Origin of the sequence: Pseudomonas sp. YQ_6 (assembly GCF_043103245.1) — a bacterium.
Lineage (GTDB): Bacteria > Pseudomonadota > Gammaproteobacteria > Pseudomonadales > Pseudomonadaceae > Aquipseudomonas > Aquipseudomonas alloputida.
On record NZ_JBICJR010000052.1, the window covers coordinates 55,649 to 151,356 of the forward strand.

The following is a 95,708-nucleotide window of genomic DNA, read 5'->3' on the forward strand; positions in this document are numbered from 1 at the left end:
CGTTGGCGCGCCTTGGGCCTACGCCCATTCATCGGCGCTCCTTCGCCCCGGTGCGGGCGGCCTGGGAAGCGCGCGAAGGCGTCACCGATTCCCTGATCTGACCTATTGGGGCCGCTTTGCGGCCCTTCACGGGCACGCCCGCTCACACAGGATTCATCGGTCTGAGCAGCGGGGCCGTACCTGTGGGAGCGGGCGTGCCCGCGAAGGGCTGCAAAGCAGCCCCAAAAAAAGCCCCTAGTTAGGCTACAATCCCGCCCTTGTCGTTAAGCTCTGCTACAGGATCTTCCATGTCGGTTCCCTTCGTTCACCTGCGCGTCCACTCCGAATTCTCGCTGGTCGACGGCCTGGTGCGGATCAAACCGCTGGCCAAGGCGCTGACCGGGATGAACATGCCGGCGGTCGCGATCACCGATCAGAGCAACATGTGCTCGCTGGTGAAGTTCTACAAGACTGCCATGGGCGCCGGCATCAAACCGATCTGCGGTGCCGACCTGTGGCTGGCCGGTGCCGACCCGGATGCCCCGCTGTCGCGCATCTGCTTCCTGGCCATGGACCCCAAGGGCTATCGCAACCTCACCGAACTGATCTCGCGCGGCTGGACCGATGGCCAGCGCAATGGCCTGGTCATCCTCCAGCGTGAATGGATCGCCCCTGCCAGCGAGGGCCTGATTGCCCTGTCCGCGGGTAAGGAGGGCGACATTGGCATGGCGCTGCTGGCGGGTCGGCAAGACGAAGCCGAAGCGCTTCTTCAGGACTGGATGGGCATGTTCCCCGAGCGCTTCTACGTTGAAGTGCAGCGCACCAATCGCGCACGCGACGAAGAATACGTGCACGCGGCGGTGGCATTGGCCGACAAGCTTGGCGCCCCGCTGGTGGCTACCAACGACGTACGTTTCATCAAGCAGGCGGACTTTGACGCCCACGAAACCCGCGTCTGTATCGGCGAGGGCTGGACCCTCGATGACCCGCGCCGTCCGCGTTGCTACAGCGACCAACAGTACCTGAAGTCGGCCGAGGAAATGGCCGAGCTCTTCAGTGACCTGCCCGACGCCATTGCCAACACCGTCGAAATTGCCAAGCGCTGCAACATCCAGGTGCAGCTGGGCAAGTACTTCCTGCCTGACTTCCCCACGCCCAACGGCATGGGCATCGACGACTACCTGAGGCATGTGGCCCACGAAGGCCTGGAAGAGCGCCTGGCCGTACTGTGGCCGAAAGAGACCACGCCCAATTACGAAGAAAAGCGTCAGGTTTACCTGGACCGCCTGAAGTTCGAGCTGGACATCATCATCCAGATGGGCTTCCCCGGTTACTTCCTGATTGTTATGGACTTCATCAAGTGGGCCAAGAACAACGATGTACCGGTTGGCCCGGGCCGCGGTTCGGGTGCTGGTTCGCTGGTGGCCTATGTACTGAAGATCACCGATCTCGACCCGCTGGCCTACGACCTGCTGTTCGAGCGCTTCCTCAACCCTGAACGTGTTTCCATGCCCGACTTCGACGTCGACTTCTGCATGGACGGCCGTGACCGGGTGATCGACTACGTGGCCGAGGCCTACGGCCGTAATGCGGTGAGCCAGATCATCACCTTCGGTACCATGGCCGCCAAGGCGGTGGTGCGTGACGTGGCGCGGGTGCAAGGCAAATCCTATGGCTTGGCCGACCGCCTGTCGAAGATGATCCCCTTCGAAGTGGGCATGACCCTGGAGAAGGCCTACGAGCAGGAAGAAATCCTGCGTGACTTCCTCAAGGGCGATGAAGACGCCCGTGAAATCTGGGACATGGCCCTGAAGCTGGAGGGTGTGACCCGGGGTACCGGCAAGCACGCCGGTGGTGTGGTTATCGCACCGACCAAACTCACCGACTTTTCGCCGATCGCCTGTGATGAAGAGGGCGGTGGCCTGGTAACCCAGTTCGACAAGGATGACGTCGAGGCCGCCGGCCTGGTGAAGTTCGACTTCCTCGGCCTGCGTACCTTGACCATCATCAAGTGGGCGATGGAGATCATCAATCGCGAGCAGGCCAAGAAGAACCTGCCCGACCTCAACATCGACTTCATCCCGCTGGACGACCGCAAGACTTACGAGCTGCTGCAGAAGGCCGAAACCACGGCGGTGTTCCAGCTTGAATCGCGTGGCATGAAGGAGCTGATCAAGAAGCTCAAACCCGACTGCCTGGAAGACCTGATCGCACTGGTTGCGCTGTTCCGCCCGGGCCCGCTGCAATCGGGCATGGTGGACGACTTCATCAACCGCAAGCACGGCCGCGCCGAGCTGGCCTACCCGCACTCCGACTACCAGTACGAAGGCCTCAAGCCGGTGCTGGCGCCGACCTACGGCATCATCCTGTACCAGGAACAGGTGATGCAGATCGCCCAGGTGATGGCGGGTTACACCCTGGGTGGCGCCGACATGCTGCGCCGGGCCATGGGTAAGAAAAAGCCCGAGGAAATGGCCAAGCAGCGCGGTGGTTTCATCGAAGGTTGCGTAGCCAACAATATCGATGCGGACCTCGCCGGTAACATCTTCGACCTGGTAGAGAAGTTCGCGGGCTACGGCTTCAACAAATCCCACTCCGCCGCCTATGGCCTGGTGTCGTACCAGACCGCCTGGCTGAAAACCCACTACCCGGCGCCGTTCATGGCCGCGGTCCTGTCGGCGGATATGCACAACACCGACAAGGTGGTGGTGCTGGTGGAGGAGGTGCGCAGCATGAAGCTGCGCCTCGACGCGCCGGACGTGAACTTCTCGGACTTCAAGTTCACCGTCAACAACGACGGCCGTATCGTCTACGGCCTTGGCGCCATCAAGGGTGTCGGCGAAGGCCCGGTGGAGGCGATTGTCGAGGCGCGTGCCCAAGGCGGTCCGTTCAAGGACCTGTTCGATTTCTGTGAACGCATCGACCTCAAGCGGGTCAACAAGCGTACCCTTGATGCGCTGGTGCGCAGTGGCGCGCTGGACCGCCTTGGCCCGCACTTCCATGACGAGATCAAGGCCTACCACGCCAACATCGACATCAACCGGGCAACCTTGCTGTCGGCGCTGGGCGAGGCCATCAAGGCCGCCGAGCAGGCTGCGCACACCGCTGACAGTGGTCATGTCGACCTGTTCGGCAGCATGTTCGACGCGGCAGATATCGACGTCTATGCCAACCATCGCAAGGTGCGCGAGCTCACCCTCAAAGAGCGTCTGAAGGGGGAGAAAGACACCCTTGGCCTGTACCTCACCGGCCACCCGATCGACGAGTACGAGACCGAGATCCGCCGCTTCGCCCGCCAGCGCATCGTCGATCTCAAGCCGTCGCGCGAAACCCAGACCATCGCGGGCATGATCATTGCCCTGCGGGTGATGAAGAACAAGAAGGGCGACAAGATGGGCTTCGTCACCCTGGATGACCGTTCCGGGCGAATCGAGGCATCGCTGTTTGCCGATGCCTTCATGGCGGCACAGTCCTTGCTGCAGACCGATGCCATGGTGGTGGTGGAAGGCGAAGTCAGCAATGACGACTTCTCCGGGGGCTTGCGCCTTCGGGTGAAGCAGGTCATGACCATGGAAGACGCACGCACCAAGCTGGCCGAGAGCCTGCGCCTGAAGGTGGCGCACGACGCACTGAAGGGCGACCGGCTGAAGTGGCTGGGCGAGCTGATCACCCGCCATCGCGGTGCCTGCCCGATCACGCTGGAGTACACCGGCAGTGACGCCAAGGCCATGCTGCAGTTTGGCGAGCAGTGGGCGATCGACCCGGCCGATGGGCTGATTCAGGCGCTGCGTGACCAGTTCGGGCGTGAGAACGTCTTCCTGCAATATCGTTGAACCGACAAAAATTTAATCTCGACCTGAATGCGCCTGATCCCTTAAGGTATGGCGCCAAACGGATCAACCGGCCGGCCGCCTGGCCGTAGACCCAAGACGGATGACTATGAACCCGAATTTCCTCGACTTCGAACAGCCGATTGCCGACCTGCAAGCCAAGATCGAAGGCCTGCGCCTGGTGGGCAACGACAACTCGCTGAACATCAGCGATGAAATTGCCCGTCTGCAAGACAAGAGCAACACCCTGACCGAAAGCATCTTCGGCAACCTGACCAGCTGGCAGATCGCCCGCCTGGCCCGTCACCCGCGTCGTCCTTACACCCTGGACTACCTGGAGCACATCTTCACCGAGTTCGAAGAGCTGCACGGGGACCGTCACTTCTCTGACGACGCCGCCATCGTGGGTGGTACTGCGCGCCTGGACGGCAAGCCGGTCATGGTCATTGGCCACCAGAAGGGCCGTGAAGTGCGCGAGAAAGTGCGTCGCAACTTCGGCATGCCGCGCCCGGAAGGCTACCGCAAGGCCTGTCGCCTGATGGAAATGGCCGAACGCTTCAAGATGCCGATCCTGACCTTCATCGACACGCCGGGCGCCTACCCGGGCATCGACGCCGAAGAGCGCAACCAGAGTGAAGCCATCGCCTGGAACCTGCGGGTCATGGCACGCCTGAAAACCCCGATCATCGCTACCGTGATTGGTGAGGGTGGTTCCGGTGGTGCACTGGCCATTGGCGTGTGCGACCAACTGAACATGCTGCAGTACTCCACCTACTCGGTGATCTCGCCGGAAGGCTGTGCTTCGATTCTGTGGAAAACTGCCGATAAAGCAGCAGATGCGGCCGAGGCCATGGGCATCACCGCCGAGCGTCTGAAGAGCCTGAACATTGTCGACAAGGTCATCCAGGAGCCGCTGGGCGGCGCCCACCGTGATCCGGCCAAGATGTCCGAAAGCATCCGTGCCGATCTGGTGCAGCAGCTGGACATGCTCGGCAAGTTCGACAACGATGCGCTGCTGGCCCGTCGTTACGAGCGCCTGATGAGCTACGGCCTCTGATTCTGATTTGCCCCGGGGCCGTTTTGCGGCCCTTGTGATTGATGGCACCGGCTTCGCCGGTGTTCGCGGGTAAACCCGCTCCTACAGGTATTGCGCTGCCCTTGAGGCTTGCGCCTTACGTGTGGGAGCGGGCATGCCCGCGAATGCTTTCTGGAATCGAGCGAGGGCTAGATGATCAACCTCACTCCTTGGCTCAACGCCCCCACCTGGCACGTCGCCTTCTCCGGCGGCCTCGATTCCACCGTCCTCCTGCACCTGCTGGCCGAATACGCCCGCAACCACGCATCCCCCCCGCTGCGCGCCATCCATATCCACCACGGCCTGCAAGCTGCTGCCGACGCCTGGCCCGCCCACTGCCAAGCCATCTGCGACAATTTCGACGTTGAACTCCAGGTCATCCACGTCCAGGTCTCCCCAGGCGCCAGCCTGGAACAGGCGGCCCGAGATGCGCGCTATGCCGCCTTCAGGCAAGTGCTCGGCCCGGGCGATATCCTGTTCACCGGCCAGCACCGCGACGACCAGGCCGAGACCCTGCTGTTCCGCCTGTTGCGCGGCGCCGGCCTGCGTGGCCTGGCGGCAATGCCGGGGCAGCGGACGCTGGGGCAGGGCCGCCTGGTCAGGCCGTTGCTGGCCTGTTCCCGGCAACATTTGCAGGATTATGCCCAAGCCCAAGGGCTGACCTGGATCGAAGACCCGTCAAACCTCGACACACAATTCGCCCGCAACTACCTGCGCGGCGAAGTGATGCCGCACTTGCAGCAACGTTGGCCACAGGCCAGCCAGAACTTCGCCCGTGCAGCAGAGCATCTGGGCGAGGCGCTGAGTTTGCTGGACGAATTGGCCCAAGAGGATCTGGCGCTTGCGGGCAAGGGGGCGCCCATCGCCTGGCCGGGGCTGGATTCCCTCGACCTGGCCGCCCTGCTGGCGTTATCGCCGGCCCGTCAGCGCAATGCCTTGCAGTACTGGCTGAGCCAGCGCACCCGTTTGCCCGATACCCGGCACTGGGCCGGCTGGGCAGACCTGCGCGATGCCGCTGCCGATGCCCGGCCAGTCTGGCGGCTTGCCGATGGACGGTTGGTGCGTAGCCACGGGCGCATCTGGTGGCTGAGCGGTGATTGGCTACAGCAACCGGCTGGCTCGCTGGCCTGGCCCGACCCTGATGGGCCGTTGCGGTTGCCCGGCAATGGTTGCGTGCGTCTTGTTGGCGCAGCCGTGCCGAGCGGGTTGCGCATTGCCTACCGTCAGGGTGGTGAAATGCTGGCGGTTCCCGGCCGTGGCCGGCGGGACCTCAAGCGCCTGCTCAACGAACAGCAGGTGCCGCATTTCCTGCGCTCGCGCCTGCCGTTGCTGTATCACGGCGAACGCCTGCTGGCGGTGGCCAACCTGCCCGGGCTGGTGCAGGCGGATTGCCAACTGCACTGGCAGTTACCGACGAACGCGCAAGGTTTGAGCTGAAGGGTACATTCCGGTAGACTACCCTCCCTTCTTGATACAACTTCTGTGGGTTCCGCGAAAACACAGGAGTTGCCGATTACCAAGCAGTTTTTTGCCGAGCTGATTCTGGAAATGACGAGCGAACGCCATGCCGGGTATACCCTGGCTGTACAGACGCGGCAGTTTTTCGAGATGCACTGTGATTGACGCAGGTGATCGGGGGCTTCGGCCTTCCTTCGCTTTCTCCGGCGGCGCTGGCCGCCTTAACGCAGACTTCTAGGGTTTTTCATGACGCGCTACATATTCGTCACGGGCGGTGTTGTTTCTTCATTGGGGAAAGGCATTGCCTCGGCTTCCCTGGCGGCCATCCTGGAAGCGCGGGGCCTGAAGGTCACCATGCTCAAGCTGGATCCGTACATCAACGTCGACCCGGGCACCATGAGCCCGTTCCAGCACGGTGAAGTGTTCGTCACCCACGATGGCGCCGAGACCGACCTCGACCTGGGGCACTACGAGCGGTTCATCCGCACCACCATGACCCAGAACAACAACTTCACCACCGGCCGTATCTACGAGCACGTGCTTCGCAAAGAGCGTCGTGGTGATTATCTGGGCGCGACCATCCAGGTCATCCCGCACATCACCGACGAAATCAAGCGTCGCATCATCAAGGGTGCCGGCGATGCCGACGTGGCCCTGGTGGAGATCGGCGGTACCGTGGGTGATATCGAGTCGCAGCCGTTCCTCGAGGCGATTCGCCAGCTGCGTGTCGAAGTGGGCTCCAAGCGGGCCATGCTGATGCACCTGACCCTGGTCCCGTACATCGCCACCGCTGGCGAAACCAAGACCAAGCCGACCCAGCACTCGGTCAAGGAGCTGCGCTCCATCGGCCTGCAGCCTGACGTGCTGATCTGCCGCTCCGACCACCCGGTCGATGCTTCGTCGCGTCGCAAGATCGCGCTGTTCACCAACGTTGAAGAGCGTGCGGTGATTTCGCTGGAAGACGTCGACACCATCTACAAGATCCCGGGCGTACTGCACGCGCAGGGCCTGGACGACTTCGTCGTCGAGCGCTTCGGCCTGCAGTGCAATGGCGCCGACCTGTCCGAGTGGGACAAGGTAGTCGATGCCAAGCTCAACCCGGAGCACGAAGTGACCATCGCGATGGTCGGCAAGTACATGGAGCTGCTGGATGCGTACAAATCGCTGATCGAAGCGATGAGCCACGCCGGCATCACCAACCGGACCAAGGTCAACCTGCGCTACATCGATTCGGAAGACATCGAGAACCAGGGCACCAGCCTGCTCGAAGGCGCCGATGCCATCCTGGTACCGGGCGGTTTCGGCCTGCGCGGTGTGGAAGGCAAGATCACCGCGGTGCAATACGCCCGTGAGAACAAGGTGCCGTACCTGGGTATCTGCCTGGGCATGCAGGTGGCCGTCATCGAATTCGCCCGTAATGTGATGGGCTGGAAAGACGCCAACTCCACCGAGTTCGACCGTAACAGCGGCCACCCAGTGGTCGGCCTGATCACCGAGTGGGCCGATGCCACCGGTGCCGTCGAGACCCGCGACGAGGCTTCCGACCTGGGCGGCACCATGCGCCTGGGCGCACAGGACTGCCAGCTGGCTGCCGGTTCCAAGGTGCACGACTGCTACGGCAAGGACGTGATCACCGAGCGTCACCGTCACCGCTACGAAGTGAACAACAACCTGCTGCCACAACTGGTGGACGCTGGTCTGGTGGTTTCCGGCCGTTCCGAAGACGGCGCGCTGGTGGAAGTGGTCGAGTCCAAGGACCACCCATGGTTCGTCGCCTGCCAGTTCCACCCGGAGTTCACCTCCACCCCGCGTGACGGCCACCCGCTGTTCAGTGGTTTCGTCAAGGCAGCCCTGGCCCAGAAGAACAAGGCCTGATCGATGACCCAGAAGATCATTCGCGTCGGTAACATCGAGATCGCCAACGACAAGCCGTTCGTCCTGTTCGGCGGCATGAACGTTCTGGAATCCCGTGACCTGGCGATGAAGGTCTGCGAAGAGTACGTGCGGGTTACCGAGAAGCTCGGTATCCCGTACGTGTTCAAGGCCAGCTTCGACAAGGCCAACCGTTCGTCGGTAACGTCCTACCGTGGCCCTGGCATGGAAGAGGGGCTGAAGATCTTCGAAGAGATCAAGCGCACCTTCAACGTGCCGGTGATCACCGACGTGCACGAGCCTTACCAGGCCGAGCCCGTCGCCAAGGTATGCGACATCATCCAGCTGCCGGCTTTCCTGTCGCGGCAGACTGATCTGGTGGTGGCCATGGCCAAGACCGGCGTGGTGATCAACATCAAGAAGGCTCAGTTCCTCGCACCTCAGGAAATGAAACACATCCTGGCCAAGTGCGAAGAGGCCGGTAACGACCAGTTGATACTCTGCGAACGTGGTTCGAGCTTCGGCTACAACAACCTGGTGGTCGACATGCTGGGCTTCGGCATCATGAAGCAGTTCGAGTACCCGGTGTTCTTCGACGTGACCCACGCCCTGCAGATGCCGGGTGGCCGCGCCGATTCCGCCGGCGGCCGTCGAGCCCAGGTCACTGACCTGGCCAAGGCCGGCATGAGTCAGGGCCTGGCCGGGCTTTTCCTCGAAGCCCACCCCGACCCGGACAACGCCAAGTGCGACGGCCCATGCGCCCTGCGCCTGGATAAACTGGAGCCGTTCCTGGTCCAGCTCAAGCAATTGGACGACCTGGTGAAAAGTTTTCCGACGGTAGAAACCGCGTAAAGCTCATTTCTCGGGTAAAGTACCGCCCGATCCACCCCTGACCAGTCGGTCAGGGGCTCCCTTCATCAGGCCTGCCCAAAGCAAGTTCGCCCGGTGAACGGCAAGAATTTCCTAAGCTAAGTTGTTTTCGTCAAATTCTGGAGTGCTTACAACAATGGCAAAAATCGTCGACATCAAAGGTCGTGAAGTTCTCGATTCGCGTGGCAACCCCACTGTGGAAGCCGATGTACTGCTCGACAACGGCATCATCGGCAGCGCTTGCGCGCCGTCCGGTGCTTCTACCGGCTCGCGCGAAGCGCTGGAGCTGCGTGATGGCGACAAGAGCCGTTACCTGGGCAAGGGCGTGCTGAAGGCTGTCGCCAACATCAACGGTCCGATCCGTGACCTGCTGCTGGGCAAGGATCCTTCCGACCAGAAGGCTCTGGACCGCGCCATGATCGAACTGGACGGTACCGAGAACAAGGCCAAGCTGGGCGCCAACGCCATCCTGGCTGTTTCCCTGGCTGCCGCCAAAGCTGCTGCACAGGACCAGGACCTGCCGCTGTACGCGCACATCGCCAACCTGAACGGCACCCCGGGCCAGTACTCGATGCCGGTTCCGATGATGAACATCATCAACGGTGGCGAGCACGCCGACAACAACGTCGACATCCAGGAGTTCATGGTTCAGCCAGTTGGCGCCAAGACCTTCTCTGACGGCCTGCGCATGGGTACCGAAATCTTCCACCACCTCAAGGCTGTACTGAAGGCCCGTGGCCTGAACACCGCCGTAGGTGATGAAGGTGGTTTCGCCCCTAACCTGGCATCCAACGAAGACGCCCTGGGCGCCATCGCTGAAGCTGTCGAAAAAGCCGGCTACAAGCTGGGCACCGACGTGACCCTGGCCCTGGACTGCGCGGCTTCCGAATTCTACGAAGACGGCAAGTACAACCTGTCCGGCGAAGGCAAGTCGTTCGACGCCGAAGGCTTCGCCGACTACCTGAAAGGCCTGACCGAGCGTTTCCCGATCATTTCGATCGAAGACGGCCTGGACGAGTCCGACTGGGCTGGCTGGAAAATCCTCACTGACAAGATCGGTGAAAAAGTCCAGCTGGTCGGTGACGACCTGTTCGTGACCAACACCAAGATCCTCAAGGAAGGCATCGAGAAGGGCATCGGTAACTCGATCCTGATCAAGTTCAACCAGATCGGCTCGCTGACCGAAACCCTGGAAGCCATCCAGATGGCCAAGGCTGCTGGTTACACTGCAGTGATCTCGCACCGTTCCGGTGAAACCGAAGACTCGACCATTGCCGACCTGGCTGTGGGTACTGCTGCTGGCCAGATCAAGACGGGCTCGCTGTGCCGTTCCGACCGCGTTTCCAAGTACAACCAGCTGCTGCGCATCGAAGAGCAACTGGGCGCCAAAGCGGTTTACCGCGGTCGTGCCGAGTTTCGCGGCTAAGCAAGAGATGGTAAAAAGGCAGCAGCCGGAGTTGTAGGAACGTTCGTACTGAACTTTCCTACGTACTAACGGGTTTCTGTCGACGAAGCCTGGCCTCGGCCAGGCTTCGTGCTATTCGAGGCCCCGAAGTAAAAAGTACGCGGCAGCCTTTTTAACCTGGATAACGTGATGCGCAGTCCCTATTGGTTGTTCCTCGTTCTGCTCTTGCTGTTGGGTGGCCTGCAGTACCGCCTGTGGGTGGGTAACGGCAGCCTTGCGCAAGTGACCGAACTGAAGCAGCAGATTGCCGATCAGCATGCCGAAAACGAGCGCTTGCTCGAACGAAATCGTGTGCTCGATGCTGAAGTGCTAGAGCTGAAAAAAGGCATGGAGACCGTTGAAGAACGGGCCCGCCATGAATTGGGGATGGTCAAAGAGGGCGAAACCCTCTTCCAGTTGCCACAGAAATGATCGATACCTTGCCGGCCTTCTGGGCCGTGATTCCTGCGGCGGGTGTAGGTGCCCGCATGGCTGCCGACCGCCCCAAGCAATACCTGGAGCTGGCTGGGCAGACCCTTCTCGAGCACAGCCTCGACTGTTTTCTTGGCCACCCTGCGCTCAAGGGCGTGGTGGTCAGCATTGCCGAAGACGACCCGTACTGGCCTGGCCTGCGCTGCGCCAGCGACCCACGCATCCAGTGCGCGGCGGGCGGGCGTGAACGCGCTGACTCGGTGCTTAACGCCTTGCTGGTGCTGCATGCCCAGGGGGCGGGGGACAGCGACTGGGTGCTGGTGCACGATGCTGCGCGGCCGAACCTGGCGCGCAGCGACCTGGACAAGCTGTTGTCGGAGCTGGCGAACGACCCGGTGGGTGGCCTGCTGGCGGTGCCGGCGCGCGACACCCTCAAGCGTGCCGACAGCCATGGCCGAGTGAGTGCTACCGTGGATCGCAGCACGATCTGGCAGGCGTACACACCGCAGATGTTCCGCCTTGGAGCGTTGCACCGGGCGCTGGCTGAGTGCCTGGTGTCGGATGTGGTGGTGACCGATGAAGCCTCGGCCATCGAATGGTCCGGTCAGGCGCCGCGGCTGGTGGAAGGGCGCAGTGACAACATAAAGGTGACCCGGCCCGAAGATCTCGAATGGTTGCGCCAGCGCTGGGCGGGTAAACGCTGAGCGTTCTCCTGGGCCGGCCTCTTCGCGGGTAAACCCGCTCCTACACGGTGGTAGACACACACCGGTGGTTGGACACAGGCCGTCGTAGGAGTGGGTTCACCCGCGAAGAGGCCAGTACCTGCAGCACATCCCGTCAGCCGAAACGATATTCCGGCAACCCTGCCAACCCCTCCTTCAGGTAATCCACCAGCCGCCGTACCTTCGGCGACAGGTGCCTCTGCTGCGGATACAGCGCCCATACCGCCGTATTCGGCGGTTGGTGCGCCTCCAGCAGCGACACCAGTGAACCACTGTTCAGGTGTTCCAGCACGTAGTAATCCGGCAACTGGCACAACCCGATCCCTTGCAGCGCCGCATCCAGCACTGCCTGGCCACTGTTGCAGCGCCAGTTACCCTGTACCCGCTGGCTGATCTCACGGCCATCCTGCTGTAGTGCCCACAAGTCCGAACTCCCCACCAGGCAATTGTGCCGCGCCAGCTCCGACAGGCTGTGTGGCCGGCCATAGCGCTCAAGATAGGCCGGCGAGGCGCACAGGTACATGCGCCTTGGCGCCAGGCGGGTAGCCACCAAGCGAGAGTCGGCCAGGCGGCCCAGGCGGATGGCCAGGTCCATGCCTTCATGCAGCAGGTCGAGGGTGTGGTTGCTCAGTTCCACATCCACGCGCAGCTGCGGGTACAGCGCCATGAATCGCGTCACCAGCGGCACTATGAAGCGCTCGCCGTAGGCCACTGCGCACGTCATGCGCAACAAGCCCTTCGGTTCGCTGGCCAGGTCGCCCATGGCGCGCAGCGCTTCCTCGCGGCCATCCTGCAAGCGTTGGCAATGCTGCAGGAAGGTCTGCCCGGCTTCGCTCAAGGTTACCCGGCGGGTGCTGCGATACAGCAGGCGCGTCTGCAGGCGGTCCTCCAGCCGGGCGATCTGCCGGCTGATGTGCGATGAGGAAACCCCAAGGCGTTCGGCGGCGGCAGTGAACTGGCCCGATTCGGCCACGGCGACAAATTCGTCGATGCCTTCCCATCGGCTGCTCATCGATTATCCCTGTGTAGCAATAATGTTTTGTCTTTGGCCTGATTATTCATCAAAAGGCGCTGAATTACACTGCAAGACTGAATCGATCCACTGTCTGGAGACCTTTGATGATCAAGTCCCGTGCTGCCGTAGCCTTCGAAGCCAAGAAACCCCTGGAAATCGTCGAAGTCGACGTGGCCATGCCAAAGGCCGGTGAAGTGCTGCTGCGCGTGGTCGCCAGCGGTGTCTGCCACACCGATGCCTATACCCTGTCCGGTGCTGACCCGGAAGGTATCTTCCCGTCGATCCTCGGCCACGAGGGCGGTGCCATCGTCGAAGCGGTAGGCGAGGGGGTGACCTCGCTCGCCGTGGGTGACCACGTCATCCCGCTGTACACCCCGGAATGCGGCAAGTGCAAGTTCTGCCTCTCGGGCAAGACCAACCTGTGCCAGGCCATCCGCGCCACCCAGGGCAAGGGCCTGATGCCGGACGGCACCACGCGCTTCTCGTACAAGGGCCAGCAGCTGTTCCACTACATGGGCACCTCGACGTTCTCCGAATACACCGTGCTGCCGGAAATTTCCGTGGCCAAGATCCAGAAAGAAGCACCACTGGAAAAGGTCTGCCTGCTGGGCTGCGGCGTCACCACCGGTATCGGCGCGGTGCTCAACACTGCCAAGGTCAAGCCGGGTGATACCGTGGCCATCTTCGGCCTCGGTGGCATTGGCCTGTCGGCCGTGATCGGTGCGGTCAAGGCCAAGGCCTCGCGTATCATCGCCATCGACATCAACCCGGCCAAGTTCGAAATCGCCCGCCAATTGGGTGCTACCGATTGCGTCAACCCGAAAGACTACGATCGCCCGATCCAGGAAGTGATCGTCGACCTCACCGATGGTGGCGTGGACTTCTCCTTCGAGTGCATCGGCAACGTTCAACTGATGCGCGCTGCCCTGGAATGCTGCCACAAGGGCTGGGGTGAGTCGGTCATCATCGGTGTGGCCGGTGCCGGCCAGGAAATTTCCACGCGTCCGTTCCAGCTGGTTACCGGTCGGGTTTGGCGTGGTTCGGCGTTCGGCGGCGTACGTGGCCGCAGCGAGCTGCCGAGCTACGTGGAAATGTCCGAGAAAGGCGAGATCCCGCTGGACACCTTCATCACCCACACGATGGGTCTGGAAGACATCAACAAGGCCTTCGACCTGATGCATGAAGGCAAGAGCATCCGCAGCGTGATCCACTTCTGAGGTCTGCCATGAGCCTGGATAACATCTCCTGCCAGAAGAGCTTCGGCGGCTGGCACAAGCGTTACCGGCATCATTCCAAGGTGCTGGGTTGCGATATGGTGTTCGCTGTGTACCTGCCACCGCAGGCCGAGCAGGGCGAAAAGCTGCCGGTGCTTTACTGGCTCAGCGGCCTCACCTGCACCGACGAGAACTTCATGCAGAAGGCCGGCGCCCAGCGACTGGCCGCCGAGCTGGGGCTGATCATTGTTGCCCCTGATACCAGCCCGCGCGGCGAGCAGGTGCCGGGCGATCCGGACGGCGCCTGGGACTTCGGCCTGGGTGCTGGCTTCTACCTCAACGCCACCCAGCAACCCTGGGCCCAGCACTACCGCATGCACGACTACGTGGTGGAGGAGTTGCCAGCCCTGATCGAGGCACACTTCCCGGCGTCGGGCGAGCGCAGCATCAGCGGCCACTCCATGGGTGGGCATGGCGCGCTGGTGTGCGCCTTGCGCAATCCGGGGCGCTACCGCTCGGTGTCGGCATTCTCGCCGATCAGCAATCCGATGGATTGTCCGTGGGGCGAGAAGGCCTTCAGCCGCTACCTGGGTGAAGACCGTGGACGCTGGCGTGAGTGGGATGCCAGCGTGCTGCTGGCCGAAACCCCTGCTGGCCAATGCCCGCCGTTGCTGGTGGACCAGGGCGACCGTGACGACTTCCTCGAGAAGCAACTCAAGCCTGAAGCGCTGGAACAGGCGGCACGCAAAGGAGGCCATGAAATGACCCTGCGTATGCAGCCGGGTTATGACCATAGCTACTACTTCATTGCCAGCTTCATCGAGGAACACCTGCGCCATCATGCGGTGGCACTGGGGCGGGTTTAACGCCTCCTGTGGGAGCGGGCGTGCCCGCGAAGGGCTGCACAGCAGCCCCAATCCCACAAATCCCCTGCAAAGCAGGTAGAATCACGCCCTGACTCATTCAGGGCGTTTTCTTATGCGTATTGGCCACGGCTACGATGTGCACCGTTTCTGTGACGGTGATTTCATTACCCTGGGCGGGGTGCGTATCCCCCACAAATACGGCCTGCTGGCCCACTCCGACGGTGACGTGCTGCTGCACGCCCTGAGCGATGCCTTGCTTGGCGCTGCGGCGCTGGGCGACATCGGCAAGCACTTCCCTGACACTGACCCGCAGTTCAAGGGTGCTGACAGCCGCGCGCTGCTGCGCCATGTGGTCGCCATCGTCAATGCCAAGGGCTGGAAGGTCGGCAACGTTGACGCCACCATCGTCGCCCAGGCACCGAAAATGGCCCCACACATCGAAACCATGCGCCAGCTGATTGCCGAAGACCTGCAGGTCGAGCTCGACCAGGTCAATGTCAAGGCCACCACCACGGAGAAGCTGGGCTTTACCGGCCGCGAGGAGGGCATTGCCGTGCATTCGGTCGCCCTGCTGCTACCAGCATGACCGAACTTGAACTGCTGGGCCCGCGCGCATCGGGCGAACCGCTGGGCACCGCCGTCCTCAAAGCGGTTGCCGAAGACTTTCAGGTTGACGAAGTCCTGGATATACCGCTATCGGGCCAAGGCGAGCACCTGTGGCTGTGGGTCGAGAAGCGTGATCTGAACACTGAAGAAGCCGCCCGGCGCCTTGCCCGCGCCGCTGGCGTGCCGGTGCGCAGCATCAGCTACGCCGGCCTGAAGGATCGCCAGGCGCTGACCCGCCAGTGGTTCAGCCTGCACCTGCCGGGCAAGGCCGACCCGGAACTGTCGCGTGCCGAGGATGCCAGCCTGCGTGTGCTCAAACAGGTGCGTCACCAGCGCAAACTGCAGCGCGGCGCGCATTCGGCCAACGGGTTCACCTTGCGCCTGACCGCCCTGGCTGCCGATCACCAGGCGGTGGATGCCCGCCTGGAGCAGCTCAGGCAGCAAGGTGTGCCCAACTATTTCGGCACCCAGCGCTTCGGGCACGGGGGTGGCAACGTCCATGACGCCCTCGATTGGGCCGCGCGCAAGGCTTTGCCTGAACAGCGCAACGTGCGTTCGCGGCTGCTTTCGGCCGGGCGCAGCTACCTGTTCAATCAGTTGCTGGCTGCGCGTGTGGCTGACGGTAGCTGGGCCCGAGCCCAGGTCGGCGACCTGCTGGCGTTCACCGACAGCCGCAGTTTCTTCCCGGCGGGTGAGGCGGAATGTGCCGACCCGCGCCTGGCGATTCTCGACTTGCATCCAACCGGCCCGATGTGGGGGGAGGGCGCTTCACCTGCTGGCGCTGCGCCTGCGCAGCTGGAAAACGCTATCGGCGCACGTCAGCCGGCACTTTGCCAGTGGCTGGCCCAGGCGGGCATGGATCACGAACGGCGAATTCTGCGGCTCCCTATTGGCGGCCTGACGTGGCATTATCCCGAGCCTGATATCCTGCAACTGGAATTCGTCCTGCCGGCCGGATGCTTCGCCACCGTGGTGGTGCGTGAAGTCGTGGATCTGGTGTCGGCAGGGCAGACGGACAGCCCATGCGTATTCTGATTTCGAATGACGACGGTGTTACCGCACCTGGCATCGCCGCGCTGCACGCTGCGCTGGCGGATTATGCCGAGTGCGCGGTGATCGCCCCGGATCAAGACAAGAGCGGCGCCAGCAGTTCGCTGACGCTGGACCGGCCACTGCATCCGCAGACCTTGGCCAATGGCTTCATCAGCCTCAACGGCACGCCGACCGACTGCGTGCACCTGGGGCTCAATGGGCTGTTGCCGCAGATGCCGGACATGGTCGTGTCGGGGATCAACCTCGGTGCCAACCTGGGCGATGACGTGCTGTATTCGGGAACGGTCGCTGCGGCGCTGGAAGGCCGCTTCCTCGGCGGTACCTCGCTGGCGTTCTCGCTGTTGTCGCGCCAGCCGGACAACCTGCCGACTGCGGCCTATATCGCCCGTCGTCTGGTCGAGGCACAGTCGCGCCTGGTATTGCCGCCACGCACCGTACTCAACGTCAATATTCCCAACTTGCCGCTGGAGCACATCCGTGGCATCCAGCTCACCCGTCTCGGTCACCGGGCGCGGGCGGCGGCGCCCACCAAGGTGGTCAACCCGCGTGGCAAGGAAGGCTACTGGATTGCCGTGGCCGGTGATGCCGAGGACGGCGGCCCGGGCACCGACTTCCACGCGGTGATGCAAGGCTACGTATCGATTACCCCGTTGCAGCTCGACCGCACCTTCAATGATGCCTTCGAGCAGCTCGATGGATGGCTGGAGGGCCTGCTCTGATGCGCGAGGACGATATGCTGCGGCGTGGCATCGGCATGACCTCTCAGCGTACCCGGGAGCGGCTGATCCAGCGCTTGTGCGAAGAGGGGGTTTCGAACACCAAGGTGCTCGACGTGATCCGTCGTACGCCGCGCCACCTGTTCGTCGACGAGGCACTGGCGCATCGGGCTTACGAAGACACCGCGCTGCCGATCGGCCACAACCAGACCATCTCCCAGCCGTTCATGGTTGCTCACATGAGCGAGTTGTTGCTCGAGGCCGGGCCGCTGGACAAGGTGCTGGAGATTGGCACCGGTTCGGGCTACCAGACGGCGATCCTGGCCCAGCTGGTCGAGCGGGTGTTTTCGGTAGAGCGCATCAAAGTACTGCAGGACCGGGCCAAAGAGCGCTTGGTGGAGCTTAACCTGCGCAACGTGGTTTTCCGCTGGGGTGACGGTTGTGAGGGGTGGCCGGCGCTTGCGCCGTACAACGGCATCATCGTCACCGCCGTGGCGCCGGAAGTGCCACAGGCACTGCTCGATCAACTGGCACCCGGTGGGCGCATGGTCATCCCGGTAGGGCCGGCCGGCGAAGCGCAGCAACTGATGCTGATCGTGCGCGAAGAGCATGGATTCTCCCGTCGCGTACTGGGGGCTGTGCGTTTCGTGCCGCTGCTCAACGGTCCCCTGGCCTGAGGCCTGTTGATCTGAGCTGTGCGGGCATGAGGCGCGGTGTATTTTTGTGCCGGTGGCGAATTCTTGTCACTTCGCCCTGTCTATCAGGCGGTGCGAAGCGCTAACGCACAGCGTGCACCGGGTTTTTTTGCCCGTCTTTCGTACCCGTCTGCCATTACCGGCTGGCTTGGTTATAATTGCAACAATATTGCATTTCTTGTCTTCATATCGATTTTCGGCACCATGAGGGGAGCGCGGGTGGGTCACACAGTCATTCGGCAGCGCAAGGACGGGTCGGGTTTCAAGCTTCTGGTGATTGCATTGGCCATTGGCACGCTTCTGGTGGGTTGCTCAAGCACCAGCAGCAACAGCGCGCGGGTGGTCGACCGCAACAGCACCGTGCCCAAGCGCCCGGCGGTGACTTCTGGGCAATACATCGTCAAGCCAGGCGACACCCTGTTCTCCATCGCCTTCCGTTATGGCTGGGACTACAAGGAGCTGGCTGCACGCAACGGCATTCAGGCGCCTTATACCATCCGCCCGGGCCAAGCGATTCGTTTCAGCAGCGGTTCCAGCAGCCGCACCACGGTGGTGTCCAGCCCGTCCTCGTCAAGCCGCACCACGGTCACGCGGCGGCCTGTGGGCAGCACTGCCACGGCGCCTGCCAGCACCAGCAAACCGGCCACGGCGGCGCCTTCCGCCCCTGCCCCTGTGGTCGCTACCGTACCAGCTGCAGAGCGCGCGGTAGGTGGTTGGACCTGGCCTGCCAACGGTGTACTGATTGGAAAATTCGCTTCAAACGGTAGTTTGAATAAAGGCATTGATATCGCCGGTGATTTGGGACAGCCTGTTTTTGCTGCGTCTGATGGTGCGGTGGTTTATGCCGGGAGTGGTTTGAGGGGCTACGGCGAGCTGATCATCATCAAGCACAGCGACACCTACGTCAGTGCCTACGGTCACAACCGCAGGCTGTTGGTTCGGGAGGGGCAGCAGGTCAAGGCAGGGCAGTCGATTGCTGAAATGGGGTCTACGGGCACAGATCGGGTGAAGCTGCATTTCGAGATTCGCCGCCAGGGCAAACCCGTCGATCCACTCCAGTTCCTGCCACGTCGTTGACCGTTGTACCCAGCCTGTTCCTGTGATGTAGTGGGGACAGGCTCAAGCGCTGCCAGGGAGAAAGGTGCCGCTCGAGTCTGAGTTCGAACTCAGCAAAGGATTATAACAATGGCTCTCAGTAAAGAAGTGCCGGAGTTTGACATCGACGATGACGTCCTCCTGATGGAGACGGGTATCGTTTTGGAAACGGATGTGGTGTCAGACGAACCTGCTGTATCTTCGGTTCGGACGAGGGCCAAATCGGGCTCTTCGCTCAAGCAACACAAGTACATCGATTACAGCAGGGCGCTCGATGCCACCCAGCTGTACCTCAACGAGATTGGTTTCTCGCCGCTGCTTTCGCCGGAAGAAGAAGTGCATTTTGCGCGCTTGTCGCAAAAGGGTGACCCTGCCGGCCGCAAGCGCATGATCGAAAGCAACCTGCGCCTGGTTGTCAAAATTGCCCGTCGATACGTGAACCGTGGCCTGTCGTTGCTCGACCTGATCGAGGAGGGCAACCTGGGGCTGATCCGTGCGGTCGAAAAGTTCGACCCGGAGCGTGGTTTCCGTTTTTCGACCTATGCGACCTGGTGGATTCGCCAGACCATCGAACGGGCGATCATGAACCAGACCCGCACCATTCGCCTGCCGATCCACGTGGTCAAGGAACTGAACGTCTACCTGCGCGCCGCGCGCGAGCTGACGCAGAAACTCGACCACGAGCCCTCGCCGGAAGAAATCGCCACCTTGCTGGAAAAGCCGGTCGCCGAGGTCAAGCGTATGCTCGGCCTGAACGAGCGGGTGTCTTCGGTAGACGTGTCGCTTGGCCCGGATTCGGACAAGACCCTGCTTGATACCCTGACCGACGACCGCCCGACCGACCCGTGCGAACTGCTGCAGGATGACGACCTGTCGCAGAGCATCGATCAGTGGCTGGGCGAGTTGACCGACAAGCAGCGTGAAGTGGTTGTACGCCGCTTTGGCCTTCGCGGCCATGAAAGCAGTACCCTGGAGGATGTTGGGCTGGAGATCGGCCTTACCCGTGAACGCGTGCGGCAAATCCAGGTGGAAGGGCTCAAGCGCTTGCGCGAGATCCTTGAAAAGAATGGTCTGTCCAGCGAGTCATTGTTCCAGTAGCTAGCGCTGTAACAAAAGACGCCCCGATGATCTCGGGGCGTTTTTGTTTGTGGCGAAAAGCCAGTTTCCCTTCAGATTGCCGGGGCGCATGGCGCCCAGACTCTGCCAGGCAAGGCACATATCAAATGTGTACCGCGCCACCCCAGTAACACCGCGTGTAAGCCTTTGCTTACTCGTTGTGTAAGCTTTCCATGCAACCTTCAGTAAATCAAAGTCGTTTCCAAAGGCTGCTTTTTTACAACCCATTGAAAAGCATGGTTTATTCACCGGTGAATAAATGTGTCCGCGGAAATACCTTGCAAGGTCCATCGCTTGCTCGCCGGGCTGAACCCGCTAGTATTCGAACTGTGCACAGGGACATGCACAGGCTTTCAGGATGAAGGCCAAGGACGTCGAAAGAAGCGATTTCATCAGGATGATGTTTGGGACAAGCAGGGACTACGGAAAAAAATGTGGGCGGGTCAAACCGCCCCTTTTTTTTGCCCGTAGGAAAACAAAAAAGGCCCCGAAGGGCCTTTTTCGCGTCTGGGCGCTATCAGCGCTCCAGGTCGGCAATCTTGCCAGGCTTGCCATCCCATTCTTCAGCGTCCGGCAGGGCGTCCTTACGCTCGGTGATATTAGGCCAGATTTCCGCCAGCTCGGCGTTCAGCTCGATGAAGTTTTCCATGCCCGAAGGCACTTCGTCTTCCGAGAAGATGGCTTGCGCTGGGCACTCCGGCTCGCACAAGGCGCAGTCGATGCACTCGTCCGGGTGGATGACCAGGAAGTTCGGGCCTTCGTAGAAGCAGTCCACCGGACAGACTTCCACGCAGTCGGTGTATTTGCATTTGATGCAGTTGTCGGTGACGACGAAGGTCATTTCTAATTCTCTCCTCAGGCGACGGCGGCGGCCCTTCCTCTCAGGGCCGCGCGGTTTACGGGTATGTGGCTGCAGGCCAGGCTAATAACCTGCAGCACCAGCAAACCGCGGCGGATTCTACCAGCTTGTAATGGGCGCCGTTATAACAGGTTCTTTAGTTGATATAGCATTTCGATAGCTTGACGCGGGGTCATGTCGTCCAGTTGCAGCTTGCCCAGCTTCTCGATGGCTGGATGAGGCAGGCTGGCAAACAAGTCGCTCTGATGCGGCACTTGCGGCGCGTCCTTGGCCTTGTGGGCCGCAGGCTGCTCATGGGGCAGGCTGGTGGTTTCCAGCCGGCCAAGGTGCTCGCGGGCACGCTGGATCACTGCCGTCGGTACGCCGGCCAGCTGTGCGACGGCCAGGCCGTAGCTTTGGCTGGCAGGGCCGGGTAGCACGTGGTGCAGGAACACGATGCGTTCATTGTGCTCGGTGGCGTTCAGGTGCACGTTGGCCACCAGCGGCTCGCTCTCCGGCAGCACGGTCAGTTCGAAGTAGTGGGTGGCGAACAAGGTGTAGGCACGCAGCTGGGCCAGGCGCTCAGCGGCAGCCCAGGCCAGCGACAGGCCGTCGAAGGTGCTGGTACCGCGGCCCACTTCGTCCATCAGCACCAGGCTGCGGTCGGTGGCGTTGTGCAGGATGTTGGCGGTTTCGCTCATCTCCACCATGAAGGTCGAGCGCCCGCCGGCCAGGTCGTCACTGGAGCCGATGCGGGTGAAGATGCGGTCGACCAGCGACAGCTCGCAGCTGGCTGCCGGCACGAAGCTGCCGATGTGCGCCAGCAGCACGATCAGGGCGGTCTGGCGCATGTATGTCGACTTACCGCCCATGTTCGGGCCGGTGATGATCAGCATGCGCGTACTGTTGTCCAGGCCCAGGTCGTTGGCCACGAACGGCGTGGTCAGCACCTGCTCCACCACCGGGTGGCGGCCCTGCTCGATGCGCAGGCAAGGCTCGTCGACGAAGCGTGGGCAGTTCAGGTCGAGGTTCAGTGCGCGCTCGGCCAAGTTGCTGAGCACATCCAGCTCGGCCAGCGCGGCGGCACTGTCCTGCAGCGGCGCCAAGTGGCTGATCAGGGTTTCCAGCAGCGCGTCGTAGAGCATCTTCTCGCGGGCCAGGGCGCGGCTCTTGGCCGACAATGCCTTGTCCTCGAACGCCTTCAGCTCCGGGGTGATGAAGCGCTCGGCGCCTTTGAGGGTCTGGCGGCGGATGTAGTCGCCCGGGGCCTGTTCGGCCTGCTTGGTTGGCAGTTCGATGAAGTAGCCGTGTACGCGGTTGTAGCCGACCTTGAGGTTGGCCAGGCCGGTGCGAGCCTTTTCCCGGGCTTCCAGGTCGATCAGGAACTGACCGGCGTTCTCGCTGATTGCCAGCAGCTCGTCCAGTTCGTTGTCATAGCCGGCCTTCAGTACTCCGCCGTCGCGGATCACCGCCGGCGGGTTATCGATGATCGCCCGCTCCAACAGGCTGGCCAGCTCCGGATAGGTACCGGTAATGGCCGCCAGACGCGCCAGGTGCGGCGCTTCGAGCTCGGTCATCGCGTTCTGCAGTTCTGGCAACGCGCCCAGCGCATCGCGCAGGCGTGCCAGGTCGCGCGGGCGGGCATTGCGCAGGCCAATCCGGGCGAGGATCCGCTCGATATCGCCAATTTCCTTCAACTGCGGCTGCAGCTTTTCGAAGCGGTAGCTGTCGAGCAGGCAGCGGATCGAGTCCTGGCGTGCTTGCAGCACCTTGAGGTCGCGCAGTGGGCGGTTCAGCCAGCGGCTCAGCAGGCGGCTGGCCATGGCGGTCTGGCAGCGGTCGATCACCGATTGCAGGGTGTTGTCGCGCCCGCCGGCCAGGTTGATGTCCAGCTCCAGGTTACGCCGGCTGGCCCCATCGAGGATGACCGTATCGTCCAGACGCTCGTGGCGCAGGCTACGCAAGTGCGGCAGGGCGGTGCGCTGGGTTTCCTTGGCGTAGGTCAGCAGGCAGCCGGCGGCACCGATGGCCAGGGTCAGCTTGTCGCAGCCGAAGCCCTTGAGGTCCTTGGTTGCGAACTGCTGGCACAGGGCCTTGCGTGCCGAGTCGCGGTCGAAGTCCCAAGGGGCGCGGCGGCGGGCGCCTGGGCGTTTCTCCGCAGGCAGGTCCCGTGGCCAGTCGTCGGGGATCAACAGCTCGACCGGGTTCAGGCGCTCGAGTTCGGCCAGCAGGTTTTCCCAGCCCTTGATCTCCTGCACGCTGAAATTGCCGCTGGTGATGTCCAGTACCGCCAGGCCGAACAGGCGTTCGTCACCGAGCAGTGCGGCGATCAGGTTGTCGCGGCGCTCGTCGAGCAGTGCCTCGTCACTGACCGTACCGGGGGTGATGATGCGCACCACCTGGCGCTCCACCGGGCCCTTGCTGGTGGCGGGGTCGCCGATCTGCTCACAGATCACCACCGACTCGCCGAGCTTGACCAGCTTGGCCAGGTAGCCTTCCAGCGAATGGAAAGGAATCCCGCACATGGGGATGGACTGGCCGGCCGACTGACCGCGGGCGGTCAGCGTGATATCCAGCAGTTTCGCGGCCTTTTTCGCATCTTCGTAGAAGATCTCGTAGAAGTCGCCCATGCGGTAGAACATCAGCTGGTCCGGGTGCTGGTTTTTCAGCTTCCAGTACTGCTGCATCATCGGGGTGTGTGCGGAAAGATCTGACATTCAGGGCCTTACAGGGGGGATCTGGTTGGCGATGGTAAACCCGTAATGGTACAGGCTTTTTCGTTGCGTTGCAGGCGCCTGCTGTGGGGCGTGCGCCTGCAGTCCGGCGGGCAATGGTGGAGCTGCGCCGCGTAACCCTCTAGAATGCGCGCCCCTCGACGAATGCCCCTAGCCGTGACCTCCAGATGAATGTGTCCAGCCCTGTCCCTTATGTAACGCAACAGTTGATCTACCTCCTTTATGGCGAGCGCCGGATCTATCAGCTGGAGGCAAAACTCAGCATCCTCACCGCCCTGGCCCGTTGCAAGCCGGCTGAGCTGCCGGTGATCCGCGTGCTTACCGACCAGCCACAGGCTTTTGCCGGCTGGCCGGTGGAAGTGATCGCACTGGACGAGCAGACCTTGCAGGCCTGGGCCGGTGACGGCGGCTACACCCATCGGCGCAAGGCCTGCGCCATTGCCCAGGCCGGGCAGTGGGCGGAAAAGACCGTGTTCATCGATACCGATACGGTATTTCTGCAGTCGCCGCAAAAGCTGTTCAGCCAGGTCGATTCCGGGCAATTCTTGGTCGACGAGGTGGAAATGAGCTGGGCCGAGGCTTCTCGCAGCAGCTATTACCGCTGCTTCATCGAGGGGCTTGTGGAGTCGGGCGAAGCACCGGCCGATGACCTGCGGCTGTGTAACAGCGGTGTGATGGGCTTTACCCGCGACAACGTTGGCATCGCCGAGCGCGCCATTGTCCGGATTGACGACTGGACGCCGTATGCTCGTGACTTGCATACGATCGAGCAGATCGCCTTTTCCTTCGAATTGCACGGCGCGCCGATCAACGAGGCGCGCGGCGTGATCAGCCATTACTTTGCGATGAAGCAGTACGTGCATGCCATTCTAGAAATCTTCTTTGCCCGGCATGGCGAGCATTTTCATTCGAAGATGCCAGGTCTGGCCCTGAAGGTGCCGGCGCATCGCCCGGTGCCCTCTTGGCTGGCGCGGCTCTCGGTGAAATGGAGCCTAAAGCATGTACCCCGGGAGCTGCGTGGCATCGGCCGCAAGTTGCTCTACGGCAGTGTGATGAATGGTGATGACTACCAGCGCGCGTGCAAGGTGGTCTGGTGGCGTTCGGCGGTCGAGGACATGCGCAAGCTGGGCGGCTTCGACTGGAGCCGGGAGTGGCCTGAAGGGCTGCCGCGTCTCGGTCAGCGTGACGAACTGGCGTTCAGCGAAATCGCACGGGCCAGCCTGAAAGTTTCCTGAGCCAGAGCCCGAACCAGGGTGATAGGGTAGAGAGCCGCCTTCAAGGAGCACCCACATGGACCCGATCACCACGCTCGCCACACGCCTGGGTAAGCACCTGTGCCGATTCAATGCGCAGGTGACTACCGCCGAATCCTGCACCGGTGGTGGCATTGCCGAAGCCATCACCCGCATACCTGGCAGCTCGGCCTGGTTCGAAGCCGGTTACGTCACCTATTCCAATGCCCAGAAAACCCGCCAGTTGGGGGTGCCTGAAGCGTTGTTCGGTCAGGTGGGGGCAGTCAGCCAGGAAGTGGTCGAAGCCATGGTCCGTGGGGCTCAGGCCGCCAGTGGCGCACGCTTCGCCGTGGCGGTGAGTGGTGTGGCCGGGCCGGACGGCGGCTCGCCAGCCAAACCAGTGGGCACTGTGTGGCTGGCCTGGGGTGATGGCGACCGGGTGTTCAGCGAACGTCGGCAGTTCGATGGTGACCGCGAGGCGGTGCGCCGACAGACGGTGATCGCCGCGTTAGACGGCTTGTTACAGCTTGGTGCCGAGTAAATCGACGACAGGGGTTTGCGCGGGCGTCTGCCTGTGGAATAATACTGGCTACTTATACAGGTATTCCGGCCGTCAGGGCCAAGTCGAACACGTGAGGATTTCAATGGACGACAACAAGAAGCGCGCCTTGGCTGCGGCCCTGGGTCAGATCGAACGCCAATTCGGTAAAGGCGCGGTCATGCGCATGGGTGACCATGAGCGTCAAGGCATTCCGGCCATCTCCACCGGCTCGCTGGGCTTGGATATCGCACTGGGCATCGGCGGTCTGCCAAAAGGCCGTATCGTCGAGATCTACGGCCCGGAATCGTCGGGTAAGACCACGCTCACCCTGTCTGTCATCGCTGAAGCGCAGAAGAACGGTGCTACCTGCGCCTTCGTCGACGCCGAACATGCCCTTGACCCTGAGTACGCCGGCAAGCTGGGCGTCAACGTCGATGACCTGCTGGTTTCGCAGCCGGATACCGGTGAGCAGGCCCTTGAAATCACCGACATGCTGGTGCGTTCCAACGCGGTCGACGTGATCATTGTCGACTCCGTTGCCGCGCTGGTACCGAAGGCCGAGATCGAAGGCGAAATGGGTGACATGCATGTGGGTCTGCAGGCCCGCCTGATGTCCCAGGCACTGCGCAAGATCACCGGTAACATCAAGAACGCGAACTGCCTGGTCATCTTCATCAACCAGATCCGTATGAAGATCGGTGTGATGTTCGGCAGCCCGGAAACCACTACCGGTGGTAACGCCCTGAAGTTCTATGCTTCGGTCCGTCTGGACATCCGCCGTACCGGCGCGGTCAAGGAAGGTGACGAAGTGGTCGGCAGCGAAACCCGCGTCAAGATCGTCAAGAACAAGGTCTCGCCTCCGTTCCGTCAAGCTGAGTTCCAGATTCTTTACGGGAAAGGTATCTACCGTAACGGCGAGATCATTGATCTGGGGGTATCTCAGGGCTTGGTCGAGAAGTCCGGCGCCTGGTACGCCTACCAAGGCAACAAGATCGGTCAAGGCAAAGCCAACGCTGCCAAGTACCTGGCTGAGAACCCGGCTATTGGTGCCGAGATCGAGAAGCAGATTCGTGAGAAGTTGCTGAAAGCGGGTGCTGCTGCTGAAGCCGGCAAAGCTGCTGCTGCCGAAGCTGATGCCGATGACATGGCTGACGCTGACGCCGGTTATTGATTGCGCAGTAGATAGTCAAATATGTCTGCCGTACTCGACACCCCCGTCGCCATCCGGCGGACAGCCATGGACCTGCTTGCACGACGTGAGCACGGTCGAGTCGAGCTGACGCGCAAGTTGCGTCAGCGCGGCGCTTCGGACGAGTTGATCGAGCCTGAACTCGATCGGCTCGCCGAAGAAGGGCTGCTTAGTGAAGCCCGCTACCTCGAGAGTTTCATTCGTTATCGTTCCGGCTCTGGCTATGGCCCTGCGCGTATTCGCGAAGAGCTGTGTCAGCGTGGTTTGGCGCGTGCAGATATCGACCAGGCCCTGCGTGAAAGCGAGGTAAATTGGGGCGAGCGTATGCGAGACGTGTGGCAGCGCAAGTTTGCCGGGCAGCGCCCGCAAGATCCGCGCAGCCGCGCCCAGCAGACCCGGTTCCTGGCTTACCGTGGGTTCTCTATGGACATGATCGGTCGTCTGCTCAGCGGGCGTGATCTCGACGATTATTGAAGCTCGAAACCACAGTGGCACGTGCCCGTAGCAGATAATCTGTTTTGCCAAATGCCCCAGGCTGTCTCCATTCCATTGTAGGAGCGGGTTCACCCGCGAATGCGGTGGCGGCTGCGACGGTGAATGATCGGGGAAATTGGGCAGCAGGCCCGGCCCTTTCGCGGGTAAACCCGCTCCTACGACGGTCTGCGTACAACAACCGATCGGGTGCAGGACCAGACAGCCTAAGGTTGATCCTGCAGGTATCACGCGAGCTGTTACAGAAAAGCATCAACTCACTTTCAGCGCCTGCCTGGCCCTCTGCGTGGTATGCATGGGTTGTGGCTTGGCCCAGTTCTCCGGCAGGTTGATGAAATCCACCAGCTCACGCAAGCGGCCCTGATCCCGGCCGTTGAAGGCGAATGACAGGCGGGTCAGGTGGCTGTAATTGCCAACTTCGTGCTCGGCGCTGCTATCCGCTTGCTGGTGATATTTGCCACTCAGGCGCAAATCGGCAAACCCTTCCTGAATGTCATACAACGCCGCCTCGCTGAGCGCATGGTGCATGCGGATCACGAACTGGCTCTTCAGCCAGCGGCTGGAGTGGTAGTTGCTGTAGAACTGGTTGATTTCCTCAACCGCCTCGTCAGCGCTGTGTACCAGGCGCACCAGCTTCAGGTCGCTGGGCAGGATGTAGCGGTTTTCTTCCAACTGGCGGCTGATGAAGTCCAGGCAGTCGTGCCAGAAGCTGCCGCCCGGCGAATCCAGCAGCACCACCGGTACCAGTGGGCTCTTGCCGGTCTGGATCAAGGTCAGTACCTCCAGCGCTTCATCCAGGGTGCCGAAGCCGCCAGGGCACAGCACCAGGCCGTCGGCCTCCTTGACGAAGAACAGCTTGCGAATGAAGAAAAAGTGGAACGGTAGTAGTTTGTCGGTACCGTTCACCGTCGGGTTGGCATGTTGTTCGAAGGGTAAGGTGATGTTGAAACCCAGGCTGTGCTCGCTGCCGGCGCCTTCGTGGGCAGCCGCCATGATGCCGCCGCCGGCGCCGGTGATAACCATCAGGTCAGAGCGCGCCAGAGTGGCGCCCAGCTCGCGGGCCAGGGCGTACATTGGATGCTCCAGCGGGGTGCGTGCCGAGCCGAACACGGTCACTTTGCGTCGGCCCTTGTAGCGCTGCAGGGTGCGGAACGACTGGTCCAGTTCGCGTAGGGCCTGCAGGGTGATCTTGACGCTCCAGCGGTCACTGTCGTCATGGGCCATGCGCAGGATGGTCAGCATCATGTCGCGGTAGAGCGGCAGGTTAGGGCTGTTGGGGGCAACCAGTTGCAGTTGTGCTTCGATATTGCTCAGGTCGATATTGTTGTCGCGGAAGTGGCTGAACAGCAGTTCATTCGAATGGTAAGGCATGCGACGTCTCCTTCTGCACCAATACCTCTGACCTCAATCTAGACCCTTGCGCCCGATCGTGCCGAGGTGTTCGGCGCAGCCGCCTGTCGGCCTGCGGCCATCGGCAGCACGGGTTTGGTTAACTGGTAGAGTGAAACGTGTCGATGCAGGAGGTGGCGGTATGCATCGCTTGGTCATCGAAGTGGACTGGCAGCTCTACCAGCAGCTGGAGAACGCGGCCCAGGTGCATCACCTGAGCCTTGAAGCCGAGTGCCGCCGCAGGCTGTCGGGGCTGGAGTGTCGGTCGCGATACTTGCAGGCGCTGTTGGCGGAGATGCGCGCCGATGCCGTTGAAGGGCGCTGGCGCGCTCATGAGGACGAAAAGGCGTAGCGTTGACGCTGTGCTTACTTCTTCTTGTTGCCGGCCACGCAGCTGGCGTTGTCGAAGGCCTGGTCCATGACTGGCTGGTTGGTCTTGTAGACCGTGAAGCGGTAGACCATGACGGCGCCCTTGGACATCAGGTTGCGAAAGCCGTTGTTGCGGCACACGCTGTCGCCGAGCTGGCTGCGCACCTGCTCAGGGTTGGCCTGCATGCGCGCTGCGTGGCTCTGGCGTACGCTCAGATGGTTGACCAGTGCCTTGCCTTCAACGGTGTAACCCTGATCGAGAATGTCCTCGTTGATTGCGCGTGGGGTGCCGACGCTGCTCTCTTTGGCGACCTTCTGCAGCAGGGTGTTCAGGTCGTAATCCTGCTTGGATGCCGCCTGGGCTGCCAGAGGCAGGGCGAGCAGCAGGCTCAGGGCGGGGGCGATAAGGCGCAGCATGAATCTCTCCTGGTTCGATGACTGGCGCTTTGACATGCGCGGGTCAACGGCGTTCCGTAAAATTGCGCGTGGCGAGGACCGGCACGGTAGAAACCCGATTATAAGGAGCGCATTGCCGGCTGCACAGCAATTGCCACCTGTTCTGGTAGACTGGCCGCCTTGTTTTCTCCGAGTCATCCTTGTGCCCATTTTCAATCTGTCCAGAGGCCTGCCGGCATGAGCCATGCGGTAGCGCGTCTGCGCGCCGAACGCCTGGCCCGCAGCAACAAGCCTTTCATCGCCCGTGGCTCGCGTGCCGAGCGTTGCCCGGATTGCCGGGTCATCGCCACCCATTGCCTGTGTGCCTGGAAGCCTAGGGTGCAGGCTGACGCAGGTGTGTGCCTGCTGATGCACGACACCGAGCCGCTGAAACCCACCAACACCGGCTGGTTGATTGCTGACCTGATTGAAGACACCTGGGCCTTCGGCTGGTTGCGTACTGCGGTTGACGAGCGCCTGCTGGCCTTGCTCGATGACCCGCGCTGGCAGCCCTATATCGTTTTTCCGGGCGAGTTCGTTGCCCAGGAGCGGGTGGTCAGCGAGGTGGTGCGTGAGCCGGGCAAGCGTCCATTGTTCATCCTGCTGGATGCCACCTGGACCGAAGCGCGCAAGATGTTCCGCAAAAGCCCGTACCTGGACCGCTTCCCGGTGTTGAGCCTGCAAGCCGAGCAGATGTCGCGCTACCGCCTGCGGCGCTCCAAGCGCGATGATCATTTCTGTACGGCAGAAGTTGCGGCCATGTGCCTGGACCTTGCTGGCGATAGCCAGGCTTCGCAGGCGCTGGATGCCTATCTGGATGTGTTCAGCCTGCATTACCTGAGCGGCAAGCGGCGGCTGCCGCTTGACGAGCAGGACGACACCCACCAGCGTTTGCATACCTTCCTATAGTCCAAGGGGCACAACCCCTGCTTTGGTTCATAATGACGGAGCTGGCAGCCAGGGCGGGCGAGACGGCAGGGCGATTGGCTTGATCACCCTTGACCGTGCTCGGCCTCCTTGGCGCCGATTCCCCGCCGGGCGCTTCCCTTCCACTCGAGTGCCTGGCACAGAACAGGATCCTTAGATCGATGGCCACATACGAAATCCTGATTGCCGATGACCACCCACTGTTCCGTGGCGCCCTGCGCCAGGCCGTTACCCTCGGGCTTGGCTCCGATGTGCGTCTGGTCGAAGTCGCAAGCATTGCCGAACTGGAAACCCGCCTGAGCGAAAAAGCCGACTGGGACCTGGTGCTGCTGGACTTGAACATGCCGGGTGCCTACGGTTTTTCCGGTCTGGTGCTGCTCCGCGGGCAGTACCCGCAGATCCCCGTGGTGATGGTTTCGGCGCAGGAAGAGGCCGCCGTGGTGGTCAAGTCCCGCGAGTTCGGCGCCAGTGGTTTCATTCCCAAGTCCAGCACCCTGGAAGTGATCCAGGATGCGGTGCGCAAGGTGCTTGATGGCGAGGTCTGGTGGCCGCCGCAGGCGTTCGAAAAGGTCGATGTTTCGGCCGAGGCCAAGGCCGCCAGCGAAGGCTTGGCCAGCCTCACGCCGCAGCAGTTCCGCGTACTGACCATGGTCTGCGAAGGCTTGCTGAACAAGCAGATCGCCTATGAGCTGAGCGTGTCGGAAGCGACCATCAAGGCCCACGTGACCGCGATCTTCCGTAAACTGGGCGTGCGTACCCGGACCCAGGCTGCACTGCTGCTGCAACAACTTGAATCGGTTGCCAGCAACTGACTGCGTGTGGCTTCACGCTTTTTTGACCCGAGCCGGTCTAGTCTGCTGGCCTTTCTGCTGTGAAGTGACTCAGATGACATCGCCATTCAAGGGCCAGACCGGCCTCAAACGCATCTTCAACGCCGCTGGCTACTCGCTGGACGGCCTGCGTGCCGCCTTCAAGGGCGAGGCCGCATTCCGCCAGCTGGTGCTGCTCAACGTGCTGCTGATCCCGATCGCCTTCTGGCTGCCGGTCAGCCGCGCCGAGCGGGCCATCATGATCGCCGTCTGCCTGCTGGGGCTGATCGTCGAGCTGTTCAACTCGGCGGTGGAGGCGGCCATCGATCGCATTTCGCTGGAGCGCCACCCGTTGTCGAAAAATGCCAAGGACATGGGCAGCGCCGCACAGCTGGTGGCCCTGACCATGGTGGCGCTGGTGTGGGGTGTGATCCTGCTTTAAGCGATCGGTGGCAGCACGATCTCGTCACTGCGGGTAAAGCCGGCAGTGAAGTTGCGACATAGCTCGAGAAATTCACGCATGGCCGAGGTCTGGTACTTCTGTTTGTGCCAGATGAAGTAGAACTGGCGCAGCAGGTCCAGCTCCGGTGTTTCCACAGGTACCAGGCTGCCACGGCGGAAGGCGTCACGCAGGGCCAGGCGTGAAATGCAACCGATGCCCAGGCCCGACTCCACCGCGCGCTTGATCGCTTCGGTGTGCTCCAGCTCCAGGCGAATATTGAGGTTGGCGCGGTGATGGCGCATGGCCTGGTCGAAGGTCAGGCGCGTGCCTGAGCCTTGTTCGCGCAGGATCCACGCCTCCTGCGAAAGGCTTTCGATATCGGCGCGGCCCAGTTTCGCCAGTGGGTGCTGTGGCGCACAGAACACCACCAGTTCGTCCTCGACCCACGGCTGAACTTCCAGGTCGGGGTGATTGCAGTCACCTTCGATTAGACCCAGATCAATTTCGTAGTGCGCGACCTGTTGCACGATATGCGCAGTATTTTGAACATGCAGTTTTACCTGGCTTTCCGGGTGTGTCTGCATGTAGTTGCCGATCAGCAGGGTGGCCAGGTAGTTGCCGATGGTGAGCGTGGCGCCGACCGCCAGCGAGCCGAAACCGGATTTGCCGTTGAGCAGGTCTTCGATTTCCTTGGCCTGGTCAAGCAGGGCTACTGCTTGTGGCAGCAATTGATGGCCCAGGGCATTGAGGGCCAGGCGTTTGCCGGCACGGTCGAACAGCTGGCAGCTCGATTGCCGCTCCAGTTCCGTGATAGAGGTACTGGCGGCCGACTGCGACAGCGCCAACAGGCTGGCGGCCCGAGAGACGCTTTGGTGCTGGGCGACGGCGACGAAGACTTGCATTTGACGGAGTGTGAATCGCATATCGATATAACCGATAACACATATCTTGATAATCCAGTTAACAGATATTGTCGCTGCCCCTAAACTATTGCGCAACTGTGCGCTTTACGCGCGCGTTTTTCTTCAGGAGCCCCATCGATGAGCAACATGAACCACGAACGTGTCCTCAGTGTGCACCACTGGAACGACACCCTGTTCAGCTTCAAGTGCACCCGCGACCCGGGCCTGCGCTTCGAGAACGGTCAGTTCGTGATGATCGGCCTGCAGCAGGACAACGGCCGTCCGCTCATGCGTGCCTACTCCATCGCTTCGCCAAACTGGGAAGAGCACCTTGAATTCTTCAGCATCAAGGTGCCGGACGGCCCGCTGACCTCGCAGCTGCAGCACCTGAAGGAAGGCGATGAGATCATTATCAGCAAGAAGCCTACCGGCACCCTGGTACTCGACGACCTGAATCCTGGCAAGCACCTGTACCTGCTGAGCACCGGCACTGGCCTGGCGCCGTTCATGAGCGTCATCCAGGACCCGGAAACCTACGAGCGCTTTGAAAAAGTGATCCTGGTGCACGGTGTGCGCTACGTGAACGAAGTGGCCTACCGCGAGTTCATCACCGAGCACCTGCCGCAGAACGAGTTCTTCGGTGAGTCGGTTCGCGACAAGCTGATCTACTACCCGACCGTGACCCGCGAGCCGTTCGAAAACCAGGGCCGTCTGACCGACCTGATGCGCAGCGGCAAGCTGTTCAGCGACATCGGCCTGCCGCCGATCAACCCGCAAGACGACCGCGCGATGATCTGCGGCAGCCCGAGCATGCTCGACGAGACCAGCGAAGTGCTGGACAGCTTCGGCCTGAAGATCTCCCCGCGCATGCGCGAGCCGGGTGACTACCTGATCGAGCGTGCCTTCGTCGAGAAGTAAGGCGCAGGCGGATAGAGGAAGGCGACCTTCGGGTCGCCTTTCTTATGCCTGGGATTTGTGCATTGCCTGTTCTGGCCCTTTCGCGGGTAAACCCGCTCCTACGGGGGGCGTGCAATTCTCGAGACATGCGCTGCACCTGTAGGAGCGGGCTTGCCCGCGAAAGGGCCGGTGCAGGCGACCCCCGATCTATTCGACCCGCGTCTCGCCGCTGTACACCAGGATTTCCCGGCACCGCTTGCACAGGTATCGCCGCCCTTGGTGCACCAGCTTGTGCCGCTGCGCGGTAAACGGGAAGTCGCTTTGCGGGCACGGGCAGCGGTAGATGTAGCGGGTCACTGCGCGCCGTTGCACGTCATAGTTGTGGCAACGATTGGGCGGCAGTTCATACACCCCGCGCATGATCAACTGCCACTCTTCACCATGGGCCTGGATGCGGTCGCCAAACAGCTGGTGGGCAACCAGGTGTGCCACTTCATGGGCCACGGTCTGGCGCAGGAAGTCTTCCTGGTTTTCGCGGTAGAGCTGCAGGTTGAAGCGCAGCAGATTCTCGTGCAGGTGGGCGACGCCGGCTTTTTGCCCGCGCAGTTTGAAGCTGACTTCGGGGCGCGGGAAGCGGCGTTTGAAAAAGGCTTCGGCTTGCTGGTAACAGGTTTCGACGCGTTGTTTGAGCTGCTCGGGCATGGCGGGGCGGTTCTCCTGACCAGGCATTATGCCGCAAGCGCAGGTGGCTTGCCGAGTCACCGGTCAGCGCACAGCCAGAGGCCGCCTTGCGGCGGCCCCTGGTTGATGCCCCAGTGTTGGTTCGGTCTGTTCTAGTTGGTGTAGACGGGCCCCACGCCCAGTCCCCAGATAATCACGGTAGCGGCCATGATAGCCACCAGTACCACCAAGCCCACTGCCAGCACCGAGCTGGAGAACAGGAAGCCTTCATCCGACGGTATGTTCATGAACGTCGGCAAGCCGACATACAGCAGGTACACCGTGTAGCAGATGGCGGCAGTGCCGATCAGCATGCCCAGCCACAGGTGCGGGTAGAGCGCCGCCAGGCCGCCGATGAACAAGGGGGTGGCGGTGTAGGTGGCAAAAGCGATGCATTGCGCCATGGACGGGTTGGCATCGTAGGTGCGGGCCATCCAGTGGATGAACGCGCCCATTACCGCCACCCCGGCGAGCATGGCCAGGTAGGACATGATGCTCATCCAGATTGCGCTTTCCATGGTCAGCATCACTGCTGGCCTGTCACCGATCACCCAGCCCACCTGGGTAGTGCCGATAAACGCCGAAACGGCCGGAATCGCCGCGAGGATCAGGGTGTGTGTCAGGTACATGTGGCTGATGGTTTCTTCTTCGCCACGAATCTCCCGCCATTCCTGATCGGGATGGGTAAACAGCCCCACAACGTGATGAATCATGCCGATCACTCCTCTCAATGTTGCCAAACGCCCCCCAATATGGAGCGTAAGCGGCCCGAGGCCCTAACACCGATGCAAGCGGTAATGTGGCCTTATGTCGCAGTATAGGAAGCCGTTACCTACATAAACCGCGCTTTTTAGAGCAAATTGCGCTGTAAGCCGTGCTGTTGATTACAATGAAGTCTTTATCGGAATGCCTACAGCGGCGTCGCGTTTGTGCGTAAAATAGCCGGCTTTTGTCACACCTCGCGGATCCAAGCGCTATGGGCACCCTCTCGGTCAACCAGAACAAACTGCAAAAACGCCTGCGTCGTCTCGCTGGCGAAGCCATCACCGACTACAACATGATCGAGGATGGCGACAAGGTCATGGTCTGCCTGTCCGGCGGCAAGGACAGCTACACCATGCTCGACGTTCTGTTGCACCTGCAGAAGGTGGCACCGATCACGTTCGAGATCGTTGCGGTGAACATGGACCAGAAACAGCCGGGCTTCCCTGAGCACGTATTGCCGGCTTACCTCAAGGAACTGGGGGTCGAGTACCACATCGTCGAGAAGGATACGTACTCGGTGGTAAAGGAACTGGTACCCGAAGGCAAGACGACTTGCTCGCTGTGTTCGCGCCTGCGCCGCGGTACCCTGTACACCTTCGCTGACGAAATCGGCGCTACCAAGATGGCGCTGGGACACCACCGCGACGACATCGTCGAAACCTTCTTCCTCAACATGTTCTTCAACGGCGCGCTCAAGGGCATGCCGCCGAAGCTGCGCGCCGACGATGGCCGCAACGTGGTGATCCGCCCGCTGGCCTACTGCAGCGAGAAGGACATCCAGGCCTACTCGGACATGAAGGAATTTCCGATCATCCCGTGCAACCTGTGCGGCTCGCAGGAAAACCTGCAGCGTCAGGTGGTCAAGGACATGCTGGTGGAGTGGGAACGCAAGCACCCGGGCCGTACCGAGAGCATCTTCCGTGCCCTGCAGAACGTGGCACCGTCGCAGCTGGCCGACCGGAACCTGTTTGACTTCACCAGCCTGAAGATCGACGAAAACGCTACCCCGCGTTTCCTCGACGTGCTGAACATCTGAGCCCATGCGCGATTACCAGTGGTTGCATGAGTACTGCCTGAACCGCTTTGGTTCGGCCCAGGCGCTGGAGGCTTTCCTGCCGCAGCCGCGCACGCCGGCGCAACTGCGTGACATCAGTGACGACCGCTACCTGTCGACACTGGCCCTGCGCGTGTTCCGCGCGGGGCTCAAGCACAGCCTGGTGGATGCCAAGTGGCCGGCGTTCGAGCAGGTGTTCTTTGGCTTCGACCCGGAGAAAGTGGTGCTGATGGGCGCCGAGCATCTGGAGCGGTTGATGCAGGATGAGCGCATTATCCGCCACCTGGGCAAGCTCAAGAGCGTGCCGCGCAATGCGCAAATGTTGCTGGATATCGCCAAGGTGCATGGCAGTTTTGGAGCATTCATCGCCGACTGGCCAGTGACCGACATTGTCGGCTTGTGGAAGTACCTGGCCAAGCACGGCAACCAGTTGGGCGGGTTGTCGGCGCCACGGTTCTTGCGCATGGTCGGCAAAGACACGTTCATCCCGACCGATGACATGGCAGCGGCGTTGATTGCGCAGAAGGTGATCGACAAGCAGCCCACCAGCCAGCGCGACCTGGCTCTGGTGCAGCAGGCGTTCAACCAGTGGCATGCAGAGAGCGGGCGGCCGCTGTGCCAGTTGTCGGTGATGCTGGCGCATACCGTCAACCATTGAGTCTTGTGTTGCTTCCATTCGCGGGCACGCCCGCTCCCACAGGTACCGAACAGGCCTTGAGTGCGGTGCGATTCCTGTGGCAGCGGGCATGCCCGCGAAAAATCTAACTGCCTTCGCCCGCCATGCGCCGCTCATGCTGGAACTTCCAGCGCACGTACAGTAACCCGGCAATGAACAGCCCCAGGCTCACTAGCACTTCAAGCCAGCCGAATACCGCCCGCGCAGGGTCGAACGCCGCCAGCACGCCCTTGATGAAATAGATATTCACCACGAAGCAGGTCCAGGCATGCGCCCGGGCGCTGCCTTTCAGCATGCCTGGCAGCAGCAACAGCAACGGCACCAGCTCGATCGCCAGGATCACCTCGACCCTGGCCCCATGCAGGTTGGCGAACCACAGGTTGTTTACCACCAGCAGGGCGATCAGGCCGAAGAAGCATGCCAGGCTCAATACCCGCGTCAGGCGCAGGCGTGGTACCAGCCATTGGAGCGGCGGCAATGCCTTGGGCTTTCTAGCCACGCGCCGCCTCCAGGGCCTTGGCCGTGGTCGCCAGGCGTTGGCCCAGGGCGCGGCACAGGGTGATTTCGTGTGGGTCGAGTTCGCGCTTGCCATCGGCGCCTGCGTGGTGGCTGGCGCCATAAGGCGTGCCGCCACCACGGGTCTCGAGCAGTGCCGACTCGCTGTAGGGCAGGCCCATCACCAGCATGCCGTGGTGCATCAACGGCAGCATCATCGACAGCAGGGTGGTTTCCTGGCCGCCGTGCAGGCTGGCGGTGGAGGTGAACACGCCAGCCGGCTTGCCGACCAGCTCACCACCTAGCCAAAGGCTGCTGGTGCCATCGAGGAAATACTTGAGTGGCGCTGCCATGTTGCCGAACCGGGTCGGGCTGCCCAGTACCAGGCCAGCGCAGTGGCGCAGGTCATCAAGGGTGGCGTACAGCGCGCCACTGGCCGGAATATCCGGGGCCACCGCTTCGCATTCGGTGGAAATAGCCGGCACCGTGCGCAGACGCGCCTCCATGCCGGCCAGCTCGATACCGCGGGCGATGTGCCGGGCCATTTCGCTGGTCGCGCCATGGCGGCTGTAATACAGCACCAGGATGTAGGGCGCGCTCACGGCAGGATCTCCAGCACCTTTTCCGGCGGACGACCGACCACGGCCTTGTCACCGGCAACCAGGATCGGCCGCTCGATCAGTTTGGGGTGCTGGGCCATGGCCTCGATCAGTTGCGCGTCGGTCAGTGCCGGGTCGGCCAGGTTCAGCGCTTTGTATTCGTCCTCGCCGCTGCGCAGCAACTGACGCGGGGCGATGCCCAGCTTGCCGAGCAGGGCCTTGAGGGTGTCCGCGTCGGGCGGGGTTTCCAGGTAGCGCACGATGGTCGGGGCCAGGCCGCGGGCTTCGAGCAGTTCCAGGGCGCCGCGGGATTTCGAGCAGCGCGGGTTATGATAGAGCGTGAGATCAGTCATGTCGGGTCGCATCCAGCTGGGTGTGGCGGCTATTCTAACCGCAGCGACTGACCAATTTGCTTTAAAACTCGAGAAGGATTGACCCATGGCAAGGCGTCTGGCAGCAGTACTGGCCATCACCGCGAGCCTGTTGCTCGGTGGTTGCGGTGCCGATTACGGCGTGGACCAACACGGTAATACGGTTAAGGCCGAACAGATCGAAGGGCACTGGCTGGTGCTCAACTACTGGGCTGAATGGTGCGGACCGTGCCGTACCGAAATCCCGGAACTGAACGCGGCGGCCAAGCAATGGGCGGCTGATGGCGTCAAGGTGGTGGGGGTGAACTTCGATGGCCTGCAGGGGCAGGACCTGAAGCAGGCTGCCGAAACCCTGGGTATCGGTTTCACCGTGCTTGCCCAGGACCCGGCCGAGCGCTATGACCTGCCGCGCAGCGAGGCGTTGCCGGTGACCTACATCATCGACGACAAGGGCAAGGTGCGTGAGCAGTTGATGGGCGAGCAGACCCTGGAAGGGTTGCAGGCCAAGATCAAGGCCCTGAAAGGCGCCTGATGCATTCGGGGCCGCTTTCGCGGCCCTTCGCGGGCAGGCCCGCTCCCACAGGGGGGACGCGACAAACTGTGGGAGCGGGCGCGCCCGCGAAGGGCCGCAAAGCGGCCCCGGCAATCCTCAGCCTTCCTCGGGCCAGAAGCGCAGCGGCTTGCCTTCGGCTGGCCAGAAGCGCATCTGCCCCACCGGTGACACATCCCAACGCTCTACTGTTTCCAGCGCCTGCAGGAAGCGTTTTTCCTGTTCCATCAGCGCGGGTGCGCACAGCTTGCGGGTCCTGCCGACCTTGCCGAAGCTCAGGTGCTCGCCATCGAGCGTGTAAGGCGCAAACCAGTGGTTGCAGCCGCCGTTGCCATAGGCTCGGCCGTCGCTGGCCAGGGTCAAGGTCAGGTGGCTGTAGTCGATCAGTGGTCGTTCACCAATCCACTCCAGCACGTAGCTGCGTTCCTGCTGCAGCCTGGAAGGTTCCGTGGCGCAGCCGAGCAGGCCGGTTGCAATCAGCACGCCGGTCAGCAGATTCTTCACTCGGCGCTCTCCTGGCAACGCGGGCACAGGTGTTTTTCGCCACGGCTGGCCCAGCCCAGCTCTGCGATACGGGCGCTGGCAGCCGGTTGACGAGCTGCCTTGCCGAGCTTGGCGTCTACTGCGAACTCGAAGCCCAGCACCGCATCGCAGCGATCGCACTCGACCTGCCAAGTGAGGATTTCCAGCTCGTTGAACACCGGGCCGCTCGCCACAGCCACCCACTGGCCGCGTGGGTTGATCAGGTGGCGCACGCTTTCCACGGTCAGTCGCATGGACAAATCCTTGCTGCCCTTGAGCGTGACCAGCAGGCTGTCGCCTTTTTGCATCGAACCGCCGTTGCCCGTGACCTGATAGCGGCCCGGCACCAAAGCGCGGCACTCGATCAGGGTGTGTTGCGGGTTGAAAAGGGTGTAGCGAAAATCGTGTTCGACCATGGGTCCTCCAGAAATGCCGCGTATCCTAGCATTAACCCATCACCAGGTTCTGTGGATTGCCTGCCGCCCAGCGGTTGATGTTGTCCAGTGTGGTTGCGGCAATGGCATCCAGCGCCTCGCGGGTGAGGAAAGCCTGGTGAGCGGTGATGATCACGTTGGGGAAGGTCAGCAGCCGAGCCAGCACATCGTCTTGCAAGGGCAGGTCAGAGCGGTCCTCGAAGAACAGTTGGGCTTCTTCCTCGTAGACGTCCAGGCCCAGGTAGCCAAGCTGGCCGCTTTTCAGTGCGTCGATCAGCGCCGGTGTGTCGACCAGCGCACCGCGACCGGTGTTGATCAGCATGGCGCCGGGCTGCAACTGGGCCAGGCTTTGCGCGTTGATCAGGTGGCGAGTGTGCTCGGTCAGTGGGCAGTGCAGGCTGATGATGCGGGCTTCGCGCAACAGCTCGGGCAGGGGCATATAGCGGGCGCCAAGGGCCAGCAGCTCTGGGTTGGGGTAGGGGTCGTACGCCAGTAGCTGGCAGCCGAAACCGGCCATGATGCGAGCGAAGGCGGCCCCGATCTGGCCGGTACCGACCACCCCGACGGTTTTGCCGTGCAGGTCGAAGCCGGTCAGCCCGTGCAGGGTGAAGTCACCTTCGCGGGTGCGGTTATAGGCCCGATGCAGGCGCCGGTTGAGTGCCAGGATGAGCGCCACGGCGTGCTCGGCAACGGCGTGTGGCGAGTAGGCCGGCACCCGCACCACGGCCAGCCCCAAGCGCTGTGCGGCGGCCAGGTCGACGTGGTTGTAGCCGGCCGAGCGCAGGGCGATCAACCGCGTGCCGGCTGCAGCCAGGCGCTGCAGCACCGGCGCGTCGAGTTCGTCATTGATGAAGGCGCAGACCACCTCAAAGCCATCTGCCAGGGCGGCGGTGTCGAGGGTCAGGCGGGCGGGCTGGAAATGCAGCTCCAAGGGGGTGCCGCTGGCAGCCTTGGTGAAGCTTTCCTGATCGTAGTGCTGGCTGCTGAACAACAGGGCGCGCATGGTCGAACTCCTTTGCAATGCATGTCTTGGGTGGGTAGCTGCCTGTCAAGGCATACCCAGCGTGGCCCAGATCCCCTCAAGCGCTCAATCTGGCCTGTGCCGCCAGCCGGCTGATCGCGCTGTCCAGTTCATCCAGAGCCTGCTGCGCCTGGGGGTTGTCCTGCTTCAGCAAGGTCTCGCTGCGTTGGCACGCTGCCCTTAACTGCGGCACGCCGCAATAGCGTGAGGCACCGTTCAGACGGTGTACCTGCTCGATCAGGCCATTGCGGTCATCGGCTGCGCGGGCGGCACGTATGGCTTCGCGGTCTGCATCCAGCGAGGCCAGCAGCATACTCAGCATGTCAGCCGCCAGATCTGCCTTGCCAGCGGCCAGGCGCAGGCCCTCTTCGGGGTCGAGTACCTTCAGTTCGTCGCCGTTGGTCAGCAGCTCGGTCTGCGCCTGCTGGGGTGTGCCCAGGCTCAGGCCGGTCCACTTCATCACCACCTGGGCCAGTTGCCGTTCGCTGATCGGTTTGGTCAGGTAGTCGTCCATGCCGCTGTGCAACAACGCGCGTTTTTCGTTGGCCATTGCATGGGCAGTGAGGGCGACGATCGGCAGCGGGTTGCCGCTCTGGGTGTTTTCCCACAGGCGGATCTGTTCAGTACAGGCGCGGCCGTCCATGCCGGGCATCTGCACATCCATCAGCACCAGGTCGAACAACTCGTCCTGCACGGCCTGTACCGCCGCATAACCATTGTTGACGGCCAGTACCTCGGCACCCAAGTCTTCGAGCAGGGTTTTTACCAGCAGCAGGTTGGCGGCATTGTCGTCGACGCAGAGTATTTTCGGTCGTCGCTGGCCGTTGGCGTTGCTCACCTCGGCCAGCGGACGGCGAGGTTGTACCAGCTCCAGCAAGAGGCGCCGCAGCTTGCGGGTGCAGGTCGGCTTGGACAGCAACTGGCCATGGCCGTTGGGCAGGTACGGGTGGTACAGCGCCTGCTCGGTGGTCGGGCATAGCACCACGCATTGGCAGTGGTAACGCTCGAGCTGCTGATGATAATGGCCCAGTTGCTCGGGCGACAGGTTACCCAGGTTGGCCCCGAGCACCGCGAACTCGAAGGGCAGGCCGGCCTGGCTGGCGGCCTGCACCCCCTGCAGCAACTGGTCGTAGGTGGCGAACAGGCTCACGCTGAGGCCGCAGTCTTCCAGCTGGTGCTCCAGTGCCTGGCGCGCCAGTTCGTGGCCATCGACAATGGCGGCACGGCGGCCCAGCAATGGCTGCGGTGGCAGCGCTTCGGCATCGTCATGAGCCTTGGGCAGGTTGAGGCTGATCCAGAACTGCGAACCTTCGCCTGGGGTACTGTCGACGCCGATCTCGCCGCCCATCTGTTCGATCAGGCGCTTGGAAATCACCAGCCCCAGACCGGTGCCACCGGGCTGGCGGGCCAGTGAGTTGTCAGCCTGGCTGAAGGCCTGGAACAGTGTGCGCACATCCTGTGGTGACAGGCCGATGCCGGTGTCCTGCACGCTGATGCGCAACTGCGCGCAGTCTTCGTGCTCGTCTTCCAGCATGGCGCGTACGACGATGGTGCCTTCGCGGGTGAACTTGATGGCGTTGCTGACCAGGTTGGTGAGGATCTGCTTGAGCCGCAACGGGTCGCCCACCAGCGAAGCAGGCGTGTCGCGGTAGATCAGGCTCAGCAATTCCAGCTGCTTGGCGTGGGCGGCCGGAGCGAGGATGGTCAGGGTGTCCTGGATCAGGTCCCGCAGGTTGAACGGTATGCTGTCGAGCACCAGCTTGCCGGCCTCGATCTTGGAGAAATCGAGGATCTCGTTGATGATTCCCAGCAGGTTGTCAGCAGACTTCTCGATGGTGTTCAGGTAGTCGAGCTGGCGCGGTGTCATCTCGCTTTTTTGCAGCAGGTGGGTAAAGCCGAGGATGCCGTTGAGCGGGGTGCGGATTTCGTGGCTCATGTTGGCCAGGAACTCCGACTTGATGCGGCTGGCCTCAAGGGCCTCTTTGCGCGCCATGTCCAACTCGATGTTCTGGATTTCGATGGTTTCCAGGTTCTGGCGCACGTCTTCGGTGGCCTGGTCGATGCTGTGTTGCAGTTCTTCGTGGGCGTTCTGCAGGGTTTCGGCCATGCGGTTGATGCCATGGGCCAGTTCGTCCAGCTCATGGCTGCCCATGGTCGGCAGGCGTTCTTCGAGGTGGCCATCCTTGAGCTGATTGACCGCGTGCTTGATGCGTTCGATGGGGTCGTTGATGGTGCGGCTCATGCGCAGCGCCAACAGGCCGCTGAGTGCCAGGCAGGCGAGGATCAGCAACAGGCTGGTGAACAGGTTGCGGTAGCCGCGCAGCAGCGTACCGTCGTGCGACAGTTCGATCTCTACCCAGCCCAGCAGGCGCTCGGCTTCGGCCGGCACGGCGTCGGTGGCCAGGTCGCGGTGGTGGCCGAACACTGGCATCAGGTAGCGGGTGGCGTCGTTGCCACTGCGCTGCAGGAGTTGGGTGCCGGTACCGCCGCTGGGGGGCAGGTTGAGCATGCTTGGGCCGGCGTGGGCCAGGCGCGTGCGGTCCGGGGCCAGAAACGCCACTGCGCGCACATCGGCCTGCTCCAGGGTTTGTGCGGCAATTCTCTCCAGTTGCGCAGGCGCGAGCCGGGCCATGGCGGGTGCGGCCAGGGGCGCCAGTTGTTCGGCGATCATCTTGCCGCGCTGCAGCAGCTGGGTGCGCAGGTCGTTCTGTTGCAGCCAGGTGAAATAGCTACCCAGCACCAGGGCCATCAAGCCGGCCGGTAGCAGTGCCAGCAGCAGTACCCGGCTGCGGATTCCCAAGCGATCGAGCACACTCGCCTCCTCTGATGTGCCTGGATGCCGTCAAGTGGTAACGGCCAAGCCGCGAAGTTACTCCGCCTGCCGCACCATTGCATCTCTTTAGTACGTGTTATGCGCCGTTGCCGGGCATTGGTTGCAGTGCGGTTGCCTGGCAGGTGGCGAATGCTCAATAATTACGTAATTGAGAATGCATGGCAGTTGCCAATGAATCCTGTATCTATTTACAACACCACCATCCTTGCCATCGAGGACGACCCGGTGCTTGGCGCCTATCTGCAGGAAGAGCTGCAGCGTGGCGGCTGCCAGGTCACCTGGTGCCGCAATGGCCTGGAGGGCCTGGAAACAGCTGGCCGCCAGGCTTTCGATGTGGTGCTCATGGACATCCTGCTGCCCGGGCTTGATGGGTTGGACGCCTTGGCGCAGTTGCGCAGGCACAGCGCCACCCCGGTGATCATGATGTCGGCGCTGGGGGCCGAGGCGGATCGTATCAGCGGCTTTCAGCGCGGTGCCGACGATTACCTGCCCAAGCCATTCAGCATGGCCGAGTTGCAGGTGCGCATCGAGGCGATTCTGCGCCGCGTGGCCCTGGAGCGGCGGCATCAGGGCCCGCTGGAGCAAGCCGGCTGCGGCGAGCTGCAGTTCGATGAGGGGCTGTGTGACGTGCGCCTGAATAGCCGTCTGGCAGGCCTGACCCCCAGCGAATACCGCCTGCTGGACATCCTCAACCGCAACCTCGACGAAGTCCTCAGCAAGCCATTCCTGTACCAGCACGTGTTGCAGCGCGGCTATTCACGGCATGACCGCAGCCTGGACATGCACGTCAGCCAGATCCGTCGCAAGCTCAAGGGTATCGGTTATCACGAACGGCAGATCCGCACCGTGTGGGGCAAGGGTTACGTGCTCAGTGCCAGCGAGGCGGAGTGAACCATGCTCGACCGCCATTCGCTGTTCTGGAAGCTGGCCATCTTGCTGGTGGGCTTCTGCCTGCTGATGATCGGCCTCAGTTATACCTGGGGCCGGCACATGGAAACCCAGAATGCCTTCCTCTCGGAGCCGGCACGGCAGACCTTGCGGGGTTATGCCGCCGAAGCTGAGCAGGCCTGGCGCAGTGGCGGGCGGTCAGGGCTGGACCAGTGGGTGGCGGCCATGCATCAGCGCGAACGGGGCTGGGTCGGCGTGCTCGACATCAACCTGCGCCCGCTCGACAGCGCCACCCTCAACCCACAGATCATGCAGCGTCTGACACGCCTGCGCGGTGTCGATTGGCCGATGAGCCGGCGCAGCGTCGACCAGCCGTGGGTGCGCATACCGTTCCCGGGGGCGCCGGAGCAGGGCATGCTGGTGATCGAACTGCCGCAGCGCTTCAATCCGGGGCAGCACCGCTTGCTGTGGCGCATTGTCACCAACGGCATCATCCCGGGGCTGTTCACCTTGCTGTTGTGTGTAGGCCTGTACCGCATGCTGATCGTGCCGCTGAATCAACTTCGCGAGCAGGCCAATGCCTGGCGGGCCGATCAGTTGTCGGCCCGGCTGGACTCGCGCACCATCGCCCGGCATGACGAGCTGGGCGAACTGGCGCGTGCCTTTGACCAGATGGCCGAGCGGCTGCAAGGCACGGTAGCCATGCAGCAGCAGTTGCTGCGCGACCTGTCCCACGAAATGCGTACGCCGCTGAGCCGGTTGCGGGTGGCCTGCGATGGTGAAACCGACCTGCAGCGTTTGCGTGACCGCCTGATCCGTGAAGTGGACTGCATGCAGCAACTGGTCGAAGACACCCTGCAACTGGCCTGGCAGGACGCCGAGCGTGCGCCGATGAACCTTGAGCCGATCGAGGTCCACGCCTTGTGGGAGTTGCTGGCCGAAAATGCCAGCTACGAGAGCGGCTGGTCGCCTGCGCAACTGCGCTGCGAAGTACCGGCCGACTGCTGGGTGCAGGGCAACCTCAACCACCTGGCTCAGGCGCTGGAGAACATCTTGCGCAATGCCATTCGCCACTCGCCGGCCGAGGGGGTGGTGCGGTTGGGTGGGCAGCGGGAGGGTAGCTATTGGTGGTTGTGGCTTGAGGATGAGGGTGGCGGTGTCGCTGAAGAAGACCTGGAACGGATCTTCGCGCCGTTCTCGCGGTTGGACGGTTCGCGGCCCGGGGATGGTGGCTTCGGCCTGGGGCTGAGCATCGCCCGCAGTGCCATCCAGCGCCAGGGCGGCACCTTGTGGGCGCAGAATGGCAAACGCGGGTTGCGCTTGTGGATGAGGTTGCCGTTGCATGTGCCGGCCGCTTCGCGGGTAAACCCGCTCCTACAGGCTAGCGAATCCCCGTAGGAGCGGGTTTACCCGCGAAGAGGCCAGCACATGTCACACCGTTATAGCTTGTAGCTATATGCACTACAGATTGCGTGATATGGCCGCGAAGGGTTTGCCGGTATGATAGGCACCCCCGCCGTCCGGATTGCGAAATACGCCATGACCTTGCAGTACCCAACCATCGCCGATTGCGTCGGCAATACGCCACTGGTTCGCCTGCAGCGCATCGCTGGCGACACCAGCAATACCCTCCTGCTCAAGCTCGAAGGTAACAATCCTGCCGGCTCGGTGAAAGACCGCCCGGCGCTGTCGATGATCGCTCGCGCCGAACTGCGGGGCCAGATCAAGCCAGGCGATACCCTGATCGAAGCCACCTCCGGCAACACCGGCATCGCCCTGGCGATGGCGGCGGCGATCAAGGGCTACAAGATGATCCTGATCATGCCCGACAACTCCACCGCCGAGCGCAAGGCCGCCATGACGGCCTATGGCGCCGAGCTGATCCTGGTGACCAAGGAGGAGGGTATGGAGGGCGCCCGTGACCTGGCCGAGAAGCTGCAGGCCGAAGGCCGTGGCCTGGTGCTCGACCAGTTCGCCAACGGCGACAACCCGATCGCCCACTACAACAGCACCGGCCCGGAAATCTGGCAGCAGACTCAGGGCACCATTACCCATTTCGTCAGCTCCATGGGGACCACTGGTACCATCATGGGCTGCTCGCAGTACCTCAAGGAACAAAACCCCGCGGTGCAGATCATCGGCCTGCAACCGATGGAAGGCTCGGCTATTCCGGGCATTCGCCGCTGGCCCGAGGAATACCTGCCGAAAATCTTCGACGCCACCCGCGTCGACCGCGTGGTCGACATGTCGCAGCAGGAAGCCGAAGACACCACCCGTCGCCTTGCGCGTGAAGAGGGCATTTTCTGCGGCGTGTCTTCTGGTGGTGCGGTCGCGGCCATGTTGCGTCTGTCCCGCGAAGTGGAAAATGCCGTAATGGTCGCGATCATTTGCGACCGCGGCGACCGTTATCTGTCCACCGGCCTGTTTGATCCACGCTAAATGTCCAAGAAAAAAAGCAACAGCGGCCTGCGCTTCCAGCCGGCCGGCGGCAATCGCACCCCGCAGGTCCCAGTGGGCAAGAAGCAGCGCCTGGACATCGAGCGCCTGGCCGGTGACGGCCGTGGCATCGCCTTCCTCGACGGGCGTACCTGGTTCGTCAGCGGCGCCTTGGCCGGTGAGGCCGTGGAGGCGCGGGTGCTCAACGCCCGTGGCAAAGTGGTCGAGGCCCGCCTGGAGCGGTTGCTGCAGGCCGGCCCCGAGCGCCGCGAGGCGCCGTGTCGCTACTACGACCGCTGCGGTGGCTGCAACCTGCAGCACCTGCCGCACGACGCGCAACTGGCGCTGAAGCAGCGCACCCTCGCCGAGCAGCTGCAGCGGGTGGCCGGTGTGCAACCCGAGGCGTGGGCCGCCCCCCTGAGCGGGCCGGAATTCGGCTACCGGCGCCGCGCCCGTGTGGCCGTGCGCTGGGACGTCAAGGCGCGTCAGCTGGAGGTGGGTTTGCGCGCCGAAGCCAGCCAGGACATCATTGCCATCGACGATTGTGCAGTGCTGGTACAACCCTTGCAGTCCATTTTGCGCCACTTGCCGACTGTGCTGCGTTCGTTGAGCAAGCCGCAGGCGCTGGGCCATGTAGAGCTGTTCAGTGGCACCGCCGAGGCGGTTCTGGTGCGCCACGTCGCGCCATTGCCGGCGGAGGACCAAGCCAGGCTGCAAGCGTTCTGCGAGCAGGCCAACGCCCAGCTGTGGCTGCAAGGCGAGGGTGAGCCGGCGCCAGTGGACCCAGCGGCGCAGTTGGGCTTTGCCCTGGCACCCTGGCAGCTGGAGCTGGCCTGGCGCCCGGGCGATTTCGTGCAGGTGAATGCCCAGGTCAATACGGCGATGATCGAGCAGGCCCTGGCCTGGCTCGCGCCACAAGCCGACGAGCGTGTGCTGGACTTGTTCTGCGGTCTGGGCAACTTTGCCCTGCCGCTGGCCCGCCAGGCGCGTGAAGTGGTGGCAGTGGAAGGTGTACAGGCCATGGTCGATCGGGCCGCGGCCAATGCCCGGAACAACAATGTGCATAACGCACGGTTTTTTCAGGCCGATTTATCGCAGCCTTTGGCAGGCACCGGATGGGCCGCCGAGGGCTTTTCTGCGGTACTCTTGGATCCACCGCGCGACGGTGCTTTCGAGGTGGTGCAAGGCATCGCCCGCCTCAAGGCCAGCAGGCTGGTCTACGTATCGTGCAACCCGGCCACGCTGGCGAGAGACGCCCAAGTGCTGGTCGGCCAGGGGTACCGGTTAAAAAGGGCCGGGATTCTCGACATGTTTCCTCAGACGGCGCATGTCGAGGCCATGGCGTTATTCGAAGCGGGCTAGCTGACTGGCCCCTTGGTGCGGTTGCCACGGAAGGGCGGCCGCACGGTGATCGCCAGCACACCGGTATGGTGTGCTGCATGGAAAGGTAAAACAAAGATGGTACAGGTGAGAGTGCACCAGCCGGTCAACACCGACGGCAGTATCAATCTCGAAGCATGGTTGGACCATGTGGTAAGCGTCGATTCGGCACTGGATCGCGCAGCGCTGAAAGAAGCCTGCGAGTTTGCTCTTGAGGTAGAGAAAAAGGGCAACCCGGCCAAGCATTCCTGGGCGGATGGCACGTCCAGCTTCCAGGCAGGCCTGGAAATCGCCGAAATTCTGGCTGACCTCAAGCTCGACCAGGACTCTCTGGTGGCTGCGGTCATCTACCGCTCGGTGCGCGAGGGCAAGGTCACCCTCGCCGAGGTCAGCCAGCGTTTTGGCCCGGTGGTGTCCAAGCTGATCGACGGCGTGCTGCGCATGGCCGCCATCAGTGCCAGCCTCAGCCCACGACAGTCGCTGGTGCTGGGCTCACAGGCGCAGGTCGAGAACCTGCGCAAGATGCTGGTGGCCATGGTCGACGACGTGCGTGTGGCGCTGATCAAGCTGGCCGAACGCACGTGCGCAATCCGGGCGGTCAAGTCCGCCGATGACGAGAAACGCCTGCGTGTCGCGCGTGAAGTGTTCGACATCTACGCGCCGCTCGCGCACCGCCTGGGTATCGGTCACATCAAGTGGGAGCTGGAAGACCTGTCCTTCCGCTATCTGGAGCCCGACCAGTACAAGCAGATCGCCAAGCTGTTGCATGAGCGGCGGCTGGACCGCGAGCGCTTCATCAGCGACGTGATGAACCAGTTGCAGAACGAGTTGCTCGCCACTGGCGTAAATGCCGACATCAGCGGTCGGGCGAAACATATCTATTCGATCTGGCGCAAGATGCAGCGCAAAGGCCTGGAGTTCAGCCAGATCTATGACGTGCGTGCGGTACGCGTGCTGGTGCCGGAAATCCGCGACTGCTACACCGCGCTGGGCATCGTGCACACCTTGTGGCGGCATATTCCCAAGGAGTTCGACGACTACATCGCCAACCCCAAGGAGAACGGCTACCGCTCGTTGCACACTGCGGTAATCGGCCCCGAGGGTAAGGTGCTGGAGGTGCAGATCCGCACCCACGGCATGCACGAAGAGGCCGAACTTGGCGTATGCGCCCACTGGCGCTACAAGGGCACCGACGTCAAGCCCAGCTCCAACCACTACGAAGAGAAGATTTCCTGGTTGCGCCAGGTGCTGGAATGGCACGAAGAGCTGGGCGACATCGGTGGCCTGGCCGAGCAGTTGCGGGTCGACATCGAGCCTGACCGGGTTTATGTGTTCACCCCCGACGGCCACGCCATCGACCTGCCCAAAGGCGCCACGCCACTGGACTTTGCCTACCGCGTGCATACCGAGATCGGCCACAACTGCCGCGGCGCGAAGATCAACGGCCGTATCGTGCCGCTGAACTACAGCCTGCAGACTGGCGAGCAGGTGGAGATCATCACCAGCAAGCACGGCAACCCCAGCCGCGACTGGTTGAACTCCAACCTGGGCTACGTGACCACCTCGCGGGCGCGGGCCAAGATCGTCCACTGGTTCAAATTGCAGGCCCGCGACCAGAACGTTGCTGCCGGCAAGACCTTGCTTGAGCGCGAGCTCAGTCGTCTGGGCCTGCCGCAGGTTGATTTCGAACGCCTGGCCGAGAAGACCAACGTCAAGACCGCCGAGGACATGTTTGCCGCGCTCGGTGCTGGCGACTTGCGCCTGGCTCATCTGGTCAACGCTGCCCAGCAGTTGCTTGAGCCCGAGCGTATCGAGCAGATCGAACTGGTGCCGCGCAAGCCTACCGGGCCGCGTACCGGCAAGCGTGGCGACATTCAGATCCAGGGGGTCGGCAACCTGCTGACACAGATGGCCGGCTGCTGCCAGCCGCTACCGGGCGATGCCATTGTCGGTTACATCACCCAGGGCCGGGGCGTGAGCATTCATCGCCAGGACTGCGCCTCGGTATTGCAGCTGGCGGGCAAGGAGCCAGAGCGCATGATCCAGGTGAGCTGGGGGCCGATCCCGGTGCAGACCTACCCGGTCGACATCGTCATCCGTGCCTACGACCGCCCGGGGTTGCTGCGCGATGTGTCGCAGGTGCTGCTGAACGAGAAGATCAACGTGCTGGCGGTGAACACCCGTTCGAACAAGGAAGACAACACCGCGCTGATGTCGCTGACCATCGAGATTCCAGGCCTGGACGCGCTGGGGCGCCTGCTGGGGCGGATCTCGCAGTTGCCGAACATCATCGAGACGCGGCGTAATCGTACCCCTTGAGACCGGGGCGTCTGCTTCGCGGGTAAACCCGCTCCTACAGGTAAGGTGCAGATTTCGAAAGCTGCACCCATCCTGTGGGAGCGGGTTTACCCGCGAAGAAGGCGCCACCGAAAGGACCTGATTGAATGACCTACACCCTTGACGACCTGCTGCACCTCATGGCCCGCCTGCGCGACCCGCAGTACGGCTGCCCGTGGGACCTGAAGCAGAACTACGCCAGCATCGTCCCACACACTATCGAAGAGGCCTACGAGGTCGCTGACACCATTGAGCGCGGCGATTTCGAGCACTTGCAAGGTGAGTTGGGCGATTTGCTGTTCCAGGTGGTCTACTACAGCCAGCTGGCCCGCGAAGAAGGGCGTTTCGAGTTCGATGGCGTGGTCGACAGCATCACCCGCAAGCTCATCCGCCGCCACCCGCACGTTTTTCCGACTGGCGAGCTGTACGCGCCGCTGGACACGCCCAGCCTGAGCGAAGCCCAGGTCAAGTCGCGCTGGGAAGAAATCAAGGCCGAAGAGCGTGCGGAGAAGAGCCAGCCCGAACAACTGTCGCTGCTTGATGACGTGCCAGCAACCTTGCCGGCACTATCGCGGGCAGCCAAACTGCAAAAACGCGCGGCCACGGTCGGTTTCGACTGGCCGGCGGCGTTGCCGGTGCTGGACAAGGTCCGCGAAGAGCTGGATGAAGTGCTGCAGGCCATGGCCGACGGCGACGCCGATGCGCTGGAAGATGAAGTCGGCGACTTGCTGTTTGCTGCGGTCAACCTGGCCCGCCACCTCAAGCAAGACCCAGAGCATGCGCTGCGCCGCGCCAATCGCAAGTTCGAACGACGTTTCCGTTTTATCGAACAGGCATTGCGCGACAGTGGCCGCCCCATTGAAGATTGTGACCTTGACGAGCTGGATGCCCTTTGGGGGGAAGCCAAACGTCAGGAAAAGAACCTGCCCAGCTGCGGCTGAGCTGTTGCATAAGTGAGTGAATATTCATGAGCCTTTCCCTTCGCGACCAATTGCTCAAAGCCGGTCTGGTCAACCAGAAACAGGTCTCGCAGACCAACAAAGCTGAAAAGAAACAGAAGCGCATGGAGCACAAAGGCCAGGTCGAAGTCGACGACAGCCAGCAGCGCATGGCCAAGGAGGCCATGGCTGAAAAAGCCAGGCGTGACCAGGAACTGAACCGCCAGCAGCAGGAAAAGGCCGAGCAGAAGGCCCGTGCCGCGCAGGTCAAGCAACTGATCGAAGCCACTCGCCTGCCCAAGCTGAGCACCGAGGATTACTACAACTTCGTCGACGACAAGAAGGTCAAGCGTATTGCCGTCAACGCCCTGATGCGTACCAAGCTGAGCAACGGCGCGCTGGCCGTGGTAGCCCATGCCGGTGGTTACGAGGTTATCCCTCGTGAGGCCGCCTTGAAGATCCAGGAGCGCGACCCTGGCCGTATTCTGCTGCTCAACAGCCATGTCGAGGAAACGGACGAAGACGACCCGTACGCGGCTTACAAGATCCCTGATGACCTGATGTGGTAAACACTAAAACCCCGCCTTGGCGTTAATGCGGTTTATTCAAGATCGCAGGGCCGCTCTGCGGCCCTTTCGCGACACGCGCGTTCTCAAGAAGACGCTGGCCTTGCGTCGCGAAAGGGTTCGCCGCTCACCGAACCGGCGCAGTTAGTCACTTGCACTCTCGTCTTGGTTCCATCCGTTCGTCGGACATTTCTTAGGTTTCCGGCACAACGGCTAGCCTCCAGCTTAGCGTCAGGGATAGCGCTGAACATTCGGTCCAGGAAGGGCCCGTACGCCTCGTCGTCCCGACGCTTTATCTGCTGAGGAGACGACAATGAAAATAACCCTGAAACGGTTGGCGTGCCTGGGTGCGAGCTTCACCAGTGCTTTCGCCATGGCCGATGCGGCCAGCCCGCCGGTGCTGTCACCTGCGATTCCCTTCGATGTCACCGCCAATCCCCCCTTCACCCTGGACAACCTGCAACACGATTTCGACGTGCTGTCGTGGCAAACCTTCGTCGCCCTGAACTGGCCCGCCAACGCCGACGGCAGTGCCAACACCTCGGCGAAGATCGGCGCGCCCGGCAAGACGGTGTGGGAGTCGTGGAAAGAAAGCTACGAGATTTTCCTGCCCAAGGGTCAGAAACCCGTCGCCTGGGACCAGCAGGCGCCCGTGCCCGAGGCCTGCCAAGGCAAGGGTGACTTGCCGGTGTTGCAACAGATGGGCAAGGTCGCCGGGGTACTCGATGAGTTCATCCAGCCGTTCAAGACCGGCCCGCTGGTCGACCAAAGCGGCACCTACACGCGCAACGCGATCATGGTCAACCAGCCGATGTTCGATGACATCGTCAACAATGGCCTGTACAGCAAGGAAGGCCAGCAGGCGTTCCTGAGCAAGGCCGACAACCGCATCGCTTTCGCCTGCGGTTCGCAGAAGGCCCAGCAGGTCGGCGCGATCATGGTCAAGTCGGCCTGGAAAGTGCTCGATGGCAGCGACAACCCGCAGGAGTTCCACGCCGTCGACGCGCTGGTCTACACCCCCGGCAACGCCGACCCGAACAAGGGGGCGGTGATCCCCGAATCGTGCAATGCGCAGAAGGTCGGGCTGGTAGGCCTGCACATCGTGCACAAGACCGAGGGCGCTCCGCAGTGGGTATGGTCGACGTTCGAGCACGTGCGCAACGTGCCGGAAAAGACCACGCCAATGAACGAGCGCAAGGGGCCCTACCTGTTCTACGACGCCCAGGCCAGCGACCGCCCGGTGAACGAGCCGCCCGCGCAACCCTGGGACCCGTCGAAGAAGGCCATCCCTTCGCAGATCGTGCGTGAAATTCCCATCACCGCCGCCACCCAACAGCTCAACGCGCAGTGGCAAGGCGCGCTCAAGGGCACGGTGTGGGCCAACTACCACCTGATCAGCACCCAGTGGCCCACCGACCCGGCCGATGATTGCCAGGTGCCGTCGCCGACCAACCCGCTAGGTACGCCTGCGCCGAACTTCCTGGCCAACGCCACCCTGGAGACCTACAACCAGGGCACCACCCCGCAGGCCTCGTCCAGCTGCATGGAGTGCCACAACAACGCGACCACCCGCGTGACCCAGTCACCACGCACCAGCTTCGCCGATTTCACTTTCCTGCTTGAACGTGCCCAATCCACAGGCGCCAAGGAGTGATGCCATGAGCGACCAGAACCTGCAAAACTTCATCGGCTTGTCCGCCGTGCTCACTGGCCTGTCGGCCAAGCTGCTGGCGCCTTCCGTCGACCCGATCAACCTGCCGCCGGTGTTCTTCGCCACTGCCCAGCAAGGCATGGGCCTCGAGGCGTTCAGCAGCCTGCTGGAGCTGTACGCCAGCATCCAGAGCCAACCGCCCGCGCAAATCGCCAGCGCCGTGCTCGATAACGCGAACCCACAAATTGCCCAGGGCGCCCGCTCGATCATGAAGCTGTGGTTGCTCGGCAGTTGGTACCAACCCTATGACCTGGGCAGCGCCCGCACAGGTGACACGCGTGTGGTCTCCGACCAGGCCTACAAGGAGAGCTGGGCATGGAAGATCGCCCAATCTCACCCTATGGGCTACAGCCAGTTCCACTTCGGATACTGGGGTGAGCAGCCACCGACCCTCAAGCAATTCACCGGTGTCGACGCCAAGGAAGGGCAGCAGCCATGAGCAATGTACAAACCCAGAACATCGAAACCGCTGATGTGATCGTGGTGGGGGCCGGTATGGCCGGCAGTGTCATGGCCTACCAGTTGGGCCTGGCCGGGTTGAAAGTGCTGGTGCTCGAGTCGGGCCCGGCCATTCCACCGAATCGCAGCGAGTACCTGGAGCGCTTCTACACCGCGGTGCTCAAGGCGCCCGAGTCGCCGTACCCACCTGAGCAGAGCGAGCAGACCCCGGCCACGCAGTTCGCGCCACGGGCGACCATCCAGGACCTGATCACCGCAGGTAGCCAAGACCCGAACAAGGCGCAGAAAAGCTACCTGGTGCAGAAGGGGCCGCACCTGTTCGCCAGCACCTACGAGCGGGTAGGCGGCGGCACCATGTGGCACTGGATGGGCACGGCCCTGCGCCTGTTGCCCAACGACTTTCGCATGCGCACTGCCTACAACGTCGGGGTCGACTGGCCGCTCAGTTACGACGACCTGCAGACCGCCTACTGCCGCGCCGAGGAGGAGATGGGCGTGTCCGCCGATGTCGCCTCGCAGACCTACCTGGGCGTGACCTTTCCGCAGGGCTACAAATACAGCATGCATGGCATCCCGCCGTCGCTGGTCGACCAAGGCCTGGGCAACCACGTCACGGGCACCGTGTACCAAAGCCCGGAGAAGGGGCCCGACGGCAAGCCGTACCCAGGTGTCACCCTTAACGTCCGGCAGACCCCGGCCGGGCGCAACTCGCAGAATGATAACGGCCGCCGGGTGTGCGCAGGCAACACCAGCTGCACGCCGATCTGCCCGATCCAGGCCAAGTACGACGCCACCGTGACCATGGCCAAGGCACTGGATACCGGCAACGTGCGCATCCTTTACCAGACTGTGGCGAGCCAGGTGCAGGTCGATGCCAATGGGGTCACGGGCATCGATTTCATCCAGTACCAGAACAACGGTACGCGCCAGAACGGCACGGCCCAGGGCAAACGCTACGTGATCGCCGCCCACGCGATCGAAACGCCGAAGCTGTTGCTCAACTCCATCGGCCCGAACAGCCCTAAAGGGGTTGCCAACAGCAGCGGCCAGGTCGGCCAGGCATTGGCTGACCACCCGGTGTACCTGGCCTGGGGCCTGATGCCCGAAGGCAAGCCGCTGTTCCCGTTCCGGGGGCCGTTGTCCACCTCGGGGATCGAGGACATGCGCGATGGCCCGTTCCGCAGCCAGCGTGCCGCCTGGCGTATCGAAATCGGCAACGAGGGCTGGAACTGGTCGGTGAACGACCCCTACACCTCGGTCTGCGATTTCATCGACGGCACCAACCACGGCGGCGCTAACCCCAGCAAGCTGGCGTTGTCTGGCCAGGCGCTGGTGCAGCAGCTGAACAGCGTGCTGACCCGCCAATTCCGTCTGGGCTTCTTGGTCGAGCAGGTGGAAAAAGACCCCGACAAAGCGCTGTGCCGGGTGGAGAGGAGCACGGAGTTCACCGACGGCCTGGGCCTGCCTCGGCCACAGATCACCTACGAACTGTCCGACTACACCAAGGAGGGTTTCAAGCAGGCGCGCCTGGCCGCCACGCACATCATCACCGAGCTGATGGGCGCCACCGAGCTGACCGACCTGAACCCTAAGCTCGAGCCCGGCTCGCAAACGGTGTTCGAGTACGACGGCCAGAACTACGCGTTCTACGGCGCAGGCCACCTGATGGGCACCTACCGCATGGGCTCGGACCGTACCAGGTCGGTGGTGGACAAGGACCAGCGCAGCTGGGACCACCCCAACCTGTTCCTGGTCGGCGACGGCGTGTTCCCCACTACCGGCACCGCCAACCCGACCTTGACCATCACTGCGTTGACGTTCCAGGCCGCCGACGTGGTGGCCAGCGACCTGCTCAAACGCACCGTGCAGGTGCAGGCCAACCAGGCATGGCAGGGCACGGGTATGCAGGTCAATGGGCAGAGCTGGCAGTTGGCGGTATGCACGGGCGGGCAGTGGACGGCGAACCCGGCCACCGGCATGGTTGGCGCGGCAGGCAACCCAAGGTTGATCGCCAAGCCCGGCTATGCCTTGCCTGGTCAACCGGAAGGGGCGTTGATCGGGCGTATCGGTAACAGCGGCGTGCCGTTCCTGGTCGGCGATCAGGTGCAATTGCCGCGCGGCCAGCAAGGTGAGTTGCAGCTGTGCATCAATGACGACCTGGACGGGCGTTACGGGGCTGGCCTGAGCGATAACCTGGGCAGCCTGTCGGTAGAGGTGCGTTTCGGGGCGGTGTAGGCCCTGACATGGCAACCCCACAATGCTCCGGCAATGCCGCAGTATTGTGGGGTTGCTCACTCAGCCCTGGTGAGTCAGGGGTTCGCCGCAATGGGCAGGGTCATTGTGTGGCGCGCTGGTTTTCCAGGTCTTCAAGCTCAACGCGGTATTGGTGTGCTTCGTGTTCGTTATGGAACATGCCCACCAGTTGACCTTGTTGGTACACATCCCAGATCCGCACGCCAGCGGCCAGGCCTTCGTGGGACATTCTCGATTCGTCGCGTTCGGTTACTTGGACAGTCATCGGTAAACTCCACTTCTTCAAGATGGCTGCGACAGTGTGTCGCACGTCTTCTTTATAGAGTTTGTTAGCAGACTAAGTAAGTAAAACAGGCATGAAACAAGTTTCATGAAGCTCGAAGGGATGCTGCCCGGGGGGGGCTTCTTCGCAACAAAGAAAAGCCCCGCACAGGGCGGGGCTTCGGGTGTTGCAGGCGGTGCGCGATCAGTTGCCCTTCACCGGCTTGCCATCGACCGTGCCATCCTGCAGCACGATCACGTACTCCTTGCCATCGGTCTCTACCTGGCGCAGTTGCACCAGCAGGTAGTCCCAGTTCTTGGCAAACCACAGCTCGGTGATGCGCTTGCTCTGGCTGGGATCGCGCACGCGCTCGACCTTCACGGCATCGACCTGGCCGGTCTTGGTGGTGACCTTTTCGGTGCCCAGCACGCGGAAGTCGTAGGTGTCGATCTCGTCGCCGTCCACCACCTGGTAGGTCATGCTCTTCTTGCCTGCGGCCACGTCGTGCTGCAGGGCCAACTGGTAGGAGGACTTGTCCAGTACACCGCGGTTCAGTGGCAGGCTGACGGCATCGCCACGGTCGCTGCCGGTGATCTTCTTGGTGCTCCAGTCGAAGTCCAGGTCGACCTTCTTGGCCTTGCCCAGGCCGCCGCGCTCGAAGTGATACTTCTGCGGCAGCAGGGTGTCGTTTTCCAGGCGCAGGGTGCTTTGCTCGGTCAGGCTGGCGATCATCATGGAAGCCTTGAAGTTAAGGTCCCAGGTGCCGTTGGCATTTTTGACCAGGCTGCGCTCGGCGGTGCCGCTCATGGGCAGCTGCTTCCAGTCGGCGGTGTAGCTTGCCGAGAACGGCTTCAGATCAGCTGCCTGGAGGGGCAGGGCGAGCACGGCGAGAGCCAAGAGCAGGGCGCGACGCATAAATTCTCCTAGGATCGAATCAAGTGACCGCTGGCCGCCAGTGGCTGGCCGTCCAGTAATGCACCCTGTTCGCCAAGACGCAAGCGCCCTTCAGCGAACCAGCGCACCGCCAGTGGGTAGATCAGGTGTTCCTGATGGTGTACCCGCTGTGCCAGGCTTTCGACGGTGTCATCAGACGCCACCGGTACCACAGCCTGTACGACCAGTGGGCCGCCATCGAGTTCCTCAGTCACGAAGTGTACGCTGCAGCCATGCTCGGCGTCGCCAGCTTCCAATGCCCGGCGATGCGTATGCAGGCCCTTGTACTTGGGCAGCAGCGACGGGTGGATGTTGAGCAGGCGGCCCTGATAGTGGCGCACGAAGTCGCCACTGAGGATGCGCATGAAACCGGCCAGCACGACCAGGTCCGGGGCAAAGCCGTCGATGCGCGCCATCAGCGCGGCATCGAAGGCTTCACGGCCGTCGAACTGGGTGTGGTCGAGCACGACGCTGTCGATGCCGGCCGCTGCGGCGCGTTGCAGGCCGTAGGCATCGGCGCGGTTGGAAACCACCGCGCGGATACGCACCGGGCTGTCCTGCCCTTGGCAACTGTCGATCAGGGCTTGCAGGTTGCTGCCGGAGCCCGACAGCAGTACCACTACATTGCAGGTCTTGCTCGGCATCAGTGTGCCTTGAGGTTCTGCAGCTCGACCTGGGCAGCGCCTTCGGCGGCTTCGGCGATATGGCCGATTACCCACGGTTGCTCACCGGCGGCGCGCAGTTCGTTCAGGGCGGCTTCGACCTGGTCCTGGGCCACGCAGATGACCATGCCCACGCCGCAGTTCAGTACGCGGTGCATTTCGTGCTCGTCGACGTTGCCCTTTTCCTGCAGGAAGTCGAACACCGCCGGGCGCTGCCAGCTGGCCACGTCAACCACGGCCTGGGCGTTTTTCGGCAGTACGCGCGGGATGTTGTCCAGCAGGCCGCCGCCGGTGATGTGGGCCATGGCCTTGACTGCGCCGGTGTTCTTGATCAACTGCAGCAGCGGTTTGACGTAGATGCGGGTCGGCGCCATCAGCAGGTCGGTCAGCGGCTTGCCGTCCAGCTGGGTGTTCTCGATGTCGGTAGCCGACACTTCGAGGATCTTGCGGATCAGCGAGTAGCCGTTGGAGTGCGGGCCCGAGGACGGCAGGGCGATCAGCGCGTCACCGGTGGCAACCTTGGAGCCGTCGATGATTTCGGCCTTTTCCACCACGCCTACGCAGAAGCCGGCCAGGTCGTAGTCTTCGCCTTCGTACATGCCAGGCATTTCGGCGGTTTCACCACCGACCAGCGAGCAGCCGGCCAGTTCGCAACCGGCGCCGATGCCGGTGACCACAGTGGCAGCCACGTCAACGTTCAGCTTGCCAGTGGCGTAGTAGTCGAGGAAAAACAGCGGCTCGGCGCCGCACACGACCAGGTCGTTGACGCACATGGCGACCAGGTCCTGGCCGATGCTGTCGTGCTTGTTCAGGTTCAGCGCCAGGCGCAGCTTGGTGCCGACGCCGTCGGTGCCGGAGACCAGCACCGGCTGCTTGTAGCCGGCCGGGATCTCGCAGAGGGCGCCGAAGCCGCCCAGGCCACCCATGACTTCAGGGCGTGCGGTGCGTTTTGCCACGCCCTTGATGCGTTCGACCAGTGCTTCGCCGGCGTCGATGTCTACACCGGCGTCCTTGTAGCTCAGGGAGGGTTGCTTGCTCATTGATCCAGGCCTTTAGGAGGGAGGGATTCTTAAAAACGACCATGACGGCCAAGGCCGGCTGATAAGCGGCGGCGGTCTGAAACGTCAGTGGTCTGTGAAGGCGCGCGATTTTATCAGGGTTGCCGGGCAGCGGCCATCCTCAGGCCGACGGGCAGGGCGGTAATTGTTGAAAAAAGCTGGAGGGTGGTTGATGCGGTTGCATGTGTATAAGCTGCAAGCTACGAGCTTCAAGCTGCACGACAATGCAGCCTGGCACTCGGCCTGCTTTTTCTTGCAGCTTCAAGCTTAAGGCTTGAAGCTCGACTGGACAGGAATCCTCCATGCGGTTGTTCAATATTCTGGCAGCCGGTTGCCTGGCCCTGATCTCGGCCACTGCCCTGGCTGAAAATGTCCCCGGCCTTTATCAGGTGCGCGAACCGGTCACCGGGCCGGGCGCCGAAGCCCGTACGGCAGCCACAGTCAAAGCCCTGGACACGTTGGTGCAGCGTCTGACCGGTGACCCTAAGGCCGTGCAGAGCCCTGCATTGGCCGAGCTGCGCAAGGACCCACAGCAAATCATCAACCAGGTAGGCAGCGAAGCCGGCCCGCCCGAGTCGGTAGTGGTCGAGTTCGACCCAGGTAGCACCGAACGGGCTTTGCGCAAGGCTGGCCTGGCGCTATGGGGCAGTAACCGGCCCTCGATACTGGGGTGGTGGTTGAACGACACCGTTGAGGGCAGCAACCTGGTCGGTGATGGCCAGGCCAGTGCCCAACCCCTGCGCCGCGCCGCCCAGCACCGTGGTCTGCCGTTGCGCTTGCCGCTGGCCGACTTGCAGGAGCAACTGGTCGCCAATGCCAAGCAGATCGAAGGCAACGATCCGGCGCCGCTGCGCGACGCTTCCGAGCGCTACGGCGCCGATGCTTTGCTGGCGGTACATGCCCAGGAAGCCGACGGCAAGTGGCGGGGCAAGTGGCAGCTGTGGCTGGGCGACCAGCGTGAGCAGGGCACTGCCGAGGGCGCCGACCAGGCCGCCTTGGCTGACGCGGTGATGATGGCGGTAAGCAGCCGCCTGGCGCCGCGCTACGTTACCCGGCCGGGAGCCAGCAGCCAGTTGCAGGTGCAAGTGCAAGGCATGAACCTGCAGCGCTATGCCGAGCTGGCCCGCGTGCTGGAGCCCTATGGCCCACGCTTGCAGGCGGCTGAAGGCACTACCCTGACCTACGGGGTTACGGGCAATCGTGAACAGCTACGTGCCCAGCTTGGCCTGGCCAAGCTGCAGGAAGTGCCGGTCGAACAGGCACCGCCGGTGCCGGCCATGCCAGCACCGGCAGTGGACGCCGCTGCCGGGCAGCCCGCGCCTGCGCAGCCAGCACCCAAGCCGTTCGACGGCTTGCGTTTTCGCTGGTAAGGGGCGCTTACCGTGACTGACATGCGTCGCTGGATCTGGCTGGGCGCTGCACTGCTGATCGCTGTGCTGCTTTATAGCCTGCACAATATTCTTACGCCGTTTCTGGTCGGCATCATGCTGGCCTACCTGGCCGACCCGCTGGTCGATCGTCTCGAGCGCCTGGGGCTTTCGCGTACCTGGGGTGTGGTGGTGGTGTTCGGCCTGTTCACCCTGTTGCTGTTGGCGTTGTTGCTCGTGCTTGTGCCGATGCTGGCCAAGCAGTTGGTGCGCCTGTACGAGTTGGCGCCGCAGATGCTCGACTGGCTGGAGCATGTCGCGCTGCCGTGGGTACAGGGCCGCCTTGGCCTGGCCGATGGTTTCTGGAAGTTCGACAAGATCAAGGCAGCCATCGGCGCGCACATGGGGCAGACCACCGATATCGTCGGCATGCTGCTGTCCCAGGCCACTGCCTCAAGCCTGGCGTTGGTGGGCTGGTTGGCCAATATGGTGCTGATCCCGGTAGTGGGCTTCTATCTGCTGCGCGATTGGGACTTGATGATGGGCAAGCTGCGCGGCCTGCTGCCGCGCCAGCGCGAGCCGCAAGTGATGGGCCTGGCAGGTGAGTGCCATGAAGTGCTGGGGGCATTCGTGCGCGGGCAACTGATGGTGATGCTGGCCCTGGGCGTCATCTATTCAGCCGGCCTGATGCTGGTGGGGCTCGAACTCGGTCTGCTGATCGGCATGCTTGCAGGCCTTGCGGCCATCGTGCCGTACATGGGCTTCATCATTGGCATCGGTGCCGCGCTGGTGGCCGGCCTGTTCCAGTTCGGTGGCGACCTGTACCCGATGCTTGGCATCGTTGCGGTGTTCATGGTCGGGCAGGCGCTGGAGGGTATGGTGCTGACTCCTCTGCTGGTGGGCGATCGCATCGGCCTGCACCCTGTTGCGGTGATCTTTGCCATCCTCGCCGGGGGTGAACTGTTCGGCTTCACCGGTGTGCTGCTGGCGCTGCCGGTGGCGGCGGTGATCATGGTGCTGCTGCGGCATGTGCATGACCTGTACAAGGAGTCGGATATGTACGCCGGGAATATCGACCCGGAGCTTTGAACGCCCCGAGCGTGGTTTGTCCTGCATCCGCCGCTCGCTTGTGCAGCGCAACTTGTTGATTTTGCTTGCCCTATCTGCAGTCGAGATTGTGCGCCCCGCGTTGCGGGTATAGACTTTGCAGATTGTTCACCAAAGGCCCCCAGCGGTCCCGTCGACCGCCCGCGAGCATGAAACCACCGATCCAGTTGCCCCTGGGTGTGCGCCTGCGCGATGACGCCACCTTCATCAACTACTATCCGGGCGCCAATGCTGCGGCATTGGGTTACGTCGAGCGGCTATGCGAAGCCGACGCCGGCTGGACCGAGAGCCTTATCTACCTGTGGGGCAAGCAGGGTGTTGGCCGTTCCCACCTGCTGCAGGCCGCCACCCATCGCTTCCAGCAACGTGGCGAGCCCGCTGTCTACCTGCCGCTGGCGCAATTGCTCGACCGTGGCGTGGAACTGCTCGACTACCTGGCCCAGTACGAACTGGTGTGCATCGACGATCTGCATGTGATCGCCGGCAAGGCGGATTGGGAAGAGGCCATGTTCCACCTGTTCAACCGCCTGCGCGACAGCGGCCGACGCTTGCTGCTGGCTGCCTCGGCATCACCGCGTGAGCTGCCGATCAAGCTGCCGGACCTGAAGTCGCGGTTGACCCTGGCGCTGGTGTTCCAGATGCGTGGCCTGTCCGACGAAGACAAGCTGCGCGCCTTGCAGCTGCGAGCTTCGCGCCGTGGCCTGCACCTGACCGACGAAGTCGGCCATTTCATCCTCACCCGCGGCGCGCGGAGCATGAGCGCGTTGTTCGACTTGCTCGAGCGCCTCGATCAGGCATCGCTGCAGGCACAACGCAAGCTCACCATTCCTTTTCTCAAGGAAACCCTCGGCTGGTAACCCCCTGAAAACCCTGGGCCAGAGCGGTAAAACAAAAAAGTCACATCTTTTTCGATAAAATTTGCAAATGGCCATGATAGAGGGCATAGTTTCACCCTTCTAAAGGATTACAGACACGGTCGTGCCCATGCTGAAGCGCTTCGCACCCCTCGTGCCACTCGCACTCGTGACCCTGCTTTTTGGCTGCGCGGCCCAAGGCCCGGTATCTCAGCCTCAGGATCACACCCCGATCACTGCACAATCGGCAATCAACGCCAAAGCCTCTTCCTCGTCGGTATTCGGCGAGCCGGAAGAGCTGGCCACCGAAGATGACCTGGCGTCTTTCTCCGGCAGCAAGCCTTACCAATTGCCGGTTCTGGCTGACAGCATTCTCGAGCGCGGCATGTCGTTGATCGGCACCCGCTACCGCTTCGGTGGTACCTCGGAAAAGTCCGGCTTCGACTGCAGTGGCTTCATTGGTTACCTGTTCCGCGAAGAAGCGGGCATGACGCTGCCGCGCTCCACGCGTGAAATGATCAACGTCGATGCGCCGAAAGTTGCCCGCAACAAGCTCAAGCCAGGTGACTTGCTGTTCTTCAGCACCAATGGCCGCGGCCGGGTAAGCCATGCCGGCATCTACCTGGGTGACAACCAGTTCATCCACTCCAGCAGCCGCCGCAGTGGTGGTGTGCGCATCGACAGCCTCGGTGATCGTTACTGGAGCAAGACCTTCATTGAAGCCAAGCGAGCCTTGGCCATGGCGCCGACCAACATCGCGCGCAACTGATATCAAAATGATGTACCCTGCCGCGGCGGTGATGCTTTGAAAAAAAGCACACCGCCGTGCGCATTTACAGAAAGCGTCTAATCTAAATTCTCAACTCTTTTCGGCTGCAGCGCAGCGGTCTCAGACAGGATGTTCTGGCCATGGTAAAGATGGCGCGCTTCGCATTTCTCTCCTTGGCAGCCTTGCTGGCTGCATGCTCCAGCCGTGCGCCTGCGCCGGCCCCTGTGGTACAGCCGCAGGTTACCTATAGCCAGCCCAGTCCTTCACCGATTGCCGATGACGTGTTGATCCGCGCCATTGGTCTGGTTGGCACGCCCTATCGTTGGGGCGGCAATACGCCGGACTCCGGCTTCGACTGCAGCGGTCTGATCAAGTATGTGTACCGTGATGCTGCTGGCATCAGCCTGCCGCGCTCGACGCGAGAGATGATTGTCATGCGCGCACCGACGGTGGATGTCAGTTCGCTGCAGTCTGGTGACCTGGTGTTCTTCGCCACCAGTGGGGGCTCGCAGGTCAGCCATGCCGGCATCTATGTCGGGGACGGGCGCTTCGTGCATGCACCTTCCACCGGTGGCACCGTGCGCCTGGACTACCTGTCAAACAGCTACTGGGCCAAGGCCTACCTGCAGGCCAAGCGGGTGATTCCGCAAGGGCATCTGGCACAGAACCCTTGATATCCATGCCTGTTTAGCGGCCCCCTCGAGCTCGGGGCCGATACCGGCTGCCTGGATTCAAGGTGTTTTGCTCACCTGCCAGACCACCCGCTTCGATTGACGCTCCCGGTGCAACCCTCTAACCTTCGCGGCGTGTTTCAGGTGCCCTGCCAGCCCCGACTGGGCAGGGTGAAACTGGGAAGCCGGTGGGCGCCAGCATGGCGCGATTCCGGCGCTGCCCCCGCAACGGTGGATGAGTAAAAGGCCGCGCAGGGCCACTGGATGCCAGCATCCGGGAAGGCGCGCAGGCCAGGGCCAAGGCCCACTCACAAGCCCGGAGACCGGCCTGATACTGCCAACGGCATCACGGAGGGTGATGCGCGGTGCACCGTGGCGCCCAGCCATGGCCTCTGCGCGTTCTCCGTTTGCCTGCCTATTACCTGTCGCCGCGCATTGCCGTGGTGCCAGCCAGCGGAGAACCCTGATGAGCGATTCCACCGAACGCGACGAACGCCACCTGGCGCGCATGCAGCGCAAGAAGGCGGTCATCGACGAACGCATCGCCAATTCCCCTAACGAATGTGGCCTGCTGCTGGTGCTGACCGGCAATGGCAAGGGCAAGAGCAGTTCGGCCTTCGGCATGCTCGCGCGCGCCTTGGGCCACGGCATGCAATGCGGTGTGGTGCAGTTCATCAAAGGCCGCAACAGCACCGGTGAGGAGCTGTTCTTCCGTCGCTTCCCCGAACAGGTGCGCTACCACGTGATGGGCGAGGGCTTTACCTGGGAAACCCAGGACCGCCAGCGTGACATCGCTGCTGCGCAAGCCGCCTGGGCGGTGTCGCGCCAGCTGCTGCAGGACCCGGGTGTACAGTTCGTGGTGCTGGACGAGCTCAACATCGCCCTCAAACATGGTTACCTCGATCTGAACCAGGTACTGTCCGACATTCAGGCCCGCCCGCCCATGCAGCATGTGATTGTCACTGGCCGCGCTGCGAAGCCCGAGATGATCGAACTGGCCGACACCGTGACCGAAATGGGCATGCTCAAGCACGCCTTCCAGGCCGGTATCCGCGCACAGAAAGGCGTCGAACTGTGAGTCGATCGCGGCACTGCCCCGCCGTGTTGATCGCGGCGCCGGCCTCTGGCCAGGGCAAGACTACCGTCACTGCTGCGCTGGCCCGCCTGCACCGCAACCTCGGGCGCAAGGTGCGGGTGTTCAAATGCGGGCCCGACTTTCTTGACCCGATGATTCTCGAACGGGCCAGTGGCGCGCCGGTGTATCAGCTGGATCTGTGGATGATCGGTGCCGAGGAAAGCCGTCGTCTGCTGTGGGAAGCTGCTGGCGAGGCTGACCTGATCCTCATCGAAGGGGTGATGGGGCTGTTCGACGGCACCCCGTCAAGCGCCGACCTGGCGCGCCACTTTGGCGTGCCGGTGCTGGCGGTGATCGACGGCACAGCCATGGCCCAGACCTTCGGCGCCCTGGCCCTGGGCCTGGCGCGGTACCAGGCCGATCTGCCGTTCGCCGGCGTGCTGGCCAATCGGGTAGGCAGCCTGCGTCATGCGCAACTGCTTGAAGGCAGCCTGACCGAGGGCTTGCGCTGGTATGGCGGCTTGTCCCGCGAGCGCGGCATCGAACTGCCCAGCCGCCACCTGGGCCTGGTGCAAGCCAGCGAGCTGAATGACCTGGACACCCGCCTGGACGCTGCCGCCGAAGCGCTGGGCGCCAGTTGCGATGCGGCGTTGCCGCCGCCAGTAAGTTTTGCCGAGCCGGAACCGCAAGCCTGCGTTGCCTCGCTGGCCGGTGTGCGCATTGGCGTGGCGCGGGACGAGGCGTTCGCCTTCATCTATGGCGCTAACCTCGACCTGTTGCGCAACCTGGGTGCTCAGCTGGTGTTCTTCTCGCCGCTGCACGACCACGAACTGCCGGCGGTAGACAGCCTGTATCTGCCGGGTGGTTATCCTGAGCTGCATCACCATGCGCTGGCCGCCAACGCACCGATGTGCGAGGCGATCCGCGCCCACCACGCGCAGGGCAAGCCATTGCTGGCCGAGTGCGGCGGCATGCTGTACCTGCTCGATGCCCTGACTGACGTGGCCGGTGAACGTGCCGAACTGCTCGGCCTGCTGCCGGGGGAGGCCACCATGCAGAAGCGCCTGGCTGCCCTGGCGCTGCAGGCGGTGGAACTGCCGGAGGGGACCTTGCGCGGTCACACCTATCACCATTCGCTGACCAGCACTGCGCTGGAACCGATTGCCCGGGGTCTGAGCCCCAACGGCGGGCGTGGCAACGAGGCGGTTTATCGTCTGGGCCGGCTGACGGCCTCTTACGTGCACTTCTATTTCCCTTCCTGCCCGGATGCGGCGGCGGCGCTGTTGCGACCATGAATGATCACGCCTATAGCGACGCCGAGCGCGCCGCCATTTACCGGGCCATCGGCGAGCGCCGCGACATGCGCCATTTTGCGGGTGGCCAGGTGGCACCCGAACTGCTTGGCCGCTTGCTGGCCGCCGCGCATCAGGCACCCAGTGTCGGGCTTATGCAGCCGTGGCGATTTATCCGCATCACCCAGCGTGACCTGCGCGGGCGCATCCAGGCCTTGGTGGAGGCGGAGCGGGTACGCACGGCCGAGGCGTTGGGCGAGCGATCCGATGCCTTCATGAAGTTGAAGGTGGAGGGCATAAACGATTGTGCCGAGCTGCTGGTGGCGGCCTTGATGGACAACCGCGAGCCACACATCTTCGGCCGCCGCACCCTGCCGGAGATGGACCTGGCCTCGCTGGCTTGTGCCATCCAGAACCTGTGGCTGGCCGCGCGTGGCGAAGGGCTGGGCATGGGCTGGGTGTCGCTGTTCGACCCGCAGGCGCTGGCCGCGCTGCTGGGCATGCCCGCCGGGGCCAAACCGGTGGCGGTATTGTGCCTTGGGCCGGTCGCCGAGTTCTATCCGGTGCCGATGTTGGTGCAGGAAAGCTGGGCCGAAGAGCGGCCCCTGAGTGAAATGCTTTACGAAAACCAATGGGGAGAGCGTCAATGAGCGTGGCCTTGCTGACCGTGGCCGGGGTGGCCCTGGACGCTTTGCTGGGCGAACCACAGCGCCGCCACCCCTTGGTGGCGTTCGGCAACATGGCCGGCAACCTGGAGCGCCGCCTGAATGCGGGCGGGCGCGGCTGGCGCAGCCACGGCGTGAGCGCGTGGTTTCTGGCGGTGGTGCCGCTTACTCTGGTGGCGCTGGTCCTTTCGTGGCTGCCGTATATTGGCTGGCTGGTTGACGTGCTGGCGCTTTACTGCGCCGTGGGGCTGCGCAGCCTGGGCGAGCATGTGCTGCCGGTGGCCAACGCCTTGCGCCAGGGCGACCTGGCGGAGGCACGGCACCGCGTTGGCTACCTGGTCAGCCGCGAAACGCGCGAACTGGACGAGCCAGCAGTGGCCCGAGCGGCGACCGAGTCGGTGCTGGAGAACGGCAGCGATGCAGTGTTCGCCGCGTTGTTCTGGTTTGTGGTGGCCGGTGCGCCCGGTGTGGTGCTGTACCGCCTGAGCAACACGCTGGATGCCATGTGGGGCTACCGTAACGAACGTTTCGAGCGTTTTGGCTGGTGTGCGGCGCGCATCGACGATGTGCTCAACTATATACCTGCAAGGCTGGTGGCCCTGACTTATGCACTGTTGGGCAAGACCCGTCTGGCCCTGACCTGCTGGCGCAAACAGGGCCCGCTGTGGGACAGCCCCAACGCCGGGCCGGTGATGGCTGCCGGCGCTGGTGCGTTGGGCGTGACGCTTGGTGGCCCTGCGGTGTACCACGGCGAACTGCATGAGCGGCCGCGTCTGGGCGAGGGGCCAGTGGCCGATGCCGATGCCATCGAGCGCGGCTGGCAGCTGGTGCAGCGCGGCGTGTGGCTGTGGCTGCTGATGATTTGCCTGGGGGCCTATATCAATGCTTGAACATGGTGGCCGCCTGTTACGCGCGGTGCAGCAATACGGTATCCCCCGTGAGCAGTGGCTCGACCTGTCCAGCGGCATTGCGCCCTGGCCATTTCCTGTCCCGCCGATTCCCGTCGACGCCTGGGCCCGCCTGCCGGAAACCGAGGACGGCCTGGAGGACGCCGCGCGCGCGTATTACGGCGCCCGCCAGTTGCTGCCGGTAGCCGGCTCCCAGGCCGCTATCCAGGCCTTGCCGCTGCTGCGCACAACCGCCCGGGTAGGCGTGCTGACGCCGTGCTATGCCGAACACCCTTATGCCTGGCAACGGGCGGGGCACCAACTGCTGGCGCTGGATGAGGCGCAAGTCGAAGCTGCGCTCGACGGCCTCGATGTGCTGGTGCTGGTGAACCCCAACAACCCGACCGGCCAACGGGTGTCGCGCGAACGCCTGCTGGCTTGGCATGCTCGCCTGGCTGCGCGCGGTGGCTGGCTGCTGGTCGACGAAGCATTCATGGACAACACCCCGGCGGACAGCGTGGTGGACTGCGCCGAACGCTCGGGGCTGATCGTGCTGCGCTCGTTTGGCAAGTTCTTCGGCTTGGCCGGCGTGCGCCTGGGCTTCGTTGCCGCCGAACACAGCTTGCTGCTGCGCCTGGCCGAGCTGCTCGGCCCCTGGACCGTCAACGGCCCGACCCGGGTGCTGGCCCAGGCCAGCCTGACCGATCTAACTGCCCAGCGCGCGCAGGCCGAACGCTGTGCTGCTGCCGGCCAGCGGCTTGCGCACGTGTTGCGCAGTGCCGGCCTGGCGCCCAGTGGTGGCTGCGACCTGTTCCAGTACGTGCGAAGCGAACATGCAGCGCGGCTGCATGAATTTCTCGCCCGGCGCGGCATCCTTGTAAGGCTGTTCGAACAGCCAGCGGCCGTGCGCCTGGGGTTGCCTGCCTGCGCGGCGGACGAACAGCGCCTGGCCCAGGCCCTGGCGGCTTATCAGAAGGAAACGGCGGCATGACGACCCTCATGGTGCAAGGCACCACCTCCGACGCAGGCAAGAGCACACTGGTGACCGCATTGTGCCGCTGGCTGTTGCGCCAGGGCGTCGCTGTGGTGCCATTCAAGCCACAGAACATGGCGCTGAACAGCGCGGTGACGGCTGATGGCGGTGAAATCGGTCGTGCCCAGGCGGTGCAGGCCCAGGCCTGCCGGCTACAACCGCACACCGACATGAACCCGGTGCTGCTCAAGCCCAACAGCGACACCGGCGCCCAGGTCATCATCCACGGTCGGGCGGTCACCAGCATGAATGCAGTGGCCTACCACGACTATAAAACCACTGCCATGCAAGCGGTGCTGGCGTCTCACCAACGCCTGAGTGCCGCGTACCCGGTGGTCATGGTCGAGGGTGCGGGGTCGCCGGCAGAGATCAACCTGCGTGCCGGCGATATCGCCAACATGGGCTTTGCCGAAGCGGTGGATTGCCCGGTGATCCTGGTGGCCGACATCAACCGCGGTGGTGTGTTCGCCCACCTGGTGGGCACGCTGGAATTGCTGTCGACCACTGAACAGGCGCGGGTCAAAGGTTTTGTCATCAACCGCTTCCGTGGCGATATCGCTCTGCTGCAGCCAGGGCTGGACTGGCTGGAACAACGCACCGGCAAACCGGTACTGGGCGTACTGCCTTACGTTACCGACCTGCACCTTGAAGCCGAAGACGGTATCGATGTGCGCCAAGGCGTCAAGCACGCGCGTGTGCTCAAAGTGATCGTGCCAGTGCTGCCGCGTATCAGCAACCACACCGATTTCGACCCGTTGCGCCTGCACCCGCAGGTGGACTTGCAGTTCATCGGCCCTGGCCAGCCGATTCCGGCTGCCGACCTCATCATCTTGCCGGGCTCCAAGAGCGTGCGTGCCGACTTGGCACAACTGCGCGAGCGCGGTTGGGACAAGGCCATCGAGCGGCACCTGCGCTATGGCGGCAAGCTGATCGGTATCTGCGGTGGCCTGCAGATGTTGGGGCGGGAAGTGCATGACCCGCTGGGGCTGGAAGGGGCTGCGGGCTCAAGCCAGGGGCTCGGCCTGTTCGACTATGCCACCGTGCTCGAAGCCGAGAAGCAACTGCGCAATGTGGCCGGCACGCTGAGCCTTGAAGCGGCAACGGTAACCGGTTACGAAATTCATGCTGGCGTTACGACGGGGCCTGCGCTGGCGCAACCCGCGGTCCAATTGGTAGATGGCCGCCATGATGGTGCTGTCAGTGCCGATGGCCAGATCCTCGCCACCTACCTGCATGGCCTGTTCGAAGGCAGCCAGTCGTGTGCCGCGCTATTGCGCTGGGCCGGGCTGGAGGATGTGCAGGTTATCGACTACGAAGCGTTGCGCGAACACGACATCGAGCGCCTGGCCGATCTGGTGGAGAAGCACCTGGACACCGCGCAGTTGCGCCAGCTGTGTGGGGTGGCCTGACATGCGTAACCTGATTCTCGGTGGCGCCCGGTCTGGCAAAAGCCGCCTGGCCGAACAGTTGGCCAGTACCAGCGGCTTGCCGGTGACCTACATCGCCACCAGCCAGCCGCTGGATGGCGAAATGAACGAACGCGTGTTGCTGCATCGTCAGCGCCGGCCGGATGACTGGGGGTTGATCGAAGAGCCCTTGGCCCTGGCCGCGGTACTGCGCGCCGAAGCGGCCGAAGGGCGCTGCCTGCTGGTGGATTGCCTGACCCTGTGGCTGACCAATTTGTTGATGCTGGAAGATGACCAGCGCCTGGCCGAGGAGCGGGATGCCCTGCTGGCATGCCTGGAACAGTTACCTGGCATCCTTATCCTGGTCAGTAACGAAACCGGCCTGGGCGTCGTGCCCATGGGCGAGCTGACCCGGCGCTATGTCGACCTGGCCGGCTGGCTACACCAGGCCGTGGCCGAACGCTGTCAGCGTGTCGTGCTGACCGTGGCCGGCCTGCCCTTAATCCTCAAAGGACCTGCACTATGACCCAAGCCTGGTGGCGTGACGCCTGCCAACCCCTCGACAACGCCGCCATGGACCAGGCCCGCGCCCGTCAGCAGCAACTGACCAAACCTGCTGGCTCGCTCGGTCAACTTGAAGCGCTGGCGATTCAGCTGGCTGGCCTTCAGGGGCTTGAACGACCAATGCTGGATCAGGTAGCCATCAGCATTTTTGCCGGCGACCACGGCGTGGTCGAAGAGGGCATCTCGGCCTACCCGCAGGCGGTGACCGGGCAGATGCTATGTAACTTCGTCGGCGGGGGCGCGGCGATCAGTGTGCTGGCGCGGCAACTGCAGGCCAGCCTGGACGTGGTCGACCTGGGCACCATTGACGCGCAGCTGGAACTGCCCGGCGTGCGCCATCTGCGCCTGGGCACCGGTACTGCCAACTTTGCCCGTCAACCCGCAATGACCGAAAACCAGCTGCAAGCGGCCTTGCAGGCCGGTCGCGACAGTGCCCGGCGCGGCGCCGAACAGGGCGCACATCTGTTCATCGGTGGCGAGATGGGCATTGGTAACACCACAGCCGCCGCAGCCTTGGCCAGTGTTCTGCTGGGATGTCCGGCGTCGGAGCTGAGCGGCCCTGGCACCGGCCTGGACAACTCCGGGGTGCAGCACAAGGCTGAAGTCATCGAGAGGGCGCTGCGCTTGCATGGCCTGCGTGCTGAAGACCCGTTGCAGGCACTGGCATGTGTTGGCGGTTTCGAGATCGCGGCGTTGGTCGGTGCCTACATAGGTTGTGCGCAGGCGGGTGTCGCGGTGCTGGTGGATGGCTTTATCTGCAGTGTCGCTGCGCTCGTGGCAGTGCGCCTCAACCCGCAGTGTCGGGCCTGGCTGTTGTTCGCTCATCAGGGCGCTGAGCCCGGGCACAAGGCCTTGCTTGCTGCGCTGCAGGCCGAGCCCTTGCTGGCCTTGGGCTTGCGCCTGGGTGAGGGCAGTGGCGCTGCCCTGGCAGTGCCGCTGTTGCGCCTGGCCTGTGCACTGCATGGGCAGATGGCGACCTTCGCCGAGGCCGCGGTGGCGGACCGCCCGGCATGATCCTCGACTTGCTGCGCCATGGTGAAACGGAACAGGGCGGCCTGCGTGGCAGCCTTGATGATGCCTTGACCGACAAGGGCTGGGCACAGATGCGCCGCGCGGTGGCCGACGGCGGCCCATGGCAGGTACTGGTCAGCTCGCCGCTGCAACGCTGTGGGCGTTTCGCCGATGAGTTGGGTGAGCAGTTGAACCTGCCAGTACAGCGTGAGCCCGCCCTGCAGGAACTGCACTTCGGTGATTGGGAGGGCCAAAGTGCCGCGCAGATCATGGAGCACCAGGCCGATGCACTGGGCCGTTTCTGGGCCGACCCTTACGCCTTCACACCGCCCAATGGCGAGCCGGTCGAGGCGTTTGCCGAACGGGTGCTGGCGGCTGTCGAGCGTTTGCGCCTTCAGCATGCCGGCAAGCGCGTGCTGCTGGTCACCCATGGTGGCGTGATGCGGCTGTTACTGGCCCGTGCCCGTGGCTTGCCCAGGGAGCAGTTGCTGCAGGTCGAGGTTGGCCATGGCGCGTTGATGCGGCTGGTGCCGGGTGGCGATGGGCAACTGGTCGAGGCGCCCTGAGATGTTGCCGTTCTGGATCGCCCTGCAGTTTCTCAGCAGCCTGCCGGTGAGCCTGCCGGGCATGCCGGCACCGCGTGAGGTAGGGCGTTCGCTGCTGTACTACCCGCTGGTCGGGCTGCTGTTCGGCTTGCTGCTGTGGTTGGCCAGTCATCTGCTACAGGGTACGCCGTCGCCGCTGCATGCGGCTTTGCTGCTGACGTTGTGGGTATTGCTCAGTGGTGCCTTGCACCTGGATGGCCTGGCGGACAGTGCCGACGCCTGGCTAGGTGGTTTCGGCGACCGTGAGCGCACCTTGCGGATCATGAAAGACCCGCGCAGTGGGCCGATTGCCGTGGTTACCCTGGTCCTGGTGTTGTTGCTGAAGTTTTGCGCATTGTGGGTGCTGATCGGGCAGGGCATCGGGGCGCAATTGCTGCTGGCGCCGTTGATCGGGCGGGCGGCGATGTTGGGCCTGTTCCTTTGTACACCTTATGTGCGACCTGGCGGGTTGGGCCAGGCGTTGGCCGAACATATGCCCCGGCGCGCAGCGGGGTGGGTATTGCTGGTTTGTGGGCTGTTCTGCCTCTTCCTGGGCGGATGGAGCGTGCTGCTGGCGCTGGCGGTGTTTGCCTGGTTGCGGCATCTGATGTGCCGGCGCCTGGGCGGGACCACCGGTGATACCGCCGGTGCGTTGCTGGAGCTGCTGGAATTGGCCGTCGTACTCGGGTTGGCCCTGGGGCTTTGAGCGCTTGACCTGGACGGCCCTTTAGCGGCTGCTTTGCGGTGCTTTCGCAGCACGCCATAGGTGTGGAGGCGGCAGTAACTTCCGGCAACGGTCCGGTAGCGCCTGCATCTTCTATGTCGGCGTATCCTCAGCCTCCCCCAAGCAACCAGGTAAGCTCCCGTGCGTCACTGGATCTTTGCCAGTCTATTGGTCCTGTCCACCCTCCCAGCCACTGCTGCAGATCTCATGGCGTTCTGGGACACCCCACGCCACGGCGGCAACAGCTTCAACCGGCTGCCACCCGATCAAGCCTACTTCGATGCGCTGAGGGGGTACGGCGCCACATGGGTGCGGCTGTCGTACGACAAATGGCAACCGGTGAAACGTGATTTCCTCCTCGGCAGCGCCGATACCTATGAAGGCCTGCCCGACGCCGACCTGGCTGTGCTGCGTGCCACCCTCGACCGGGCGCACCAGGCGGGGCTCAAGGTGGTCATCGTGCCACTCTCGCTACCGGGTATGCGCTGGTCGCAAAACAATCTGGGCCAGTTCGATGATCGCCTGTGGCAAGACAAACGCTACTGGTCCCAGGCTGCGGCGTTCTGGCGAGATATGGCGCGCGAACTGAAAAGTCATCCGGCCATCGCGGCCTACAACCTGATCAATGAGCCCGCACCGGAGAAACAGGGTGGCCTGGCTGAACATGCCGAACTCGGGCAGATGCAGCAGTGGTATGCGCAAGCGCAGGGCGGTGCGCGCGATCTGCCCTTGCTGTACCGGCAACTGATAGCGGCAATACGCGAAGAAGACGCTGACACGCCGATCATGGTCGATGCCGGCTGGTATGCAGGCGCAGACGCGTTCGGCTACTGGCCGGCGCCGCAGGAAGACCCGCGAGTGCTGTACAGCGTGCACATGTATGAGCCCTATGCCGCAACCAGTGCGCCGAACATGGCGCGCAAACAGCCCATCGCCTATCCAGGCCCCGTATCTTTTGCCGGGCAGACACAGCTGTGGGATGGGCGGCGAATTGAAGGCTACTTGCGCCAGCCGCTGGCATGGGCCGAGGCCATGGAGCTACCGCTTTCTCGTCTGGTGGTGGGCGAGTTTGACTGCATGCGCAGGCTGCCGGGTTGTCGGCAGTACCTTGAAGATGTGCTCGTCGTGCTTGATCGTAACCGGTTGCACTGGGCGTTCTATAGCTTCCGTGAAGACAACTGGGATGGCATGGACTACGAACTGGGTACGGCGAAGGTGCCGTGGCGCTACTGGCAAGCGGTCGAGCAGGGCGCGCCAGACCCCTTGGTGCGCAAGGCCACGGTTGAGTTCGAGCCGATCCGCAGGCGCTTGAACCCGGACTGACGCTTCTCTATCCCTTGTGAAACTTCTTGCAACACTCAGTACGCGGGTATATACACGTATCCATGCTGACCAGTGAATGCATCTGTACCCATCTGCGTCGTGCCGCCCGCGGGGTGAGCCGGCATTACGACGAAGCCCTTGCCGGCTTCGGGGTCAATGTCGCCCAGTTTTCCCTGCTGCGGCACCTGCAGCGGCTCGACCGACCCAGTATCACAGCATTGGCCGAAGCCATGGGTCTCGAGCGCAGTACCCTGGGCCGCAACCTGCGTGTGCTGGAGGCGGATGGGCTGGTAGCACTGGGCGAGGGCGACGACCAGCGTAACCGCGTGGTGCTGTTGACCGCGGCGGGTAAGCAACTGTTGCACGTTGCCCACCCGGCCTGGGAGCAGGCCCAGAAAGAGCTGGTTGAACGGCTCGGGGTGGGGCAGCGGGATGAATTGGTGCGACTGCTGGAACAACTGGCCTGATTTGATACGACTATAAGCGGGTATATACCCGCAAACCTTGCGATGTGCTGGAGATAACGACAATGACTTCGGTGTGGCGAACCAGCGGATGGGTGTTGGTGGGGGCGGCCTTGATACTGGCGCTGTCTCTGGGCGTACGGCACGGCTTTGGCCTGTTTCTGGAGCCGATGAGTACTGATTTTGGCTGGGGGCGTGGGGTGTTTGCCTTCGCCATTGCCCTGCAGAACCTGATCTGGGGCCTGGCGCAGCCGTTCGCTGGCGCCTTGGCCGACCGGCTTGGCGCGGCGCGGGTGGTCATCATCGGCGGTATTCTCTATGCCATCGGCTTGATCTTGATGGGCTTGGCTGATTCGCCTTGGTCGTTGTCGCTGAGTGCGGGCTTGCTGATCGGCATCGGCCTGTCCGGCACGTCGTTCTCGGTCATCCTCGGTGTGGTCGGGCGTGCAGTGCCGGCCGAAAAGCGCAGCATGGCGATGGGGATCGCCAGCGCCGCCGGGTCGTTCGGCCAGTTCGCCATGTTGCCGGGCACCCAAGGCCTGATTCAGTGGCTGGGCTGGTCGGCAGCGTTGCTGGTACTGGGCCTTTTGGTAGCGTTCATCGTGCCTTTCGTCTGTCTGCTGCGCGATCGCCCGTTACCCAGTCACGGTGCCGAGCAGACCCTGGGCCAGGCGCTGCGCGAGGCGTGCACGCACTCCGGCTTCTGGTTGCTGGCACTGGGCTTTTTTGTCTGTGGCTTCCAGGTCGTATTCATTGGCGTGCACCTGCCGGCCTACCTGGTTGACCAGCACCTGGCTGCGACCACCGGTACGACAGTGCTGGCCCTGGTCGGCCTGTTCAACATCGTCGGTACCTTCACCGCTGGCTGGTTGGGCGGGCGTATGTCCAAGCCGCGCCTGCTGACCGGGTTGTACCTGCTGCGTGCGGTGGTGATCGTGCTGTTCCTGTGGGCGCCGGTGAGCGAGTTCAGTGCTTACCTGTTCGGCATTGCCATGGGCCTTCTGTGGTTGTCCACGGTACCGCTGACCAATGGGACCGTGGCCACGGTGTTCGGGGTGCGCAACCTGTCCATGCTGGGCGGTATCGTGTTCCTGTTCCATCAGTTGGGTGCGTTCCTGGGGGGCTGGCTGGGTGGGATAGTGTATGACCGCACCGGTAGCTACGACCTGGTCTGGCAGATTTCCATCCTGCTCAGCTTGCTGGCCGCTGCCCTTAACTGGCCGGTGCGCGAACGCCCGGTTTCACGCCTTCAGGCCCAGGCTGTATGAACCGCTACCTGATACGCGGCCTGTTGGCTATTGCCGCCCTGTTGCTGCTGGCACTGGTGTGGTGGGGCTGGCATCAGGGTGGGATGGCGCTGATGCAACTGGGCATGAGTGTGTGTTAGGCGCTACCCTGCAAGCTCAAGGATTGTCATGCGGGAGAAACGAGTCATGCGTGCACATTGGTTGACGGTGCCGGTGCTGGCCCTGCTTGCCAGTACATCGAGCTGGGCTGCAGATTGCCCGGCATTGTTGCAGGGCAGCCTGCCGGAATTGCGCGGCAAGGGGCAGGTCGAGCTGTGCGAGCGCTTTGCCGGCAAGCCGCTCGTGGTGGTGAACACTGCCAGTTATTGCGGTTTTGCCCCTCAGTTCGAGGGGCTCGAGGCGACGTACAAGGAGTATCACGAGCAAGGCCTGGAAATGCTCGGCGTGCCGTCCAATGACTTCAAGCAGGAAGACGCTGACAGTGAGAAGACTGCCAAGGTTTGCTATGCCAACTACGGTGTCACCTTCACGATGACCAAGACGCAGGCGGTGCGGGGCAAGGATGCGATACCGCTGTTTGCGGAACTGGCCAGCCAGAGCAGTGCGCCGAAGTGGAATTTCTACAAGTATGTTGTCGATCGCAAGGGCAAGGTGATCGGTAACTTCTCCAGCCTGACCAAACCGGATGATCCCGCGTTCCGCGCCGCTATCGAAAAGGCCATCGCCTCACAGCAGTAACCAGGCTGCGCTGCTGCGGCGTTTGCTTTTAAGCGCGAGGCAGTTCAGGCGACGCAGATTGCGACTTCAGGAGGCCGAACGCCGTCCTCCTGAAGTCGCGGGATCAAGATCAAGAACAGGAAGTGGCTGGCTGCGGGTCACTTCACCGTACATGCACGGTAATCGCCACCAACCGCACCACCACCGGTCGGACCACCAGCACACACACAAATGCCACCGGCATCGCCAGCTGATAGGCCTTGAGCACATTGCCCAGATACTCAGGGGTAAACCCGGCATTGGCCGCCGTGATTACGAAGCACATCAAAAGCGCCATGATCGACGACATGTAGAACGCGAAAACGTAGGGAGTAGCGACCGGGTGCAATTTACGTCGACTGCGCGACCGGGACAGGTTGCTCATGCGAACTCCTGAAAGCTGTGTGGAAGCGCAGATTAGCAACCTGCACGCCTACAGCTGTAGACCGGCAGCATTGAGTTCTTTATAAAGAAATTCTTACGAATCCAAGCGCTCACCATGGACCTGCTCAACGCCATTCGCTGCTTCATCAAGGTGGTCGAGGCCGGTAGCATCGCTGCTGGTGCCCGTATCCTCGGCCTCAGTCCGGCGGCCGTCAGCCAGAACCTGGCGCGGCTGGAAGGCCACCTGCAAGTACGCCTGCTCAGCCGAACCACGCGCAGCATGGCCCTGACTCCCTCTGGCGCCCAGTATTACGAGCGTGTAAAGCATGTCGAGCGTGATCTGGCCCTGGCCGAACAGGCAGTGACAACACCCGACAGCGAGCCTCAGGGGCGGCTGTGCATTGCCTCGACCTCTGCCTTTGGGCGCCATGTGCTGGCGCCGTTGATACCTGCTTTCAGTGCCCGCTACCCTTTACTTTCGATAGAGTTGGTAACGACTGATCGTCGGGTCAACCATGCCCGTGAAGACGTTGACGTGAGCTTGCGCATTGCCCCGCAGCTCGAAGACCAGCTGCTGGCCCGGCGCATCGCCCGCATCCCGTTCATTTGTTGTGCCTCACCCGGTTACCTGCAAAGTGCTGGCGTACCTGCCACGCCCGAGGCCTTGCGCGGGCACCGTTGCCTTGTGTTTCGCTATCCGGTGGATGGCCGCTTCCTGCGCTGGGGCTTCATGCGGGACGGCCTGCGCTTCGAAGCGGAGTTCGGCAGTGTATTGATCAGCGACGATATCGATGCCCTGACCCAGATGGCCTTGCACGATGGTGGCATCACCCGTCTGGCCGAGTTCATCGTGCGGCCGCACCTGGCCTCGGGTGCGTTGGTGCCGCTGTTCGAATACTGCGACAGCAGCCAGGCTTATGCCCAGACCGAGCCCATGGACATCTACCTGTGCCTGGCCGATCGCTTTGCCATGACCACCAAGGTGCGCGCTTTCATGGACTACCTGCGCGAATCCCTGGGCGAAAGCTGGCAAGTGCAGGCATGAAAAAAACCGCCACGAAGGCGGTTTTCATGTAACGCACAGGAATCAGAAGCGGTAAGTGAGGGATGCACCGATACCGTGAGCGCTGTTCTCGTACTTGGCCTGGTAGCTGCCTTTCAACAGCCCTTGTTGTTGCGAGCTTGGCAGGTTGTTGACCTTGGTATCCTCTTCCCACAAATACGAATAGGCAACGTCGATGGTCATGTCATCGTTCGGGCTCCAGCCGGCACCAAAGCTGACCGCTTTACGATCGCCAGTCGGAATACGTGGCGAGCGATCATGGTTGTTGGTGGGCGACTGGTCGACGGAGAAGCCTGCGCGCAGGGTCCACTCCTTGTTCACCTTGTAGGACGCGCCAATGGCGTGGGCCCAGGTGTCGTGCCAGTTCTGCTCTTCGGTGATGGTCTTCAACGGGTAGCCTGCCGGCGCTTCGTTCTCGACGACGATGCTTTCCAGACGGCTCCAGCGCGTCCAGGTGCTACCCGCATACAGTGTCCAATGGTCATCCAGTTCATGAGTGACCGAGAAGTCCACTGACTCTGGCGTCTTGATCTTCAGGCTGGCGTCGAACCTGCCGTTCAGGCCAAGCTGTGGAATCGGGTAGGAAACGCGGGTATTGCCTTCAAGCTTGTAGTCGACCATCGAGTGATAGGTCAGGCCCAGACGGGTACGGTCCGTAGCTTGCACCAGAACGCCGATGTTGTAACCGATCGCAGTGTCGTCGCCCTTGATCTTGGTCTCGCCGTCAGGGCCATTGGGCCCCAGGAGGGCCTTGCTGCTCAGGTTCGAACCCAGCTCACCCTTGATACGGTTGATAGTCGGGCCAAAACCGATCGACACTTTGTCGTTGAAGGCGTAGCTGACGGTTGGCTGGAAGGTGACAACCTCGACCTTGCTCTTCTTGCCCCAGTAGCGTGCAGCGTCATCGCTACCGTAGTCGGTGATCAGGCCATATGGCACGTAAACGCCGAAGCCAACGCTCCAGTGATCATCAATCGGCTTGACGTAATAGCCCATGGGTACGCCAACGAGAGGCACCATGTCACCATCGGTTTCCCCCCCGAAGTTGCTGCCTGGGCCCGATATGTCGGTCTTGGCGATGACGGCAGCGCCGCCCACGGTGAATTGTTCGCGCTTGAGGCGGGACATGCCGGCCGGGTTGCCATACACAGTGCTGGCATCGTCGGCAGAAGACGAGCGCCCAGCAAAACCGGTTCCCATGCCGCTGATACTTTGTTCGTTCAGCGCGAACCCGGCGGCGAGCAGTTGGCTGGAAGCAAGCGCAACGGCTACGCCGAGGGAGGTTTTGAGCATTACTTTTTTCATTATTAGAAAACTCCTTGGGTCTCCGGGTCGAAAAGCTACCAACAAATCACGCGCTGCGCTATAGGCTCAATCGCAGGAGTTAGAGCGGTTTTGTAGGACAATCCGACCAAAATTCCATTTTTTCCGGGTTACTTGTAGGACGCGTCTCAAGATGCCTGTGGCAATTTCTGATCTATGCAGGCATGCCAGGCATGGGTGAAGTCGCGCAGACGACCCTGGGGGTTGAAAATCTGTCGCCAGATACGCGCCAGTGCCAGCAGATCGTCCGCCGCAGGCAATGGTGTGGCCTGCTCTTCGATGAGCATCCAGGCAATGGCAGTGGAATAGCGCAGGTTGACGGTGAGCTCCAGGTGCGGGCCACCAAGGAAGGCATGCTGGCTGGCCAGGCCGCGGACCAGGCTGGCGAGGTCGGGGTCACGGGCCAGGTATTCGTCCCAGAGCGCCTGGTGACGATGTTCGCCGATGCGGTAGAGGCCGTGCCCGCGTCGGTCGTGCAGGGCTGAGCCGAGTGCTGACTGGCTGGCGGCTATACCCAGTAGCAAGGCTTCGGCGCTGGCGCAGTGACGGTTCAGGTAGACCAGGGTGGGTCGGATCACATACTGACACAATTCATTCGCCGCAATACCCATGATGCCCTCGAGCAGGTAAGGGCCGGACGGGCGCTGGAGCTTGGCAGCTGGTGAATGATCAGGCCCGCCGGGAGCGGAAAGCACCGCTCGAGTTGAAGTGTAGTGTGATAATCGTGGTGTAAAGAGCTGTTTTTAAATCGATTGCTGCCTGATGCTCCGGGCTATATGCCCTAAGGCAATTACGCCCAGAGCGTTCAGGCAGCCTTGCGATCGGATGATTCAGCGCTTGAATACCTCGGTATTCGCCGGTCACGCGGTGAGCGACTGACGCGTCCGGGCGATCACCGCCTGCAGCGGTTCATGGCGGCTGTACTGTTCGTGGTACAGGCGTTCGGTGTGGCAGGCAACGCCGTGTTCGTCTACCAAGGTAAAGCTGAAGCTGCCCTTGCGTGGGGCAACGATAAGGCACTTCAACGGCGAGAAGGCCTGGGAGAGGGTGCCAATGGCAGCCTGAATCTGATGATGAGTTTGCATATTGTTGGAGGTTCCTGCTTTAAACACGGGGGTTATGATCCGTGCATGATAGAAACGTTCCAGTGACGCCTTTATTAAGGGACGAACGAACCTGACTGGAACAGGGCAGCCAGAGGGGGCGCAATCAAATGTAGGCGCTTGGGCTGACTGGTAGGTACTTCGGAAGGCAGGCAGCACGCCGGGGCCAAGGTTCTAGGCCGTCGAGGTGGGATCCTGATCAATCTGTCATGTGATTCGTGCTTGCGCAGCGTAAGGCTGGCGAGTGAATCATTGAATGGGCCGGTCCTTGTTTCAGCAGGGACGCTCTTGGGGGGAGCGAGTCTGCAAGGACGCTTGCGGCCAGAATTGACTTTCAGCTTGGTACTAACGAGGGGCACCTTACCGCAAGTGCAGGTGTTTGGCAAGCGCTACGTTTGTTCAGGTGAGCCGCGCAGTATGGCGCGAATTTTCGTTGCTGGGAAGAGGGGGTAAATGGCCCGAATGCCGGCCGATGTGCCCTTTTCGTGCACCCAAATGGAGGTTTATGGTGCACTTGTTCACATTCGGGGCAGCGCTTGTAACGGCCTGGTAACACCACCCGGCAGCCTCGCCAATGCCTTGACTGCGTGGTTAAGTCAATGAAAAAAAACACTATTTTTAGCTGGTGAAAAAATCGTCAGTTTGACCGAAGCCCCCAATTCACGGGGGTTTGAGGGGTGTGAGAGGGGGTTGTCCACCGAGTTATCCACAGGAACTGTGGATTGTCCCGAGCGCTTGCTCTAGCACGGGCGTGCCAGCAATGGGATGGACTGTCCGACAATTGCCATGCTCCAACAGACTGGTTGGTCATCCACCTGAAAACGTCAAGAAAAGATCATGGAATTTTTTTTCAATCCACCAGAAATCGACGGGCCAGGGCGAAAAAAAAAGAGTAGAGTGGCGCGCCTTTCGAGTTACCAAACCTGTTGCTCATGAAGTTTCGCGGTAAAAACCTCGCCAGCCCCGCTGCATCGACACTTGCACCTCCCGCCAAACGCTTTTCCCTGAAAGTGGCCCTGTGGTTGCTCGACAGTCCGCGCCTGGGCGGCAACCCTCAGGTCAAGCACCTGGCCGGGCGCTTGTTGAAGCAGCCGGCGCGCCAAGGTGTGGTTGTGGCGCAGAGCCGCCTGGGGCAGATGCTGTGCCGCGATTGTGGCAACGCCCGTGACCGGCGTATAGGCCATGAGCTGCTGCGTCAGGCTGCCCGCGCAGGGGATCGGCGGGCGCAGCTGGAGTACGCTCGGCTGTGTCAGCACAACGAGCCGGAGCAGGCGCGCTATTGGCTTGAGCTTGCGGCAGGGCAGGGGTCGCAGGAAGCGCGGCGGTTGCTGCGACAGTGGTTTCCTGCCTGAGCCTTGTTGCCTGCGGGGGCCCTTTCGCGAGCAATCACCGATGTTCGTCCATCACCGTGGTAGGAGCGGGTTTACCCGCGAATACGGTGGCGGCGGCAACGGTGAACGGCGGCGGGAAATTGGCCAGCAGGGCCGGCCTCTTCGCGGGTGAACCCGCTCCTACGGGCGACCGTGCAGGCATTACCTTTGCCTTCAGGCTTGCGCAGCGGGCTTGCCCGCGAAGAGGCGGATGCGGGCAACACACCCATCAGGCTGATAAGCTGCACCCAATTTGCATCAGAGCGTTCGGGGTAAGCATGACAGTGGATCTGGCCAGCATTCTGCTGGGCTTGGTGGCAGGCGCAATACCCTGCCTGGTGTGGGTCATGCAGGTGCAGCGCCGCCAGGGCGCACGGCAAGGTGAGCAGGCCTTGCTCGAAGAGCGCCTCAACGCTGCCCAACTGACCCAGGCTGGCCTGCAGGCGCAACTGGACGCCAGTCGCGACGAGGTCAGCGACCTCAGTGAGGCCAACGCCGTCAAACAGGCCCAGCTGGCCGCCCAAGGCCGTGAGCTGGAGCTGCTGCAGATCGAGCGCGACAATGCCCGTGACGCCGCCCACGCCTGGAGCCTTGAGCGCGCCAACCGCGAAGCCGAACTGCGTCGCCTGGAAGCGCAAACCGCGCGCCTGGACGCAGAGCTGCGTGAACAGCAGGAAAGTCACCAGCAACGTCTGGAAGACCTGCAGGAGGCCCGTGACACCTTGCGCGCCCAGTTCGCCGACATGGCCACCAAGATCTTCGACGAACGCGAGCAGCGCTTTGCCCAGACCAGCCAGCAGCACCTTGGCCAGTTGCTCGACCCGCTCAAGGAGCGCATCCAGGCCTTCGAAAAACGCGTGGAGGAAAGCTACCAACAAGAGGCCCGCGAGCGCTTCTCGCTGGGCAAGGAGCTGGAGCGCCTGCAACAGCTCAACCTGCGCTTGTCCGACGAAGCCACCAACCTTACCCAGGCCTTGAAGGGCCAGAAGACACAGGGTAACTGGGGTGAGCTCATTCTCGAACGTGTGCTGGAACATGCCGGCCTGGAAAAGGGCCGCGAATACCAGACCCAGGTCAGCCTGAAAAGCGCCGATGGTGAGCGTTTCCAGCCGGATGTGCTGATCATGCTGCCCGGCGACAAGCAGGTGGTGGTGGACGCCAAGGTCAGCCTCACTGCGTACCAGCAGTTCGTTGCCGGCAACGACGAAGCTGCGCTCAAGCAGCATGTGCAGTCGCTGCGCAGCCACGTCAAAGGCTTGTCGAGCAAGGACTACAGCCGCCTTGAAGGCCTGCACAGCCTGGATTTCGTGTTGTTGTTCGTGCCCATCGAAGCGGCCTTTTCGGCGGCCCTGCAGGCCGAGCCGAACCTGTTCCAGGAGGCCTTCGACCGGCAGATCGTGATTGTCAGCCCTACCACGTTGCTGGCGACCTTGCGGGTGATCGACAGCCTGTGGAAGCAGGAGCGTCAAGGGCAGAACGCCCGCGAAATTGCCGAGCGTGCCGGCTGGCTCTACGACAAGTTCGTGCTGTTCATCCAGGACCTTGACGAGCTGGGCAGCCGCTTGCAGCAGGTAGACAAGGCTTATGCCGCCGCGCGCAACAAGCTGTGCGAAGGGCGTGGCAACCTGGTCAGCCGCAGCGAGCAGCTTAAGCTGCTGGGCGCCCGTGCCAGCAAGAGCTTGCCGGCAGACCTGCTGGAGCGGGCGCTGTCTGACGAGGCGCTGCCCGAGGTAGCGGTTACTGAGCCAGGCTCAGATGGCGATTGAGCAGGGCGCGCAAGGCCGCCGGCTTGACCGGTTTGGCCAGGTAGTCCAGCCCTGATGCATGTACCAGGGCGATGGTTTCCTTGCTGCCGTCGGCGCTGATCACTACACCGGGTACCGGCTCACCCAGCCGTGCTCGAAGCCAGCCCATCAGCCCGGTACCGGTCTCGCCGTCGTCCAGGTGGTAGTCCACCAATGCCAGGTGCGGGCGCATGCCTTTGGCCAGCAGGGCTTCGCATTCGGCCTGGTTGCGCGCGGTCCATACCTGGCAACCCCAGCGGCTCAGCAGGCTGTTCATGCCGATCAGGATGCTGTCTTCGTTGTCCACGCAAAGCACTTGCAGCCCAGCCAGTGGCTGGCCGCCCTGTTGTTCTACAGGCGCGCTTGGTGCCGCGGTGGCCTGGTGCGCAATCGGCACGCTGACGCGGAACACCGTGCCCTTGCCCGGCCATGAGCGCACTTCCAGCGGATGCCCCAGCACCCGGCACAGACCGTCTGCGATGGCCAGGCCCAGTCCTAGCCCCTTCTCGGCACGGGTCTGGTGGCTGTCCAGGCGCTTGAACTCCTGAAAGATCACTTGCAGCTTGTCGTCAGCAATGCCTGGGCCACGGTCCCAGACCTCCAGCCACAGGCGCTCGCCCTGTCGGCGCGCGCCTAGCAGGATCGGGCTCTTGCCGTAGCGCAGGGCATTGGTGAGGAAGTTCTGCAGCACCCGGCGTAGCAGTTTCATGTCGCTGTCCACCCGCAGGCGGCTGCCGCGCAGGCGGAACGCCAGGCCCTTCTCGGCAGCCAGCAACTTGAACTCGGCGCCCAGGGTGTCGAACAGCTCGTTGAGGGCGAAGGGTTTGGCATCCGGGGTGATCTTGCCGTTTTCCAGGCGCGAGATGTCCAGCAGGTCGCTGATCAGCTCTTCAGCCGAGCGCAGCGAGCTGTCCATGTGCTGTACCAACTGCCGGGCCTCTTCGTTCATGCCCTCGGCCTGTTGCGACAAGGCGGCAGAGAAAAGCCGTGCGGCGTTCAACGGTTGCATCAGGTCATGGCTGACGGCGGCCAGGAAGCGGGTCTTGGACTTGCTCACCGCTTCGGCCTGGCTCTTGGCTTCGGACAGCGCCTGGTTCAACTGCGACAGTTCGTGGGTGCGCTCCGCCACGCGTTGCTCAAGGCGTTCGTTGGCATCGCGCAGGGCCTGCTCGGCCTCTCGGAACGGGGTGATGTCGGTGAAGCTCATGACAAAGCCGCCGCCTGGCATCGGGTTGCCGATCAGCTCGATCACCCGGCCATTGGGGAACAGCCGCTCGGAGGAGTGCGCGCGGCCCTGGCGCATCCAGTGCAGCCGCCGCGCCACATGCACCTGCGCCTCGCCGGGGCCGCACAGGCCGCGTTCGGCGTTGTAGCGGATGATGTCGGCAATCGGTCGCCCTACGCTGATCAGCCCGTCCGGGTAGTTGAACAGTTCAAGATAGCGGCGGTTCCAGGCCACCAGGTGCAGGTTCTGGTCGACCACGCTGATGCCTTGGTTGATGTTCTCGATGGCGCCTTGCAGCAGGGCGCGGTTGAACTGCAGCACCTCACTGGCTTCGTCAGCAATGCGCACCACGTCTTCCAGTTGCATGTCGCGGCCTTCGATGGCCGCCTTGACCACCGCGCGGGTCGACGAGGTACCGAGCACCCCGGCCAGCAGGCGCTCGGTGTGCTCGATCCAGTCGCCATCGGCGTTCTGGTTAGGGTTGAAGCCCTTGCCCTGGCGGTAGGCAAAGCGGATGAAGCTCTGCCGTGCGCGCTCTTCCCCGACAAAGCGCGATGCCAGGGTCAGCAGGTCGTCGATCTGCACCGCCAGCAGCGGCTTGCTGCTGGGCCGCGCGCTGGTCTGCTGGCCAATGAACCGGCCGGCCTGCCAGTGCTCGGAAACCCGTGTGCGCGACAGCACCGAAACCCAGGCGAACAGGGTGAAGTTGCCCGCCAGTGACAGCACCACACCTTGGGTCAGTGGACTGATCGGCAGGTTCAGCGGGTTGCCGTGCAGCCACGCCAGGCCGGGGAACAACTGCAACGACCAGCCCAGGCTGTGCGCGGCGATCGGCAGCACCAAGGTGTAGAACCACAGGAAGATGCCAGCGGCCAGGCCGGCGAACACACCGCGACGGTTGGCCTGCTTCCAGTACAGCGCGCCAAGCATGGCTGGGGTGAGCTGGGTCACAGCGGCAAAGGCGATCTGGCCGATGGTCGCCAGGCTGGCGGTGGAACCCAGCAGGCGGTAGCTGACATAGGCCAGCAGCAAGATCACCACGATGGTTACCCGGCGTACCGAAAGCATCCAGTGGCGGAACGCTTCGAAAGGCCGCTCGGCGTTGTTGCGGCGCAGCAGCCAGGGCAGCAGCATGTCGTTGGACACCATGGTCGACAGCGCCACGGCCTCGACGATCACCATGCCGGTGGCCGCCGAGGCACCGCCGATGAACGCCAGTAGGGCAAGGCTCGGGTGCGCCTCGGCCAGCGGCAGGCTGATGACGAACGAGTCGGAGATCACCGTGCCGGGCAGCAGCATCTGCCCGGCCAGGGCAATCGGCACCACGAACAGCGCGGCCAGTGCCAGGTACATCGGGAATACCCAGCGCGCCAGGCGCAAGTCCTGCGGTTCGATGTTCTCCACCACGGTAACGTGGAACTGCCGGGGCAGGCAGATGATTGCCATCATTGCCACGGCGGTTTGCACCACCATGGACGGCCAATTGATGGTTTCTTTCCAATAGTCCTGCAAGTGAATCGACTGGCGGGCCTGGCTGAACAGATCGTCGAAACCGTCATACAGGTTGAAGACGATGAAGATGCCCACGGCAAGGAACGCCAGCAGTTTGATCAGCGATTCGAAGGCAATCGCCAGGACCATGCCGCGGTGGTGCTCGGTCACATCCAGGCTGCGGGTACCGAAGACGATGGCGAACAGCGCCAGTACCAGCGATATCACCAGCGCGGTGTCCTGCACGCGGGTGCCGGTGGCGTCGGCGTTGGCGCCGATCAGCAGGTTCACGCCCAGTACGATGCCCTTGAGCTGCAAGGCGATGTACGGCAGCACGCCGACCAGGCAGATCAGTGCCACCACCACTGCCAGGGTCTGCGACTTGCCGTAGCGCGCGGCAATGAAGTCGGCGATCGAGGTAATGTTCTGCTGCTTGCTGATCAGCACCATCTTCTGCAGCACCCAAGGGGCGAAGATCAGCAGCAGTACCGGGCCCAGGTAGATTGGCAGGAACGCCCAAAGCTGTTCGGCGGCCTGGCCCACCGCGCCGAAGAAGGTCCAGCTGGTGCAGTACACGGCCAGCGACAGGCTGTACACCCAGGCACGCAGCTTTGGCGGCAATGGCGTGCTGCGGCGGTCGCCATAGAAGGCGATGGCGAACATGATGGCCATATAGGCCAGGGCGACCACGGCGATCAGCCCGCTGGACAACGACATGAAGACTCCGAAGCAAAAAGGTAACGCGGTCCCGATCAATCAGTCTGGCACGCAAGTGCCGCTTCGTCAGCGCAGACGATGGTTGTAGGAGCGGGTTCACCCGCGAAGAGGCCGGAACAGGCAACATCAACCCCTGCGGGTACCCAACCAATAGAAAACCCCTGCCAGTATCACCGACAACACCAGCAGGTAGAAGACTGCCCCCGGCCACAGGTGTACCAGTGCAAACCCCACCATCACCGGCCCCAGCGCCGCCCCCAGGTTGGACAGGTTCTGCGCGCCGTAATACACCCCGCGCAAGTGCTCCGGTGCGATCAGGTCGATGAACATGTACTCGGCCGGGATCACGATGATTTCGCCCAGCGTGAACACCAGCATCGCCAGGCACCAGGCCAGTACCGAGCCTGCCAGCGCAAAACCCAGCAAGCCGGCGATGAACAGGCCCATGCCGGCCAACAGCCACGGCATCAGGCGCTGGCGGCTGATACGCCGGCCAATCAGGTACTGCAAGGCAATGACTGTCACGGCGTTGGTGGTGACCAGATAGCCGATCAGCCGTGCCGCTTCGGCCGGGTTGCTGGTGACCACCAGGTACTGGGACAGGTAGGCGGTGAACTGGCCGAACACCACCGCGCTCAGCACCCCACCCACGGTAAAGCACACCAGCCGGCGATCCCGCGCCAGCCCCAGCGCCACTTGGCCGAAGCCGGCTGCAGGCTTGTCCGGCGCGCTGGCCTGCAGGCTGCGATCACCCAGGCGCCAGTAAGCCAGGCACATGGCCAGGCCAAGCAGGGCAGAAGCGAGGAACGGCACATGGTCGTTCAGTTCAAGCATGGCCACGCCCAGCAACGGGCCGGCGGCGTAGCCGACGTTGCTGAGGGTGTACTTGATGGCGAATACCTCGGCCCGCTCCTCCACCGGCAGTAACGCGCAGAAGCCCGCCTTGGCAGCGATGTCGACCACTGCCAGGGCCAGGTTGATCAGCACCAGACAAAAGAAGAACGGCAGTGCTGAACGGCTGGCGACCGCGCCGACGAAGGCCAGGGCGAACAGCAGGGTACTGGCGCTGACCAGCGTGTGGTTGCTCAAGGTGTCGACCAGATGGCCACCGTACAGACTCAACAGCGAGGCGACGATCAGTGCGCCACCGATCAGCAGGCCGATCTGGCTGATCGGCAGCTGGAAATTGTCGGCCAGGTAAACCACCAGGTAGGGCAGGGTGAGGGCGCGGGCGACGGTAAGCGTGAAGGTGGTGGTGAGCAGCAGGCGAACGGTGTGCGGGTAGCGTTTTATGGCGGCGAGCATTGCCACGTCCTTGTTGTGCGGGTTTGCCGAGCACAAGCATAAGACACATGCGGTCCTTGTAGCAGCACCGGCACCCTTACAGTGAATCCGGCGGCTTCACTGCCCTTCCCGACACAAGGCCGCTTCGCCTGCAGAAGGGCGACAGGCGGAGGATTGACAGCCCGTCAGGCTCAGGGAATACTCTCGAAGAATTCATATATATGTTTATATAACAAGACGAGAGCGAGACCCATGCACCCATTGACCGGTGATGCTCGACTGCCCCGCTACCAACAACTGCGAGACCACATGGTTGCGCAAATTGCCAACAACCGCTGGCGCCCGGGGGAAGCGATCCCGACCGAAGCAGCCTTGGCCACCGAGTTCGACATGTCGATCGGTACCGTGCGCAAGGCCGTCGATGTCCTGGTGGCCGAAGGCGTGCTGGAGCGCCAGCAGGGCCGCGGCACCTTCATTCGCCGCCCACAGTTCCAGTCGTCGCTGTTCCGCTTCTTCCGTTTCGAGGCCGCCAATGGCGAGCGCATCGTGCCGGAAAGCCGCATTCTTTCCATCGAGTCGCTGCCGGCGCCTTCCGCGGTGGCCGAGGCATTGGGCCTGGCAGGGGAGGCAGAAGTGATCCGCATCATTCGTACACGTCTGCTCGGCGCCCAGCCGGTGCTGGCCGAAGAGATCTGGCTGCCGCGCCAAACCTTCCAGCCGCTGCTGGACGTGGATTTGAACAGCAAGGGCCCGCTGCTGTACCCGATTTACGAAGCGCTGTGCGGTCAGGTGGTCGCCTACGCCGAAGAAACCCTGACCGCCGAAGCGGTCGACGCGGTGCATGGCCGCTTGCTGCAACTGCCGGCCGACAGCCCGGTGGTCGTGATCGAGCGCCTGGCCCGCGACTACGCCGGCAAACCTCTGGAATGGCGCCGCTCGCGCGGCCATGCGCAGCACTTCCGCTACCGCATCGACATCCGCTAAACCGGTCGCTTCGCCCTTTTAACTGTCTGCGCCGTGCTGCCACGGCGCAGTGGCTTCGCCTGCCCGTCACACCACGACTAGAAGGATAACAATCATGTTCAGCTGGTATCGCGAGATCACCTCACGGGAGCGCAAGACATTCTGGGCCTGTTTCGGCGGCTGGTCGCTCGATGCGCTGGAAGTGCAGATGTTCGGCCTGGCCATCCCCGCGCTGATCGCTGCGTTCTCCCTGACCAAGGGCGATGCCGGCCTGATCAGTGGCCTGACCCTGGTGACCTCGGCAATCGGCGGCTGGCTGGGTGGCACACTGTCCGACCGCTATGGCCGCGTGCGTACCCTGCAATGGATGATTCTCTGGTTTTCGTTCTTCACCTTCCTTTCGGCGTTCGTCACCGGTTTCTACCCGTTGCTGTTCGTCAAGGCCATGCAAGGCTTTGGCATCGGTGGCGAATGGGCAGCCGGCGCTGTGCTGATGGCCGAAACCATCAACCCGAAGTATCGCGGCAAGGTCATGGGCACGGTGCAGAGTGCCTGGGCTGTGGGGTGGGGCCTGGCGGTGGCATTGTTTACGCTGATCTACTCGCTGGTGCCGCAGGAGTTTGCCTGGCGGGTGATGTTCTTCGTCGGTCTGCTGCCGTCGCTGCTGATCATCTGGGTACGCCGCAACGTGCCCGAGCCGGACAGCTTCCAGCGCCTGCAGAAAGAAAAGGCCATCCCTTCCAGCTTCTTGCAGTCGATGGCTGGCATCTTCCGCCCTGAACTGTTGCGTGTGACCCTGCTGGGCGGCTTGCTCGGCCTGGGTGCCCACGGTGGCTACCACGCGGTGATGACCTGGTTGCCGACCTTCCTCAAGACAGAGCGCAACCTTTCGGTGCTGAACTCGGGCGGTTACCTGGCGGTGATCATCCTGGCCTTCTGGTGCGGCTGCGTGGTCAGCGGCCTGCTGATCGACCGTATTGGCAGGCGCAAGAACATCCTGCTGTTCGCCCTGTGCTGTGTACTGACCGTACAGGCCTACGTGTTCTTCCCGCTGACCAATACCCAGATGCTGTTCCTCGGCTTCCCGCTGGGCTTTTTCGCCGCCGGCATCCCGGCCAGCCTGGGTGCGTTTTTCAATGAGCTGTACCCGGCTGACGTGCGCGGCGCCGGGGTGGGCTTTTGCTACAACTTCGGTCGCGTGCTGTCGGCCGTGTTCCCGTTTCTGGTCGGGCACATGAGCGAGTCGATGTCGCTGGGCAGTGCCATCGGCATCGATGCCGGCATCGCCTATGGCGTTGCGGTGATCGCAGCCCTGTGCCTGCCCGAAACCCGTGGCCGCAACCTTGAATCTGCACCTGCGCCGGAAACGGCCGGTGCCGTCGCCAAGTAACCTGAACGTGTTTGTATGAGAACCATGCCCGACGCACCCGCTTTGCACCTGACTGCCATCGACAGCCACGCCCACGTGTTCAGCCGTGGGCTGAACCTGGCCAGCCAGCGGCGTTACGCGCCCAGTTACGATGCGCCGCTGGGCGACTACCTGGGCCAACTGCGGGCCCATGGTTGCAGCCATGGTGTACTGGTCCAGCCCAGCTTCCTGGGTACCGACAACCGCTACCTGCTCAGCGCCTTGCAGACCGTGCCAGGGCAACTGCGCGGGGTGGTGATGCTGGAACGGGATGTCGAGCAGGCGACCTTGGCGGAAATGGCCCGGTTAGGGGTAAGGGGGGTACGCCTCAACCTCATGGGGCAAGACATGCCTGACCTGACCGGCGCGCAGTGGCGGCCCCTGCTGGAGCGCATCGGCGAGCAGGGTTGGCACGTGGAACTGCACCGTCAGGTGGCGGACATTCCAGTGCTGGTGCGGGCATTGCAGCCTTATGGGCTGGACATCGTGATTGACCATTTCGGCCGGCCAGATGCCCGCCTTGGCCTGAGCCAGCCGGGGTTTGCCGAACTGCTGACCCTGAGCGGTCGGGGCAAGGTGTGGGTGAAGGTGTCCGGCATCTACAGGCTGCAGGGCTCGCCGGAAGAGAACCTGGCATTCGCCCGTCAGGCGCTGTGCGCACTGGAAGCCCATTACGGCGCAGAGCGGTTGATGTGGGGCAGTGACTGGCCGCATACCCAGCATGAGTCGGAGGTCAGTTTCGGCACCGCTGTCGAACAGTTCGAGGCCTTGGGTTGTTCAGCGCAGTTGCGCCAGGCACTGTTGCTGGATACCGCGCAGGCGTTGTTTGGCTTCGAGTGACGTAGCGCCAGTGCTGCAACTGCAAGCAGGTCCTTGAAAGCAATCTTGCGTGGTCATGCCTGAGCCGGTGCTTGCCAGCCAGCGCATTTCCCATGCAGATTTGTGGCCCGGCGCGCTTGGCGAGCCTCCAATTGAAAAGCCCTCAGGACCAAGGACGATGAGTCACTCTTCGCAATTCACCTTGCTCGGCAAGCGGCGTTTCCTGCCGTTTTTCATCACTCAGTCGCTGGGTGCCTTCAACGACAACCTGTTCAAGCAGTCGCTGATCCTGGCGATTTTGTTCAAGCTCAGCCTGGGCGATGGTGACCGATCGATCTGGGTCAACTTGTGTGCCTTGCTGTTCATCCTGCCGTTTTTTCTGTTCTCGGCGCTGGGCGGGCAGTTTGGCGAGAAGTTCGCCAAGGATGCGCTGATCCGGGCAATCAAACTGGCCGAAATCGTGATCATGGCGATTGGTGCGCTGGGCTTTGTCACTGACCATCTGGGCCTGATGCTGGTGGCGCTGTTCGGTATGGGGACCCACTCGGCGCTGTTCGGCCCGGTGAAATATTCGATCCTGCCGCAGGCCCTGCGCGAGGAAGAGTTGGTGGGCGGTAATGGGCTGGTGGAAACCGGCACCTTCCTCGCCATCCTCGCCGGCACCATCGGCGCGGGGGTGATGATGTCGGCCGACAGCTACGCAACGGTGGTGGCCGGTGGCGTGGTCGGCACGGCGGTACTCGGCTACCTCGCCAGCCGCTGGATCCCTCGGGCGGCTGCCGCCTCGCCGCAAATGCCGCTGGACTGGAACATCTTCAAGCAGTCGTGGGTGATCTTGCGCATGGGCCTGGGCCAGCCGCCGGCGGTGTCGCGTTCGATCGTCGGCAACTCGTGGTTCTGGTTTGTCGGCGCCATCTACCTCACGCAGATCCCGGCCTATGCCAAGGATTGGCTGCACGGTGATGGCACGGTGGTGACCCTGGTGCTGACCCTGTTCTCGGTGGGCATTGCCCTCGGCTCGCTGCTGTGTGAACGGCTCAGTGGACGCAAGGTGGAAATCGGCCTGGTGCCGTTCGGCTCGTTCGGCCTGACCCTGTTCGGCCTGCTGTGGTGGTGGCACTCCGGTGATGTACCGACTGCAGCAGCGCCGCACGACTGGCTGGCATTGCTGGGCATGAGCCAGGCTTGGTGGATCTTGCTGTCGATCGTCGGCCTGGGTGTGTTCGGCGGCTTCTACATCGTGCCGCTGTATGCGTTGATCCAGGCCCGCACGGCCGAGGACGAGCGAGCCAGGGTGATCGCGGCCAACAACATCCTCAATGCCTTGTTCATGGTGGTGTCGGCGGTGCTCACCATCATCCTGCTAGGCGTGGCCAAGCTGAGCATCCCGCAGCTTTTCCTGGTGGTGTCGCTGCTTAATATCGCGGTCAACACCTATATCTTCAGGATCGTGCCCGAGTTCACCATGCGTTTCCTGATCTGGCTGCTCAGCCATTCGATGTACCGCGTGCAGCACCGAGACCTTGAGCGCATCCCAGACGAAGGTGCAGCGTTGCTGGTGTGCAACCACGTGTCGTTCGTCGATGCGTTGCTGCTGGGCGGGGCTATACGCCGGCCGATCCGCTTTGTCATGTACTACAAGATCTACAACCTGCCGGTACTCAACTTCGTGTTTCGCACTGCCGGTGCCATCCCGATTGCCGGGCGTAACGAAGACCAGGCGACTTACGAGCGGGCCTTCGCGCGGATTGCCGAGTACCTGGCTGATGGCGAGCTGGTGTGCATCTTCCCGGAAGGCAAGCTGACGGGCGATGGCGAAATCGATGTCTTCAAGGGAGGGGTCAGCCGCATCCTCGAAGAAACGCCGGTACCGGTGATTCCGCTGGCCTTGCAGGGGTTGTGGGGTAGCTTCTTCAGCCGTGACCCGGCCAAGGGCTTCTTCAAGCGCTTGTGGTCGCGGGTGACCATCGTGGCAGGCGCCGCCGTCCCGGTGGAGGCGGCGCAGCCCGAGGTGTTGCGCGAACAGGTCAGCCGCCTGCGCGGCCATCTGCGATAGGGGTTAGCTGGCGCTGACTTTCAGGCCGACAAGGCCGCAGACGATCAGCGCCACACTGACCAGCCGCACCAGGGCCATGGATTCGCCGAACAGAATGATCCCGGCGATGACCGTACCGACTGCGCCTACGCCGGTCCAGATGGCATAGGCGGTGCCCAGTGGCAACTCCTTCATGGCCAGGCCCAGCAGGCCCAGGCTGATGACCATGGCGCCGACGGTAAGGACAGTGGGTAGCGGTCGAGTGAAACCGTCGGTGTATTTGAGGCCGACGGCCCAGCCGACCTCGAACAGGCCGGCAAAAAACAGAATGATCCAGGACATGAGCGTGTCTCCATCGTTTGAATGATGGGGCCGTCCCCGGAGTGGTCACGCGGTGCGTCGTGAGGTCGTCCTCACAGTGGGCACCATGGTGCCTGGCTGCGGCCTTCCGGGCAAGTCCGCGCCTGCTGGCCAATTTCCACCCGCCGTTCACCGGTGCCGGCGCCACCGTATTCGCGGGTAAACCCGCTCCTACACAGATTGGTGGTGGACATACATCGGAGGTGGGACACAGGCCGTCGTAGGAGCGGGTTTACCCGCGAAGAGGCCGGTGCTGGCAGAAAACGATTCAAGCCAGCACCGCATCTCATACCCGTCAGACCCCTTGCGGAATCTCTTCCCCACCCAGCGCCTCGAACAGCACCGGCAGGAATTCGGCAAAGGTCATCATCATCAGCTGGAAGCTGGCGTCGAACTGTTGCGCAGCCTCATCGCCACCGTCCTGCTCGGCCTGCTCCTGCAGCAGCTCTTCGAACTTCAGGCGCTTGATGACCATCTTGTCGTCGAGAATGAACGACAGCTTGTCTTGCCAGGCCAGGGCCAGCTGGGTCACCACTTTGCCGGTGCTCAGGTGCAGCTGGATCTCTTCGCCGGTGAGGTCCTGGCGCTTGCAGCGCACGATACCGCCATCTTCGGCGGTGTCGCGCAGTTCGCACTCGTCCAGCACATAGAAGCCTTCGGCGGCTTGCTGCGATTTGACCCAGTCGGTCATGGTGGCCACTGGCGCAATCTTCACCGTGGCCGGGCGCACTGGCAGCGAGCCCATCACTTCGCGCAGGGTCGACAGCAGGTCTTCGGCGCGCTTGGCGCTGGCCGAGTTGACCAGGATCACGCCCAGGCGCGGGGCAATGGCAGCGAAGATCATCGAGCGGCGGATGAACGCACGCGGCAGGAACGCCTGGATGATTTCGTCCTTGATCTGGTCGCGTTCCTTTTTATAGACCTTGCGCATTTGCTCGGTCTCGATCTCTTCGACCTTTTCCTTGACCGCGTCGTTGACCACGCTGCTCGGCAGGATGCGTTCTTCCTTGCGCGCGGCAATCAGCAGGTACTCGCCGCTGACATGCACCAGGGGAGCGTCTTCGCCTTTGCCGAACGGCGCGACGAAACCATAAGTGGTCAGCTCCTGGCTGGCGCAGGGGCGGGCCGGTTTGCTGGCCAGGGCGGCTTCCAGCGCTTCAGGCTCGAACGGAACTTCCTGGGTCAGGCGGTAGGTCAGCAGGTTCTTGAACCACATGAGGGGCAATCTCTCCTTAATGCATAAGGCGGGCATTATTCTCCGAGCGGTGAATTCAGGCCAGCCCTGTCAGAGGGCCAGCAGTGGCTTATGCATGAAAGAATCGCCCGATAACGCTAGGTCTTTGAAAGGCCTGAGGTTTTTTTTGCAAAAAGTTTAAAAAGTGCTTGCCAGGGTGCGGGGCGC

The 95,708-nt window shown here is 62.7% G+C and carries 93 protein-coding genes and 1 riboswitch (1 of these 94 cut by a window edge); of the genes, 66 read left to right on the forward strand and 27 right to left on the reverse strand.

All coding sequences use genetic code 11. The annotated features are described in order from the left end of the window. The 9 genes from rnhB to ispD all read left to right on the forward strand — a co-directional run. Window positions 1–101, forward strand: the 3' portion of a protein-coding gene (gene rnhB / locus ACF8FG_RS16800; RefSeq protein ID WP_003252319.1) for a ribonuclease HII. Its footprint begins 523 nt before the window's first position; only the last 101 of its 624 coding nucleotides appear in the window; the start codon falls outside the window, past its left edge; it ends in the stop codon at window positions 99–101. A 186-nt stretch (window positions 102–287) separates the two neighbouring features. Next, window positions 288–3,812 carry a DNA polymerase III subunit alpha gene (gene dnaE, locus ACF8FG_RS16805; RefSeq protein ID WP_014592135.1) on the forward strand — a complete coding sequence of 1,175 codons (3,525 nt, stop codon included), beginning with the start codon at window positions 288–290 and terminating at the stop codon, window positions 3,810–3,812. Window positions 3,813–3,918: 106 nt separating this feature from the next. After that, window positions 3,919–4,866, forward strand: coding sequence for an acetyl-CoA carboxylase carboxyltransferase subunit alpha (locus tag ACF8FG_RS16810; RefSeq protein ID WP_003252323.1), 948 nt, complete (start codon window positions 3,919–3,921; stop codon window positions 4,864–4,866). Window positions 4,867–5,037: 171 nt separating this feature from the next. Then, window positions 5,038–6,321 (forward strand): tRNA lysidine(34) synthetase TilS, encoded by a 1,284-nt coding sequence (gene tilS / locus ACF8FG_RS16815; RefSeq protein WP_070384291.1) that lies wholly within the window; start codon window positions 5,038–5,040, stop codon window positions 6,319–6,321. Window positions 6,322–6,588: 267 nt separating this feature from the next. Beyond that, window positions 6,589–8,217 carry a CTP synthase gene (locus ACF8FG_RS16820; RefSeq protein WP_012270851.1) on the forward strand — a complete coding sequence of 543 codons (1,629 nt, stop codon included), beginning with the start codon at window positions 6,589–6,591 and terminating at the stop codon, window positions 8,215–8,217. Window positions 8,218–8,220: 3 nt separating this feature from the next. Next, window positions 8,221–9,066: a 3-deoxy-8-phosphooctulonate synthase gene (gene kdsA / locus ACF8FG_RS16825; protein WP_010952685.1), complete on the forward strand. Its 846-nt coding sequence runs from the start codon at window positions 8,221–8,223 to the stop codon at window positions 9,064–9,066. A 154-nt stretch (window positions 9,067–9,220) separates the two neighbouring features. Further along, the gene (eno, locus tag ACF8FG_RS16830; RefSeq protein WP_003252333.1) at window positions 9,221–10,510 is read left to right on the forward strand and encodes a phosphopyruvate hydratase; all 1,290 of its coding nucleotides are present in this window, start codon (window positions 9,221–9,223) and stop codon (window positions 10,508–10,510) included. A gap of 168 nt (window positions 10,511–10,678) precedes the next feature. Then, window positions 10,679–10,960, forward strand: coding sequence for a cell division protein FtsB (ftsB, locus tag ACF8FG_RS16835; RefSeq protein ID WP_004576849.1), 282 nt, complete (start codon window positions 10,679–10,681; stop codon window positions 10,958–10,960). Next, a complete protein-coding gene (gene ispD / locus ACF8FG_RS16840; protein ID WP_014592133.1) occupies window positions 10,957–11,664 on the forward strand; it encodes a 2-C-methyl-D-erythritol 4-phosphate cytidylyltransferase in 708 nt (235 codons plus the stop codon). Before ftsB ends, ispD begins: the two co-directional genes overlap by 4 nt. Window positions 11,665–11,797: 133 nt before the next feature. On the opposite strand, the gene ACF8FG_RS16845 is transcribed toward ispD, so the two are convergent. Beyond that, window positions 11,798–12,694 carry a LysR substrate-binding domain-containing protein gene (locus tag ACF8FG_RS16845; RefSeq protein WP_014592132.1) on the reverse strand — a complete coding sequence of 299 codons (897 nt, stop codon included), beginning with the start codon at window positions 12,692–12,694 and terminating at the stop codon, window positions 11,798–11,800. Between the two features lie 107 nt (window positions 12,695–12,801). On the opposite strand from ACF8FG_RS16845, the gene ACF8FG_RS16850 reads away from it, so the two are divergent. The 8 genes from ACF8FG_RS16850 (at window position 12,802) to rpoS (ending at window position 20,040) form a co-directional block, all read left to right on the forward strand. Further along, window positions 12,802–13,914 (forward strand): S-(hydroxymethyl)glutathione dehydrogenase/class III alcohol dehydrogenase, encoded by a 1,113-nt coding sequence (locus tag ACF8FG_RS16850; RefSeq protein WP_014592131.1) that lies wholly within the window; start codon window positions 12,802–12,804, stop codon window positions 13,912–13,914. Between the two features lie 8 nt (window positions 13,915–13,922). After that, a complete protein-coding gene (fghA, locus tag ACF8FG_RS16855) occupies window positions 13,923–14,777 on the forward strand; it encodes an S-formylglutathione hydrolase (RefSeq protein ID WP_014592130.1) in 855 nt (284 codons plus the stop codon). A gap of 112 nt (window positions 14,778–14,889) precedes the next feature. Further along, window positions 14,890–15,363: a 2-C-methyl-D-erythritol 2,4-cyclodiphosphate synthase gene (gene ispF / locus ACF8FG_RS16860; protein WP_014592129.1), complete on the forward strand. Its 474-nt coding sequence runs from the start codon at window positions 14,890–14,892 to the stop codon at window positions 15,361–15,363. Then, window positions 15,360–16,418 carry a tRNA pseudouridine(13) synthase TruD gene (gene truD, locus ACF8FG_RS16865; protein WP_135199308.1) on the forward strand — a complete coding sequence of 353 codons (1,059 nt, stop codon included), beginning with the start codon at window positions 15,360–15,362 and terminating at the stop codon, window positions 16,416–16,418. Before ispF ends, truD begins: the two co-directional genes overlap by 4 nt. Next, a complete protein-coding gene (surE, locus tag ACF8FG_RS16870) occupies window positions 16,406–17,155 on the forward strand; it encodes a 5'/3'-nucleotidase SurE (RefSeq protein WP_010952690.1) in 750 nt (249 codons plus the stop codon). Before truD ends, surE begins: the two co-directional genes overlap by 13 nt. A 35-nt stretch (window positions 17,156–17,190) precedes the next feature. Continuing rightward, window positions 17,191–17,829 (forward strand): protein-L-isoaspartate(D-aspartate) O-methyltransferase, encoded by a 639-nt coding sequence (locus ACF8FG_RS16875; protein WP_003252348.1) that lies wholly within the window; start codon window positions 17,191–17,193, stop codon window positions 17,827–17,829. Between the two features lie 237 nt (window positions 17,830–18,066). After that, a complete protein-coding gene (locus tag ACF8FG_RS16880) occupies window positions 18,067–18,924 on the forward strand; it encodes a peptidoglycan DD-metalloendopeptidase family protein (protein WP_041167066.1) in 858 nt (285 codons plus the stop codon). A 108-nt stretch (window positions 18,925–19,032) separates the two neighbouring features. Beyond that, entirely contained in the window at window positions 19,033–20,040 is a 1,008-nt protein-coding gene (gene rpoS, locus ACF8FG_RS16885) for an RNA polymerase sigma factor RpoS (RefSeq protein ID WP_003252351.1), read from the forward strand. A gap of 535 nt (window positions 20,041–20,575) precedes the next feature. Here rpoS and fdxA read toward each other — a convergent pair. Continuing rightward, window positions 20,576–20,899: a ferredoxin FdxA gene (gene fdxA / locus ACF8FG_RS16890; RefSeq protein WP_003252355.1), complete on the reverse strand. Its 324-nt coding sequence runs from the start codon at window positions 20,897–20,899 to the stop codon at window positions 20,576–20,578. 140 nt (window positions 20,900–21,039) lie between these two features. Beyond that, on the reverse strand, window positions 21,040–23,613 hold the full coding sequence (mutS, locus tag ACF8FG_RS16895; RefSeq protein ID WP_010952693.1) for a DNA mismatch repair protein MutS: 2,574 nt from the start codon (window positions 23,611–23,613) through the stop codon (window positions 21,040–21,042). A 185-nt stretch (window positions 23,614–23,798) separates the two neighbouring features. On the opposite strand from mutS, the gene ACF8FG_RS16900 reads away from it, so the two are divergent. The 4 genes from ACF8FG_RS16900 (at window position 23,799) to recX (ending at window position 27,067) form a co-directional block, all read left to right on the forward strand. Next, on the forward strand, window positions 23,799–24,866 hold the full coding sequence (locus tag ACF8FG_RS16900) for a hypothetical protein (protein ID WP_318078857.1): 1,068 nt from the start codon (window positions 23,799–23,801) through the stop codon (window positions 24,864–24,866). A gap of 55 nt (window positions 24,867–24,921) precedes the next feature. Continuing rightward, window positions 24,922–25,404 (forward strand): CinA family protein, encoded by a 483-nt coding sequence (locus tag ACF8FG_RS16905; protein WP_241791782.1) that lies wholly within the window; start codon window positions 24,922–24,924, stop codon window positions 25,402–25,404. A gap of 103 nt (window positions 25,405–25,507) precedes the next feature. After that, window positions 25,508–26,575 carry a recombinase RecA gene (recA, locus tag ACF8FG_RS16910; protein WP_003252365.1) on the forward strand — a complete coding sequence of 356 codons (1,068 nt, stop codon included), beginning with the start codon at window positions 25,508–25,510 and terminating at the stop codon, window positions 26,573–26,575. A gap of 21 nt (window positions 26,576–26,596) precedes the next feature. Beyond that, window positions 26,597–27,067: a recombination regulator RecX gene (gene recX / locus ACF8FG_RS16915; RefSeq protein ID WP_241791783.1), complete on the forward strand. Its 471-nt coding sequence runs from the start codon at window positions 26,597–26,599 to the stop codon at window positions 27,065–27,067. Between the two features lie 270 nt (window positions 27,068–27,337). Here the strand turns inward: recX and ACF8FG_RS16920 are convergent, their stop codons facing one another. Continuing rightward, window positions 27,338–28,456, reverse strand: a complete 1,119-nt coding sequence (locus ACF8FG_RS16920) for an LOG family protein (RefSeq protein WP_318078858.1) — start codon at window positions 28,454–28,456, stop codon at window positions 27,338–27,340. A gap of 160 nt (window positions 28,457–28,616) precedes the next feature. Here ACF8FG_RS16920 and ACF8FG_RS16925 point away from each other — a divergent pair, with 160 nt between their 5' ends. After that, window positions 28,617–28,826 (forward strand): hypothetical protein, encoded by a 210-nt coding sequence (locus ACF8FG_RS16925; RefSeq protein WP_012053470.1) that lies wholly within the window; start codon window positions 28,617–28,619, stop codon window positions 28,824–28,826. A gap of 14 nt (window positions 28,827–28,840) precedes the next feature. Here the strand turns inward: ACF8FG_RS16925 and ACF8FG_RS16930 are convergent, their stop codons facing one another. Further along, window positions 28,841–29,260, reverse strand: coding sequence for a quorum-sensing-regulated virulence factor family protein (locus ACF8FG_RS16930; RefSeq protein WP_003252372.1), 420 nt, complete (start codon window positions 29,258–29,260; stop codon window positions 28,841–28,843). A gap of 216 nt (window positions 29,261–29,476) precedes the next feature. Between ACF8FG_RS16930 and ACF8FG_RS16935 the strand changes: the two genes are divergently transcribed. The 3 genes from ACF8FG_RS16935 to ACF8FG_RS16945 all read left to right on the forward strand — a co-directional run bounded on the left by ACF8FG_RS16935 (window position 29,477) and on the right by ACF8FG_RS16945 (window position 31,456). Beyond that, a complete protein-coding gene (locus ACF8FG_RS16935) occupies window positions 29,477–30,187 on the forward strand; it encodes a tRNA-uridine aminocarboxypropyltransferase (RefSeq protein ID WP_004574842.1) in 711 nt (236 codons plus the stop codon). A gap of 179 nt (window positions 30,188–30,366) precedes the next feature. Further along, the gene (erdR, locus tag ACF8FG_RS16940) at window positions 30,367–31,017 is read left to right on the forward strand and encodes a response regulator transcription factor ErdR (RefSeq protein WP_010952699.1); all 651 of its coding nucleotides are present in this window, start codon (window positions 30,367–30,369) and stop codon (window positions 31,015–31,017) included. Between the two features lie 73 nt (window positions 31,018–31,090). Further along, complete coding sequence (locus ACF8FG_RS16945; protein WP_010952700.1) at window positions 31,091–31,456, forward strand: diacylglycerol kinase; 366 nt, start codon at window positions 31,091–31,093, stop codon at window positions 31,454–31,456. On the opposite strand, the gene finR is transcribed toward ACF8FG_RS16945, so the two are convergent. Continuing rightward, window positions 31,453–32,379: a LysR family transcriptional regulator FinR gene (gene finR / locus ACF8FG_RS16950; protein ID WP_003252379.1), complete on the reverse strand. Its 927-nt coding sequence runs from the start codon at window positions 32,377–32,379 to the stop codon at window positions 31,453–31,455. The genes ACF8FG_RS16945 and finR overlap by 4 nt on opposite strands. 117 nt (window positions 32,380–32,496) lie before the next feature. On the opposite strand from finR, the gene fpr reads away from it, so the two are divergent. Next, window positions 32,497–33,276, forward strand: coding sequence for a ferredoxin-NADP reductase (gene fpr / locus ACF8FG_RS16955; protein ID WP_003252381.1), 780 nt, complete (start codon window positions 32,497–32,499; stop codon window positions 33,274–33,276). 186 nt (window positions 33,277–33,462) lie between these two features. Here fpr and ACF8FG_RS16960 read toward each other — a convergent pair whose 3' ends face one another. Further along, complete coding sequence (locus tag ACF8FG_RS16960) at window positions 33,463–33,957, reverse strand: SprT family zinc-dependent metalloprotease (protein ID WP_003252383.1); 495 nt, start codon at window positions 33,955–33,957, stop codon at window positions 33,463–33,465. Between the two features lie 131 nt (window positions 33,958–34,088). Then, complete coding sequence (locus tag ACF8FG_RS16965; protein ID WP_003252385.1) at window positions 34,089–34,688, reverse strand: Yip1 family protein; 600 nt, start codon at window positions 34,686–34,688, stop codon at window positions 34,089–34,091. A 263-nt stretch (window positions 34,689–34,951) separates the two neighbouring features. Between ACF8FG_RS16965 and ttcA the strand changes: the two genes are divergently transcribed. Continuing rightward, window positions 34,952–35,776, forward strand: coding sequence for a tRNA 2-thiocytidine(32) synthetase TtcA (ttcA, locus tag ACF8FG_RS16970; protein ID WP_014592121.1), 825 nt, complete (start codon window positions 34,952–34,954; stop codon window positions 35,774–35,776). Between the two features lie 4 nt (window positions 35,777–35,780). After that, window positions 35,781–36,452 carry a DNA-3-methyladenine glycosylase I gene (locus ACF8FG_RS16975; RefSeq protein WP_014592120.1) on the forward strand — a complete coding sequence of 224 codons (672 nt, stop codon included), beginning with the start codon at window positions 35,781–35,783 and terminating at the stop codon, window positions 36,450–36,452. Window positions 36,453–36,555: 103 nt separating this feature from the next. On the opposite strand, the gene ACF8FG_RS16980 is transcribed toward ACF8FG_RS16975, so the two are convergent. The 3 genes from ACF8FG_RS16980 to arsC are packed head-to-tail and all read right to left on the reverse strand — an operon-like array spanning window position 36,556 to window position 37,917. Continuing rightward, window positions 36,556–36,969, reverse strand: a complete 414-nt coding sequence (locus ACF8FG_RS16980; RefSeq protein ID WP_076403634.1) for a DUF2069 domain-containing protein — start codon at window positions 36,967–36,969, stop codon at window positions 36,556–36,558. Next, entirely contained in the window at window positions 36,962–37,567 is a 606-nt protein-coding gene (wrbA, locus tag ACF8FG_RS16985) for an NAD(P)H:quinone oxidoreductase (protein ID WP_014592118.1), read from the reverse strand. Before wrbA ends, ACF8FG_RS16980 begins: the two co-directional genes overlap by 8 nt. Beyond that, entirely contained in the window at window positions 37,564–37,917 is a 354-nt protein-coding gene (gene arsC / locus ACF8FG_RS16990; RefSeq protein WP_014592117.1) for an arsenate reductase (glutaredoxin), read from the reverse strand. The genes wrbA and arsC overlap by 4 nt, the downstream gene beginning before the upstream one ends. An 85-nt stretch (window positions 37,918–38,002) precedes the next feature. Between arsC and ACF8FG_RS16995 the strand changes: the two genes are divergently transcribed. After that, window positions 38,003–38,467 carry a peroxiredoxin family protein gene (locus ACF8FG_RS16995; protein WP_010952706.1) on the forward strand — a complete coding sequence of 155 codons (465 nt, stop codon included), beginning with the start codon at window positions 38,003–38,005 and terminating at the stop codon, window positions 38,465–38,467. 117 nt (window positions 38,468–38,584) lie between these two features. On the opposite strand, the gene ACF8FG_RS17000 is transcribed toward ACF8FG_RS16995, so the two are convergent. The 4 genes from ACF8FG_RS17000 to ACF8FG_RS17015 all read right to left on the reverse strand — a co-directional run bounded on the left by ACF8FG_RS17000 (window position 38,585) and on the right by ACF8FG_RS17015 (window position 43,274). Beyond that, window positions 38,585–38,989: an META domain-containing protein gene (locus ACF8FG_RS17000; RefSeq protein ID WP_318078163.1), complete on the reverse strand. Its 405-nt coding sequence runs from the start codon at window positions 38,987–38,989 to the stop codon at window positions 38,585–38,587. Then, entirely contained in the window at window positions 38,986–39,423 is a 438-nt protein-coding gene (locus tag ACF8FG_RS17005; protein ID WP_014592115.1) for a hypothetical protein, read from the reverse strand. Before ACF8FG_RS17005 ends, ACF8FG_RS17000 begins: the two co-directional genes overlap by 4 nt. 31 nt (window positions 39,424–39,454) lie before the next feature. Continuing rightward, window positions 39,455–40,444: a 2-hydroxyacid dehydrogenase gene (locus ACF8FG_RS17010; RefSeq protein ID WP_070384244.1), complete on the reverse strand. Its 990-nt coding sequence runs from the start codon at window positions 40,442–40,444 to the stop codon at window positions 39,455–39,457. 76 nt (window positions 40,445–40,520) lie between these two features. Then, window positions 40,521–43,274 carry a response regulator gene (locus ACF8FG_RS17015; protein ID WP_135198673.1) on the reverse strand — a complete coding sequence of 918 codons (2,754 nt, stop codon included), beginning with the start codon at window positions 43,272–43,274 and terminating at the stop codon, window positions 40,521–40,523. 192 nt (window positions 43,275–43,466) lie between these two features. On the opposite strand from ACF8FG_RS17015, the gene ACF8FG_RS17020 reads away from it, so the two are divergent. The 10 genes from ACF8FG_RS17020 (at window position 43,467) to ACF8FG_RS17065 (ending at window position 56,245) form a co-directional block, all read left to right on the forward strand. Continuing rightward, window positions 43,467–44,186, forward strand: coding sequence for a response regulator transcription factor (locus ACF8FG_RS17020; RefSeq protein ID WP_019436936.1), 720 nt, complete (start codon window positions 43,467–43,469; stop codon window positions 44,184–44,186). 3 nt (window positions 44,187–44,189) lie between these two features. Then, entirely contained in the window at window positions 44,190–45,581 is a 1,392-nt protein-coding gene (locus ACF8FG_RS17025; RefSeq protein ID WP_014592111.1) for a cell wall metabolism sensor histidine kinase WalK, read from the forward strand. A gap of 141 nt (window positions 45,582–45,722) precedes the next feature. Further along, window positions 45,723–46,622 (forward strand): cysteine synthase CysM, encoded by a 900-nt coding sequence (cysM, locus tag ACF8FG_RS17030; RefSeq protein WP_014592110.1) that lies wholly within the window; start codon window positions 45,723–45,725, stop codon window positions 46,620–46,622. Next, window positions 46,623–47,981, forward strand: coding sequence for a 23S rRNA (uracil(1939)-C(5))-methyltransferase RlmD (gene rlmD, locus ACF8FG_RS17035; RefSeq protein ID WP_014592109.1), 1,359 nt, complete (start codon window positions 46,623–46,625; stop codon window positions 47,979–47,981). A gap of 96 nt (window positions 47,982–48,077) precedes the next feature. Further along, window positions 48,078–50,318 (forward strand): GTP diphosphokinase, encoded by a 2,241-nt coding sequence (relA, locus tag ACF8FG_RS17040; protein ID WP_019436749.1) that lies wholly within the window; start codon window positions 48,078–48,080, stop codon window positions 50,316–50,318. 125 nt (window positions 50,319–50,443) lie between these two features. After that, complete coding sequence (gene mazG, locus ACF8FG_RS17045; RefSeq protein WP_014592107.1) at window positions 50,444–51,277, forward strand: nucleoside triphosphate pyrophosphohydrolase; 834 nt, start codon at window positions 50,444–50,446, stop codon at window positions 51,275–51,277. Window positions 51,278–51,303: 26 nt separating this feature from the next. Further along, the gene (locus ACF8FG_RS17050; protein ID WP_003252424.1) at window positions 51,304–51,843 is read left to right on the forward strand and encodes a DUF2058 domain-containing protein; all 540 of its coding nucleotides are present in this window, start codon (window positions 51,304–51,306) and stop codon (window positions 51,841–51,843) included. 310 nt (window positions 51,844–52,153) lie between these two features. Continuing rightward, window positions 52,154–53,494: a hypothetical protein gene (locus ACF8FG_RS17055; protein WP_019436750.1), complete on the forward strand. Its 1,341-nt coding sequence runs from the start codon at window positions 52,154–52,156 to the stop codon at window positions 53,492–53,494. A 4-nt stretch (window positions 53,495–53,498) separates the two neighbouring features. Further along, window positions 53,499–53,990 carry a sorbitol dehydrogenase gene (locus ACF8FG_RS17060; RefSeq protein ID WP_014592105.1) on the forward strand — a complete coding sequence of 164 codons (492 nt, stop codon included), beginning with the start codon at window positions 53,499–53,501 and terminating at the stop codon, window positions 53,988–53,990. Next, on the forward strand, window positions 53,987–56,245 hold the full coding sequence (locus ACF8FG_RS17065; RefSeq protein WP_014592104.1) for a GMC oxidoreductase: 2,259 nt from the start codon (window positions 53,987–53,989) through the stop codon (window positions 56,243–56,245). Before ACF8FG_RS17060 ends, ACF8FG_RS17065 begins: the two co-directional genes overlap by 4 nt. Before the next feature lie 100 nt (window positions 56,246–56,345). Here ACF8FG_RS17065 and ACF8FG_RS17070 read toward each other — a convergent pair whose 3' ends face one another. The 4 genes from ACF8FG_RS17070 to purM form a co-directional block, all read right to left on the reverse strand. After that, window positions 56,346–56,528, reverse strand: a complete 183-nt coding sequence (locus ACF8FG_RS17070) for a hypothetical protein (protein ID WP_003252431.1) — start codon at window positions 56,526–56,528, stop codon at window positions 56,346–56,348. A gap of 201 nt (window positions 56,529–56,729) precedes the next feature. After that, complete coding sequence (locus ACF8FG_RS17075) at window positions 56,730–57,440, reverse strand: DUF3108 domain-containing protein (RefSeq protein WP_010952720.1); 711 nt, start codon at window positions 57,438–57,440, stop codon at window positions 56,730–56,732. An 8-nt stretch (window positions 57,441–57,448) separates the two neighbouring features. After that, entirely contained in the window at window positions 57,449–58,102 is a 654-nt protein-coding gene (gene purN, locus ACF8FG_RS17080) for a phosphoribosylglycinamide formyltransferase (protein WP_318078174.1), read from the reverse strand. Next, window positions 58,102–59,160 (reverse strand): phosphoribosylformylglycinamidine cyclo-ligase, encoded by a 1,059-nt coding sequence (purM, locus tag ACF8FG_RS17085; protein ID WP_003252437.1) that lies wholly within the window; start codon window positions 59,158–59,160, stop codon window positions 58,102–58,104. The genes purN and purM overlap by 1 nt, the downstream gene beginning before the upstream one ends. Window positions 59,161–59,480: 320 nt before the next feature. On the opposite strand from purM, the gene ACF8FG_RS17090 reads away from it, so the two are divergent. The 20 genes from ACF8FG_RS17090 (at window position 59,481) to ACF8FG_RS17185 (ending at window position 76,959) form a co-directional block, all read left to right on the forward strand. Beyond that, a complete protein-coding gene (locus ACF8FG_RS17090; protein ID WP_014592101.1) occupies window positions 59,481–60,548 on the forward strand; it encodes a DUF2066 domain-containing protein in 1,068 nt (355 codons plus the stop codon). Window positions 60,549–60,560: 12 nt separating this feature from the next. Then, window positions 60,561–61,634: an AI-2E family transporter gene (locus ACF8FG_RS17095; RefSeq protein WP_014592100.1), complete on the forward strand. Its 1,074-nt coding sequence runs from the start codon at window positions 60,561–60,563 to the stop codon at window positions 61,632–61,634. Window positions 61,635–61,801: 167 nt separating this feature from the next. Then, window positions 61,802–62,509, forward strand: a complete 708-nt coding sequence (hda, locus tag ACF8FG_RS17100) for a DnaA regulatory inactivator Hda (RefSeq protein ID WP_003252443.1) — start codon at window positions 61,802–61,804, stop codon at window positions 62,507–62,509. A 127-nt stretch (window positions 62,510–62,636) separates the two neighbouring features. Next, a complete protein-coding gene (locus ACF8FG_RS17105; protein WP_003252444.1) occupies window positions 62,637–63,275 on the forward strand; it encodes a C40 family peptidase in 639 nt (212 codons plus the stop codon). 140 nt (window positions 63,276–63,415) lie between these two features. Next, window positions 63,416–63,949: a C40 family peptidase gene (locus tag ACF8FG_RS17110; protein WP_014592098.1), complete on the forward strand. Its 534-nt coding sequence runs from the start codon at window positions 63,416–63,418 to the stop codon at window positions 63,947–63,949. Window positions 63,950–64,071: 122 nt separating this feature from the next. Next, a riboswitch (cobalamin riboswitch) is annotated at window positions 64,072–64,293 on the forward strand. Between the two features lie 119 nt (window positions 64,294–64,412). Further along, window positions 64,413–65,024, forward strand: coding sequence for a cob(I)yrinic acid a,c-diamide adenosyltransferase (gene cobO / locus ACF8FG_RS17115; protein WP_070384240.1), 612 nt, complete (start codon window positions 64,413–64,415; stop codon window positions 65,022–65,024). Next, window positions 65,021–66,316 (forward strand): cobyrinate a,c-diamide synthase, encoded by a 1,296-nt coding sequence (locus ACF8FG_RS17120; protein WP_010952727.1) that lies wholly within the window; start codon window positions 65,021–65,023, stop codon window positions 66,314–66,316. The genes cobO and ACF8FG_RS17120 overlap by 4 nt, the downstream gene beginning before the upstream one ends. Further along, the gene (gene bluB / locus ACF8FG_RS17125) at window positions 66,313–66,963 is read left to right on the forward strand and encodes a 5,6-dimethylbenzimidazole synthase (RefSeq protein ID WP_010952728.1); all 651 of its coding nucleotides are present in this window, start codon (window positions 66,313–66,315) and stop codon (window positions 66,961–66,963) included. The genes ACF8FG_RS17120 and bluB overlap by 4 nt, the downstream gene beginning before the upstream one ends. Then, window positions 66,960–67,868 (forward strand): adenosylcobinamide-phosphate synthase CbiB, encoded by a 909-nt coding sequence (cbiB, locus tag ACF8FG_RS17130; protein ID WP_019436755.1) that lies wholly within the window; start codon window positions 66,960–66,962, stop codon window positions 67,866–67,868. Before bluB ends, cbiB begins: the two co-directional genes overlap by 4 nt. Continuing rightward, window positions 67,861–68,856: a threonine-phosphate decarboxylase CobD gene (gene cobD / locus ACF8FG_RS17135; RefSeq protein ID WP_019436756.1), complete on the forward strand. Its 996-nt coding sequence runs from the start codon at window positions 67,861–67,863 to the stop codon at window positions 68,854–68,856. The genes cbiB and cobD overlap by 8 nt, the downstream gene beginning before the upstream one ends. Then, window positions 68,853–70,307: a cobyric acid synthase gene (locus tag ACF8FG_RS17140; protein ID WP_076403617.1), complete on the forward strand. Its 1,455-nt coding sequence runs from the start codon at window positions 68,853–68,855 to the stop codon at window positions 70,305–70,307. Before cobD ends, ACF8FG_RS17140 begins: the two co-directional genes overlap by 4 nt. 1 nt (window position 70,308) lies before the next feature. Then, window positions 70,309–70,830, forward strand: coding sequence for a bifunctional adenosylcobinamide kinase/adenosylcobinamide-phosphate guanylyltransferase (gene cobU, locus ACF8FG_RS17145; RefSeq protein WP_318078184.1), 522 nt, complete (start codon window positions 70,309–70,311; stop codon window positions 70,828–70,830). Further along, on the forward strand, window positions 70,827–71,882 hold the full coding sequence (gene cobT / locus ACF8FG_RS17150; protein ID WP_318078186.1) for a nicotinate-nucleotide--dimethylbenzimidazole phosphoribosyltransferase: 1,056 nt from the start codon (window positions 70,827–70,829) through the stop codon (window positions 71,880–71,882). The genes cobU and cobT overlap by 4 nt, the downstream gene beginning before the upstream one ends. Beyond that, window positions 71,879–72,445: a histidine phosphatase family protein gene (locus ACF8FG_RS17155; protein ID WP_076403615.1), complete on the forward strand. Its 567-nt coding sequence runs from the start codon at window positions 71,879–71,881 to the stop codon at window positions 72,443–72,445. The genes cobT and ACF8FG_RS17155 overlap by 4 nt, the downstream gene beginning before the upstream one ends. Window position 72,446: 1 nt before the next feature. Next, on the forward strand, window positions 72,447–73,169 hold the full coding sequence (locus ACF8FG_RS17160; protein ID WP_019436761.1) for an adenosylcobinamide-GDP ribazoletransferase: 723 nt from the start codon (window positions 72,447–72,449) through the stop codon (window positions 73,167–73,169). 225 nt (window positions 73,170–73,394) lie between these two features. Further along, the gene (locus ACF8FG_RS17165; protein WP_392518992.1) at window positions 73,395–74,510 is read left to right on the forward strand and encodes a glycoside hydrolase family 5 protein; all 1,116 of its coding nucleotides are present in this window, start codon (window positions 73,395–73,397) and stop codon (window positions 74,508–74,510) included. Window positions 74,511–74,572: 62 nt separating this feature from the next. Continuing rightward, window positions 74,573–74,977, forward strand: coding sequence for a MarR family winged helix-turn-helix transcriptional regulator (locus ACF8FG_RS17170; RefSeq protein ID WP_014592088.1), 405 nt, complete (start codon window positions 74,573–74,575; stop codon window positions 74,975–74,977). Between the two features lie 62 nt (window positions 74,978–75,039). After that, the gene (locus ACF8FG_RS17175) at window positions 75,040–76,242 is read left to right on the forward strand and encodes an MFS transporter (RefSeq protein WP_019436763.1); all 1,203 of its coding nucleotides are present in this window, start codon (window positions 75,040–75,042) and stop codon (window positions 76,240–76,242) included. Next, entirely contained in the window at window positions 76,239–76,361 is a 123-nt protein-coding gene (locus tag ACF8FG_RS17180; RefSeq protein WP_010952738.1) for a hypothetical protein, read from the forward strand. Before ACF8FG_RS17175 ends, ACF8FG_RS17180 begins: the two co-directional genes overlap by 4 nt. A 46-nt stretch (window positions 76,362–76,407) precedes the next feature. Then, window positions 76,408–76,959, forward strand: coding sequence for a glutathione peroxidase (locus ACF8FG_RS17185; protein WP_014592086.1), 552 nt, complete (start codon window positions 76,408–76,410; stop codon window positions 76,957–76,959). 142 nt (window positions 76,960–77,101) lie between these two features. Here ACF8FG_RS17185 and ACF8FG_RS17190 read toward each other — a convergent pair whose 3' ends face one another. Then, complete coding sequence (locus tag ACF8FG_RS17190; RefSeq protein ID WP_014592085.1) at window positions 77,102–77,362, reverse strand: DUF2798 domain-containing protein; 261 nt, start codon at window positions 77,360–77,362, stop codon at window positions 77,102–77,104. A 114-nt stretch (window positions 77,363–77,476) separates the two neighbouring features. Here ACF8FG_RS17190 and ACF8FG_RS17195 point away from each other — a divergent pair, with 114 nt between their 5' ends. Beyond that, window positions 77,477–78,406 carry a LysR family transcriptional regulator gene (locus ACF8FG_RS17195; RefSeq protein WP_014592084.1) on the forward strand — a complete coding sequence of 310 codons (930 nt, stop codon included), beginning with the start codon at window positions 77,477–77,479 and terminating at the stop codon, window positions 78,404–78,406. A gap of 42 nt (window positions 78,407–78,448) precedes the next feature. Here ACF8FG_RS17195 and ACF8FG_RS17200 read toward each other — a convergent pair whose 3' ends face one another. From ACF8FG_RS17200 to ACF8FG_RS17210, 3 genes are all read right to left on the reverse strand, one after another. Next, window positions 78,449–79,729 (reverse strand): OmpP1/FadL family transporter, encoded by a 1,281-nt coding sequence (locus ACF8FG_RS17200; protein ID WP_014592083.1) that lies wholly within the window; start codon window positions 79,727–79,729, stop codon window positions 78,449–78,451. Between the two features lie 146 nt (window positions 79,730–79,875). After that, complete coding sequence (locus ACF8FG_RS17205; protein WP_003252489.1) at window positions 79,876–80,358, reverse strand: hypothetical protein; 483 nt, start codon at window positions 80,356–80,358, stop codon at window positions 79,876–79,878. 249 nt (window positions 80,359–80,607) lie between these two features. Continuing rightward, on the reverse strand, window positions 80,608–80,832 hold the full coding sequence (locus ACF8FG_RS17210; protein WP_010952743.1) for a hypothetical protein: 225 nt from the start codon (window positions 80,830–80,832) through the stop codon (window positions 80,608–80,610). Window positions 80,833–81,782: 950 nt separating this feature from the next. Between ACF8FG_RS17210 and ACF8FG_RS17215 the strand changes: the two genes are divergently transcribed. Together ACF8FG_RS17215 and rmuC are read left to right on the forward strand one after the other, a co-directional pair. Further along, entirely contained in the window at window positions 81,783–82,202 is a 420-nt protein-coding gene (locus tag ACF8FG_RS17215; RefSeq protein ID WP_019436764.1) for a tetratricopeptide repeat protein, read from the forward strand. A 410-nt stretch (window positions 82,203–82,612) separates the two neighbouring features. Next, window positions 82,613–83,986, forward strand: a complete 1,374-nt coding sequence (rmuC, locus tag ACF8FG_RS17220; protein ID WP_162470269.1) for a DNA recombination protein RmuC — start codon at window positions 82,613–82,615, stop codon at window positions 83,984–83,986. Here the strand turns inward: rmuC and ACF8FG_RS17225 are convergent. After that, window positions 83,958–87,437 carry a PAS domain-containing hybrid sensor histidine kinase/response regulator gene (locus ACF8FG_RS17225; RefSeq protein ID WP_070384233.1) on the reverse strand — a complete coding sequence of 1,160 codons (3,480 nt, stop codon included), beginning with the start codon at window positions 87,435–87,437 and terminating at the stop codon, window positions 83,958–83,960. The genes rmuC and ACF8FG_RS17225 overlap by 29 nt on opposite strands. Before the next feature lie 126 nt (window positions 87,438–87,563). Next, window positions 87,564–88,742: an MFS transporter gene (locus ACF8FG_RS17230; RefSeq protein WP_318078192.1), complete on the reverse strand. Its 1,179-nt coding sequence runs from the start codon at window positions 88,740–88,742 to the stop codon at window positions 87,564–87,566. A 231-nt stretch (window positions 88,743–88,973) separates the two neighbouring features. On the opposite strand from ACF8FG_RS17230, the gene ACF8FG_RS17235 reads away from it, so the two are divergent. From ACF8FG_RS17235 to ACF8FG_RS17250, 4 genes are all read left to right on the forward strand, one after another. Continuing rightward, window positions 88,974–89,705, forward strand: coding sequence for a GntR family transcriptional regulator (locus ACF8FG_RS17235; protein WP_014592076.1), 732 nt, complete (start codon window positions 88,974–88,976; stop codon window positions 89,703–89,705). A 94-nt stretch (window positions 89,706–89,799) separates the two neighbouring features. Beyond that, window positions 89,800–91,074 carry an MFS transporter gene (locus tag ACF8FG_RS17240; RefSeq protein WP_004575314.1) on the forward strand — a complete coding sequence of 425 codons (1,275 nt, stop codon included), beginning with the start codon at window positions 89,800–89,802 and terminating at the stop codon, window positions 91,072–91,074. 24 nt (window positions 91,075–91,098) lie between these two features. Further along, complete coding sequence (locus ACF8FG_RS17245) at window positions 91,099–91,932, forward strand: amidohydrolase (RefSeq protein WP_014592075.1); 834 nt, start codon at window positions 91,099–91,101, stop codon at window positions 91,930–91,932. Window positions 91,933–92,089: 157 nt separating this feature from the next. Then, window positions 92,090–93,967: a 1-acyl-sn-glycerol-3-phosphate acyltransferase gene (locus ACF8FG_RS17250; RefSeq protein ID WP_041167062.1), complete on the forward strand. Its 1,878-nt coding sequence runs from the start codon at window positions 92,090–92,092 to the stop codon at window positions 93,965–93,967. A gap of 3 nt (window positions 93,968–93,970) precedes the next feature. On the opposite strand, the gene sugE is transcribed toward ACF8FG_RS17250, so the two are convergent. Together sugE and rdgC are read right to left on the reverse strand one after the other, a co-directional pair. Then, the gene (gene sugE / locus ACF8FG_RS17255) at window positions 93,971–94,288 is read right to left on the reverse strand and encodes a quaternary ammonium compound efflux SMR transporter SugE (RefSeq protein ID WP_010952753.1); all 318 of its coding nucleotides are present in this window, start codon (window positions 94,286–94,288) and stop codon (window positions 93,971–93,973) included. Window positions 94,289–94,601: 313 nt separating this feature from the next. Continuing rightward, window positions 94,602–95,522 (reverse strand): recombination-associated protein RdgC, encoded by a 921-nt coding sequence (rdgC, locus tag ACF8FG_RS17260; RefSeq protein ID WP_003252510.1) that lies wholly within the window; start codon window positions 95,520–95,522, stop codon window positions 94,602–94,604. Window positions 95,523–95,708 lie beyond the last annotated feature (186 nt).

Bases quoted from the DNA above. Each gene is read 5' to 3' on its own strand.
- ACF8FG_RS16960 (WP_003252383.1), bottom strand. From the start codon at position 33,957: ATGCCCGAGCAGCTCAAACAACGCGTCGAAACCTGTTACCAGCAAGCC.
- cysM (WP_014592110.1), top strand. From the start codon at position 45,723: ATGACCTTGCAGTACCCAACCATCGCCGATTGCGTCGGCAATACGCCA.
- rpoS (WP_003252351.1), top strand. From the start codon at position 19,033: ATGGCTCTCAGTAAAGAAGTGCCGGAGTTTGACATCGACGATGACGTC.
- purN (WP_318078174.1), bottom strand. From the start codon at position 58,102: ATGCCGAGCAAGACCTGCAATGTAGTGGTACTGCTGTCGGGCTCCGGC.
- dnaE (WP_014592135.1), top strand. From the start codon at position 288: ATGTCGGTTCCCTTCGTTCACCTGCGCGTCCACTCCGAATTCTCGCTG.
- finR (WP_003252379.1), bottom strand. From the start codon at position 32,379: ATGCGATTCACACTCCGTCAAATGCAAGTCTTCGTCGCCGTCGCCCAG.
- ACF8FG_RS16905 (WP_241791782.1), top strand. From the start codon at position 24,922: ATGGACCCGATCACCACGCTCGCCACACGCCTGGGTAAGCACCTGTGC.
- ACF8FG_RS17185 (WP_014592086.1), top strand. From the start codon at position 76,408: ATGCGTGCACATTGGTTGACGGTGCCGGTGCTGGCCCTGCTTGCCAGT.
- ACF8FG_RS17170 (WP_014592088.1), top strand. From the start codon at position 74,573: ATGCTGACCAGTGAATGCATCTGTACCCATCTGCGTCGTGCCGCCCGC.
- cobT (WP_318078186.1), top strand. From the start codon at position 70,827: ATGACCCAAGCCTGGTGGCGTGACGCCTGCCAACCCCTCGACAACGCC.
- ACF8FG_RS17180 (WP_010952738.1), top strand. From the start codon at position 76,239: ATGAACCGCTACCTGATACGCGGCCTGTTGGCTATTGCCGCCCTGTTG.
- ACF8FG_RS17090 (WP_014592101.1), top strand. From the start codon at position 59,481: ATGCGGTTGTTCAATATTCTGGCAGCCGGTTGCCTGGCCCTGATCTCG.
- ACF8FG_RS17070 (WP_003252431.1), bottom strand. From the start codon at position 56,528: ATGACTGTCCAAGTAACCGAACGCGACGAATCGAGAATGTCCCACGAA.
- ACF8FG_RS17020 (WP_019436936.1), top strand. From the start codon at position 43,467: ATGAATCCTGTATCTATTTACAACACCACCATCCTTGCCATCGAGGAC.
- ACF8FG_RS16965 (WP_003252385.1), bottom strand. From the start codon at position 34,688: ATGATTCATCACGTTGTGGGGCTGTTTACCCATCCCGATCAGGAATGG.
- ACF8FG_RS16810 (WP_003252323.1), top strand. From the start codon at position 3,919: ATGAACCCGAATTTCCTCGACTTCGAACAGCCGATTGCCGACCTGCAA.
- ACF8FG_RS17105 (WP_003252444.1), top strand. From the start codon at position 62,637: ATGCTGAAGCGCTTCGCACCCCTCGTGCCACTCGCACTCGTGACCCTG.
- ACF8FG_RS17230 (WP_318078192.1), bottom strand. From the start codon at position 88,742: ATGCTCGCCGCCATAAAACGCTACCCGCACACCGTTCGCCTGCTGCTC.
- rlmD (WP_014592109.1), top strand. From the start codon at position 46,623: ATGTCCAAGAAAAAAAGCAACAGCGGCCTGCGCTTCCAGCCGGCCGGC.
- ACF8FG_RS17235 (WP_014592076.1), top strand. From the start codon at position 88,974: ATGCACCCATTGACCGGTGATGCTCGACTGCCCCGCTACCAACAACTG.
- ACF8FG_RS16935 (WP_004574842.1), top strand. From the start codon at position 29,477: ATGAGCCATGCGGTAGCGCGTCTGCGCGCCGAACGCCTGGCCCGCAGC.
- ACF8FG_RS17250 (WP_041167062.1), top strand. From the start codon at position 92,090: ATGAGTCACTCTTCGCAATTCACCTTGCTCGGCAAGCGGCGTTTCCTG.
- ACF8FG_RS17065 (WP_014592104.1), top strand. From the start codon at position 53,987: ATGAGCAATGTACAAACCCAGAACATCGAAACCGCTGATGTGATCGTG.
- ACF8FG_RS17240 (WP_004575314.1), top strand. From the start codon at position 89,800: ATGTTCAGCTGGTATCGCGAGATCACCTCACGGGAGCGCAAGACATTC.
- truD (WP_135199308.1), top strand. From the start codon at position 15,360: ATGACCGAACTTGAACTGCTGGGCCCGCGCGCATCGGGCGAACCGCTG.
- ACF8FG_RS17195 (WP_014592084.1), top strand. From the start codon at position 77,477: ATGGACCTGCTCAACGCCATTCGCTGCTTCATCAAGGTGGTCGAGGCC.
- ACF8FG_RS17175 (WP_019436763.1), top strand. From the start codon at position 75,040: ATGACTTCGGTGTGGCGAACCAGCGGATGGGTGTTGGTGGGGGCGGCC.
- ACF8FG_RS17225 (WP_070384233.1), bottom strand. From the start codon at position 87,437: ATGTCGTTGTCCAGCGGGCTGATCGCCGTGGTCGCCCTGGCCTATATG.
- tilS (WP_070384291.1), top strand. From the start codon at position 5,038: ATGATCAACCTCACTCCTTGGCTCAACGCCCCCACCTGGCACGTCGCC.
- ACF8FG_RS17140 (WP_076403617.1), top strand. From the start codon at position 68,853: ATGACGACCCTCATGGTGCAAGGCACCACCTCCGACGCAGGCAAGAGC.
- mazG (WP_014592107.1), top strand. From the start codon at position 50,444: ATGACCTACACCCTTGACGACCTGCTGCACCTCATGGCCCGCCTGCGC.
- bluB (WP_010952728.1), top strand. From the start codon at position 66,313: ATGAATGATCACGCCTATAGCGACGCCGAGCGCGCCGCCATTTACCGG.
- ACF8FG_RS17165 (WP_392518992.1), top strand. From the start codon at position 73,395: ATGGCGTTCTGGGACACCCCACGCCACGGCGGCAACAGCTTCAACCGG.
- mutS (WP_010952693.1), bottom strand. From the start codon at position 23,613: ATGTCAGATCTTTCCGCACACACCCCGATGATGCAGCAGTACTGGAAG.
- ACF8FG_RS17155 (WP_076403615.1), top strand. From the start codon at position 71,879: ATGATCCTCGACTTGCTGCGCCATGGTGAAACGGAACAGGGCGGCCTG.
- cobU (WP_318078184.1), top strand. From the start codon at position 70,309: ATGCGTAACCTGATTCTCGGTGGCGCCCGGTCTGGCAAAAGCCGCCTG.
- recA (WP_003252365.1), top strand. From the start codon at position 25,508: ATGGACGACAACAAGAAGCGCGCCTTGGCTGCGGCCCTGGGTCAGATC.
- ttcA (WP_014592121.1), top strand. From the start codon at position 34,952: ATGGGCACCCTCTCGGTCAACCAGAACAAACTGCAAAAACGCCTGCGT.
- ACF8FG_RS17205 (WP_003252489.1), bottom strand. From the start codon at position 80,358: ATGGGTATTGCGGCGAATGAATTGTGTCAGTATGTGATCCGACCCACC.
- ispF (WP_014592129.1), top strand. From the start codon at position 14,890: ATGCGTATTGGCCACGGCTACGATGTGCACCGTTTCTGTGACGGTGAT.
- ACF8FG_RS17210 (WP_010952743.1), bottom strand. From the start codon at position 80,832: ATGCAAACTCATCATCAGATTCAGGCTGCCATTGGCACCCTCTCCCAG.
- recX (WP_241791783.1), top strand. From the start codon at position 26,597: ATGTCTGCCGTACTCGACACCCCCGTCGCCATCCGGCGGACAGCCATG.
- kdsA (WP_010952685.1), top strand. From the start codon at position 8,221: ATGACCCAGAAGATCATTCGCGTCGGTAACATCGAGATCGCCAACGAC.
- fpr (WP_003252381.1), top strand. From the start codon at position 32,497: ATGAGCAACATGAACCACGAACGTGTCCTCAGTGTGCACCACTGGAAC.
- cbiB (WP_019436755.1), top strand. From the start codon at position 66,960: ATGAGCGTGGCCTTGCTGACCGTGGCCGGGGTGGCCCTGGACGCTTTG.
- ACF8FG_RS16845 (WP_014592132.1), bottom strand. From the start codon at position 12,694: ATGAGCAGCCGATGGGAAGGCATCGACGAATTTGTCGCCGTGGCCGAA.
- ACF8FG_RS16900 (WP_318078857.1), top strand. From the start codon at position 23,799: ATGAATGTGTCCAGCCCTGTCCCTTATGTAACGCAACAGTTGATCTAC.
- ACF8FG_RS17200 (WP_014592083.1), bottom strand. From the start codon at position 79,729: ATGAAAAAAGTAATGCTCAAAACCTCCCTCGGCGTAGCCGTTGCGCTT.
- fdxA (WP_003252355.1), bottom strand. From the start codon at position 20,899: ATGACCTTCGTCGTCACCGACAACTGCATCAAATGCAAATACACCGAC.
- purM (WP_003252437.1), bottom strand. From the start codon at position 59,160: ATGAGCAAGCAACCCTCCCTGAGCTACAAGGACGCCGGTGTAGACATC.
- ACF8FG_RS16820 (WP_012270851.1), top strand. From the start codon at position 6,589: ATGACGCGCTACATATTCGTCACGGGCGGTGTTGTTTCTTCATTGGGG.
- ACF8FG_RS17075 (WP_010952720.1), bottom strand. From the start codon at position 57,440: ATGCGTCGCGCCCTGCTCTTGGCTCTCGCCGTGCTCGCCCTGCCCCTC.
- ACF8FG_RS17190 (WP_014592085.1), bottom strand. From the start codon at position 77,362: ATGAGCAACCTGTCCCGGTCGCGCAGTCGACGTAAATTGCACCCGGTC.
- ACF8FG_RS17025 (WP_014592111.1), top strand. From the start codon at position 44,190: ATGCTCGACCGCCATTCGCTGTTCTGGAAGCTGGCCATCTTGCTGGTG.
- cobO (WP_070384240.1), top strand. From the start codon at position 64,413: ATGAGCGATTCCACCGAACGCGACGAACGCCACCTGGCGCGCATGCAG.
- ACF8FG_RS17010 (WP_070384244.1), bottom strand. From the start codon at position 40,444: ATGCGCGCCCTGTTGTTCAGCAGCCAGCACTACGATCAGGAAAGCTTC.
- ACF8FG_RS17055 (WP_019436750.1), top strand. From the start codon at position 52,154: ATGAAAATAACCCTGAAACGGTTGGCGTGCCTGGGTGCGAGCTTCACC.
- hda (WP_003252443.1), top strand. From the start codon at position 61,802: ATGAAACCACCGATCCAGTTGCCCCTGGGTGTGCGCCTGCGCGATGAC.
- surE (WP_010952690.1), top strand. From the start codon at position 16,406: ATGCGTATTCTGATTTCGAATGACGACGGTGTTACCGCACCTGGCATC.
- ispD (WP_014592133.1), top strand. From the start codon at position 10,957: ATGATCGATACCTTGCCGGCCTTCTGGGCCGTGATTCCTGCGGCGGGT.
- ACF8FG_RS17215 (WP_019436764.1), top strand. From the start codon at position 81,783: ATGAAGTTTCGCGGTAAAAACCTCGCCAGCCCCGCTGCATCGACACTT.
- ftsB (WP_004576849.1), top strand. From the start codon at position 10,679: ATGCGCAGTCCCTATTGGTTGTTCCTCGTTCTGCTCTTGCTGTTGGGT.
- sugE (WP_010952753.1), bottom strand. From the start codon at position 94,288: ATGTCCTGGATCATTCTGTTTTTTGCCGGCCTGTTCGAGGTCGGCTGG.
- fghA (WP_014592130.1), top strand. From the start codon at position 13,923: ATGAGCCTGGATAACATCTCCTGCCAGAAGAGCTTCGGCGGCTGGCAC.
- rdgC (WP_003252510.1), bottom strand. From the start codon at position 95,522: ATGTGGTTCAAGAACCTGCTGACCTACCGCCTGACCCAGGAAGTTCCG.
- ACF8FG_RS16995 (WP_010952706.1), top strand. From the start codon at position 38,003: ATGGCAAGGCGTCTGGCAGCAGTACTGGCCATCACCGCGAGCCTGTTG.
- arsC (WP_014592117.1), bottom strand. From the start codon at position 37,917: ATGACTGATCTCACGCTCTATCATAACCCGCGCTGCTCGAAATCCCGC.
- ACF8FG_RS16920 (WP_318078858.1), bottom strand. From the start codon at position 28,456: ATGCCTTACCATTCGAATGAACTGCTGTTCAGCCACTTCCGCGACAAC.
- ACF8FG_RS16975 (WP_014592120.1), top strand. From the start codon at position 35,781: ATGCGCGATTACCAGTGGTTGCATGAGTACTGCCTGAACCGCTTTGGT.
- ACF8FG_RS17060 (WP_014592105.1), top strand. From the start codon at position 53,499: ATGAGCGACCAGAACCTGCAAAACTTCATCGGCTTGTCCGCCGTGCTC.
- ACF8FG_RS17245 (WP_014592075.1), top strand. From the start codon at position 91,099: ATGCCCGACGCACCCGCTTTGCACCTGACTGCCATCGACAGCCACGCC.
- ACF8FG_RS17110 (WP_014592098.1), top strand. From the start codon at position 63,416: ATGGTAAAGATGGCGCGCTTCGCATTTCTCTCCTTGGCAGCCTTGCTG.
- ACF8FG_RS17005 (WP_014592115.1), bottom strand. From the start codon at position 39,423: ATGGTCGAACACGATTTTCGCTACACCCTTTTCAACCCGCAACACACC.
- ACF8FG_RS17160 (WP_019436761.1), top strand. From the start codon at position 72,447: ATGTTGCCGTTCTGGATCGCCCTGCAGTTTCTCAGCAGCCTGCCGGTG.
- ACF8FG_RS17050 (WP_003252424.1), top strand. From the start codon at position 51,304: ATGAGCCTTTCCCTTCGCGACCAATTGCTCAAAGCCGGTCTGGTCAAC.
- ACF8FG_RS16945 (WP_010952700.1), top strand. From the start codon at position 31,091: ATGACATCGCCATTCAAGGGCCAGACCGGCCTCAAACGCATCTTCAAC.
- ACF8FG_RS16925 (WP_012053470.1), top strand. From the start codon at position 28,617: ATGCATCGCTTGGTCATCGAAGTGGACTGGCAGCTCTACCAGCAGCTG.
- relA (WP_019436749.1), top strand. From the start codon at position 48,078: ATGGTACAGGTGAGAGTGCACCAGCCGGTCAACACCGACGGCAGTATC.
- erdR (WP_010952699.1), top strand. From the start codon at position 30,367: ATGGCCACATACGAAATCCTGATTGCCGATGACCACCCACTGTTCCGT.
- eno (WP_003252333.1), top strand. From the start codon at position 9,221: ATGGCAAAAATCGTCGACATCAAAGGTCGTGAAGTTCTCGATTCGCGT.
- ACF8FG_RS16875 (WP_003252348.1), top strand. From the start codon at position 17,191: ATGACCTCTCAGCGTACCCGGGAGCGGCTGATCCAGCGCTTGTGCGAA.
- cobD (WP_019436756.1), top strand. From the start codon at position 67,861: ATGCTTGAACATGGTGGCCGCCTGTTACGCGCGGTGCAGCAATACGGT.
- ACF8FG_RS16850 (WP_014592131.1), top strand. From the start codon at position 12,802: ATGATCAAGTCCCGTGCTGCCGTAGCCTTCGAAGCCAAGAAACCCCTG.
- ACF8FG_RS16930 (WP_003252372.1), bottom strand. From the start codon at position 29,260: ATGCTGCGCCTTATCGCCCCCGCCCTGAGCCTGCTGCTCGCCCTGCCT.